At 67.7% G+C, this 115,343-nt stretch carries 98 protein-coding genes, 1 tRNA gene and 6 pseudogenes (1 of these 105 running past the window's edge); 50 read left to right on the forward strand and 55 right to left on the reverse strand.

The genetic code is table 11. The annotated features are described in order from the left end of the window. Window positions 1–123: 123 nt before the first annotated feature. From L6444_RS04090 to L6444_RS04120, 7 genes and pseudogenes are all read left to right on the forward strand, one after another. Window positions 124–426: a glutaredoxin family protein gene (locus tag L6444_RS04090; protein WP_236980848.1), complete on the forward strand. Its 303-nt coding sequence runs from the start codon at window positions 124–126 to the stop codon at window positions 424–426. 89 nt (window positions 427–515) lie between these two features. Further along, window positions 516–1,910, forward strand: a complete 1,395-nt coding sequence (locus tag L6444_RS04095) for a glutamyl-tRNA reductase (protein ID WP_236980850.1) — start codon at window positions 516–518, stop codon at window positions 1,908–1,910. A 9-nt stretch (window positions 1,911–1,919) separates the two neighbouring features. Continuing rightward, complete coding sequence (gene hemC / locus L6444_RS04100; RefSeq protein WP_236983775.1) at window positions 1,920–2,867, forward strand: hydroxymethylbilane synthase; 948 nt, start codon at window positions 1,920–1,922, stop codon at window positions 2,865–2,867. 36 nt (window positions 2,868–2,903) lie between these two features. After that, a pseudogene (locus L6444_RS04105) lies at window positions 2,904–4,567 on the forward strand (bifunctional uroporphyrinogen-III C-methyltransferase/uroporphyrinogen-III synthase). Window positions 4,568–4,658: 91 nt separating this feature from the next. Beyond that, on the forward strand, window positions 4,659–5,639 hold the full coding sequence (gene hemB, locus L6444_RS04110; RefSeq protein WP_236980852.1) for a porphobilinogen synthase: 981 nt from the start codon (window positions 4,659–4,661) through the stop codon (window positions 5,637–5,639). A gap of 11 nt (window positions 5,640–5,650) precedes the next feature. Continuing rightward, window positions 5,651–6,223 carry a DUF3093 domain-containing protein gene (locus tag L6444_RS04115; protein ID WP_236983777.1) on the forward strand — a complete coding sequence of 191 codons (573 nt, stop codon included), beginning with the start codon at window positions 5,651–5,653 and terminating at the stop codon, window positions 6,221–6,223. Continuing rightward, entirely contained in the window at window positions 6,220–6,465 is a 246-nt protein-coding gene (locus L6444_RS04120; RefSeq protein ID WP_236980854.1) for a hypothetical protein, read from the forward strand. Before L6444_RS04115 ends, L6444_RS04120 begins: the two co-directional genes overlap by 4 nt. 13 nt (window positions 6,466–6,478) lie before the next feature. Here the strand turns inward: L6444_RS04120 and L6444_RS04125 are convergent, their stop codons facing one another. Then, window positions 6,479–6,919 (reverse strand): STAS domain-containing protein, encoded by a 441-nt coding sequence (locus tag L6444_RS04125; protein WP_236980856.1) that lies wholly within the window; start codon window positions 6,917–6,919, stop codon window positions 6,479–6,481. A 261-nt stretch (window positions 6,920–7,180) separates the two neighbouring features. Between L6444_RS04125 and L6444_RS04130 the strand changes: the two genes are divergently transcribed. From L6444_RS04130 to L6444_RS04150, 5 genes are all read left to right on the forward strand, one after another. After that, on the forward strand, window positions 7,181–8,437 hold the full coding sequence (locus tag L6444_RS04130; RefSeq protein WP_309297857.1) for an acyltransferase family protein: 1,257 nt from the start codon (window positions 7,181–7,183) through the stop codon (window positions 8,435–8,437). Between the two features lie 95 nt (window positions 8,438–8,532). Beyond that, window positions 8,533–9,228, forward strand: coding sequence for an Rv0518 family GDSL lipase (locus L6444_RS04135; RefSeq protein ID WP_370653143.1), 696 nt, complete (start codon window positions 8,533–8,535; stop codon window positions 9,226–9,228). Window positions 9,229–9,417: 189 nt separating this feature from the next. Beyond that, on the forward strand, window positions 9,418–9,666 hold the full coding sequence (locus L6444_RS04140; RefSeq protein WP_236980858.1) for a hypothetical protein: 249 nt from the start codon (window positions 9,418–9,420) through the stop codon (window positions 9,664–9,666). Window positions 9,667–9,735: 69 nt separating this feature from the next. Further along, window positions 9,736–9,993, forward strand: coding sequence for a hypothetical protein (locus L6444_RS04145; RefSeq protein WP_236980860.1), 258 nt, complete (start codon window positions 9,736–9,738; stop codon window positions 9,991–9,993). Between the two features lie 20 nt (window positions 9,994–10,013). Next, the gene (locus L6444_RS04150) at window positions 10,014–10,538 is read left to right on the forward strand and encodes a hypothetical protein (RefSeq protein ID WP_236980862.1); all 525 of its coding nucleotides are present in this window, start codon (window positions 10,014–10,016) and stop codon (window positions 10,536–10,538) included. A 544-nt stretch (window positions 10,539–11,082) separates the two neighbouring features. Here the strand turns inward: L6444_RS04150 and L6444_RS04155 are convergent. Next, window positions 11,083–13,200 (reverse strand): acyltransferase family protein, encoded by a 2,118-nt coding sequence (locus L6444_RS04155; RefSeq protein ID WP_236983781.1) that lies wholly within the window; start codon window positions 13,198–13,200, stop codon window positions 11,083–11,085. Between the two features lie 67 nt (window positions 13,201–13,267). Further along, a complete protein-coding gene (locus L6444_RS04160) occupies window positions 13,268–14,116 on the reverse strand; it encodes an alpha/beta hydrolase (RefSeq protein ID WP_459551932.1) in 849 nt (282 codons plus the stop codon). Between the two features lie 178 nt (window positions 14,117–14,294). Between L6444_RS04160 and L6444_RS04165 the strand changes: the two genes are divergently transcribed. After that, entirely contained in the window at window positions 14,295–15,653 is a 1,359-nt protein-coding gene (locus tag L6444_RS04165) for an amino acid permease (RefSeq protein ID WP_236983785.1), read from the forward strand. A 25-nt stretch (window positions 15,654–15,678) separates the two neighbouring features. Here the strand turns inward: L6444_RS04165 and L6444_RS04170 are convergent, their stop codons facing one another. The 3 genes from L6444_RS04170 to L6444_RS04180 are packed head-to-tail and all read right to left on the reverse strand — an operon-like array spanning window position 15,679 to window position 18,159. Beyond that, window positions 15,679–16,596 carry a ketopantoate reductase family protein gene (locus tag L6444_RS04170; protein WP_236980864.1) on the reverse strand — a complete coding sequence of 306 codons (918 nt, stop codon included), beginning with the start codon at window positions 16,594–16,596 and terminating at the stop codon, window positions 15,679–15,681. 7 nt (window positions 16,597–16,603) lie between these two features. Then, entirely contained in the window at window positions 16,604–17,767 is a 1,164-nt protein-coding gene (locus L6444_RS04175) for an enolase C-terminal domain-like protein (protein ID WP_236983787.1), read from the reverse strand. Then, the gene (locus L6444_RS04180; RefSeq protein WP_236980872.1) at window positions 17,767–18,159 is read right to left on the reverse strand and encodes a nitroreductase family deazaflavin-dependent oxidoreductase; all 393 of its coding nucleotides are present in this window, start codon (window positions 18,157–18,159) and stop codon (window positions 17,767–17,769) included. The genes L6444_RS04175 and L6444_RS04180 overlap by 1 nt, the downstream gene beginning before the upstream one ends. Before the next feature lie 58 nt (window positions 18,160–18,217). Between L6444_RS04180 and hemL the strand changes: the two genes are divergently transcribed. From hemL to L6444_RS04215, 7 genes and pseudogenes are all read left to right on the forward strand, one after another. Further along, window positions 18,218–19,546: a glutamate-1-semialdehyde 2,1-aminomutase gene (hemL, locus tag L6444_RS04185; RefSeq protein WP_236980875.1), complete on the forward strand. Its 1,329-nt coding sequence runs from the start codon at window positions 18,218–18,220 to the stop codon at window positions 19,544–19,546. Continuing rightward, entirely contained in the window at window positions 19,546–20,154 is a 609-nt protein-coding gene (locus L6444_RS04190; RefSeq protein ID WP_236980877.1) for a histidine phosphatase family protein, read from the forward strand. The genes hemL and L6444_RS04190 overlap by 1 nt, the downstream gene beginning before the upstream one ends. After that, window positions 20,151–20,756, forward strand: coding sequence for a TlpA disulfide reductase family protein (locus L6444_RS04195; protein ID WP_236980879.1), 606 nt, complete (start codon window positions 20,151–20,153; stop codon window positions 20,754–20,756). Before L6444_RS04190 ends, L6444_RS04195 begins: the two co-directional genes overlap by 4 nt. Further along, window positions 20,753–21,566, forward strand: a pseudogene (locus tag L6444_RS04200) (cytochrome c biogenesis CcdA family protein). Before L6444_RS04195 ends, L6444_RS04200 begins: the two are co-directional and overlap by 4 nt. Next, window positions 21,563–23,200, forward strand: a complete 1,638-nt coding sequence (gene resB / locus L6444_RS04205) for a cytochrome c biogenesis protein ResB (protein WP_236980881.1) — start codon at window positions 21,563–21,565, stop codon at window positions 23,198–23,200. The pseudogene L6444_RS04200 and the gene resB overlap by 4 nt, the downstream one beginning before the upstream one ends. Window positions 23,201–23,213: 13 nt before the next feature. Beyond that, on the forward strand, window positions 23,214–24,182 hold the full coding sequence (gene ccsB, locus L6444_RS04210) for a c-type cytochrome biogenesis protein CcsB (RefSeq protein WP_236980883.1): 969 nt from the start codon (window positions 23,214–23,216) through the stop codon (window positions 24,180–24,182). A gap of 37 nt (window positions 24,183–24,219) precedes the next feature. Further along, window positions 24,220–25,563: a MinD/ParA family ATP-binding protein gene (locus tag L6444_RS04215; RefSeq protein WP_289624942.1), complete on the forward strand. Its 1,344-nt coding sequence runs from the start codon at window positions 24,220–24,222 to the stop codon at window positions 25,561–25,563. Here L6444_RS04215 and L6444_RS04220 read toward each other — a convergent pair. Beyond that, window positions 25,560–25,715, reverse strand: coding sequence for a hypothetical protein (locus L6444_RS04220; RefSeq protein WP_236980885.1), 156 nt, complete (start codon window positions 25,713–25,715; stop codon window positions 25,560–25,562). The two genes, L6444_RS04215 and L6444_RS04220, sit on opposite strands and share 4 nt — an antisense overlap. 45 nt (window positions 25,716–25,760) lie before the next feature. On the opposite strand from L6444_RS04220, the gene L6444_RS04225 reads away from it, so the two are divergent. Then, window positions 25,761–26,096, forward strand: coding sequence for a DUF4229 domain-containing protein (locus L6444_RS04225; RefSeq protein ID WP_236980887.1), 336 nt, complete (start codon window positions 25,761–25,763; stop codon window positions 26,094–26,096). Window position 26,097: 1 nt separating this feature from the next. Here L6444_RS04225 and fabH read toward each other — a convergent pair whose 3' ends face one another. Next, entirely contained in the window at window positions 26,098–27,105 is a 1,008-nt protein-coding gene (gene fabH / locus L6444_RS04230) for a beta-ketoacyl-ACP synthase III (RefSeq protein ID WP_236980896.1), read from the reverse strand. Between the two features lie 174 nt (window positions 27,106–27,279). Then, window positions 27,280–28,164: a 1,4-dihydroxy-2-naphthoate polyprenyltransferase gene (locus tag L6444_RS04235; protein WP_236980898.1), complete on the reverse strand. Its 885-nt coding sequence runs from the start codon at window positions 28,162–28,164 to the stop codon at window positions 27,280–27,282. Window positions 28,165–28,180: 16 nt separating this feature from the next. Between L6444_RS04235 and L6444_RS04240 the strand changes: the two genes are divergently transcribed. Further along, window positions 28,181–28,975 (forward strand): S-methyl-5'-thioadenosine phosphorylase, encoded by a 795-nt coding sequence (locus L6444_RS04240; protein ID WP_255731137.1) that lies wholly within the window; start codon window positions 28,181–28,183, stop codon window positions 28,973–28,975. A gap of 6 nt (window positions 28,976–28,981) precedes the next feature. Here L6444_RS04240 and L6444_RS04245 read toward each other — a convergent pair whose 3' ends face one another. Then, window positions 28,982–30,493 carry a DUF7937 domain-containing protein gene (locus L6444_RS04245; protein ID WP_236983791.1) on the reverse strand — a complete coding sequence of 504 codons (1,512 nt, stop codon included), beginning with the start codon at window positions 30,491–30,493 and terminating at the stop codon, window positions 28,982–28,984. 460 nt (window positions 30,494–30,953) lie between these two features. Here L6444_RS04245 and L6444_RS04250 point away from each other — a divergent pair, with 460 nt between their 5' ends. Next, complete coding sequence (locus L6444_RS04250; RefSeq protein ID WP_236980902.1) at window positions 30,954–33,140, forward strand: hypothetical protein; 2,187 nt, start codon at window positions 30,954–30,956, stop codon at window positions 33,138–33,140. Between the two features lie 21 nt (window positions 33,141–33,161). Here L6444_RS04250 and L6444_RS04255 read toward each other — a convergent pair whose 3' ends face one another. The 7 genes from L6444_RS04255 to L6444_RS04285 all read right to left on the reverse strand — a co-directional run bounded on the left by L6444_RS04255 (window position 33,162) and on the right by L6444_RS04285 (window position 38,964). Continuing rightward, window positions 33,162–34,514, reverse strand: coding sequence for a hypothetical protein (locus L6444_RS04255; protein WP_236980904.1), 1,353 nt, complete (start codon window positions 34,512–34,514; stop codon window positions 33,162–33,164). Between the two features lie 11 nt (window positions 34,515–34,525). Then, window positions 34,526–35,596, reverse strand: coding sequence for an o-succinylbenzoate--CoA ligase (menE, locus tag L6444_RS04260; protein WP_236983793.1), 1,071 nt, complete (start codon window positions 35,594–35,596; stop codon window positions 34,526–34,528). Between the two features lie 68 nt (window positions 35,597–35,664). Beyond that, window positions 35,665–35,973 carry a DUF3349 domain-containing protein gene (locus L6444_RS04265; RefSeq protein WP_236980906.1) on the reverse strand — a complete coding sequence of 103 codons (309 nt, stop codon included), beginning with the start codon at window positions 35,971–35,973 and terminating at the stop codon, window positions 35,665–35,667. Window positions 35,974–36,033: 60 nt separating this feature from the next. Beyond that, window positions 36,034–36,321, reverse strand: coding sequence for a hypothetical protein (locus tag L6444_RS04270; protein ID WP_236980908.1), 288 nt, complete (start codon window positions 36,319–36,321; stop codon window positions 36,034–36,036). Continuing rightward, on the reverse strand, window positions 36,318–37,556 hold the full coding sequence (locus L6444_RS04275; RefSeq protein ID WP_236980910.1) for an inorganic phosphate transporter: 1,239 nt from the start codon (window positions 37,554–37,556) through the stop codon (window positions 36,318–36,320). Before L6444_RS04275 ends, L6444_RS04270 begins: the two co-directional genes overlap by 4 nt. 118 nt (window positions 37,557–37,674) lie before the next feature. Then, entirely contained in the window at window positions 37,675–38,061 is a 387-nt protein-coding gene (locus L6444_RS04280; protein ID WP_236980912.1) for a VOC family protein, read from the reverse strand. Between the two features lie 24 nt (window positions 38,062–38,085). Next, the gene (locus L6444_RS04285; protein ID WP_236980914.1) at window positions 38,086–38,964 is read right to left on the reverse strand and encodes an SDR family oxidoreductase; all 879 of its coding nucleotides are present in this window, start codon (window positions 38,962–38,964) and stop codon (window positions 38,086–38,088) included. A gap of 163 nt (window positions 38,965–39,127) precedes the next feature. Between L6444_RS04285 and L6444_RS04290 the strand changes: the two are divergent. Continuing rightward, window positions 39,128–40,446 (forward strand): annotated as a pseudogene (locus tag L6444_RS04290) (HNH endonuclease signature motif containing protein). A 19-nt stretch (window positions 40,447–40,465) separates the two neighbouring features. On the opposite strand, the gene L6444_RS04295 reads toward L6444_RS04290, so the two are convergent. From L6444_RS04295 to fadD8, 4 genes are all read right to left on the reverse strand, one after another. Then, window positions 40,466–41,368: a 1,4-dihydroxy-2-naphthoyl-CoA synthase gene (locus L6444_RS04295; RefSeq protein WP_236980916.1), complete on the reverse strand. Its 903-nt coding sequence runs from the start codon at window positions 41,366–41,368 to the stop codon at window positions 40,466–40,468. Continuing rightward, window positions 41,365–42,048, reverse strand: a complete 684-nt coding sequence (locus L6444_RS04300; RefSeq protein WP_236980918.1) for a hypothetical protein — start codon at window positions 42,046–42,048, stop codon at window positions 41,365–41,367. The genes L6444_RS04295 and L6444_RS04300 overlap by 4 nt, the downstream gene beginning before the upstream one ends. Further along, the gene (locus tag L6444_RS04305; protein ID WP_236980920.1) at window positions 42,048–42,503 is read right to left on the reverse strand and encodes a nitroreductase family deazaflavin-dependent oxidoreductase; all 456 of its coding nucleotides are present in this window, start codon (window positions 42,501–42,503) and stop codon (window positions 42,048–42,050) included. Before L6444_RS04305 ends, L6444_RS04300 begins: the two co-directional genes overlap by 1 nt. A 259-nt stretch (window positions 42,504–42,762) precedes the next feature. After that, the gene (gene fadD8, locus L6444_RS04310; RefSeq protein ID WP_236980922.1) at window positions 42,763–44,364 is read right to left on the reverse strand and encodes a fatty-acid--CoA ligase FadD8; all 1,602 of its coding nucleotides are present in this window, start codon (window positions 44,362–44,364) and stop codon (window positions 42,763–42,765) included. Between the two features lie 65 nt (window positions 44,365–44,429). Between fadD8 and L6444_RS04315 the strand changes: the two genes are divergently transcribed. Further along, the gene (locus L6444_RS04315) at window positions 44,430–46,028 is read left to right on the forward strand and encodes an amidohydrolase (RefSeq protein ID WP_236980924.1); all 1,599 of its coding nucleotides are present in this window, start codon (window positions 44,430–44,432) and stop codon (window positions 46,026–46,028) included. Here L6444_RS04315 and L6444_RS04320 read toward each other — a convergent pair. Further along, complete coding sequence (locus L6444_RS04320; RefSeq protein ID WP_236980926.1) at window positions 46,022–47,485, reverse strand: wax ester/triacylglycerol synthase family O-acyltransferase; 1,464 nt, start codon at window positions 47,483–47,485, stop codon at window positions 46,022–46,024. The two genes, L6444_RS04315 and L6444_RS04320, sit on opposite strands and share 7 nt — an antisense overlap. Before the next feature lie 37 nt (window positions 47,486–47,522). Continuing rightward, window positions 47,523–48,713, reverse strand: a complete 1,191-nt coding sequence (locus L6444_RS04325) for an alpha/beta hydrolase family protein (RefSeq protein WP_236980928.1) — start codon at window positions 48,711–48,713, stop codon at window positions 47,523–47,525. Between the two features lie 201 nt (window positions 48,714–48,914). Between L6444_RS04325 and L6444_RS04330 the strand changes: the two genes are divergently transcribed. Then, on the forward strand, window positions 48,915–49,832 hold the full coding sequence (locus L6444_RS04330) for an o-succinylbenzoate synthase (protein ID WP_236983795.1): 918 nt from the start codon (window positions 48,915–48,917) through the stop codon (window positions 49,830–49,832). Further along, the gene (locus L6444_RS04335; RefSeq protein ID WP_236980930.1) at window positions 49,829–50,617 is read left to right on the forward strand and encodes an alpha/beta fold hydrolase; all 789 of its coding nucleotides are present in this window, start codon (window positions 49,829–49,831) and stop codon (window positions 50,615–50,617) included. The genes L6444_RS04330 and L6444_RS04335 overlap by 4 nt, the downstream gene beginning before the upstream one ends. An 8-nt stretch (window positions 50,618–50,625) precedes the next feature. On the opposite strand, the gene L6444_RS04340 is transcribed toward L6444_RS04335, so the two are convergent. Together L6444_RS04340 and L6444_RS04345 are read right to left on the reverse strand one after the other, a co-directional pair. Beyond that, on the reverse strand, window positions 50,626–51,126 hold the full coding sequence (locus tag L6444_RS04340; RefSeq protein ID WP_236980932.1) for a hypothetical protein: 501 nt from the start codon (window positions 51,124–51,126) through the stop codon (window positions 50,626–50,628). Next, window positions 51,123–52,640 (reverse strand): serine/threonine-protein kinase, encoded by a 1,518-nt coding sequence (locus L6444_RS04345; RefSeq protein WP_236980934.1) that lies wholly within the window; start codon window positions 52,638–52,640, stop codon window positions 51,123–51,125. The genes L6444_RS04340 and L6444_RS04345 overlap by 4 nt, the downstream gene beginning before the upstream one ends. Window positions 52,641–52,718: 78 nt before the next feature. On the opposite strand from L6444_RS04345, the pseudogene menD reads away from it, so the two are divergent. The 4 genes and pseudogenes from menD (at window position 52,719) to L6444_RS04365 (ending at window position 56,793) form a co-directional block, all read left to right on the forward strand. Further along, window positions 52,719–54,366, forward strand: a pseudogene (gene menD / locus L6444_RS04350) (2-succinyl-5-enolpyruvyl-6-hydroxy-3-cyclohexene-1-carboxylic-acid synthase). Next, a complete protein-coding gene (locus tag L6444_RS04355; protein ID WP_236980936.1) occupies window positions 54,363–54,851 on the forward strand; it encodes a DUF3592 domain-containing protein in 489 nt (162 codons plus the stop codon). The pseudogene menD and the gene L6444_RS04355 overlap by 4 nt, the downstream one beginning before the upstream one ends. A 63-nt stretch (window positions 54,852–54,914) precedes the next feature. After that, the gene (locus tag L6444_RS04360; RefSeq protein WP_236980938.1) at window positions 54,915–56,066 is read left to right on the forward strand and encodes a glycosyltransferase family 4 protein; all 1,152 of its coding nucleotides are present in this window, start codon (window positions 54,915–54,917) and stop codon (window positions 56,064–56,066) included. Between the two features lie 34 nt (window positions 56,067–56,100). After that, window positions 56,101–56,793, forward strand: a complete 693-nt coding sequence (locus tag L6444_RS04365) for a demethylmenaquinone methyltransferase (RefSeq protein WP_236980940.1) — start codon at window positions 56,101–56,103, stop codon at window positions 56,791–56,793. Between the two features lie 5 nt (window positions 56,794–56,798). Here the strand turns inward: L6444_RS04365 and L6444_RS04370 are convergent, their stop codons facing one another. The 9 genes from L6444_RS04370 to L6444_RS04415 are packed head-to-tail and all read right to left on the reverse strand — an operon-like array spanning window position 56,799 to window position 66,800. Continuing rightward, window positions 56,799–57,704 (reverse strand): oxygenase MpaB family protein, encoded by a 906-nt coding sequence (locus L6444_RS04370; protein WP_236980949.1) that lies wholly within the window; start codon window positions 57,702–57,704, stop codon window positions 56,799–56,801. Window positions 57,705–57,720: 16 nt separating this feature from the next. Next, window positions 57,721–58,347 carry a mce associated protein mas1a gene (locus L6444_RS04375; protein ID WP_236980951.1) on the reverse strand — a complete coding sequence of 209 codons (627 nt, stop codon included), beginning with the start codon at window positions 58,345–58,347 and terminating at the stop codon, window positions 57,721–57,723. Then, window positions 58,334–60,607 (reverse strand): MCE family protein, encoded by a 2,274-nt coding sequence (locus L6444_RS30430; RefSeq protein WP_459551905.1) that lies wholly within the window; start codon window positions 60,605–60,607, stop codon window positions 58,334–58,336. Before L6444_RS30430 ends, L6444_RS04375 begins: the two co-directional genes overlap by 14 nt. A 6-nt stretch (window positions 60,608–60,613) precedes the next feature. Further along, window positions 60,614–61,720 carry an MCE family protein gene (locus tag L6444_RS04390; RefSeq protein ID WP_236980953.1) on the reverse strand — a complete coding sequence of 369 codons (1,107 nt, stop codon included), beginning with the start codon at window positions 61,718–61,720 and terminating at the stop codon, window positions 60,614–60,616. Then, window positions 61,717–62,769 carry an MlaD family protein gene (locus L6444_RS04395; RefSeq protein WP_236983799.1) on the reverse strand — a complete coding sequence of 351 codons (1,053 nt, stop codon included), beginning with the start codon at window positions 62,767–62,769 and terminating at the stop codon, window positions 61,717–61,719. The genes L6444_RS04390 and L6444_RS04395 overlap by 4 nt, the downstream gene beginning before the upstream one ends. Beyond that, window positions 62,769–63,812, reverse strand: a complete 1,044-nt coding sequence (locus tag L6444_RS04400) for an MCE family protein (protein WP_236980955.1) — start codon at window positions 63,810–63,812, stop codon at window positions 62,769–62,771. The genes L6444_RS04395 and L6444_RS04400 overlap by 1 nt, the downstream gene beginning before the upstream one ends. Beyond that, window positions 63,809–65,146, reverse strand: a complete 1,338-nt coding sequence (locus L6444_RS04405) for an MCE family protein (protein WP_236980957.1) — start codon at window positions 65,144–65,146, stop codon at window positions 63,809–63,811. The genes L6444_RS04400 and L6444_RS04405 overlap by 4 nt, the downstream gene beginning before the upstream one ends. Beyond that, window positions 65,146–65,934, reverse strand: a complete 789-nt coding sequence (locus L6444_RS04410) for an MlaE family ABC transporter permease (RefSeq protein WP_370653144.1) — start codon at window positions 65,932–65,934, stop codon at window positions 65,146–65,148. The genes L6444_RS04405 and L6444_RS04410 overlap by 1 nt, the downstream gene beginning before the upstream one ends. A 53-nt stretch (window positions 65,935–65,987) precedes the next feature. Next, complete coding sequence (locus tag L6444_RS04415) at window positions 65,988–66,800, reverse strand: MlaE family ABC transporter permease (protein ID WP_236980959.1); 813 nt, start codon at window positions 66,798–66,800, stop codon at window positions 65,988–65,990. Between the two features lie 484 nt (window positions 66,801–67,284). Here L6444_RS04415 and L6444_RS04420 point away from each other — a divergent pair, with 484 nt between their 5' ends. Further along, window positions 67,285–69,045 (forward strand): hydroxysqualene dehydroxylase, encoded by a 1,761-nt coding sequence (locus L6444_RS04420; RefSeq protein WP_236980961.1) that lies wholly within the window; start codon window positions 67,285–67,287, stop codon window positions 69,043–69,045. A 47-nt stretch (window positions 69,046–69,092) separates the two neighbouring features. Continuing rightward, the gene (locus L6444_RS04425) at window positions 69,093–70,358 is read left to right on the forward strand and encodes a TetR/AcrR family transcriptional regulator (protein ID WP_236980963.1); all 1,266 of its coding nucleotides are present in this window, start codon (window positions 69,093–69,095) and stop codon (window positions 70,356–70,358) included. Here L6444_RS04425 and L6444_RS04430 read toward each other — a convergent pair. The 3 genes from L6444_RS04430 to menJ form a co-directional block, all read right to left on the reverse strand. Continuing rightward, entirely contained in the window at window positions 70,355–70,690 is a 336-nt protein-coding gene (locus tag L6444_RS04430; protein ID WP_236980965.1) for a DUF732 domain-containing protein, read from the reverse strand. The genes L6444_RS04425 and L6444_RS04430 overlap by 4 nt on opposite strands. Window positions 70,691–70,723: 33 nt before the next feature. Then, window positions 70,724–71,413, reverse strand: coding sequence for a class I SAM-dependent methyltransferase (locus tag L6444_RS04435; protein ID WP_236980967.1), 690 nt, complete (start codon window positions 71,411–71,413; stop codon window positions 70,724–70,726). A gap of 65 nt (window positions 71,414–71,478) precedes the next feature. Continuing rightward, window positions 71,479–72,708, reverse strand: coding sequence for a menaquinone reductase (gene menJ / locus L6444_RS04440; protein WP_236980969.1), 1,230 nt, complete (start codon window positions 72,706–72,708; stop codon window positions 71,479–71,481). A 21-nt stretch (window positions 72,709–72,729) separates the two neighbouring features. Here menJ and grcC1 point away from each other — a divergent pair, with 21 nt between their 5' ends. Both grcC1 and htpX read left to right on the forward strand, forming a co-directional pair. After that, a complete protein-coding gene (grcC1, locus tag L6444_RS04445) occupies window positions 72,730–73,737 on the forward strand; it encodes a nonaprenyl/(2E,6E)-farnesyl/geranylgeranyl diphosphat synthase (RefSeq protein ID WP_236980971.1) in 1,008 nt (335 codons plus the stop codon). A 97-nt stretch (window positions 73,738–73,834) separates the two neighbouring features. Further along, complete coding sequence (gene htpX / locus L6444_RS04450; protein WP_236980973.1) at window positions 73,835–74,701, forward strand: zinc metalloprotease HtpX; 867 nt, start codon at window positions 73,835–73,837, stop codon at window positions 74,699–74,701. Here htpX and L6444_RS04455 read toward each other — a convergent pair. Both L6444_RS04455 and L6444_RS04460 read right to left on the reverse strand, forming a co-directional pair. Then, window positions 74,698–76,240 (reverse strand): annotated as a pseudogene (locus L6444_RS04455) (SulP family inorganic anion transporter). The gene htpX and the pseudogene L6444_RS04455 sit on opposite strands and share 4 nt — an antisense overlap. 271 nt (window positions 76,241–76,511) lie before the next feature. Beyond that, the gene (locus L6444_RS04460) at window positions 76,512–77,537 is read right to left on the reverse strand and encodes an NAD(P)H-dependent glycerol-3-phosphate dehydrogenase (protein ID WP_236980975.1); all 1,026 of its coding nucleotides are present in this window, start codon (window positions 77,535–77,537) and stop codon (window positions 76,512–76,514) included. Window positions 77,538–77,686: 149 nt separating this feature from the next. On the opposite strand from L6444_RS04460, the gene L6444_RS04465 reads away from it, so the two are divergent. Continuing rightward, the gene (locus L6444_RS04465; RefSeq protein ID WP_236980977.1) at window positions 77,687–79,072 is read left to right on the forward strand and encodes a trypsin-like peptidase domain-containing protein; all 1,386 of its coding nucleotides are present in this window, start codon (window positions 77,687–77,689) and stop codon (window positions 79,070–79,072) included. A gap of 5 nt (window positions 79,073–79,077) precedes the next feature. Here the strand turns inward: L6444_RS04465 and L6444_RS04470 are convergent, their stop codons facing one another. Both L6444_RS04470 and L6444_RS04475 read right to left on the reverse strand, forming a co-directional pair. After that, a complete protein-coding gene (locus L6444_RS04470; RefSeq protein WP_236980979.1) occupies window positions 79,078–80,586 on the reverse strand; it encodes a flavin-containing monooxygenase in 1,509 nt (502 codons plus the stop codon). Between the two features lie 107 nt (window positions 80,587–80,693). Next, window positions 80,694–81,185, reverse strand: coding sequence for a YajQ family cyclic di-GMP-binding protein (locus tag L6444_RS04475; RefSeq protein WP_236980981.1), 492 nt, complete (start codon window positions 81,183–81,185; stop codon window positions 80,694–80,696). A gap of 69 nt (window positions 81,186–81,254) precedes the next feature. Here L6444_RS04475 and L6444_RS04480 point away from each other — a divergent pair. Next, window positions 81,255–81,338, forward strand: a tRNA-Tyr gene (locus L6444_RS04480). Window positions 81,339–81,464: 126 nt separating this feature from the next. Here L6444_RS04480 and L6444_RS04485 read toward each other — a convergent pair. Beyond that, window positions 81,465–82,274, reverse strand: coding sequence for an SDR family NAD(P)-dependent oxidoreductase (locus L6444_RS04485; RefSeq protein ID WP_236980983.1), 810 nt, complete (start codon window positions 82,272–82,274; stop codon window positions 81,465–81,467). Beyond that, on the reverse strand, window positions 82,271–82,960 hold the full coding sequence (locus L6444_RS04490) for a hypothetical protein (RefSeq protein WP_236980985.1): 690 nt from the start codon (window positions 82,958–82,960) through the stop codon (window positions 82,271–82,273). The genes L6444_RS04485 and L6444_RS04490 overlap by 4 nt, the downstream gene beginning before the upstream one ends. 120 nt (window positions 82,961–83,080) lie before the next feature. Between L6444_RS04490 and L6444_RS04495 the strand changes: the two genes are divergently transcribed. After that, complete coding sequence (locus L6444_RS04495; RefSeq protein ID WP_236980987.1) at window positions 83,081–83,737, forward strand: TetR/AcrR family transcriptional regulator; 657 nt, start codon at window positions 83,081–83,083, stop codon at window positions 83,735–83,737. A gap of 219 nt (window positions 83,738–83,956) precedes the next feature. Here L6444_RS04495 and L6444_RS04500 read toward each other — a convergent pair whose 3' ends face one another. Then, window positions 83,957–85,510: a flavin-containing monooxygenase gene (locus tag L6444_RS04500; protein WP_236980989.1), complete on the reverse strand. Its 1,554-nt coding sequence runs from the start codon at window positions 85,508–85,510 to the stop codon at window positions 83,957–83,959. Window positions 85,511–86,133: 623 nt separating this feature from the next. Here L6444_RS04500 and L6444_RS04505 point away from each other — a divergent pair. After that, window positions 86,134–87,162 (forward strand): hypothetical protein, encoded by a 1,029-nt coding sequence (locus tag L6444_RS04505; protein ID WP_236980991.1) that lies wholly within the window; start codon window positions 86,134–86,136, stop codon window positions 87,160–87,162. A gap of 150 nt (window positions 87,163–87,312) precedes the next feature. Here the strand turns inward: L6444_RS04505 and L6444_RS04510 are convergent, their stop codons facing one another. From L6444_RS04510 to L6444_RS04535, 6 genes are all read right to left on the reverse strand, one after another. Continuing rightward, window positions 87,313–87,981, reverse strand: coding sequence for a TetR/AcrR family transcriptional regulator (locus L6444_RS04510; RefSeq protein WP_236983803.1), 669 nt, complete (start codon window positions 87,979–87,981; stop codon window positions 87,313–87,315). Between the two features lie 143 nt (window positions 87,982–88,124). Further along, window positions 88,125–89,057: an LLM class F420-dependent oxidoreductase gene (locus L6444_RS04515; RefSeq protein WP_236980993.1), complete on the reverse strand. Its 933-nt coding sequence runs from the start codon at window positions 89,055–89,057 to the stop codon at window positions 88,125–88,127. 39 nt (window positions 89,058–89,096) lie between these two features. Next, entirely contained in the window at window positions 89,097–90,074 is a 978-nt protein-coding gene (locus L6444_RS04520; RefSeq protein ID WP_236980995.1) for a YihY/virulence factor BrkB family protein, read from the reverse strand. 90 nt (window positions 90,075–90,164) lie between these two features. After that, window positions 90,165–91,733, reverse strand: coding sequence for a long-chain-fatty-acid--CoA ligase (locus L6444_RS04525; RefSeq protein ID WP_236980997.1), 1,569 nt, complete (start codon window positions 91,731–91,733; stop codon window positions 90,165–90,167). A gap of 15 nt (window positions 91,734–91,748) precedes the next feature. Beyond that, on the reverse strand, window positions 91,749–92,552 hold the full coding sequence (locus tag L6444_RS04530) for a mycofactocin-coupled SDR family oxidoreductase (protein WP_236980999.1): 804 nt from the start codon (window positions 92,550–92,552) through the stop codon (window positions 91,749–91,751). A 90-nt stretch (window positions 92,553–92,642) separates the two neighbouring features. Beyond that, window positions 92,643–94,022 carry a hypothetical protein gene (locus L6444_RS04535; protein WP_236981001.1) on the reverse strand — a complete coding sequence of 460 codons (1,380 nt, stop codon included), beginning with the start codon at window positions 94,020–94,022 and terminating at the stop codon, window positions 92,643–92,645. Between the two features lie 148 nt (window positions 94,023–94,170). On the opposite strand from L6444_RS04535, the gene L6444_RS04540 reads away from it, so the two are divergent. The 10 genes from L6444_RS04540 to L6444_RS04585 all read left to right on the forward strand — a co-directional run bounded on the left by L6444_RS04540 (window position 94,171) and on the right by L6444_RS04585 (window position 106,908). Next, window positions 94,171–97,458: a LuxR C-terminal-related transcriptional regulator gene (locus L6444_RS04540; RefSeq protein WP_236981003.1), complete on the forward strand. Its 3,288-nt coding sequence runs from the start codon at window positions 94,171–94,173 to the stop codon at window positions 97,456–97,458. A gap of 13 nt (window positions 97,459–97,471) precedes the next feature. Next, a complete protein-coding gene (locus L6444_RS04545; protein WP_236981005.1) occupies window positions 97,472–98,923 on the forward strand; it encodes an amidase in 1,452 nt (483 codons plus the stop codon). A gap of 106 nt (window positions 98,924–99,029) precedes the next feature. Beyond that, window positions 99,030–100,208, forward strand: coding sequence for an acyl-CoA dehydrogenase family protein (locus L6444_RS04550; protein WP_236981007.1), 1,179 nt, complete (start codon window positions 99,030–99,032; stop codon window positions 100,206–100,208). 4 nt (window positions 100,209–100,212) lie between these two features. Next, complete coding sequence (locus tag L6444_RS04555) at window positions 100,213–101,325, forward strand: acyl-CoA dehydrogenase family protein (protein WP_236981009.1); 1,113 nt, start codon at window positions 100,213–100,215, stop codon at window positions 101,323–101,325. A gap of 22 nt (window positions 101,326–101,347) precedes the next feature. After that, entirely contained in the window at window positions 101,348–101,818 is a 471-nt protein-coding gene (locus tag L6444_RS04560) for a MaoC family dehydratase (protein ID WP_236983805.1), read from the forward strand. Beyond that, window positions 101,815–102,240, forward strand: coding sequence for a MaoC/PaaZ C-terminal domain-containing protein (locus L6444_RS04565; protein ID WP_236981011.1), 426 nt, complete (start codon window positions 101,815–101,817; stop codon window positions 102,238–102,240). The genes L6444_RS04560 and L6444_RS04565 overlap by 4 nt, the downstream gene beginning before the upstream one ends. Then, window positions 102,237–103,439 carry a thiolase family protein gene (locus tag L6444_RS04570; RefSeq protein ID WP_236981012.1) on the forward strand — a complete coding sequence of 401 codons (1,203 nt, stop codon included), beginning with the start codon at window positions 102,237–102,239 and terminating at the stop codon, window positions 103,437–103,439. The genes L6444_RS04565 and L6444_RS04570 overlap by 4 nt, the downstream gene beginning before the upstream one ends. Before the next feature lies 1 nt (window position 103,440). After that, a complete protein-coding gene (locus tag L6444_RS04575) occupies window positions 103,441–103,848 on the forward strand; it encodes a Zn-ribbon domain-containing OB-fold protein (RefSeq protein ID WP_236981014.1) in 408 nt (135 codons plus the stop codon). Next, a complete protein-coding gene (gene fadD1, locus L6444_RS04580; protein WP_236981016.1) occupies window positions 103,841–105,463 on the forward strand; it encodes a fatty-acid--CoA ligase FadD1 in 1,623 nt (540 codons plus the stop codon). Before L6444_RS04575 ends, fadD1 begins: the two co-directional genes overlap by 8 nt. A gap of 77 nt (window positions 105,464–105,540) precedes the next feature. After that, complete coding sequence (locus L6444_RS04585) at window positions 105,541–106,908, forward strand: HNH endonuclease signature motif containing protein (RefSeq protein WP_236981018.1); 1,368 nt, start codon at window positions 105,541–105,543, stop codon at window positions 106,906–106,908. Here the strand turns inward: L6444_RS04585 and L6444_RS04590 are convergent. From L6444_RS04590 to lpqN, 4 genes are all read right to left on the reverse strand, one after another. After that, window positions 106,905–108,164 carry a cytochrome P450 gene (locus L6444_RS04590; protein WP_236981027.1) on the reverse strand — a complete coding sequence of 420 codons (1,260 nt, stop codon included), beginning with the start codon at window positions 108,162–108,164 and terminating at the stop codon, window positions 106,905–106,907. The two genes, L6444_RS04585 and L6444_RS04590, sit on opposite strands and share 4 nt — an antisense overlap. Before the next feature lie 94 nt (window positions 108,165–108,258). Continuing rightward, complete coding sequence (locus L6444_RS04595) at window positions 108,259–110,490, reverse strand: FUSC family protein (RefSeq protein ID WP_236981029.1); 2,232 nt, start codon at window positions 110,488–110,490, stop codon at window positions 108,259–108,261. Window positions 110,491–110,523: 33 nt separating this feature from the next. Next, window positions 110,524–111,009: a hypothetical protein gene (locus tag L6444_RS04600; protein ID WP_236981031.1), complete on the reverse strand. Its 486-nt coding sequence runs from the start codon at window positions 111,007–111,009 to the stop codon at window positions 110,524–110,526. Window positions 111,010–111,115: 106 nt separating this feature from the next. After that, window positions 111,116–111,823, reverse strand: coding sequence for an envelope biogenesis lipoprotein LpqN (lpqN, locus tag L6444_RS04605; protein ID WP_236981033.1), 708 nt, complete (start codon window positions 111,821–111,823; stop codon window positions 111,116–111,118). A 151-nt stretch (window positions 111,824–111,974) separates the two neighbouring features. Here lpqN and L6444_RS04610 point away from each other — a divergent pair. Next, window positions 111,975–114,601: pseudogene (locus tag L6444_RS04610) on the forward strand (GH92 family glycosyl hydrolase). 9 nt (window positions 114,602–114,610) lie between these two features. Here L6444_RS04610 and L6444_RS04615 read toward each other — a convergent pair. Continuing rightward, on the reverse strand, window positions 114,611–115,343 hold the end of the coding sequence (locus L6444_RS04615) for a lysylphosphatidylglycerol synthase transmembrane domain-containing protein (protein ID WP_236983807.1). 1,643 nt of this gene lie beyond the right edge of the window; only the last 733 of its 2,376 coding nucleotides appear in the window; its start codon lies beyond the right edge, outside the window; its stop codon occupies window positions 114,611–114,613.

The following is a 115,343-nucleotide window of genomic DNA, read 5'->3' on the forward strand; positions in this document are numbered from 1 at the left end:
TTCGCTGTCTAGCCCGGTACCCGGTCCCGTGCCTGGCACCAACCCTATCCGGCCTCGCCGCCAACGGGATTCGGTTGTCGGCATCGGGCGGCGCCGGCCGCCGGAGGTGCCACACTGGTGGCCATGACCCCGTCCCCGACTCGCCCCCGAGTGGAGTTGCTGACGCGTGCCGGGTGCGCGATCTGCCTGCGCATTCACGCCCAGTTGACCGAGCTGGCCGACGAACTGGATTTCGACCTGTCCAGCACCGACGTCGACGTCGCCGCGCTGGACGGAAACCCCGGGCTGCGGGCCGAATACGGGGACCGGCTGCCGGTGGTGCTGCTCGACGGCCGTGAGCACAGCTACTGGGAGGTCGACGAACCGCGGTTGCGTGCGGATCTGGCGGCACGGGGAACGTCGCGGACCGTCGGCGATATTTGGTAGCCCACCTCAGAACCGACTACCGTGGACAAAGTTCACTTTCCGACGTTCACTTTCCGACGCTGTAAGGGAGCGGGCCAGGTGATGCTGCCGTGAGCATCCTGCTCTTCGGGGTTTCGCACCGCAGTGCGCCGGTTTCCGTCCTGGAACAACTCAGCATCGACGAGTCCGATCAGGTCAAGATCGTCGACCAGATGCTGCAATCCCCCCTGGTCACCGAGGCCATGCTGCTCTCGACCTGCAACCGCGTCGAGGTGTACGCCGTGGTGGACGCCTTCCACGGCGGGCTTTCGGTGATCGGGCAGGCGCTGGCCGAATTCTCCGGCATGTCGATGGGTGACCTGACCAAGCACGCCTACGTCCGCTACAGCGAGGCCGCCGTCGAGCATCTGTTCGCGGTGGCCAGCGGGCTGGATTCGGCGGTGGTCGGCGAGCAGCAGGTGCTCGGTCAGGTCCGCCGCGCCTACGCCGCCGCCGAGGCCAACAGTGCCGTCGGCCGGGTGCTGCACGAGCTGGCCCAGCGGGCACTGTCGGTGGGCAAGCGGGTGCATTCCGAAACCGCGATCGACGCCGCCGGCGCCTCGGTGGTGTCGGTGGCCCTGGGCATCGCCGAATCCAAGCTGGGCACCCTGCGGGGCAAGACCGCGGTGGTGGTCGGGGCGGGCGCGATGGGTGCGCTCGCCGTCGCCCACCTGACCCGCGCCGGCATCGGTCGGGTCCACGTGCTGAACCGTTCGCCGAACCGGGCGCAGCGGCTGGCCGCGCGGGTGGCCGAGTCGGGGGTGCCGGCCACCGCGTCGAGCCTGGACGGGCTGCCCGCGGCGCTCGCCGACGCCGACCTGGTGGTGAGCAGCACCGGGGCGGTCAGCCCGGTGGTGTCGTTGGCCGACGTGCATCACGCGCTGACCGCCACCCGCCGCGACGAGGCCGTCAACCCCCTGGTCATCTGCGATCTCGGGATGCCCCGCGACGTCGACCCCGCGGTGGCCGGCCTGCCCGGCGTCCTGGTCGTCGACGTCGACCGGGTGCAACACGAGCCGTCCGCGCACGCGGCGGCCGCCGACGTGGACGCCGCCCGCGGCATCGTGGCTGCCGAGGTTGCCGCCTACTTGGTCGGGCAGCGGATGGCCGAGGTCACCCCGACCGTCACCGCGCTGCGCCAACGAGCCGCCGACGTGGTGGAGGCGGAGCTGCTGCGCCTGGACAACCGGCTGCCAGGGCTGGACAGCTCCGAACGCGACGAGGTGGCCCGCACGGTACGGCGGGTGGTCGACAAGCTGCTGCACGCGCCCACGGTGCGCATCAAGCAGCTCGCCAGCGCGCCCGGGGGTGACAGCTACGCCGAGGCGCTACGCGAACTCTTCGAACTGGACCAGACGGCGGTCGACGCTGTCGCTGCCGGCGAATTGCCAGTCATGCCAAGCAGTTTCAGCTTTTCCGAGCAAGATCCCGAGCAATCCGCCCCGCAACGTTCGACCGAGTCCTGATTGGCGCATGTGATCCGGATAGGCACTCGTGGCAGCCTGCTGGCCACCACCCAGGCCGCGACCGTCAGAGACGCGTTGATCGCCAACGGCCATCCCGCGGAACTGGTGACGATCAGCACCGTCGGCGACCAGTCGTCGGCGCCGATCGAAACGCTCGGGGTCGGGGTGTTCACCACCGCGCTGCGCGAGGCCATGCAGGACGGCCGCGTCGATGTGGCCGTGCACTCGCACAAGGATTTGCCGACCGCCGACGACCCCCGGTTCACCATCGCGGCGATACCGCGGCGCAACGACCCACGGGACGCGCTGGTGGCCCGCGACGGGTTGGTGCTCGGGGAGTTGCCCGCGGGTTCGCTGGTGGGCACGTCCTCCCCGCGGCGGGCGGCACAGCTTAGAGCACTGGGTCTCGGTTTGGAAATCCGCCCCCTAAGAGGCAACCTAGATACCAGGTTGAACAGGGTAAGCAGTGGTGATCTTGACGCCGTCGTGGTGGCTCGGGCCGGTCTGGCCCGGATAGGCCGTCTCGACGACGTCACCGAGACGTTGGAGCCGGTGCAGATGTTGCCAGCGCCTGCTCAGGGCGCGCTCGCCGTCGAATGCCGGGCCGGCGACAGCAGCCTGGTCGCGGTGTTGGCGGAGTTGGACGATGCCGACTCCCGCGCGGCGGTCACCGCGGAGCGAGCTCTGCTCGCCGAATTGGAGGCGGGTTGCTCCGCACCGGTGGGCGCGATCGCCGAAGTGGTCGAGTCCATCGACGAGGAGGGGCGGGTCTTCGAGGAGTTGTCGCTGCGCGGCTGCGTGGCGGCGCTGGACGGCTCGGATGTGATCCGTGCGTCGGGCATCGGCAGCACCGATCGGGCCCGGGAGCTGGGACTCTCGGTTGCCGCGGAGTTGTTCGAGCTAGGCGCCAGAGAGCTGATGACCGGAGCGCGGGAAGACCCCGCGCAACGAAACTGAGTGGGATTCGAAAAAGGAAACGTGGGAGCGACAACGATGACGCGAGGGCGTAAGCCAAGGCCGGGCCGCATCACATTCGTGGGGTCTGGTCCGGGCGACCCCGGTCTTTTGACCAGCCGGGCGGCCACGGTGCTGGCCAATGCCGCGCTGGTGTTCACCGACCCCGACGTACCGGAGCCGGTGCTGGCGCTGATCGGCAAGGACCTGCCGCCGGTGTCCGGACCGGCGCCGGCCGAACCGGCCCCGGCCGGCTCGGACGCCACATCCGCCAGCACCGAGGCGCCGCCCGCGGTAGTGGCCAGCGGCCCGGATATCCGCCCCGCGCTGGGCGACCCGACGGAGGTGGCCAAGACGCTGACGCACGAGGCGCGCCTGGGGGTGGACGTGGTGCGATTGGTGGCTGGCGACCCGCTGGCGGTCGATGCGGTGATCACCGAGGTCAACGCCGTCGCACGGACCCACCTGCACGTCGAGATCGTGCCGGGTCTGGCCCCCAGCAGCGCCGTGCCGACCTACGCGGGGCTGCCGTTGGGCTCCTCGCACACGGTGGCCGACGTGCGCGACCCGCAGGTGGATTGGGAGGCTTTGGCCGCTGCCCCGGGCCCGCTGATCCTGCAGGCGACCGCGTCGCATCTGGCCGACGCCGCGCGCACCCTGATCGACCACGAACTGGCCGACAGCACGCCGTGTGTAGTGACCGCGCAGGGCACTACCTGTCAGCAGCGCTCGGTGGAGACCACGCTGCTGGGCTTGACCGATCCGGCCGTGCTGGGCGGTGGCGCCGACCCGGCCGGTCCGCTGACCGGTCCGCTGGTGGTGACCATCGGCAAGACCGTGGCCAGCCGGGCCAAGCTGAACTGGTGGGAGAGCCGCGCGCTGTACGGCTGGACGGTGCTGGTTCCGCGCACTAAGGACCAGGCCGGCGAGATGAGCGAGCGGCTGACGTCCTACGGCGCGCTGCCCATCGAGGTACCGACCATCGCCGTAGAGCCGCCGCGCAGCCCGGCCCAGATGGAACGCGCCGTCAAGGGTTTGGTCGACGGCCGGTTCCAGTGGGTGGTGTTCACCTCCACCAACGCGGTGCGCGCGGTGTGGGAGAAGTTCGGCGAATTCGGTCTGGACGCGCGCGCGCGTTCTCCGGCGTCAAGATCGCCTGCGTCGGCGAGTCGACGGCGGACCGGGTCCGCGCCTTCGGCATCAGCCCTGAGCTGGTGCCGTCCGGCGAGCAGTCCTCGATGGGACTGCTGGACGAATTCCCGCCGTACGACAGCATTTTCGACCCGGTGAACCGGGTGCTGCTGCCGCGCGCCGACATCGCGACCGAGACGCTGGCCGAAGGTCTGCGCGAGCGTGGCTGGGAGATCGAGGACGTCACCGCCTACCGGACGGTGCGTGCCGCGCCGCCGCCGGCGTCCACCCGCGAAATGATCAAGACCGGCGGCTTCGACGCGGTGTGCTTCACCTCCAGCTCGACCGTGCGCAACCTGGTCGGCATCGCCGGCAAGCCGCACGCGCGCACCATCATCGCCTGCATCGGACCCAAGACGGCCGAGACCGCGGCCGAGTTCGGGCTTCGGGTGGATGTGCAGCCGGAGACTGCCGCGGTGGGTCCGCTGGTCGACGCGCTGGCCGAACATGCCGCGCGGTTGCGGGCCGAGGGTGCGCTGCCGCCGCCGCGTAAGAAGAGCCGCCGGCGATGACTCGTCGTGCGCTGACTCTGCGTACCGGGCGCGAAAGTGCGAGTAACCGCCGCCCGCAACGCAGAGTCAACGCACGCGGGACGCACCGCTGATGGCTTACCCCCGGCAGCGCCCGCGCCGGCTCCGCTCCACCCCGGCGCTTCGCCGCCTGGTAGCGCAAACCTCTTTGGAGCCAAGGCATTTGGTGTTGCCGATGTTCGTCGCCGACGGTATCGACGAGCCGCGGCCGATCGCGTCGATGCCCGCGGTGGTGCAGCACACCCGCGACTCGCTGCGCAGCGCTGCCGCTGCGGCCGTCGCCGCCGGAGTGGGCGGGCTGATGCTGTTCGGCGTGCCCCGCGAACAAGACAAGGACGCGCGCGGTTCGGCCGGCCTCGACCCCGACGGCATCCTCAACGTCGCCCTGCGGGATCTGACCAAGGATCTCGGCGACGCCACCGTGCTGATGGCCGACACCTGCCTCGACGAGTTCACCGACCACGGCCATTGCGGCGTCCTGGACGAGCGCGGCCGCGTCGACAACGACGCAACCCTGGCCCAATACGTGAAACTTGCTGTGGCACAAGCGCAATCAGGTGCGCATGTGGTGGGGCCCAGCGGCATGATGGACGGTCAGGTGGCGGCGATCCGGGACGGCCTGGACGCGGCCGGCTACACCGACGTCGTGGTGCTGGCCTATGCCGCGAAATTCGCCTCGGCGTTCTACGGGCCGTTCCGCGAGGCGGTGGCCTCCAGCCTGGCCGGTGATCGGCGGACTTATCAGCAAGAGCCGGGCAACGGCCGCGAGGCGCTGCGCGAAATCGAACTGGACCTCGCCGAAGGCGCCGACATGGTGATGGTCAAACCCGCGATGAGCTACCTCGACGTGGTAGCGGCCGCAGCAAGCGTGTCGCCCGTTCCGGTGGCGGCGTATCAGGTATCCGGGGAGTACGCGATGATTTGTGCGGCGGCGGCCAATAATTGGATCGACGAACGCGCCGCGGCGTTGGAGTCGCTGACCAGCATCCGGCGCGCCGGGGCCGACATCGTGCTCACGTACTGGGCCGCCGAGGCGGCGAGGTGGCTGGCGTGACGGAGGCTGACATGAACGCAGCGCAGGAGCCCGACGAGCCCACGGTGCCCAGCCAGAAGCCGCCGTTGTTCTACGAACCGGGCGCCACCTGGTACTGGGTGCTGGCAGGGCCGTTGTCGGCGTTGTCGCTGATCTACATCCAGTGGAGCAACCACGTCGCGATCTCGTATCTGGTTCCGGTGATCTTCCTGGTGTTGGTGTCGGCGTTCGTGGCGCTGCAGGTCAAGGCGGCGCGCATCCACACTTCGGTCGAGCTGACCGAGGATGCGCTGCGGCAGGGCACCGAGACCATCCTGGTGCGCGAGATCGTCAAGGTGTTTCCCGAACCCGAGAACTCGGTGGTCTCCGGGAAACCGCTGGCCAGGTGGCAGTCGGCGCGCGCACTCGGTGAGCTGGTCGGGGTGCCGCGCGGTCGCCGGGGCATCGGTATCAAGCTCACCGGTGGCCGCACCGCGCAGGCCTGGGCGCGCCGGCACCGTCACCTGCGGGACGCGCTGACTCCGCTCGTCGAGGAACGGATGGGCCCCTACGTTTCCGAGCTCGCCGACGAGGTCGACGTCACCGACGACGAGTCGCAGCTGTGAGCGGGCGGGTTTTCATCGAGCTGGTGCTGGCGGGTGCCGCGTTGGTGGCGACCGGGGTCAGTTGGGGGCATACGCGTTCCATGGTCGTGGTCGCCCCGGTCGCTGACGGGCAGCCGTCGACCTTGTCGATGGTCTACGACCCGCAGCAGCTGGTGCTGACGATGTTGTTGGCGACGGTCGCCGGGATCTTCGCCGTCGTCGGGCTGGCCCGGTGGCGGCGGACCCGACGGGTGCCGAGCTGACGCGATTCGCGGACTAAGCGGATTTCTTCAGCAGGGACAGCATCGACTGACGCCGCCAGGTGATGGCGTCGGCCAGGTTGCGCAGCGCCTGGTGGACCGAGCGGGAGACCGGGAACGGTGACTCACCGGAATCGTCGCCGAGCAGGGCGTCGCAGCTGGGGTTGGTGACGACCGTCCATTCCACTCCGGCGGCCCGGCACTCCTCGTCGAGGGCGCATAGCAGCCCGATCCCGGCCGCAGCGAAATGGGTGAGGTCGGTCAGGTCGAGCACCACGGGGTTGGTGCCGTCGACGAACCGCCGAATGTGCCTGCTGACCTGGTCGACGTTGACGGTGTCGACCTCGCCGCGGATGGTGACCACGGTCGCGAGGTGCCGACAGTGCGCCCGGACGAAGGCGCCGCTGCAGTCGACGGTTCCGTTCCCGCGAACCGGCGATGTGATTGCGGTGGTCATTCGGCACCCCATTCCCGTGGCGTTCGACGTTCGGACAAACGACGAGCAAAACCTGTCTCTAAGGTGCCCGCTAAACCTAAAGGTACTGGTAGCCGGGTCTAATTCTTTGGTAAGAAGCTGTGATCTGTGGTTTCGGCACCAAGCCGACGTGTGGGCTCCGCCGCTCGTCGGTGGCGCGGGCGCCGCTTGTTAGGCTGCTCTGGCTGCCGGTCAGCCGAGTTGGTAGTCGAACAGGCAGCGGAGTCCAGCGGAAAGAATCTCGTGCAAAGCGGAGAACTCAGGGGTCAGATTAAGGGCGAGATCAAAGCCCTCACGGGTCTCCGCATCGTCGCCTCGCTGTGGGTGGTGTTCTTTCACTTCCGGCCGATGGTGGCCGACCTGTCGCCCGACCTGCGGGAGAACCTGGCGCCGGTGCTGAACTGCGGCGCGCAGGGCGTCGACCTGTTCTTCATCCTCAGCGGCTTCGTGCTGACCTGGAACTACCTGGACCGGATGGGGCAGTCGTGGTCGCTGCGCGCCACCCTGCACTTCCTGTGGCTGCGACTGGCCAGGGTGTGGCCGGTGTATCTGGTGACGTTGCACCTGGCCGCCGCCTGGTTCATTCTCACGCTGCACGTGGGCCATACGCCGATGCCCGACGTGAGCCGGCTCACCGCTATCAGCTACGTGCGCCAGGTGCTGCTGATTCAGCTCTGGTATCAGCCGTACTTCGACCTGTCCAGCTGGGACGGGCCGGCCTGGTCGATCAGCGCGGAATGGTTGGCGTACCTACTGTTCGGTGTGCTGGTGCTGGTGATCTTCCGGATCCAGCACGCCACCCGGGCCCGCGGCCTGATGCTGATGGCCTTCGCGGCGTCGCTGCCGCCGGTGCTGCTGCTGCTGGCCAGCGGGGTGTTCTACACCCCGTGGAGTTGGCTGCCGCGGATCGTGACGCAGTTCGCCGCGGGCGCCATCGCGTGCGCCGCGGTGCGCCGGCTGCGCCTGGGTGAGCGTGGTCGGCGCATCGCCGGATACCTTTCGCTGCTGCTGGTCGCCGCGATCGTCGGCACCCTGTACCTGCTGCGGGATTTCCCGATCACCGGCGTGTACGACAGCGGCGGCGTGGTTGACCTGTTGTTCGTTCCGCTGGTGATCACGCTGGCGGTCGGCCTCGGCAGCTTGCCGTGGCTGCTGTCGACCCGGTGGCTGGTGTATGGCGGCGAGATCTCGTTTTGCTTGTACATGGTGCACGAGTTGGTGCACACCAGCTGGACGTGGGCGGTGGTGAACTTCGCGCTGCGGCCCTGGGAACAGGACAGTCCGTGGCGCTGGAACATCTTCGGGCTGCTGGCCATCTCGGTGCTGCTGTCGATCCTGCTGTACCACTGCGTCGAGGAGCCGGCGCGCCGGTGGATGCGCAGGATGGTCGACGCGCCGCCCACCCCGGCGGGCCACGACCCGCAGCAGACACCGGAGACCGACGCCCAACCCATCGATGTTGCGCGGAAAGAGGTTTCGCCCCCCGTGGCGGCCACCTGAGTTGTCCCCCCGATCGCCGCGAGTTGACGAGTGTCCGCGGCGATATCCGCTTACCATTTATTCCAGTCGCTCGAGGCGTGCGGGAGGAGATCGTGGTGGGTCGGCTGGCGGCGCTGATCGTTGGTCTGCTGGTTGCGGTTGCTGTCGTGACGCCGGCTCCGTCGCCGTCGGCCAGCGAGTCGCCCTACCGCACAACGAGTTTCGATTTCCGGGTGAACCACGTCGCGGTCATCGGCGACTCGTACACCACCGGCACCGACGAGGGCGGGCTGGGGCCCAATGCGTGGACGGCCCGCGCCTGGCAGCAGCTGGCCCAGCGCGGCACCCGCGTCCACGCCGACGTGGCCGCCGAGGGCAGGGCCGGCTACGCCGCGGTCGGCGACCACGGCCACGTGTTCTTCGACCTGACCGCCAACGCGGTCAAGCCCGAGGACGTGCTGGTGATGTTCTTCGGCTCACGAAACGACCAGGGGGTCGATCCCGGGCTGCTCACCGACCGGGTGCGGGACACGCTGGACCGGGCGCGCGGCCTGGCGCCGTCCGCGCGACTGCTGGTGATCGGACCACCCTGGCCGTCGGCGGATGTGCCGCAGGAGATATCGCGGATTCGGGACATCCTGCATGCGGCGGCGCGGGCGGTGGACGCCGAGTTCGTCGACCCGTTGGACCGCCGCTGGTTCGTCGATCGGCCGGACCTGATCGGCGCCGACGGCGTGCACCCCACCGACACCGGGCACGCCTATATGGCCCGTAAGATCGCGCCGCTGGTCCGTACCCAGTTGTCGCGGTGATCGCCGTATTCGTCGTTTCCGCGAGTGCCACCCCGCGGTGGATTTCGGTGTCGAAAATTGCAGTGCCGTTGCATTCGCCGGGCACGGATCTGGGTGCGGCTTGAGTTCTGTGCTGATTTAGCGATTTGCGGCTCGGTACTGTCGAGATAGTCGCGGCTCGATGCGGGGCCTTTGCGGATTCGGGTGTGGGTGACCGATCTGGTCAACGTGGATCTGGATGCGATGGCGCGATTGCAGCCGCAGGTTCAGGCGTTGGTGGGGCAGATGACCGAGGATCTTCGCGGCGGTGTTCCGGCCGATGGCGGCGGTCCGGGAGATGTTCCGTCGTTGGCGGCGGCGCATGCGATGTCTGAGACGGCCTGGGCGGTGCAACTTCTTGTAGGACAACGATTTTCGCAGGTCGCTGGGTTGTGCGAGGAGGCCCGTAAGCGCTTTTGATCGCGGAATCGCAGTTGACGATGGCGTGGAACAAATTACCCACGTTGTTGCCTCCCAGGTAGGTGCGCGTTGTCACCGACCAAGACGCAGGTGTTGCACACCTACCCGCAGCAGGTGCTCGACCTGATCGACTCGTGGAAGAAGATTTTCGCCAAGCTGGAGACGCGGGCAGAGACCTACCGGGGGTATGTCGACAATCCGGGTGGGTCAACATGGGAGGGCAAACCGCCCAAGCGGCCAGGGGCCGCGCCAGGGCTGATCAGCAGGCGGTTGCCGGTGCCCGCGACACAGTGGACGCGCAAGCCAAGTCGATCGCGGACACCGTAAGTACGAGTTTGTGGCCGCCGTTGACCAACGCCCAGCAGATCATCGGCAACGCTGAGAAGGTTGCGGGGGTTACGGTCACCGGGGCGCCGCGCATCCATGATGATGTGACAGGCCTTGACCTGAATGCCCTGGATCTAGGGGAAATCGTCAAGACACCGGGTGGTCAGCTGCTAGCGGTGTTCGGTGACTCCTTCACCGACGGTCCAGGGCGTGGTGTTCATTACCCCTCGGTGGCCGTCGAGGTGACGATCGACCCCAACACCGGGCAGATCAGCTACGGCAAAGTGAAATTCACGCTTCCGGCGGGCACCATTGTGCTGAACGGAAAGACGTACATGATGGTCGCGGCTACATCGGCAGGATGTAATGGCAACAATCTGCCCGGGATACCTGCCGCGACGCCTGTGCCAACGCCCGATAGTGGTGGCCACATCAACGGAATCTCGACAGCGCCGGGTTACGGCAGTATGGCGTACCAGCCGGCGATAGGCTTCCGGCCGCAAAGTTGCTGCCGCCGTTTCATTCGATCACCGTCGACGGTGTGACCTGCGGGGTGGACGACGCCAAAACGACCGCTTGCAGGGACACTCAGGGCCAAGGATTTGTCTTGTCGCCCAACGGATCCGGGTGGCTCCCGCACGTCTAAACCGAGCTAACATTTCGACGTCGCGTCGCCGGCGAATCAACGCGGCCGCGCAAATGTTGCGCTGACGTCGGTTGATTCGTTGCGCAGATCCCCTAGGACACTCGCGATGCCGTTTTTCCGCCGGATGGTCACCGAGACGATTTTCCGCCCGCCCCAAGCGGATTGACAAGAACTGCTGCGTTCAGATCTGCTACCCGACAGCCAAACCGGTTGCCGTCGAGAATCTTTCGCGTCTCAGTCTTCTGCGTGCCGCTCGTAGTCCCATCGCTCGAGGCGGGCTTGAAGTTGCACGAGGCCGAGTCCGGCGACAGGTGTGGCTGCGGTAAGCAGAACCAACAGCAGCGGACTCATCTGAAAACCTCCAAAACTCTTTTATTAGTACCACGTTCGCCGCCGCCGAGTGGTTCATTAGGCAACAAAGTCGCCACGAAATTGACTCGATTTCAGCCGTTCGGCAGGGCCCGGTCGGCCAGCGCGCCGATGACCGGTGCCAGCAACTGCGCATACTCGGTCGTGATGTGATTGTCGTCGCGGAACACCAGGGTGTTGCCGACGATCATCGGGCAGCGCTCCGCGGTGCAGAACAGGTCGGTCAGGTCGGCGTACTGCCCGCCGGCCTCGGTGGTGGCCCGCTGCTCGGCGGCGACGCCGTCCCCGTTGACCGCGACCGACCGCGCCGGCGCGCACGCCCCGGCGTCGTCCAGGTGAGCCGACAGGCACGTCGGCGCGGCGGCCTGCGGGTCGGCCACCGGGCCCAGCACCAGCACGCTGGAGCCCATGCCGCGCAGCGTGGTCACCACCAGGGCCAGGCTGTCGATCCAGGCCCGGTCGTAGGAGGCGAAGCTGAAGTCTGCGTGGTAGCGCCGGCTCATCCCGAGCACCACCAGTTTCGGCCGCTCGGCCGCCACCCGTCCCATCACCTCGCCGCGCCACTGTTCACACTCGGTGTACTTGCGGCCCAGGTAGGGGCTGACGATCGGCAGGTCCAGGAACGGGCAGGTGACCTTCGCCATCGTCTCGAGCCGCCAATGCCGCTGCTCGGCGACCTGGCGCAGCGCCGGGTCCCACATGGCGGCGTGGGAGTCGCCGATCAGGGTCACCCGGGTGGGGGAGCCGGTGTCGGCGGTCGCGCATTCACTCTGGCCGAGGTCCCGCCAGGAACGCATGCAGCCGTTGACGAACACCGGCGCCTTGTCGCCGGGCGCCGCCGACAGCGACGGGTTCAGGTTCGACGGCACCGGACCGAGGCCGGCCGACGCGGCGAGTAGGTCGCGGGCCTGCGCGAACGCCTGCCGGACTGCGGCTTCCTGCGGACTGAGCTGCGGATCCGGGGCCGGTGGCAACGCCACGATCCTGGCCTGCGGCGCGGCGGCACCGTGGCCCACCGGCGCGGGCACGGCCGTCAGCAACACGGCGCACGCGCAGGCGGCGACGGCACTCGCGGCACCGGCCACCGCCAGGCTGGCTTTGGCGGAGCCGCGCAGCGCGGCGGCGAAGCGGCCCGGGTTCTCCACCGCGTGCATGGTGATCACCGCCAGTCCCGCCGACACCGTCGTGGCCGCCAGTCGCCCGGGCAGGCCGCCCGGGTCACCCAGCAGCGGCGGCAACAGCAGCAGCACCGGCCAGTGCCACAGGTACCACGAGTACGACACCCGCCCGATCGCCCGCATCACCGGGGGGCACAGCAGCCGTCCCACCCCCAGGCCACCGGTGACCGAGCCGGCGCCGATCACCAGCGCGGTGCCCAGCACCGGCAACAGCGCCGAGGTGCCGGGATAGGGCGTATGCGGTCCCAGCTGGGTGCAGGTCAGGAGGATCAGTGCCAGCCCACCCCATCCGGCTACCGCCGCGGGCAGCAGCGGCAACCGCTTCCACTGGTGGATCGTGAGTGCCACCAGCCCGCCCGCGGCCAGCTCCCACGCCCGGGTGGGCAGCGAGAAGAACGCCCACGGCGGCGATATCCGGGTCCACACCACCGCAGCCGCCAACGACGCCACCCCGACGGCGGCCAGCAGCGCCGCGTACGGCGTCGCGCCGGACATCGCGGTGCGCCGGAACCGGCCGAGAAGCCAGGCCGTCCCGATGATCAGCGCCGGCCACACCAGATAGAACTGTTCCTCGACACCCAGCGACCAGTAGTGCTGGAACGGCGACGGCGCGGCCGAACCCATGTAGTCGGTGCCCTGCACGGCGAAGCGATAGTTACCGACGTAGAGCATGCTGGCGATGCCGTCGATGAAGACCCGGCGGGCCTGCAACGGCGGCAGCACGATCGCGGCGAAGATCGCGGTGATGACCCCGACGGTGGCCGCGGCCGGCAGCAGGCGGCGGGCGCGGGCGGCGTAGAAACTGCCCAGCGCAACGGTTTCGGTGGCCGCGACCTCGCGCCACAACAGCCCGGTGATGAGGAAGCCGGAGATCACGAAGAAAACGTCGACGCCGATGTAGCCGCCGGCGATGCCGGGAACGCCCGCGTGGTAGAGGACGACGGCGATCACCGCGATGGCGCGCAGGCCCTCGATGTCGGGACGGAACGGGGCGCGGGCTATGCGCCGTCCCAGGGGCTGGGTCGCGCGGGTGGTGTCCGCCTCGGTCATCGGCTCGCGGTCATGTGCTGGTCGTCACGGATCAGGTCGCCATCCAGGCCAGCTCGGCGGGCAGTTGCGCGCGCCAGTAGTCGACGTCGTGGCCACCGGGGGAGAAGCTGCCGGCCGGCTTCTTCTTCAGGTGGCCGGCGAACTGGCTCGAGGCGAACAAGAAGCGGTCCCCGATGCCGCAGTCGATCCGGATGGGGATCGAATTGAGCACCGGCAGCCCGAACACGGTGTTGCGGTTCCAGTCGTCGAGGCTGTCGAACGCGCCCGGCGCGCTGCCGAGGTAGGACATGTACAGCGCCGGGCTGACCGCGCAGATCCCCGCCGTGCGGGCCGGGCCGAGCCGGGCGCCCAGCAGCAGGGCGCCGTACCCGCCCATGGACCAGCCCAGGAAGCCGACTTTGGAGGTGTCCATGCCCATCGAGGTCAGCATCGGCAGCAATTCCTCGAGCACCATGGTGCCGGAGTCCTCGCCGTTGGCCCGGCGATGCCAGTAGCAGTCCGAGCCGCCGTCGACGCCGACTACGGCGAACGGCGGTTTACCCTCGGCGACCAGCTGCGCCAGCGCGTCCTCGACACCGCACTCCAGCATCATGTTGGCGTCGCGGTCCTTGCCGTGCAAAGCGATCACCGGCCGCAGCATCTTGGTCTGGCCGGGCGGCATCGCGATCACCCAGTTCGTCCTGATGCCGCCGCGGGCGGCCGACACGAACGAGCCGGTGAGCTTGGTGGGCAGCGTCTTGCCCGCGGTCGGGGGGTCGAACGGGGCCGGCGCGGCCGGGGCCCGGGGCGAATCGACCAGCGCGCCGAGCGCAAATGCACCGGCGGCACCAGCGCCCATGCGCAGCACCGAGCGGCGGGTCAGGTCGGCCACGATCGTCAATACTGCCGCGCCGCAACGTTTTGACACCCGTGCCACGCCGTATTGGAAGGTACTCGTGACGGCGGCGTGATGATCGGGCCTGCTCGCCGTCACGGAGGGCGTCGTGCGGGGACCCGACTGCCCGGATTCGCACAGGTGTCCCACTCGCGATCGGTGGCGAGATGTGCTGTCGTTAGCCATGCCCAGCGCACCGCAACTGCGCCAAGGACTGTCGCAGCGGCACCTGAACATGATCGCAATCGGCGGGGTGATCGGTGCCGGCTTGTTCGTCGGGTCGGGCGTGGTGATCCACAAGACCGGCCCGGCGGCGTTTCTGACCTACGCGATCTGCGGTTTGCTCATAATCCTGGTGATGCGGATGCTCGGCGAGATGGCGGCGGCGAACCCGTCGACCGGATCGTTCGCCGATTACGCCGCAACGGCTCTCGGCGGCTGGGCGGGTTTCTCGGTGGGCTGGCTGTACTGGTACTTCTGGGTCATCGTGGTCGGCTTCGAGGCGGTCGCCGGCGGCAAGGTGCTCAACTACTGGTTCCCGGCGCCGCTGTGGCTGTCGTCGTTGTGCCTGATGTTGCTGATGACGACGACAAACCTGTTCTCGGTGTCCTCGTTCGGGGAGTTCGAATTCTGGTTCGCCGGAATCAAAGTCGCGACCATCGTGCTCTTCTTGGGTCTGGGCACAGCGTTCGCGTTCGGCTGGCTGCCCGGCCGGCGCGGGGGATTTGCCAACCTGACGGCGCACGGCGGCTTCTTTCCGCACGGCGTCGGGGCCGTCTTCGCCGCGATCGTGGTGGTGATCTTCTCCATGGTGGGCGCCGAGGTGGTCACCATCGCCGCCGCCGAAAGCCGGGACCCCGAACGCGCGGTGGCGCGGGCGACGAACTCGGTGGTGGCGCGGATCGCGGTGTTCTTCGTCGGGTCCGTGTTCTTGCTGGTGGTGGTATTGCCCTGGAATTCAACCGAACTGGGCGCTTCGCCCTATGTCGCCGCGCTCAAGCAGATGGGCATACCGGGCGCTGATCAGGTGATGAACGCGGTGGTGCTCACCGCCGTGCTGTCCTGCTTGAACTCGGGCCTGTACACCGCCTCGCGGATGCTGTTCGTGCTCGCCGACCGGGGCCAGGCGCCGGCGCAACTGGTGCGCATCAGCGGGCGCGGGGTGCCGCACGTCGCGATCATCGGGTCGTCGGTGGTGGGTTTCGGCTGCGTGTTGATGGCATGGCTGGCGCCCGACACGGTGTTCCTGTTTCTGCTGAACTCCTCGGGCGCCATCATCTTGTTCGTCTACCTGCTGATCGCGCTGTCGCAGCTCGTGTTGCGGCGCCACACGCCGGGCGAGAGGTTGCGGGTGAGGATGTGGTTCTTCCCGGGGTTGTCGCTGTTGACCGCTGCGGGAATCGTTGCGGTGCTGGTGCAGATGGCGTTCGACCGCGACGCGCGGTCCCAGTTGTGGCTGAGCCTGTTGTCCTGGTTGGTGGTGCTCGGGGCGTACCGCTGCCTGCCTCGCAGTCGCAAAAGCAGCCAGCCCGAGCCGAATTAGGGCAGGCTCGTGCGTCTGAGTGCGGCTAATTCCAACCCCGCTCGATCGTTTTGACCAGCGCGGTCAGCGTCGCGTTCACCGGCGCTTCGACGCCCACCCGCGCACCCTGGCGTGGCACCGCGCCGTTGATGACGTCGATCTCGCTGACCCGGTGTGCCTCGTGGTCCAGCAACGCCGAGGGCTTCGCGTCGGGCATTCCCGCACCGAAATTGCGAACGTGCGCAACGGGATCCGCGACGTCGACGGCGATGCCCGACGCGCGGGCCACCGTCCACGCCTCGGTCGCGGCGGCCCGGCTGACCGGCCCCATCTCCGGGTCGTCCAGCACCTGCCCGACGGTCATGCCGGTCAGCGCGCACGGCGCGCTGTAGGCGACGTTGCAGATCAGCTTCTCCCACTGCATCGCGGCGATGTCGGTAACCGCGGCGGCGTCGAAACCGGCCTCGGCCCACACCCGGGCAACCGACGCGACCCGTTCGTAGGGTAGCGCAGAGTAGGCGCCAAAACGCATGGCGCGCATGGCATTGTGGTGCACATGCCCGGGCGCCAGCCGGGCCGCGCCGAAGCCGCTGGCGATCCCGACGGCCACCCGGTGCGCGCCGACGACCCCGGCGACGACGTCGGCCGAGCCCAGCCCGTTCTGGATGGTCAACACCGGCGTATCGTCGCCCAACATCGAAAGTGCCTGCTGCGCACCGGCTTCCACGTCGGCGGCTTTGACCGCCAACACCACCAGGTCCATTACTTCGGCGGGCGACGCGGTGCCGGCCCGCACCCGCACCGTCTCGTCGTAGCCGGGGCCGCTGACCCGCAGCCCGTGCTGCGCAATGGTGTCGATTCCGGCCTGGTAGCGGTCCACCACCGTCACCTCGTTACCGGCCAGCGCCAACCTCGCGGCATACACCGAACCCATTGCGCCACAGCCGATTATCCCGATCTTCATGAGTCTCCTAACCCGTCAACTCGGCGATGATCTCAGCCAGGCCGGGCTTCTGTTCCAGGCCGAAGCCCGGCGCGTCCGTCGGGGTGATCCGGCCGTCGCGCAGCTCGCAGCCCGGCGAGTAGCCGCCGAACGGCTGGAACACGCCCGGGTATGACTCGCAGCCGCCCAGGCCCAACCCGGCCGCGATGTGCAGGTTGATCAGGTGCCCGCCGTGCGGGAACGCGAACCGGCGATCGAAACCGTGCCCCTCGAGCACCTCCAGCATGCGGGCGTACTCGCCGAGCCCGTAGCTCAACCCGGCGTCCATCTGGAAGACGTCGCGCCCCGGGCGCATACCGCCGTAGCGCACCAGGTTGAGCACGTCGGGCACCGAGAACAAGTTCTCCCCGGTGGCCACCGAGCCGTCGTAACAGTCGGTCACGGCGTGATTCAGCTCGAAATCCAGCGGATCGCCGGGCTCCTCGAACCAGCGCAAGCCGTAGGGTGCCAGCGCGGCCGCCCACTGCGTCGCCGCTGCGCGGGAAAACCGGCCGTTGGCGTCCACGGCCACCCGCGCGGCCTCGCCGACCACGTCGACGACGGTCTCGACCCGGGCCAGATCCTCGGCCAGCGGCGCCCCGCCGATTTTCATCTTGACCGCGTCATAACCCAGGTCCAGGTAGCCGCGCATCTCCGCGCGCAGCCCGTCCCGGCCGCAGCGGCCGGTATCGGGGTGGTAGTAGCCGCCCGCGGCGTAGACGGGTACCGAGGCCGCCGGCTCGGTACCGAAGTGGCGCGCGATGGTGGCGTAGGCAGGCTCGTCGTCCAGTTTGGCGAGCAGGTCCCAGCAGGCCAGCTCCAGCGCCGCTGCCGCGGCGGCCCGGTCACCGTGGCCGCCGGGTTTCTCATTGCGCAGGGCGCACGCCAGCACCGCGGTTGGGCTGAGCCTGCCCGCGTCATCGAGCAGCGAACCCGGTTCCGCGGCCAGCACCCGCGGAATCATCCGGTCCCGCAGGATCCCGCTCTGCGCGAACCGGCCGATCGAGTCGAAAGCGACGCCCACCACCTGCCGGCCATCCCGGACGGCGACGAGTGCGACCAGCGAAACGGTGTGGCCGGAGAAGTCGACGACCGCGTTGGCCGCGCTGCCCTGCAGCCCGACCGCCCGCTCGCGGATGGCAGTGAGTTGCATCACCCGCCGATGGTCAGCAGGACCGCCTGCTCGAACGGGATCCTGCCGAACGCACGCCGCGCATTGGTGACGACCTGCGCCGCCTCGGCGCGGGAGACCACCCGCGGGTCGGTGACGCGGAAATTCCGGCCTTTGCGGGTCATCCGCCCGCCGCCCGCGGCGACGAGATTCTTCAGCCAGTCCCGGTCCGGGCCGTAGCTCAACAGGATTGCGATGCCGGGCTTCCCGTCGACGAACGTGTCGAAAGCGTTGACCGGTGTCCGATAGGGCTTGCCGGAACGTCGTCCGACGTGCTCGACGATCGCGTATCCGGGCGCCCGGCCGGCCCACAGCCGCTGGACCGGATTGGTGACGTGCCGGTTGAACCGGGCGAGCCATTGTGGGAGTTGCATACGCCAACTCTTACACCCTGTAGTTGAAGCGACCGCAGCGGCTGGGACACTGGTCGGCATGGGTAGTACCGACCAAACGACCGCACGGGTGGCGGCGTCCGCGAAGCTGTTCGCGGACGCCTGCGCTGTCATCCCCGGCGGCGTGAACTCCCCGGTGCGGGCGTTCAGCGCGGTGGGCGGCACCCCACGGTTCATCACCGGGGCCCACGGCTGCCGGCTCACCGACGCCGACGGCAACAGCTACGTCGACCTGGTCTGCTCGTGGGGCCCGATGATCCTGGGCCACGCGCATCCCGCCGTCGTCGACGCGGTGGTCAAGGCCGCCGCCGACGGGCTGTCCTTCGGGGCTCCCACGCCCGCTGAGACCGAGTTGGCCAGCGAGATCGTCGGCCGGGTGGCACCGGTGCAACGGCTGCGCTTCGTCAACTCCGGTACCGAGGCCACCATGAGCGCGATCCGGCTGGCCCGCGGATTCACCGGACGGCCCAAGATCGTCAAGTTCGCCGGCTGCTACCACGGGCACGCCGACGCGTTGCTGGCCGACGCCGGTTCGGGCGTGGCCACGCTGGGCCTGCCGTCGTCTCCGGGAGTCACCGGCGCGGCCGCGGCCGACACAATCGTGTTGCCGTACAACGACATCGATGCGGTCAGAGCGCTCTTCGCCGAGCACGGCGAGCAGATCGCCGCGGTGATCACCGAGGCCAGCCCCGGCAACATGGGCGTCGTGCCGCCGGCGCCCGGCTTCAACGCCGCACTGCGCGCGGTCACCGCCGAACACGGGGCGCTGCTGATCCTCGACGAGGTGATGACGGGCTTCCGGGTCAGCCGAAGTGGTTGGTACGGAGTCGATCCCGTCGATGCCGACCTGTTCACTTTCGGCAAGGTGATGAGCGGCGGGCTGCCGGCCGCGGCGTTCGGCGGCCGGGTCGAGGTGATGGAACGGCTGGCGCCGCTGGGGCCGGTGTATCAAGCCGGCACCCTGTCGGGCAACCCGGTAGCCATGGCCGCCGGGCTGGCCACGTTGCGGGCCGCCGACGGCGCGGTGTACACCGCGCTGGACGCCAACGCCGACCGGCTGGCCACGTTGTTCACCGAAGCTCTCACCGAAGCCGGTGTGCCACACCAGATTCCGCGAGCAGGAAACATGTTGAGCGTATTCTTCACCGACACGCCGGTGACGAATTTCGCCGCCGCGCGCGCCAGCCAGACCTGGCGCTACCCTCCGTTCTTCCACTCCCTGCTCGAGGCGGGCGTCTACCCGCCGTGCAGCGCCTTCGAGGCCTGGTTCGTCTCGGCGGCACTCGACGACACCGCATTCGGTCAGATCGCCGATGCGCTACCGGCCGCGGCCCGAGCGGCGGCCGCGGCGCAGGAGGACACACCCTGATGGCCGAGACGACCCGGGTCCATGTGGTGCGCCACGGCGAGGTGCACAACCCCACCGGAATCCTGTACGGCCGGATACCCGGCTTCCGCCTGTCGGACACCGGCGTCGCCCAGGCCGCCGCGGTCGCCGACTACCTGGCCGACCGGGACATCGTCGCGGTGATCGCCTCGCCGCTGCAGCGGGCGCAGGAGACCGCCGCGCCCATCGCCGCCCGGCACAACCTGACCGTGGACACCGACCCCGACCTCATCGAATCGGCGAACTTCTTCGAGGGCAAGCGCATGGGCCCGGGGGACGGTGCCTGGCGCAACCCGCGGTTCTGGTGGCAGCTGCGCAACCCGTTCCGGCCGTCCTGGGGCGAGCCGTACGCCGAGATCGCCGCCCGAATGGCCACCGCGGCCGGCAAGGCGCGGGCGCTCAGCGCCGGCCACGAGGCGGTGTGCGTCAGCCACCAGCTCCCGGTGTGGACGCTGCGTATGCACGTCAGCGGTAACCGGCTCTGGCACGACCCGCGCCGTCGGCAATGTGCACTGGCGTCGGTGACGACGCTGGTCTACGAGGGTGACCGGCTCGCGGACGTGGAGTACGCCGAACCGGCGGCCACGTGAGAAGCGTGCTGGTCGCCGCAACCCTGCTGGCGGTGTTGCTGAGCGGCTGTTCCACCGGCCGCGACGCGGTTGCGCAGGGCGGCACGTTCGAATTCGTCTCGCCGGGTGGCAAGACCGACATCTTCTACGACCCGCCGCAGAGCCGCGGCCGGCCCGGCCCGGTGTCCGGGCCCAGCCTCACCGACCCCAACCGCACGGTCTCCCTCGACGACTTCACGGGCAACGTCGTCGTCATCAACGTGTGGGGTCAGTGGTGCGGCCCGTGCCGAGCCGAAATCGCGGAGTTGCAGCGGGTTTACGACGCCACCCGCGGCTCCGGGGTTTCCTTCCTGGGCATCGACGTCCGGGACAGCAACCGCGACGCGGCCCAGGATTTCGTCACCGACCGGCACGTGACCTTCCCGTCGATCTACGACCCGCCGATGCGCACCCTGATTGCGTTCGGCGGCAAGTACCCGACCACGGTGATCCCGTCCACGCTGGTGCTGGACCGCCAGCACCGCGTCGCCGCGGTGTTCCTGCGGGAGCTGATCGCCTCGGATCTGCAGCCGGTGGTGCAACGGCTGGCCGCCGAGAGCGCCGGCCCACCGGGGCCGCAGTGACCGGCTTCGCGCATCTCGCCGCCGCCGGGCCACTGGTGGTGGCTCTCGGCGTGTGCATGCTGGCCGGGCTGGTGTCGTTCGCCTCACCCTGCGTGGTGCCGCTGGTGCCGGGTTACCTCTCCTACCTGGCGGCGGTGGTCGGCGTCGACGACCCGCAGCCTGTCCCGGGCCAAGCGGTCCAAACCGGCCAAGCCGGTCGAGCGGTCAAAGTCCCACCCGCGGCCCGCTGGCGGGTCGGCGGATCGGCGCTGTTGTTCGTCGCCGGCTTCACCACGGTGTTCGTGCTGGGCACCGTCGTGGTGCTGGGCATGACCACCGCGCTGATCGACAACCAGCTGCTGCTGCAGCGGGTCGGCGGTGTGCTCACCATCGTGATGGGGCTGGTGTTCGTGGGCTTGATTCCCGCCCTGCAACGCCAGGCCCGATTCAGCCCCCGGGCAGGTGACGACGGTGGCCGGCGCCCCGCTGCTGGGCGCGGTGTTCGCCCTGGGCTGGACCCCTTGTCTGGGTCCGACGCTGACCGGGGTGATCACCGTGGCCTCGGCCACCGACGGCGCCAGCGTGGCCCGCGGGATCGCGCTGGTGATCGCGTACTGCCTGGGTCTGGGAATTCCGTTCGTGCTGCTCGCGTTCGGGTCGGCCACCGCGGTGTCCGGTCTGGGCTGGCTGCGCCGGCACAGCCGGGCCATCCAGGTGTTCGGCGGTGTGCTGCTGATCGCGGTCGGGGTCGCCCTGGTCACCGGGGTGTGGAACGACTTCGTGTCCTGGCTGCGCGACGCTTTCGTGTCCGACGTGCGGCTGCCGATATGACGGCGCGAAAGCTGCTGCGTCTGCTCGCCGCAAGGACGCGCAACACCTGGCGGTCGCTGACCTCCATGGGCACCGCGCTGGTGCTGCTCTTCCTGCTGGCCCTGGCCGCGATTCCCGGCGCATTGCTGCCGCAGCGCAGCCTCAACGCCGGCAAGGTCGAAGAGTACGTGCATACCCACCCGATGATCGGGCCGTGGCTCAACGAGCTGCAGGCCTTCGACGTCTTCTCCAGCTTCTGGTTCACCGCGATCTACGTGCTGCTGTTCGTGTCGTTGGTGGGCTGCCTGACCCCGCGGATCGTCGAGCACGCCCGCAGCTTGCGCGCCCAGCCGGTGGCCGCGCCGCGCAACCTGGCCCGGCTGCCCAAGCACGCCGAAGCTCAGGTGCACGACGCCAGCCCCGACGAGTTGGCCGCCACCGTGACCGGCCGGTTACGCGGCTGGCGGACCGCCATCCGGCACCACGAGAACTCCGTCGAGGTCTCCGCGGAGAAGGGTTACCTGCGCGAGTTCGGCAACCTGGTGTTCCACTTCTCGCTGCTGGGTCTGCTGGTCGCGGTCGCCGTCGGCAAGCTGTTCGGCTACGAGGGCAACGTGATCGTCATCGCCGACGGCGGTCCGGGATTCTGCTCGGCGTCGCCGGCCGCGTTCGACTCGTTCCGCGCCGGCAACACCGTCGACGGCACCTCCCTGCACCCGATCTGTGTACGGGTCAACGACTTTGCGGCGAACTACCTGCCGTCGGGGCAGGCCACCTCGTTCGCCGCGGATATCGCCTATCAATCCGGCGGCGATCTGACGACCAACACGTGGCGGCCGTACCGGCTGGAGGTCAACCACCCGTTGCGGGTCGGCGGCGACCGCGTCTACCTGCAGGGCCACGGCTACGCGCCCACGTTCACGGTGACCTTCCCCAACGGCCAGACCCGCAGTTCGACCGTGCAGTGGCGACCGGACAATCCGCAGACGCTGCTGTCGTCGGGAGTGGCGCGCATCGACCCGCCGGCCGGCAGCTATCCCACCGCCGCCGAGCGGCGCAGTCATCAGATCGCGATCCAGGGGTTGCTCGCGCCGACCGAACAGCTCGACGGAACCCTGCTGTCGTCGCGGTTCCCGGCGCTCAACGACCCGGCGGTGGCGATCGACGTCTACCGCGGTGACACCGGTCTGGACACCGGGCGGCCGCAGTCGTTGTTCACCTTGGATCCGCGGCTGATCGAACAGGGCCGGCTGACCAAGGAGAAGCGGGTCAACCTACGGGTCGGGGAACAGGTCCGCATCGACCAGGGCCCCGGGGCGGGCACCACGGTCCGCTTCGACGGGGCCGTCCCGTTCGTCAACTTGCAGGTCTCGCACGACCCGGGCCAGGTTTGGGTGCTGGTCTTCGCGATCACGATGATGGCCGGGCTGCTGGTGTCGCTGCTGGTCCGGCGTCGTCGGGTTTGGGTTCGGCTCACGCCCGAGGGCGGCCCGCCGGGTACGGTCAGCATCGAACTGGGTGGCCTGGCGCGAACCGACAACTCCGGCTGGGGTGACGAGTTCGAGCGGCTGACCGAAAGGTTGCTGGCCGGGTGCCGCACGGCGGCAGCACCCGAGATCGCGGACAGCGGCGCCCCGAGAGTGGATGTCAAATGAAAGTGGACCTCAGATGAACACCCAGCACATCAACATCGGCTTGGCCCGGTACTCCGACTGGGCATTCACCTCGGCGGTGGTGGCGCTGGTGGTGGCGTTGCTGCTATTGGCGTGTGAGCTGGCCTTCGTGCGCACTCGCAAGCTCGAACCCGCCTACGCCGGCGGCGTGAGCAGCGACAGCGCCACCCCGGGAGTGGTGGACGACACCGTGGCGCGGCCGTTCGACGAGCGGGTGGGCCGCGCCGGTCTGGCGGTGCTCTACCTGGGCATCGGTCTGTTGGCGACCTGCATAGTGCTGCGGGGCCTGGCCACGATGCGGGTGCCTTGGGGCAACATGTACGAATTCATCAACCTGACCTGCATGTCCGGTCTGATCGCCGGCGCGGTGGTGCTGCGCCGGCCGCGCTATCGGCCGCTGTGGGTGTTCCTGCTGCTGCCGATCCTGGTGCTGCTGACGGTGTCCGGACGCTGGCTGTACACCAACGCCGCGCCCGTGATGCCGGCCCTGCAGTCCTACTGGCTGCCCATCCATGTCTCGGTGGTGAGTCTGGGCTCGGGGGTGTTCATGGTCGCCGGCATCGCCAGCATCCTGTTCCTGCTGCGGACCTCGCAGCTCGGGGAGCCCGGGGCCGACGGGAGCCTGGCCCGGCTGGTGCAGAAGTTCCCCGACGCGCAGACGCTGGACCGGATCGCCTACCGGACCACCATCTTCGCCTTCCCGGTGTTCGGGTTCGGGGTCATCTTCGGCGCCATCTGGGCCGAGGAAGCCTGGGGCCGTTACTGGGGCTGGGACCCCAAGGAGACAGTGTCGTTCATCGCATGGGTGGTGTACGCCGCCTACTTACATGCCAGGTCAACGGCGGGTTGGCGGGACCGCAAGGCGGCCTGGATCAACGTCGCGGGGTTCGTCGCGATGGTCTTCAACCTGTTCTTCGTTAACCTGGTGACCGTCGGCCTGCACTCGTACGCGGGAGTGGGCTGACCAAGTACACGGGCCGAAAACAGGGGGATTGACGACAGTGGCAGAGCATCCGACGCCGGGCGTGGGGGCGCCGCGGGTCCATCAGGGCGACGGGGACGCCAGCCCGGACCAGCCGACCATGCAGATACCGGCCGTTCCGCACGAGGCCGTCGGTGAGACGCCCACCAGGGCTTTCGCCGGATTCCGCACCGAGCGCCGGGTGCCCGGGGCCACCGACAGCACGGTGGGTTCGGCCAGCATGGTGCCGCCGCCCCAACCGGTCGGGGTGGCCGCCGAGCGGCCCCAGTGGGATGCCGGACCGAACACCGGACCGGTGTCGGCGGCCACCCGGGTGGATCCGACGGCCTACGGCGCGTACTACCCGGGACCGGCCGACCAAGGCGCCCAGCAGGCGCCCGAACGCCCCCAGTTCCGTCCGGAGCCGCTGCCGCAGACGCCGTACCCGGAGCTGTCCAGCACGGTGCTGCTGCGCCCGGTCAAGCCACCGCCATCGGAGGGTTGGCGCCGGGCCCTGTACGTGCTGTCGGGTCAACTGATCAACCTGGGTGAGAGCCCCCGGGCGACGCGGCACAACAACCTGGTCGCCCAGATCAACCGACCGCTGCGCGGCAGCTACCGCATCGCGGTCCTTTCGCTGAAGGGTGGCGTGGGCAAGACCACGATCACCGCCACGCTGGGTTCGATGTTCGCCTCGGTGCGTGGCGACCGGGTGGTCGCGGTGGACGCCAATCCCGATCGCGGGACGCTGAGCCAGAAGATTCCGCTCGAGACCCCGGCGACCGTGCGCCACCTGCTGCGCGACGCCGACAAGATCGAGCGGTACAGCGACGTGCGCGGCTACACCTCGCAGAACGAGAGCGGGCTGGAGGTGGTGGCCTCGGAGAGCGATCCGACGGTGTCCGAGGCGTTCAGCGGCGACGACTACACCCGCACCCTGGAAATTCTGGATCGTTTCTACGGCTTGGTGCTCACCGACTGCGGCACCGGACTGCTGCATTCGACCATGTCGGCGGTGCTGGACAAGGCCGACGTGCTGATCGTGGTCGCTTCGGGATCCATCGACGGTGCGCGTAGCGCCTCGGCGACGCTGGACTGGCTGGACGCCCACGGCCACGAGGATCTGGTACGTAACTCGATCGCGGTGATCAACGGGATCCGGTCCCGCTCGGGCAAGGTCGACATGCAGAAAGTCATCGACCATTTCGCACGGCGGTGCCGCGCGGTGCGGGTGGTGCCGTTCGACCCGCATCTGGAAGAGGGCGCCGAGATCAGCCTCGATCGGCTGAAGCGGGATACCCGCGAAGCGCTCGCCGAGCTGGCGGCAGCGGTGGCCGAGGGATTTCCGGGCGACCCGCGACGCGCCAACCCGAACTTCGTCTAGCGCGGCTTGTTGTCGCCCAGACGGCGCAGAAACTCCGGGTCGTCGTCGGGACCGATGACGCGTGTCTTCGGCGGGCTGGACTGAGCCCGCGCCGCGCGCAAGCCGAAAAAGATCAGCGTCCCCACAATAAGGACGACGAGCAGGAAAAGCACTCGACACCTCCTTGGTCGAATATACCTGCGTCGTAGGCTCGGGTTGTGTCAGAAGCGGCGAGCGAACAGACCACCGGCGGGCCCGGCATAGTCCCCGTCGTCGTCTATGCGGCGGCCAGGCTGCTATTGGCGGCCGTGGTGAGCGGCGCGATATATGGCGTGGCCCGGCTGCTCGGAGTGGCCGATTTCCCGGTCACCGTCGCCGTGCTGCTCGGCCTGGTCGTTGCGATGCCGCTGGGCATGTGGGTGTTCGGCCCGTTGCGCAGGCGGGCCACCGCCGCGCTCGAAGTGACCGGCGAGCGCCGGCGCAAGGAGCGTGACGAGCTTCGGGCCCGGCTGCGTGGCGACGCGGTCGCCGATTCGGGCTCCGACGAGGACTGACTCAGTTGGCGGGCATCCGCACGACCTGCGCGGCGTAGCTCAAACCCGCCCCGTAGCCGATCAGCAGGGCCAGATCACCGGGCCGGGATGCGCCGGTCGCCAGCAGCTCGTGCATCGCCAGCGGGATGGACGCCGCCGACGTGTTTCCGGTGTGTTCGATGTCGTTGGCGACGACCGTGTCCGGGCGCAGCTGCAGGTTCTTGGCCAGCAGCTCGTTGATTCTGCTGTTGGCCTGGTGCGGGATGAAGACATCGACCTCGTCCGGCCGCACCCCGGCGGCGTCCATGGCCTCCCGGCCGACCTTGCCCATCTCGAACGCCGCCCAGCGGAAGACGGCCGTGCCTTCCATCCGCAGGAAGGGGCGCGGGCCGGTCGGATTCAGCGTGTAGTCGATCCAGTTGATGTCCTGGCGGATGGCGTTGGCCTGCTCGCCGTCGCTACCCCAGACGGTCGGACCGATTCCTTGCTCGGGCGTTTCGCCCACCACCACGGCGGCGGCGCCGTCGGCGAAGATGAAGCAGTTGCTGCGGTCCGACATGTCGACGGTGGGAGACAGTTTCTCGGTGCCGATCACCAGCATCTTGCGCGCGCTGCCGCCGCGCACCATGTCGGCACCGACGGCCAGCGCGTAGCCGAAGCCCGCGCACCCCACCGAGAGGTCGAAACCCGGTACTCCCTTGGCGCCGAGCGCCGCCGCGACGGCGGGGGCGGCGGCCGGGGTCTGCAGGAAGTGGGTGTTGGTGGCCAGGATGACGCCGTCGATCTCGGTCGGGTCGAGCGCGGCCCGGGTCAGTGCCTCCCGGCTCGCCTCGACCGCCATCGATGCCGCGGTTTCGTCGTCAGCGGCGAAGCGTCGGGTCTTGATGCCGGTCCTGGAGAAGATCCACTCGTCGGACGAGTCGATGTTGCGGCATATCTCTTCGTTGGTCACCACACGTTCGGGGCGGTAGGCCCCGACGCTGAGCAAACCGATCTTCCGGGGGCCGCTGGCCGAGGCAATTTCCGACATGCTCGTCCTTCCGCGTCATCTAACCCCCCAAGCTTGATCGACTCTAGGCGCGCCGGGGCCGGGGCCGCGCAGTCGGGTGCCTACCGCAGCGCGGTACCGATGCCCCTGCGGCGCGCTCGCCGCCCCCGGAACGGCCGCCGGTTCGGTGCGTCCGTCTTTCCCCCAACCCCTGAGTTACTTGCCGACATTTCCGGCCAGCGCCAACGCCGCAGCCACCGCAATCGCCCACACCACCATGGCCAGCCCGGTGTCGCGCAGCACCGGAATCAGCTCCGGGCCGCCGCGGCCGGATCGCACCGGCCGGTCGGCGCGCAGCGCCAGCGGCGTGGCGACCAGACCCGCCGCACACCACGGCGTCGCGGCCAGCAGGACCAGCGTCAGCACGCCGGTCAGCGCCAGCAGCGAATGGTAGAGCACCCGGGTGCGATGATCGCCCAGCCGGACCGCCAGGGTGATCTTGCCGGACACGGTGTCGGTGGGAATGTCGCGCAGGTTGTTGGCGACCAGCACTGAGGACGACAGCGCCCCGATCGCGACGGCCAGCACCGCGCCGACCCAGTCGATCCGTAACGCCTGAACGTACTGGGTGCCCAGCACGGCGGTCAGGCCGAAGAAGACGAACACCGCCGCCTCGCCGTACCCGGAGTAGCCGTAGGGCTTGGAGCCACCTGTGTACAGCCACGCGCCGAGTACGCAGGCGATGCCGACGCCGATCAGCCAGGGTCCGCTGACCAGCGCCAGCACCAGCCCGGCCACACAGCCGATGAACAGGCTCACCAGTGCGGCGGTCAGCACCGCCCGCGGGGTGGCCGCCCGCGACCCGACCAGGCGCATCGGGCCGGCCCGCTCGTCGTCGGTGCCGCGGATGCCGTCGGAGTAGTCGTTGGCGTAGTTGACCCCGACGATGAACGCCAGCGCCACACCCAACGCCAACAACGCTTTCCACCACACCGCGGAGTGCAGCCAGGCCGCGGCCCCGGTGCCGGCGACGACGGGCGCCACCGCGTTCGGCAGCGTTCGTGGGCGAGCGCCGGAAACCCACTGCGCAAAAGTGGCCACCAGGGCATCCTGCCCTATGCACCACAATGGGCGGATGCTCGGAGTGATCGGCGGCAGCGGCTTCTACACGTTTTTCGACTCGGACACCCGGACCGTAATCCCGGACACCCCGTACGGCCGGCCCAGCGCACCCATCACCGTCGGCGCCGTCGGGGAGCACCAGGTCGCTTTCCTGCCGCGGCACGGCGCGGACCACGAGTACACGGCGCACACCGTGCCTTACCGGGCCAATATGTGGGCGTTGCGCACGGTGGGAGTCCGGCGGGTGTTCGCGCCGTGTGCTGTCGGCAGCCTGGACCCCGACGTGGGACCCGGCTCGGTGGTGGTGCCCGATCAGCTGGTCGACCGGACCAGCGCGCGGGCGGACACCTACTTCGATGTCGGCGGGGTGCACACCAGCTTCGCCGACCCGTATTGCCCGACGCTGCGCACCGCCGTCACCGGCCTGCCCGACGTCCGCGATGGCGGCACGATGGTGGTCATCCAGGGTCCCCGGTTCTCCACACGCGCGGAGAGCCGATGGTTCGCCGCCGCCGGTTTCAGCCTGGTCAACATGACCGGCTACCCGGAGGCGATTCTCGCTCGCGAACTCGAATTATGTTATGCGGCAATCGCTTTGGTGACCGACGTGGACGCCGGCGTCGCGGTGGGCGAGGGCGTCAAGGGCGTCGACGTGTTCGCGCAGTTCGGGCAGCACATCGACAAGCTCAAGCAACTGGTTCGCTCAGCGCTGGGACGTGTCGCCACCGAGCGCACCTGCACGCACTGTCAGCAGCATGCCGGGGTGGCGCTGCCGTTCGAGCTGCCCTGAGCCGGCTCAGGACGGGTTACCCGGCGGCCGGTAGATCTTCGGTCGCGGCGCCCCCTCGCCGGGTGCTGCGGCGCGCGGAGCCTGGCCGTGCCCGGACAGCACCGAGGTGGGTGCGTCGGAACCGGCAGCCCCGAACTGGGTCGTCCGGGCCTCCGACGGAGGCGGCGGTCCGCCGGGACGGGTGGGCAGCGGGACCCGGGGCCGGCCCGGACCCGACGCCCCGGCGGCGGGACGCTGGACGGGGCCACGGCGGCGCGGCCGGCGCGGTTTGCGAATCCGTCCGGCGACGATGATCGCGACCAGGACGCACAGGGCGAGCCCGCACAGGGCTACGTCGAACGTGCTGTCGATCTGCTGCGCGAGGTCGTTTCCGTACACCGGCCCCACCGAGGGCTGCGCGAAGCGCGGCGCCAGCAGGACGCCGAGGATCACCCGGGAAATCATCAGGGCGAACACCAAACCGCTCAACCAGACGAGCAGCCGCGACCGCAGTGCCCCGTCGGCCAGCTTGGCCCGCAGCCACCACGCCAGCATCGCGGCGGTGAGGTTGAACACCGCCAGCATCGAGATGTCGTAGCGGGAGTACGGATAGTTCAGCAACATCTCGACGGCGAGGTCGGTCAATCGCATGAGTACCGATCCCAGACACCAGACGATGATCAGCGCCAGGGCTTTGCGGATCGCGGTGCGCCAGATTTCCCGATCGTTGCGCGTCTCGCCGGAGCTGAACAACGCCATCGGCGCGAAGATCGCGGCGGCGCCCGCCCAGGCCAGGTAGCCCTCGTAGCCGACCCCGGCCGTCGAGGTGTTCTGCGCGATGCCGTGGAACGCGTCGATCTCCCGGCCGGCGGGCAGGGCCCACACGATCATTCCGGCGAGCAGCGTAGAACCGCCCAGCCACAGGGTCGGCAACCGGGAGCCGACGGCGTTGCGCAGCACCCATCGCGACGCGACCAGCACGGCGGCCAGCGCCACCGCGCCGTACACCACCGCGGTCAGGATGACCGCGATATTGCGGGTGCCGAACGACGCCGACCCGTTACTGTCGACCAATGCGTACCGCAACCGCCAGCACAGGTGGAATCCGGCGCTCAGCGACGCCCCGAACATCGATGCGTAGCCGATGAGGCGGGCCAGGCGCAGCCATCGGTGGTAGAGGTTCTCGTCGATCACGGGCCTGCCGAGCACCGGCTGGGCGCTCAGCAGGGCGCCGGCGAAGCCCAGCCAGCCGCCGGGACCGACGCCGCCGGGAACGTAGGCCTTGCCGCCGATCTTGATCGACTCCCACACGTCGAAAACGACGAAACCGACCACCAGCAGCAGGTAGGGGGCGTTCAGGATCACACGCAGCCGATTTGCCGAAACGCGGCCGCGCGACAGCGCCAGCGGCAGCAGCGACAGCAGTGTCACTGCCCCGAGCAGTACCCACAGCAAAGTGCTGCTGTCCGGGATGCCCAACCCGAAATACAGGTTCCACGGGAACAGGGGGGCCAGCAGCAGCAACGCGAACGCGCTCAGGTCACGTCCGGCGTTGCGGCGTTTGGTGAGATGATCGGGCGCCTCCGGCCCGGCGTATGCGGCTGGCCGGGCATCCGCGGGGGGCGGGCCGGAAGGCGCTTGGCGGACGCCCGCGATGGGGCCGGTCGGCGTGTCGTCGCTGCTCAGGCTCACGATGGCCCCCAGGGATCGAGGTCGGGTACTGCCGGTGCAGGTTTCCGAGGGCAAGGGAACCCCTTGCCGGGGCCGCTGCGTTGCTCTGTTGCGAACATAATCTCCATTCGGACGCAGTGGCTGTGAGCAGGTTATGAACACCGGCTGGATAACCGGTGACCGTCCCCGCCGGTCGGGAATGCGGTTACGCTGCGCTCATAGGAAAAAACCTGGTAGCCGAATGATGGATAGTGCCGACGGTATCGCAGTGTAATTATGCCGGGAGATTGCTGGTTATGGGGTAGGCAGCCGAAGGAGAGCCGCATAAATGGACGTGGTGTTGGGGGTGGCGGTCACGGGCCGCGTCGCGCGCCTGGCTCTGGTCGACGCGGTAGCGCGCGGTGGCGAGGTGATCGACCAGTATTCGGTTGACTTGGCGGGCGACCCGGTCGCGGACTTGTCCGAAACGGTGGTGGGCACCCACCGGCTGTTGTCCGACGAGGGACACCGGTTGCTGGCCACCGAGTTGTGCTGGCCTGACCGGTACGGGGCCGAGCGGCTGACGCAGGCGCTGAGCTACGCCGGGGTGCCGAATGTTCATCTGGTGCCGCCGTCGGAGGCGGCGCGGCGGCCGGTGGGCCCGGGGCGTGCGGCCGCGGTGGCGTTGCTGTTCGGCAATCAGATGGCGAGTCCCGCTGCCTCGGGCGACCCGGACGCCCCGCCGACGATGTTTGCCTCCGCACCACCCGACAGCAACTTCGCAGCCGACGCGACGATGGCGTCTCCGGTGGTGTCGTCCGACGCGACGATGGCGGCCCCGGCGCTGGGCGGCGACGGCGGCTACGGCTCGGCCGGTGGTGGCTGGCCGCCGGGCTCGGGCGTCGATCAATCGGTGCCGCCAGGCGATGGCGGCGGTTTCGGGTCCGCGGGGGCGACGATGGCTCAGCCGGTGCTGCCCGGTGATGGTGGCGCTGCCCCCGCTGGTTGGGGGCCGTCGGGTTCGGGTGTGGATCAGTCCGCGCTGCCCGGCGACGGTGGTGCTGCCGGCTCGGCCGGTGGTTGGGGGCCGTCGGGTTCGGGTGTGGATCAATCGCCGCTGGCCGGGGACGGCGGTGCCGGCTCGGCCGGTGGTTGGGCGCCGGCGGATTCGGGTGTGGACAAGTCGGCGCTGCCCGGTGATGGCGGGTCCGGCTCGGCCGGTGGCGGCGGGTATGGCTCACCGATCGAAAATCCGCACTTGCCCCCTGATCACGGCGGGTTCAGCCCCGCCGGCTCGACGGTCGCGCAGCCGGCGCTGCCCGCGGATGCGACCATGGCTGCGCCCTCACTCGGCGATGCGACGATGGCTGCGCCGATCTCCGGTGACGGGGGCGGCGCGAACTTCCATTCGGGTGTCTCCTCGGGCGACCCCGGTGTGGGCGGCGACCCGCATGCGCACGCGTACCTGCATTCGGGAGTGGCTTCCGGTGATCCGGGCGCCCCTGGCGACGCGACCGCCTTCCTGCCGCCCGCCGACGGCGGCGCGTCGTCGTCCGGGGACGAACAGCTCGCGTATTCACAGGCCAGCGAGTACGACATCCTGCCGGTGGACACCGACGGCTTCGGTGAATACGGCGACGAGTACGCCGACGGGTACGAGGACGAATTCGACGACGGGTTCGACGAGGACGACCCGGACGCCGGCGGCAGTCCGCACAACCTGAAGCGGTTGCTGATCAGCAACGCCGTCGCCGCGTTCGCCGTCATGGGGTTTGCTTCGCTGGCCGTCGCGGTGGCCGTCACCGTGCGCCCGGCCGCGGCGTCCACCCCGGTCGAAGGACACCAGAACGCGCAGCCGGGCAAGTTCATGCCGCTGTTGCCGACCGAGCAGCAGGCGCCGGTGCCGCCGCCGGCGCCCGAGGCGCCCACCGTTGGGTTCCAGGGCGGCTCGATCCCCCCGGTGCAGAACATTCCGACGCAGGCGCCGGTGCCGGCCGCTCCGGCTCCGGTGCCGAATGCTCCCGCTCCGGTGCCGAACGCTCCGGCTCCCGTCCCGGTGCCGATTCCGCTGCCGATTCCCTTCCCGGGTTGGGTGCCGGGCATGCCGACCTGGCCGACCTACACGCCACCGACCTACCCGACGCCGTTCACTCCGCCGACTACGCCCTACACAACCCCCGCGACCACGCCTGCCACCACGGCACCGACGACGCCGCCGACCACCGCGCCGACGACGCCACCGAGCACCGCGCCCACGACGGCGGCCCCGACCACCCCGCCCACCACTGCGGCACCGAGGGTGAGCACGCCGCCCACCACGGCCGCCCCCGCCCCGACCACCGCCGCCCCGGTACCGACGACCGCCGCCCCGGTACCGACGACCGCAGCACCGCAACCCACCCGGGCTCCGCAGCCCACCTACGCCCCGCAGCCCACTCAGGCGCCGGCGCCGCGGACCCAGGCCCCCCAGGCGCCCACGGTGGCGCCCAAGGTGCCAACGCAACAGGCGCCGAAGGTGCCGTCGGGGCCGCGCTGAACCGCCAACCTGGTCGGCGGTTTACCAGTTGGTAAAGATGAAGCTGTTCAGCAGCAGCGCCCCGGCGGCGTTGACGGTCAGCCACGCGCGGTGCGACCGCACCGGCAGCAGCGCGGGGGCGGCGGTGAGCCAGACGGTGAACGGCAGCCAGATGCGCTCGGTCTCGGCCTTGCTCAGCATGCTCAGATCCGCGAGGACGATCGCGGCCAGGGCCGCGAGTAGCAGCAGGTGCAGGCCCGATCGGCGCCGGATGGCGGCGGCGTCGAACACCCGGCTCAGCCCGGCGACACCGCCCAGGCCGACCGCGCAGACCGTGCATGCCAGATTGGCCCAGCTCCAATACTGAAACGGCCGGTCCTTCGCGATGCCCTGCCAATAGCGTTGTCGCACAAGGTCGTAACCATCGAACCAGTAGAACCCGGACACGGCGAACGCGACCGCCACCGCCACCGCCACCAGTACGGCCGGTCCCAGCGCGCGCAGGGCCGCTCGCCACTGTGGCGCCGAGATCAGCACCGCCAGCGCGGGCAACCCGATCAGCACCAGGCCATAGCTGAGAAAAATGCCCCAGCCGAGCAGTAGCCCCGCTGCGGCGGCCAGCGGCACCGGGAAGCGGGATTTGCCGTGTGCTGCCAACGCCAGCAGCGCGATGCCCCAGGCCGCGACCCCGGCGAAATAGCCGTCGGCCGATACCGCGATCCAGATCGCGGTCGGTGCCATCGCCACGAACGGGGCAGCGCGGCGCGCGGTCGGTTCGTCGGCCAGCGCGCGCAGGGCGATCACCACGGCGGCGGCCGCGCTGGATCCCACCAACAGGCACAGCAGTCCGGCCCAGGCGCCGCCGTGCAGGCCGATTCGGTCGAGCCACACGAACGTCAGCAATGCGCCCGGCGGATGCCCCGAGACGTGCGTGGTCCACGAGTGCGGTTGGAAGTCGACGATCCGGCCGGCGAACCCGCGCAGCGTCGCGGGGATGTCGGTGATGCCGGGGACTTCCCACAGGTATTCGTCCCGGGTGGTCAACCGGCCCGCGAAACCGCGCTGCCAGCCGTCGATCATGGCCAGCGCGAACGCCCATCCGCACGCCGTCGCCCAGGTTCCCAGAATCAGTGCACGCCACGAAAGTCGTTGTGCTGCAACCGGTCCCCAGCCGATGACAGTCACCGCCAGCAGCGCCGCGGCGACCGTTGCCCAGCCGTAGTGGATGTCCCAGTAGCCGAAGATGGGCGCGGCGCCGGCGTGCCGGGCGAAGCGTTCCAGGCCGGTGTCGCGGCGCGGGTTGACGCCCAGGTGCAGCCGTGGCAGCACGAACGCCGCGACCACCAGTGCGATCGCGGCCGACACCGCGACAGTCTCCCGGCGCGCGATCCTCACAACCGGTCAGCCTAAGACCCGAAGCGGCGGATCAACGCCGTCCGGTCCAGCTTGCCGATGCCGCGGCGCGGGAGTTCGGCGACCACGTGCAGGTCGCGCGGCGCGGCGGTGCTGTCCAGGGTCGCTGCGACGTGGGCACGCAACTCGTCCAGCGTCGGCGCTTTCGATCCCGGCCCGACCACGATCGCAGCGACCACCCGCTGGCCCAATCGGTCGTCGGGAACACCGAACACCGCGCAGTCGGTCACCGCCGGATGGGTGCCCAGTGCCGCCTCGACCGGGCCCGGCAGCACGGTCAGCCCACCGGTGCTGATCGCGTCGTCGACCCGGCCCAACACGATCAGTGCGCCCGAATCATCAAGGGCGCCAACGTCGTCGGTGACAAACCAGCCCGGCTCGGCGAACGGGTCGGGGTCGACCGGATTGCGATAGCCGACCGCCAGGGTGGCGCCACCCAGCACGATGCGGCCGTCGTCTCGCACCCGCAGCCCCACCCCGTCCAGGGGGACGCCGTCGTACACGCAGCCGCCGGCCGTCTCGCTCATCCCGTAGGTCCGGATCACGGTGATGCCTGCCGTCGAGGCGGCCTCGAGCACCGGCCGCGGTGCCGGACCGCCGCCGAGCAGGACGGCGTCCAGTTCGGCCAGCGCAGCGGTCGCGGCGGAGTCGGTCAGCACCTTGGCCAGCTGGGCGGCGACCAACGCCGTGTAACGCCGTCCGGACCCCAATTCGGCTACGGCGCGGGGCAGCCCGCTGACGTCGAATCCGCCGGACACGTCCAGCTCGACCGGCACGGTTCCGGCGATCACGCTGCGGATCAGCACCTGCAGCCCGGCGATGTGATACGGCGGCACGGCCAGCAGCCAGCGGCCGGGACCGCCGATGCGCCGGTGGGTCGCCGATGCGCTGGCGGTCAGTGCGGCCGCGGTCAGCAGCGCACCCTTGGGTGCGCCGGTGGTTCCCGATGTGGTCACGACCAGGGCGACGTCGTCGTCGATCTGCTCGCCGACCCGCAGGCCACGCAGCCTCTGATCGTCCCGCTCGGATGCCACGACCAGCGCCGGGTCTTGCCCGGCGAGCACGCGTTGCAGGGCGGGAAGCAGTACCGCGGTGGCTGATCCGGGGGGGACGCGCAACGCCCGGAGGACGGCTATGCGTGGTCTCCGTTTTCGCGGGCGTCGTCCAGTGGCCAGCCCTGGGCGGCCAGTCGGGTGCGCACGCGTTCGACGTCTGCGGGAGAGGGCAACTCGTCGGTGAGTTGGGTGATGGCCACGCCGATGTCGATATGGTCGACTTTGAGTTCCCCGCGCCGCATCAATTCGTTTGCGACCGTGACGATTTCGTCGTTGGTCAGGCGGCGCGCCAGCAGTGCGAGCACCGCGAAGGAGTCTGTCGGTGGAATGCCTTCCGGGTATCCCGCCCGCAGCCACGAGACGATCGAACTGAGAAATCGGTTCATTGTGCGATCAACTTACCCGGCCGATCGGCGCCGAAACCTAAGTTGACCAGGATTGCTGCGTCATGGCTTGGCCCCCAGGAACGGATAGTGAGTGTGATGAGCGATGAAGTCGCGCGCGATGTAGAGCACCCCCAGAATCACCACCGCGGCCACCAGCGCGTAAATCGCCCAGCCGAGAGCCACCAGCAGCGGGCGCGACTTACCGGGGGATCCGTTCAAGCCGGCGTCTACGCTGCCGGCGGCTTGCAGTCGGATGCCCACCGCGAACAGCCCGGGCAGCGCCGCCCCGGCAAGCAGGCTGAAAAGCAGGATCTTGAGGGTTGCCTCGTAGTTGAACCACGCGTTCATGCCACATTCCCTGAAGTCAGCGAGTCATCGGAGCCGAACTGAGGTGGTGTCGCACCGGGACGGGGTCCGTGGCCGTTGGACGGTTCGTGGTCTGGACTGTCCAGACCAGCGGTCAGGTCGCCCTTCCAATCGGCGTTAACGTTCTTGTGGTCGACGGTGACCTTGCGCGACTGCCGGTAGATCACGCCGGATACCGCCAGCAACAGGCCGAAGCCGATGATGGCTCCCGGGTACCCGCCGATCAGGTGGACGATCCAGTAGGTCACCGCACCGACCAGCCCGGCCAGCGGCAGCGTGACCAGCCACGCGGTTGCCATACGGCCGGCCACGCCCCAGCGCACCTCGCCGCCCGGCTTGCCCAATCCACTGCCCATCACCGAACCGGTGCAGACCTGGGTTGTCGACAGCGCGTAACCGAAGTGCGCAGAGAGCAGGATGACCGCGGCCGAGGACGACTCTGCGGCCATGCCCTGCGGCGACTTGATCTCGACCAGGCCCTTGCCCAGCGTGCGGATGATGCGCCAGCCGCCCAGGTAGGTGCCGGTGGCCATGGCCACCGCGCAGGCGACGATGACCCACAGTGGTGGCACCGAGGCCGACTTGGGGATTGCCCCGTACGACATCAGCGCCAGGAAGATGATGCCCATCGTCTTCTGCGCGTCGTTGGTGCCGTGTGCCAGCGAAACCAGCGACGCCGAACCGATCTGGCCGCGCCGGAACCCGGCCTCGGTGCGTTCGGTCGGAACACCGCGGGTGATTCGGTAGACCAACCAGGTGGCCAGCGCTCCGACCAGGATGGCCAGGATCGCCGACACGACGGCGGGGATGATCGCCTTGGACATGACGCCCTTCCAGATCACCCCGTGTCCGCCGACCGCGGCGATGGTGGCGCCGACGATGCCACCGATCAGTGCGTGCGAGGAGCTCGAGGGGATACCGAGGAGCCAGGTGAGCAGGTTCCAGATCACGCCGCCGACCAGACCGGCGAATACCAGTTCGAGGGTCACGATGTGCGAGTCGATCAGGCCCTTGGCGATGGTGGCCGCGACCGCGGTCGACAGGAACGCGCCCACCAGGTTCAGTACCGCTGACAGCGCCACCGCGACCTTGGGCGCCAGCGCGCCACTGGCGATGGACGTGGCCATCGCATTGCCGGTGTCGTGAAAGCCGTTGGTGAAGTCGAAGGCGAGCGCGGTCACCACGACGATGATCAAGAGGAACAACTGGATGTTCACAGGGCCTGATTCTGGTAGTCGGAGCATTCCGTTGTCGAACGGATGATTAGGTGAAACGCAGGAATATCGCGAGTCGTCGCCAGATGTTACCTAGTAGTTAACCTTGGGTTCGTTCTGCTCACTGCCGGGTGTCCGCGCGCAGCGGATGACCTTGGGGAACCTCGATGAAGATGAGCGTGACGCCGTCGGGATCGGTGACGTGCATCTCGTGCAGACCCCACGGTTCGCGCCGCGCCTCGCGCGCGATCGGCACGCCGCGGCCGCGCAGTTCGGCCTGGGTGGCTTCCAGGTCGCGCACCTGCAGCCACAGCGCGCCGGGAAAAGGTCCGCGGGAATGGTCCGGCTCCCCGAAACCGGCCAGTTCCAGCAGTGACTGGCCGGCGAAAAAGACAGTGCCTGCGCCGTATTCACGAGCGATCGCCAGCCCGATCTCGTCCCGGTAGAAGCTCAGCGAGCGTTCGTAGTCGGCCGGTCGGAGCAGCATCCGGCTCGCGAGGATCTCCATCACTCGTGTCTAGCACGCACGGGTTCAGGCCGAGCCGTTGCGGCGCTGCATCAACGAGTTGACCCAGCGCGGTCCCACGGTGTTGAGGGCCTTGGCCGCGATGGCCATCCGGGGCGCGATCTGCACCGGCCGGGTGCGGGCCGCGGTGACCATCCATTCACCGGCCTCCTGAGAGGTCAGGGCGGGCAGGCCGGCGTAGGCCTTGGTGGGGGCGATCATCGGGGTGGCCACCAACGGGTAGTAGAGGGCCGTCGAGTGCACGCCCTTGGGGCCCCATTCGGTTTCGGCGATCCGGGTCACCGCGGTCAGCGCGGCCTTGGAGGCGTTGTAGACGGCGAACAGCGGGGCTGCCTCGTTGAGCACTCCCCAGGTCGAGACGTTGATGACGTGGCCGTCGCCGCGCTCGATCATCCCGGGGGCCAGTCCGCGCATCAGCCGCAGCGGCGCGTAGTAGTTCAGCTTCATGGTCCGCTCGACGTCGTGCCAGCGTTCCAGTGACTCGATGAGTGGCCGCCGGATGGATCGGCCGGCGTTGTTGATCAGGATGTCGACCCCGCCGATCCGCTCGTTGACGTCGGCGATCAGGGCGTCGACGGCGTCCATGTCGGAGATGTCGCAGGGGATCGACAACGCCGTTCCGCCGCCGGCGGTGATCCGGTCGGCGAGTTCGTCCAGCAGATCCTGACGTCGCGCGACGGCGACGACGGTGGCGCCGCGCTCGGCGAACTGTTCGGCCGCGGCCGCGCCGATGCCCGAGGAGGCGCCGGTGAGCAGCACCCGTTTGCCGTGCAGTTCGACGGGTTTGATCACCGGGCGATTGAGCAGTACCTGGGGCGCCGCGGGCGGGCGCATGCTGGCCAGCACCAGCTGGTCGGTCAGTCGGCGTAACGGGCTCTTACTCACGACGGCAGTCTAGGTGGGTGGGTTGACGCACTTACGCCCAACCGGGCCACGCTGACTATCGAAACCCAGGAGGGTTGGCCTGAATTGAAGCGGCACAACTGATTTCGTCCCTACCTACTCAAGAAGCAGAGGACTTGTCGGTGCCCCTTCGTAGAATTCGGGTATGTCGTCGAGCACGTGTGGGGAGATCGCCGCGGTGCTCGACGGGCTCGATGGCGAGGCGGAACGCTTGTGTGAGTTGAGCTTTGAGGCCTCGACCACTGCGGAGCTGCTGGGTGTGATCGACCGGGTGGAACGCATCGTGCGCAAGCTGGCGGTGCCCGGGCATGCGGTGATCAACCAACTCGCCCTGGCGGCCACCAATGCTGAGCTGTGCGGCACCCTGGGACAGGCGTTGTCGAATCGGTTGCGGATCAACAAAAGTGACGCCAACCAACGCATCACCCAGACCGCGGCCGCCAACGCGACGGGCTGATCGGGGCCGAGCACGTCAACATCATTCAGGGGTTCTTCAACAAGCTGCCCGACACGTCGATGCGCCCGCCCGCGCCGAAGCCGAAGCCAAACTGGCGTTGATCGCCGGGGGGTATCGCCCCGACCAACTCGCCGACTACGCCCAGGTCTATAAAGACTGCCTCAAACCCGACGGCGACTTTAGGCCCGACGAACCCGAACACACCCGCAAACGCGGCATCACCCTGGGCCGCCCAGCAACCCGACGGAATGACCAAGATCAGCGGCTGGCTGACCCCCCAATGCCGCGCCACCGTCGAACCGGTGCTGGCCAAACTCGCCGCCCCCGGCATGGCCAACCCCGACGACGACCACCCGATCCTCGACGGGCGCGCCGCCCAAGACGCCGTGGACCGCGACACCCGCACCGCCGAGCAGCGCACCCACGACGCCCTGATGGGGGCCCTGCGCGTCCTGCTGCAGTCCGGCACACTCGGCCAACACCACGGCCTGCCCACCACCCTCATCGTGACCACCACCCTGGCCGAACTCGAAGCCGGCGCCGGCCGCGCCCTGACCGCCGGTGGCACCCTGCTGCCCATGACCGACGTGATCGGCCCGGCCGCCCGCGCGCACCACTACCTGGCCGTCTTCGACCACGACAAAACCCTGGCCCTCTACCAGGGCAAACGCCTGGCCACCCCCGAACAACGCCTGGTCCTGCTGGGCAAAGACCGCGGCTGCACCAAACCGGGCTGCACCGTGCCCGGCTACTGGACCCAGGTCCACCACCTCGAAGGCTGGTTCGCCAAACAACGCACCCACATCGACGAACTCACCCTGGCCTGCGGACCCGACAACCGCATGGTCGAACTGCGCAACTACATCACCCGCCGCAACGCCCACAGCCTCACCGAATGGATCCCCCCCGACCACCTCGACCACGGCCAACCCCGCACCAACTGCATGCACCACCCCGAACGACCACTGAAACCCGACCCCAAACCCGAGAAGGAACCCGAACCATAGGTACGCCGCTCAGAAGTAATCAGAAGTACCGCGGAAACGGGCTCCAGTCGGGTGGGCGCTTCTGCAGGAAGGCATCTCTGCCCTCGACGGCCTCGTCGGTCATGTACGCCAGCCGGGTGGCTTCCCCGGCGAACAGCTGCTGGCCCACCAGCCCGTCGTCGAGCAGGTTGAACGCAAACTTCAACATCCGTTGCGCCTGAGGAGATTTCGCGTTGATCTCGGCTGCCCACTGGGCGCCGACGGCTTCCAGTTCGGCGTGGTCGACAACCTCGTTCACCGCGCCCATCCGATGCATCTGCTCGGCGGTGTACGGCCGGCCCAGGAAGAAGATCTCGCGGGCGAACTTCTGGCCCACCTGACGTGCGAGATACGCGCTGCCGTAACCGCCGTCGAAACTGCCGACGTCGGCGTCGGTCTGCTTGAACCGGGCGTGCTCGCGGCTGGCCAGGGTGAGGTCGCACACCACGTGCAGGCTGTGCCCGCCGCCGGCGGCCCAGCCGTTGACCAGGCAGATCACCACTTTGGGCATGAACCGGATCAGCCGCTGCACCTCCAGGATGTGCAGCCGCCCGGCCCGTGCCGCGTCGACCGTGTCGGCGGTTTCGCCGGACGCGTACTGGTAACCGCTGCGGCCGCGGATGCGTTGGTCGCCGCCGGAGCAGAAGGCCCAGCCGCCGTCCTTGGGCGAGGGTCCGTTGCCGGTCAGCAGCACCACGCCGACGTCGGGTGACATCCGCGCATGGTCGAGCACCCGGTACAACTCGTCGACGGTGTGCGGGCGGAACGCGTTGCGCACCTCGGGGCGGTCGAACGCCACCCGCACCGTCGCGTCGTTGACGTGGTGGTGATAGGTGACATCGGTCAGGTCGTCGAATCCGTCGACAGTTCTCCAGATGCCGGGGTCAAAGGGGTTGGCGGTCAAGGCTGTTGAACTCCATCCTGGTCGATGGTGAGGTTGCCGCAGCTGATCGTCTGCGCGGATGTCACCTCGGGGTCTGCTGTCGAGGCGGCCGCCAGCGTATCGGAGCGTCCGGTGGTGGCGCGGGTGCCGTCCAGGTTGATCTCGGTGCGGTGCACGGTCCACTGGCCGCCGTTGTCGAGGGCTTGCAGTGCGACCAGGCGACGGCCGTCGCCAAGGTCGCTGCAGCCGACGCCGGTGCCGCTGTCGCGCAGGTTCTGCAAGTCGAAAACGAACGGCTTGCCGGAGCGGCTGTCCACCACCGTCCGGAGCTCGCATTGGGCGAACACGAACAGCTGTGCGCCGCGGCCGTCGCTGACCAGGATCTGGGTTTCTCCGTTCTGCTGCGCGTCAACAGCCAAGGCGCGCAATGGAATCGGACTTGCCGATACGATCGGCACGCCGATCCTGGCGCCGCTTGCGGTACTGACCCCCACCAGTCGGTTCGTGGCGCCGTTGTCGCCCTGCTGTAGTCCGATCCACAGCGCGTCGGGCAGTCCGTCGCCGTCGAGGTCGCCGACCTGGCGCTGCACGCTGCCGGGCGGCAGCGCAGCCCCGCCCGGCGGGCAGCCGGGGGAGGCGTGCGCCGCAGGTGCGAGGCCGAGCCAACCCAGCAGGACCACCACCGTCGCCGCGCGCAGCATCAGAGGGCTTCGAATCGGAAGACGGCGCATCGTCCCGCCAGCGCCTCGAACTCCTCGGGACGGCCGTCCTTGACCAGTCCGGACCGTTTCATGAAGCCGACCCCGGTGGGGACCTCGGTGGGGAACGACCGCAACACCGGTTTGGCCTCCTCCGGGGACAGTTCGACCATTCGTACCCGCTCGGTGCTGCGGCCGCGGGTCAGCGTCACTTGCCCGGCGGCTCGGACGTTCTTCACCCAGTCCGCGCCGGGGAAACCGGCTACCACGTAGCGCCGGCCGGCCAGCGTCATCGGGGTCACCGGGGTGGACCGCTCGGCACCGGATTTGCGGCCTCGCACGGTCAGCACCACCGGACTCTCACCGCCGAAACTCAACCCCAACTTCGACAGCCGGATGAAGACCTTGTTCATCGGTTTCAGCCACCACGGCGGCTTGACGGATTTGCCGTTCGCCATGGCGCCGACGTTACCGCCAGGCGATCGCTGCGCGCCGATCCCTACGCGCCGATCCCCTGCGCGCCGAACCCTGCGCGCCGATCCCCTGTGCGCCGATCCCCTGTGCGCCGAACGTCACGCTAGCGTGACGTTCGCCGCCGAGCGTTGCGCCAGCGTGACGGTCGGGGGTCAAGGGGCCAGGGGTCGGGGGTCAAGGGTCGGGGGTCGGGCGGTCGAGGGTCGAGGGTCGAGGGTCGAGGGCGAACGGTGGGGGCATGGATCAGCCCACGGCGCGCCCGGCGCCCTCCCAGAACTGTGCGCGGACGGCCTTCTTGTCCGGCTTGCCCAGTCCGGTCAGCGGCAGAGCATCCACCACGACCACCCGCTTGGGCGACTGCACCGAACCCTTGCGTTCCTTGACCGCGGCCTGGACCTCGACGGTCATCGCCTCCACGGCGGCCTCATCCTGGGCGGCGTCGGCACGGAGCACCACCACCGCGGTGACGGCCTCGCCCCACTTCTCGTCGGGTGTACCGACCACACACACCTGCGCAACGGACGGGTGCTCGGCGATGACGTCCTCGACTTCCCGGGGGAACACATTGAAGCCGCCGGTGACGATCATGTCCTTGACCCGGTCGACGATGAAGTAGAAGCCGTCCTCGTCCTCGCGCGCCATGTCGCCGGTGTGCAGCCAGCCGTCTCGGAAGGTCTCGGCGGTCGCCTCGGGCAACTGCCAGTACCCGCCCGCCAAAAGTGGTCCGCTGACACAGATTTCGCCCGGCTCGCCCTGCGGCACCGGCTTGCCGTCCTCGCCGAGCAGCGCCACCCGCGCGAACAGGGTGGGGCGTCCGCAGGAGGTCAGGCGCTTCTCGTCATGGTCGGCCTTGGCCAGATAGGTGATCACCATCGGCGCCTCGGACTGCCCGTAGTACTGGGCGAAGATGGGGCCGAAGCGGCGGATCGCCTCGGCCAACCGCACCGGGTTGATCGCCGAGGCGCCGTAGTACACCGTCTCCAGCGAGGACAGGTCGCGGGTCTGCGAATCCGGGTGGTCCATCAGCGCGTAGAGCATCGACGGCACCAGCATGGTAGCCGTAATACGTTGCTCTTCAATAACTTTCAACACCTCGGCCGGGTCGAACTTGGATAGCACCACCATCTCGCCGCCTTTGACCACCGTCGGCGTGAAGAAGGCCGCACCGGCATGCGACAGCGGGGTGCACATCAGGAAACGCGGATGCTCGGGCCATTCCCACTCCGCGAGCTGGATCTGGGTCATGGTGGCGATGTTGCCGGTGGTGCCGATCACACCCTTGGGTTTTCCGGTGGTGCCGCCGGTGTAGGTGAGGCCGCCGATGTGGTTTGGCGGTAGGTCGGCGACCACCAGCGGCTTGGGCTCGTATTTGGCGGCCTCCGCCGACAGGTCCACCGCCACACCGCGCAACGCCTCGGGCACCGGCCCGATGGTCAGGATCCGCTGCAGGGAGGGCACCTTCTCCAGCAGACCCAGTGCGCGCTCGACGAACATCGGGTTGGGGTCGATGATCAACGCGCTGGCGCCGGCGTCGGAGAGCACGTAGGCGTGGTCGTCCAGCGAGCCGAGCGGGTGCAGCGCGGTGCGCCGGTAGCCCTGGGTCTGGCTGGCGCCCAGGATCATCAGCACCTCGGGGCGGTTGAGCGACAGCAGCCCAACGGTGACCCCGGTGCCGGCGCCCAGTGCTTCGAAGGCCTGGACGTACTGGCTGATCCGTTCGGCGAGCTGACCACCGGTCAGGGTGGTGTCCCCGAGAAACAGCACCGGTCTGTTCTTGTGCCGTTTGAGTGCGCCAACCAGCAGGTGGCCGTTGTGGGTCGGGTTGCGCAGCAGGTCGTCGCTCATGAACCCAGACTAGAACGTGTTGCAGTTCTGCCGATGCCGACCCTCGGCGGCTACTGTTTCAGCACATGAGCGCCGCCGAGGTCGTGATTACCGGGACCGTACTGACCGTCGACGAAAACCGCCCCACGGCGGAGGCGATCGCCATCACCGACGGCCGCATAGTCGCTGTCGGCGACCGCTCCGACATGGCGCCGCACATCGGCCCGCAAACTCGGTCGATCGATATCGGGGACGGCTGTGTCATGCCGGGATTCGTTGAGGCACACGGCCATCCGCTGATGGAGGCCATCGCGCTGTCGGACCGCATCGTCGACATCCGGCCCGTCACCATCCCGGATCCGCACGACGTCGTCGCCGCCGTCCGCAGCGAAGCCGCCCGCCGCGGACCGCAGGGTGCCTACCTGAACGGCTGGGACGCGCTGCTGCAACCCGGCCTGCCCGACCCCACACTGAGCTGGCTGGACGCCGTCGCGCCGGACGGCCCGCTGGTGATCATCCACAACTCCGGTCACAAGGCGTACTTCAACTCTCGCGCCGCACAGCTCAACCGCTTGACCCGGGAAACCCCCGACCCCAAGGGCGCCAGATACGGTCGCGACGCCGACGGAGCGCTCGACGGCACCGCGGAGGAGATCGGCGCGGTGTTCCCCTTGCTGGGCGGGGTTATCGCGGCCGACAGCTACCCGGACATGCTGCGCGCCGAGTGCGCCCGGCTGAACCGGGCCGGGCTGACCACCTGTTCGGAGATGGCGTTCGACCCCAAGTTCGGTCCGCTGGTGCAGCAGTTACACGACGAGCTGACGGTGCGGCTGCGCACCTACGAGGTGTCCAACGCCGAGCTGCACACCGACGCGACCCCCGGGCAGGGTGACGACATGCTGCGCCAGGTCGGCATCAAGGTCTGGGTGGACGGCTCGCCGTGGATCGGCAATATCGCGTTGTCGTTTCCCTACCTGGACACCCCGGCGACCCGATCCGCGGGCATCACGCCCGGGTCCTGCGGCTGTGCCAACTACACAAGCGAGCAGCTGGACGAAATCGTCAACGCTTACTTTCCGCGTGGTTGGCAGCTGGCCTGCCATGTCCAGGGCGACGCCGGTGTGGACGTCATCCTGGATGTGTATGAGCAAGCGCTGCAACGCAATCCGCGCCCCGATCACCGGCTGCGACTGGAACACGTCGGCGCCATCCGGCCCGAGCAACTGCGGCGCGCCGCCGACCTTGGTGTCACCTGCAGCATCTTCGTCGACCAGATCCACTACTGGGGCGACGTCATCGTCGACGGGTTGTTCGGTGCGGAACGTGGCTCGCGCTGGATGCCGGCCGGGTCGGCGGTGGCCACCGGCATGCGCATCTCGCTGCACAACGACCCGCCGGTCACGCCGGAGGAGCCGCTGCGCAACATCAGCGTGGCCGCGACCCGGATGGCGCCCAGCGGGCGGGTGCTGGCTCCGGAGGAACGGCTCACCGTCGAGCAGGCAATCCGCGCGCAGACCATCGACGCGGCCTGGCAGTTGTTCGCTGACGACGTGATCGGCTCGGTGGAGGTCGGCAAGTACGCCGACCTGGTGGTGCTGTCGGCCGATCCGCGCACCGTGCCGCCCGAGCAGATCGCCGATCTCGAAGTGCGTGCGACTTACCTGGCGGGACGCCAGGTCTACTGACTCTTGCGAGCGCGGGCGGCGGCGAGCAGTTCGTCCACGGCGTCGCTGAGGCACTGTTCGTAAACCTCGGGGTCGGGCAGGGCGGCACGGTCGGCGGTGAAGCAGAAGGTCACCCGGTTTCCGTAGCTGCCGATGCCGTTGTTGAGGCCCATCCCGTCGAGCACCGGGCCGAGACCGGTGGTGTCGACCATCTGCGCGCCGCAGAAGTACATCGGTGTCAGCGGTCCGGGGACGTTGCTGACCAGGGTGTGGGCGGCTACGGCGCGTCCGCGCCGGCTGAGCGCGCGCACCGCTGCCCGCTGCACCGTGCCCATCAGGCCGCCGAGGGCTTCCTCCGACATCTCGATGAGCGAGCGGACGGGATGGGCGTCGGACTCCTTCACATGCGCGGTCGAGGTCACGATGCGCGCCAGCCGCTGCATCGGGTCGGCTTCGTCGGTCGCCATGGTGATGGGTGACACGGAGTACTCGTTACCGCTGGTGGCTGTGCTGGTCGCCGAGCTCGCACCGCCGCTGGCGCGGGTGCTGGTCGGCCGGACCGAGATCGGCATCATCGCCACCATCGCCTCGTCGGGCAGCTCGCCTTTGTCGCTGAGGTAGCGCCGGATGGCCCCGCCGACGATGGCCAGGCCGATGTCGTTGATCTTGGCCTCCGGCATTGCGGTGCGGATCTCCTTGAGGACGTCCAGCGTGGTGTACGCGGTGCCGAAGACGCGGTGGGGCGAGACGATCTGGTTGAAGCGGGTCGCTTTGGGCAGCGACGCGGGCGACGTGACGTCGGGGTCGCGGTTGTCGAGTACCAGCGTGGGCAGCTGGCGCGCGACCTTGCGGACTCGGCCCAGCACATCGAAGGGCCGGGTGATGCCGTGCAGCGCGGCCCGGCTGAGCAGGCCGGCGTCGGAGGGGATGGGGTCGGGCTCCCAGTGGTAGCCCTCGGGCACCGGCGGCGGCGCTCCGTCGGGTTCGTGGGTGTGGATCGCGGTGAGGATCTCGGCGCCGGCGACACCGTCGATTGCGGCGTGGTGGATACGAAGGAACACGGCGAAGGCGCCCTCCGGTAGGTGGTCGACGCCGTCAAGGCCGTCGATCAGGTACAGCTCCCAGGGCGGCCGGGTGAGGTCCAGGGGCCGGGCGTGGATGCGAGCGATCTGCGTGCACAGCTGCCGCCAGCTCCCGGGCCGGGGTAGCGCGATGTGCCGCACGTGGTACTCGAGGTCGAAGTCGCCGTCCCGGATCCACCAGGGCCGGTCGGCGCCGAAGGGTACGTGCACGAGCCGTTCCCGGAAGCTCTCGGCGACGTGGAGTCGGGCCTGGATGTAGGTGAGCACCTCCTCGTAGGTGACGGGCTCGCCATTGCGGGTCGAGGGGTCGTAGATGCCGACGATGCCGACGGTGTTGTGGGCATTCGAGGTGTCCAGTGACACCATCGTCCAGTCAGCGCTGGACAGCTGCCGCATGGTCCCTCCTCAGGTTCCGCGCGAGGTTGCGCACGACTCAGTGTCGCAGCCCGCACGATGTGAGCACGGCGGCGATGTGGTCGTCGTAGTCCCGGTCGCGCCATGCGGTGACGTGACCGCGCGGGCGCCAGGTGATCGACGGCTCGTCCCAGTGCCGCCAGAGTTGCGCGGCGCCGCGCGGCGGGGCGATCGCGTCGACCTGCCCGGCCACGATGTGACGCCGCTCGTGCGGGACGAGGCAAGGTCCGGCCAGCGGCGACACCACCCGATGCACCAGCGCTGACCGATCGTCGTGCAGCTGGCGGTGCAACCGGCGCTTGGCGGGTGTTAGCGGCGCCGCCGCGGCCAGCGACGCGGCCAGGTCGCTGGTCGGCACGACTGCGATCAGGCAGGCGAGGTCGCCGTCCAGCGTCGACAGCAGGCTGACCACGTAGGCGCCCAGCGACACACCCAGCACGCCGACCTGTGGCGCCTGCTGGTCGTCGCGCAACCATCGCAGCAGCCGGCGGACGTCCCACACCGCTTGGGTGAGCCCCAGCACGTTGTTTGTCGCGAAGATGTTGGAGGCGAACTGCTGGTAGGGGGAGAAGCCGCAGGCGCGCGGGCCGTGCTTGGGGAGTACCGGGAGGGCGACGTTGATGCCGAGCTCCTCGTGCAGGCGCCGCACGCGCAGCATTTTGACGTCCGACGACCGTCCCATCCCCTGTCCGTGCACGGCGACGAGCCACGGCCGCGGTGGGCCGGGGTGGCGGAGCAGCCGGACCGGCACCCTCTCGTCGGCGCCGTCATGCAGCCAGCGCTCGGCACCCGGTTCGCCCGGTGCGGGCCGCCAGCCGCTGTCGAACCACGCGAGCTCGACCCCGTGCGGTAGGCGCTGTAGTGACACGTCGTCGGGCGCGTGCGGGGGCGGGTGCCGGCGCGCCAGGTCGTCGAACCAGCCGGCGTCGCGGTAGTACCCGACAGCGTGGTCGAGCTCGGCCGATGCCGCCGCGTAATGCTCGGCTGACCCTAGTGAGGACAGCAGCGGCATCGGGCCCGCGATCATGGCGTCGAGGGCGGCCGCCACTGCGAGGCCGACCGACGGCTGCGGAACCGGCACGCCCTCGCGCGTGGTGATGCCGCGTCGGGCAGCGGTCACCGCCCGCGCGACCTCGCCGGCGCCGGCCACCCCGGCCGCCGCCAAGGGTGCGGCCGCGACGGTCAGACCCAGCCGGGTCGACCGTCTCACCGCTGAGCTCGCTGGGCAGTCATCGGTCCTCCGCCATAGCCACGTAGCAGAATAATCTTCTCGTTATTAGAGAATGATATTACCACCTGTCCCGAGCGGTCCGCGGCGTGCTTGGTGCGCTCGGTCTGCGAATCTGAACCCGTGCCTTCGTCGACCACCGTGGATGACCTGCTGGACCGGCTGCATGTCGTGGCGCTGCCCATGCGGGTGCGCTTCCGCGGCATCACCACCCGGGAAGTGGCGCTCATCGAGGGGCCGGCGGGCTGGGGGGAGTTCGGCGCGTTCGTCGAATATGGACCGCCCGAGGCCGCGCACTGGCTGGCCTCGGCGGTCGAGGCCGCCTACAGCGAGCCGCCGCCGGTGCGACGCCACCGGATACCCATCAACGCCACCGTGCCCGCCGTCAGTGCCGCCGAGGTGCCCGACGTGCTGGCGCGCTTTCCCGGCGCGGGTACCGCCAAGGTGAAGGTCGCCGAGCCCGGACAGTCCCTGGCCGACGACGTCGAGCGGGTGAACGCGGTCCGCCAACTGGTGCCCATCGTCCGAGTCGATGCCAACGGCGGCTGGAGCGTGCCGCAGGCCGCGCGGGCCGCCGCGGCCCTGACGGCCGACGGTGCGCTGGAGTACCTCGAACAGCCCTGTGCGACGGTGCCCGAGCTCGCCGAGCTGCGTCGCCTGGTCGAGGTGCCGATCGCCGCCGACGAGAGCATCCGCAAGGCCGACGACCCGCTGGCCGTGGTGCGTGCCGGCGCCGCCGACATAGCGGTGCTCAAAGTTGCTCCGCTGGGCGGCATTTCGGCGATGCTGTCGATCGCGGCGCAGATCGACATCCCGATCGTGGTGTCCAGTGCGCTGGATTCGGCAGTCGGTATCGGCTACGGCCTGACCGCCGCCGCGGCGTTGCCGGAGTTGTGTCATGCCTGCGGTTTGGGCACGGGCAGGTTGTTCCTGGACGACGTTGCCGACGTAGTCGAGCCCGTCGACGGCTGCCTTCCGGTCGGCCCGGTGACGCCGGACCCGGCGCGGCTGCAGGCGCTGGCCGCACCGCCGGAACGCCGGCAGTGGTGGATCGACCGGGTCAAAGACTGCTACCCGTTGCTTGTACCGTCGGTCGAGTGATCAACCTGGCTTACGACGACAAGGGGACCGGTGAGCCGGTTGTCTTCATCTCCGGGCGGGGCGGCGCCGGCCGGACCTGGCATCTGCACCAGGTGCCGGCATTCCTGGCGGCCGGATATCGCTGCGTCACGTTCGACAATCGGGGGATCGGCGCCACCGAGAACGCCAGCGGCTTCGTCACGCAGACCATGGTCGCCGACACCGCGGCGCTGATCGAATCGCTGGACCTCGGGCCCGCCCGCATCGTCGGGGTGTCGATGGGCTCGTTCATCGCCCAGGAGCTGATGGTCGTTCGCTCCGAGCTGGTCAGCTCGGCGGTGCTGATGGCCACCCGCGGCCGGCTGGATCGCACGCGGCAGTTCTTCCACCGGGCCGAGGTCGACCTGGACGCGTCCGGTGTCGCGCTTCCGGCCACCGTGGACGCGAAAAACCGCCTGCTGGAAAACTTTTCGCGCAAGACGCTCAACGACGACGCCGCCGTCGAAGACTGGATCGCGATGTTCAGCATGTGGCCGACCAAGGTCACGCCGGGCTACCGCTGTCAGCTCGATATCGCCCCGCAGACCAATCGGCTGCCGGCCTACCGCAACATCGCCGCGCCGGTGCTGGTAATCGGTTTCTCCGACGACGTGATCACGCCGGCCTATCTGGGACGCGAGGTCGCCGACGCGCTGCCCAACGGGCGTTATCTGCAAATCCCCGACACCGGGCATCTCGGGTTTCTGGAGCGGCCGGAGGCGGTCAATGCCGCGATGCTGAAGTTCTTTGCGGGGGTCAAGGCCTAGCGCCGAACTCAGACCGGGTTGAACTTGTCTACCAGCCAGGTGCCCTTCACTTTGGTCATACTCACCAGAGCCGAACTTGCCGCCACCGCAGGCTCCGTTTTGTCTTTGCTGGTGGTCGATTGGTTGACGAAGACCAGGATCGCGGCCGAGTCGTTGGTCAGGCTTTGAACCCCGGCTCGCGCAACCGTCGCGGAAGTCGTGAGTCCCCTATCCCGAGCACTGGGTGCGATGGTCTGATTGAAGAACTGGTCGTAATAGGCTAGGAAATCTCCCGTGAGGCACGTTTTCGCCGCAGCGAAATCGCGGTCGAGGGTGCCGGGCGAATAAGTCAGAATTTTGACTGTGCAGCTGGTCGCGGCTTGGATTGCCAGCGTTAGATCGGCGGGCTGATCGGCGACGGGTGGTGGTCGGCGACTCTTGGCCTGCCACTGCCAGTCGCCGACGAATGCGGCGGCAAGCGTTACAGCGGCCAGCATGACGACGAGCACCCACCAGGCGGCCCGTTTCACGGCACGAACTCCACTTTGGAAACTTTGTAGCCGGTGCCGATGTGCTCAACTTTCAACCGCAACCGCCAATTTCGGGGATCCTGGTTTGCGCCGGAACTATTGGTGACTTTCGATGTTGCGGCGACAAGAACGTAAGCTGACGTACCCTCGAACGATTCGAATGCGGCGCCGTTAACGGTGCCTTGACTGTCCACTTTGGAGTCGATCACCGACTGGGTGAAATCGGCTCTGCGATTTGCGAAGTCGTTGAGGAATTCGCCGGTCGAGCCGTCGATGATGCGCTGAATGTCACTGGCGGCGGACTGTGAGTTCAAACTGGTCAGCCAGACGGTGAACTGCTTGGCGTAGTCGACATACGGTTGCCACTGCGGCGTCGCGGTGGACGCCTGCGCCCGCGGACGCAAAACCTGCGTCGCCGCGAAGCTGACCGCGCCGAGCAGCAGCACCGCTAGCACCAACGGCACCACGATCGCCGGCCACCGCACCCGGGCCGGCGCGGGATATGGCGCCGGCTGCCAGGGCGGCGGTGGCCCCGGCTGCCAGGGAGCCCTCGGGTGTGGCGGTGGCTGATCGGGCACCGGCCACGGCGCGGCGGCCCGGGGCGCCGGCTCGACCGGCGGCCACACCGGCGCCGGCTGCGTCGCCGGTTGACGCTGCGGCGCAACATCCGTCGCTGCCGCGGCCGCCAGCGCCTGCGCGAAATCCTGACATCGCGCATATCTCTGCGCGGAATCCTTGGCCATCGCCTTGGTCAGCACCGCGTCCAGCGGCGCCAACTCGGGGCGGTGTTCGGCCAGCACCGGCGGCGGGGCGGTGAGGTGTTTGCCGATGATCACCGCCGCGTTGGAGGACTCGTAGGGTGCAACGCCGGTCAGCAGGTGAAAAGCTGTGGCGGCCAACGCATATTGGTCCGCGCGACCGTCCAGCGGCTGGCCCGTCAACTGTTCGGGCGCCGCGTAGGCGATCGATCCGACCGTCACGTTGGTTGCCGTCAGACCGCTGATTTCGTCAGCGCGACGGGCAATTCCGAAGTCCGCCAACAGGATTCGCTGTTGATCGGTCTGCGCTCCGGTGAGCAGGATATTGGCCGGTTTGACGTCGCGATGCAGCAGGTTGCGCTGGTGTGCGTAGTCCAGCGCGTCGGCGACGGCGGCAACGATTTCCAGCACTTGTCGTTGCGGCAGCCCGCCGGAGCCGGCTTCCTGCAGTAAGCGTGCCGCGTCGGTGCCCTCGACGTAGTCCATGGTGATCCACACAGCTGGTCGTCGAACTCGCCGCGGTCGTGCAGACCGACGATGTGCGTGCGGGTGCCACAGCGTGGCCGCCAGGTCGGCCTCGCGGTTGAACCGCTGCCGGAATTCCGCGTCGCCGGTGAGCGACGCGGGCAGAATCTTCAGCGCTTCTAATCGCGGCAGCCTGGGGTGCTGCGCCAGGTACACCTCGCCCATGCCGCCGGAGCCCAGCAGGCGCAGAATCGTGTAACCGGCAAAGACGTCGCCATCGCGTAGCGGCATGACAGCAAATCCTACTGACTGCCGGGCGCCAAATTCGGCCCCGCACGGCGTAGGGCGCCGATGTGACACCCTGTAGTAGTGAATCCCTCGACGACTCAGGCCAGCATCGTCGTCGACGAATTGATCCGCGGCGGGGTCCGCGACGTGGTGCTGTGCCCGGGTTCACGCAACGCGCCGCTGGCCTTCGCGCTGCAGGACGCCGACCGGTCCGGCCGGATCCGGTTGCATGTGCGCATCGACGAGCGCACCGCGGGGTTTCTGGCCATCGGCCTGGCCATCGGGGCGGACGCGCCGGTGTGCATCGCGATGACGTCGGGCACCGCGGTGGCCAACCTGGGCCCGGCGGTGGTGGAGGCGAACTACGCCCGGGTGCCGCTGATCGTGCTATCGGCCAACCGGCCCTACGAACTGCTGGGCACCGGGGCCAACCAGACCATGGAGCAGCTGGGCTATTTCGGCACCCAGGTGCGCGCGACCATCAGCCTGGGCCTGGCCGAGGACAGGCCCAGCAGCATCGCCGCGCTCAACGCGACGTGGCGGTCGGCGACCTGCCGGGTGCTGGCCGCCGCGACGGGATCGCGCAGCGCCAACGCCGGCCCGGTGCAATTCGACATCCCGCTGCGGGAGCCGCTGGTGCCCGATCGTGAACCGCACGGGCCGGCGACCCCGGCGGGCCGTCCCGACGGAAAACCGTGGACCTACACCCCGCCGGTGACGTTCGACCAGCCGCTGGACATCGACCTGACGCCGGACACCGTCGTCATCGCAGGGCACGGCGCGGGCGTGCACCCGAACCTCGCGGAATTGCCGACCGTCGCCGAGCCCACCGCGCCGGCCCCGGTGTCCGGCGGCAACCCGCTACATCCCCTGGCGTTGCCGCTGCTTCGGCCCAAGCAGGTCATCATGCTGGGCCGGCCGACCCCTGCACCGTCCGGTGTCGGCGTTGCTGGCCGACGCCAAGGTGCCGGTTTTCGCGTTGACGACGGGACCGCGCTGGCCCGACGTATCCGGTAATTCGCAGGCCACCGGCACCCGTGCGGTCACCACCGGCACCCCCGACCCGGCCTGGTTGCGCCGCTGCGCGGAGCTGAACGCAAAAGCGCTGGCCGCGGTGCGCGGGCAACTCGCCGATCATCCGCTGACCACGGGACTGCACGTCGCCGCCGCCGTCAGCGACGGGCTGCGCCCCGGGGACCAACTGGTGCTGGGCGCCTCCAACCCGGTGCGCGACATGGCGCTGGTCGGGTTGGACACCCACGGCATCCGGGTGCGCTCCAATCGCGGTGTCGCCGGGATCGACGGGACGGTGTCCACCGCGATCGGGGCGGCGCTGGCCCACGAGCGGGCCCACCACGGGCGCACCGTCGCACTCATCGGGGACCTCACGTTCGTGCACGACAGCTCCGGGCTGCTGATCGGGCCCACCGAGCCGGTTCCGCGGGATCTGACCATCGTGGTGTCCAACGACAACGGCGGCGGCATCTTCGAGCTGCTCGAGCAGGGCGACCCGCGCTTCTCCGACGTGTCGTCGCGGGTGTTCGGCACCCCGCACGACGTCGACGTCGGCGCGTTGTGCCGCGCGTACCACGTGGAGAGCCGCCAGATCGAGGTCGACCAGCTGGCGCCGGCGTTGAGCGAGCCGGCCGGCGGGATGCGGGTGCTGGAAGTGAAAGCCGACCGCTCGTCGCTTCGGCAGCTGCATGCCGCCATCCGGGCCGCCTTATGAAGTCCCCGAAATCCTTGCTGCACATATTGATTCACGGCACCAGCGACCAGCCGCCGCAGACCCGGCCGCGGATTGTGGTGCGCTGGGTGCGTATCGGGGTGCTGATCGTCACGCTGCTGGTGACGCTGCAGTCGGTGCTGTTGGTGGCGGGCGCTTTCCGTAATGACCTGGCGATCGGCCGCAGCATGGGGGTGGCGCAGGCCGAGGTGCTCAGTGCCGGCCCGCGGCGCTCCACCATCGAGTTCGTCACCCCCGATCGCGTCACTTACCGGCCGGAGCTCGGCGTGCTCTACCCGTCGGAGTTGGCTACCGGAATGCGGATTTACGTCGAGTACAACAAGAAGGATCCGAACCTGGTCCGGGTGCAGCACCGCAACGCCGGGCTGGCGATCATTCCCGCCGGGTCCATCGCGGTGGCGGCCTGGCTGCTGGCCACCGGGGCACTGATCGGGCTGGCGGTTCTGGACAAACGGCTCAAGCACTAGATTTCGCGTCGAGTATTCCCCGGCGCAACCTTCCCGACAGGCGGCACTGCGACGGTGGTTGGCGTGCGCGTTGCAATCGTCGCCGAATCGTTCCTCCCGCAGGTGAACGGTGTCAGCAACTCGGTGATCCGGGTGCTTGAGCATCTGCGGCGCACCGGTCACGAAGCATTGGTCATCGCGCCGGACAACCCACCGGGTGAGCCGCGGGCCGAACGCCTGCACGACGGTGTGCGGGTGCACCGCACGCCCTCGCGGATGTTCCCGAAGGTGACCACGCTACCGCTGGGCGTGCCCACTGTTCGCATGTTGCGGGCGCTGCGCGGCTTCGACCCCGACGTGGTGCACCTGGCTTCACCGGCGCTGCTCGGCTACGGCGGGCTGCGCGCCGCGCGCCGACTCGGCGTGCCGACGGTGGCCGTCTACCAAACCGACGTACCGGGTTTCGCCGCGAGCTACGGCATTCCGACGGCCACCCGGGCAGCCTGGGCGTGGTTCCGGCACCTGCACGGTCTGGCCGACCGCACGCTGGCGCCGTCCACCCCGACCATGGAAGTCCTTGCTGCGCAAGGCTTTCCACGGCTTCACCGGTGGGGCCGCGGGGTCGATCTGCTCCGTTATGCGCCGTCGGCCCGCGACGAGACGCTGCGACGGCGTTGGTCGCCGGACGGCAGGCCGATCGTCGGATTCGTCGGCCGGCTGGCCCCGGAGAAACACGTCGAGCGGTTGGCGGCGCTGGCGGCCGACGGCGGGGTCCGTCTGGTAGTGGTCGGCGACGGCGTGGACCGCGCCAAGCTTCAATCACTGCTGCCCACAGCGGTTTTCACCGGCGCACTCTACGGCGATGAACTCGCCGCGGCGTACGCCAGTATGGACGTCTTCGTGCACCCCGGCGAGCACGAGACGTTCTGTCAGGTCGTGCAGGAAGCGCTGGCGTCGGGGTTGCCGGTTATCGCCCCCGACGCCGGCGGCCCACGCGATCTCATCGCGCCGAGCCGCACCGGCCTGTTGCTGCCGGTCGAGGAGTTCGAAGCGCGGCTGCCGGGCGCGGTGGCCTATCTGCTGGCCGACCGGCCACGCTACGCGCAGGCGGCCCGGCGCAGCGTGCTCGGCCGCAGCTGGCCGGTCATCTGCGACGAGCTGCTCGGGCACTACGAGGCGGTGTTGTCACCTGCGGTGAGGGCACGCACCGCGGTGTGGCGCACCCGAAGGGCCTGAGGGCGCTTCAGGCGGCCACGGTAGCGTCGGCACCGTGAGCAGAGCGGACCTGGACAAGAACCCCCGAGACGTCGCGTCGATGTTCGACGGTGTCGCGCGCCGCTACGACATCACCAACACCGTGCTCTCCTTCGGTCAGGACCGGTACTGGCGCCGGGCCACCCGGTCCGCGTTGCGCGTCAAGCCCGGCCAGCGGGTGCTGGATCTGGCTGCCGGCACGGCGGTGTCCACGGTCGAGTTGGCCAAGTCCGGGGCGTGGTGCGTGGCGGCCGACTTCTCGGTCGGCATGCTGGCCGCGGGCAGCGCCCGCAACGTGCCCAAGGTCGCCGGGGACGCCACCCGGCTGCCGTTCGCCGACGAGGTGTTCGACGCGGTCACCATCAGCTTCGGGTTGCGCAATGTGGTCGACTTTGCGGCCGGGCTGCGTGAGATGGCGCGGGTGACTCGTCCCGGGGGCCGGCTGGTGGTGTGCGAATTCTCCACTCCCACAAACGGGTTGTTCGCCACCACCTATAAGGAGTATCTGATGCAGGCGCTGCCGCGGGTGGCGCGGGCGGTGTCCAGCAACCCCGAAGCCTATGTCTACCTTGCCGAGTCGATCAGGGCGTGGCCCGACCAGGCGGCGCTGGCGCAACAGATCGCGCTGGCCGGTTGGTCGACGGTGCGCTGGCGAAACCTGACCGGCGGTATCGTCGCCCTGCACGCGGCCTACAAGCCGCTGCGCTGAGCGGCTCAGATCAGCGGCTTGCCCCGCCGGATGCGCCGTCGGACGTCACTCATCAGTACGTGGCTGCCGCCCTGCCGGATGGCCTTGGGCAGTAGCCGGTTGACGAAGGAGACGAACAGGAAGAGGTGTTCGAAACGCCGGCGGTCGACGTCGGTCCACTGGTAGCCCATCGCCTCGCGGAACACCGGTGCCAGCGAGCCGATGGTCAGAAACCTCAGCAGCGGTCCGAACATCACCCGTAGCAGCGGATTGACCATCTTCAGTCGCACCAGGTCGTCGAGGTAGCCGCGCACCGCGTCGTCGATGTGGATGCGCTCGCAGGCGGTGTTCCAGTAAACGTCGAAACCGGCTCGGGTGGCGGGCCATTGGTCGGCGGTCACCTGCAGCGTGGTGCCCAGCGGCATGGCCGAGGCGTAGAAGTGCTCGGCCTGCTCCTCGGTCATCTTGCCGTACAGCAACTGGTAGGTGTCCTCGAAGCCGATGAACAGGCACGCCGCCACCCACATCTGCAGTTCGCGGCTGAACCCGTTGTACTTGACCGGGCTGTCCGGGGTTGACCGCACCTGCCGGTGCGCGACGTCGACGGCCTGGCGGTAGGCCTTGCGCTCCTCGTCGTCGCCCAGGATGGCCACGGCCAGGTACTGGGTGGTGGTGCGTGCCCGCTTCCACGGGTGGTCGGTCAGCCGGCCAGACGTGACCCGGCTCTCCATCACGCCGTATCCGACTGCAGGCCAGGACAATTGCATGATGACGTTGGCGGCCGCGCCGGCGAACGCCCAGAAGTCCAGCGCATCGGTGAGGTCCACCAGTTTGGAGTTCCAGCGCGGGGTGCGCTGGGTGATCTGAATCCGGGTCTGGGCAGTCGTCAGTGACGGCTGGTACGGCGTTTCGGCGAGGTGGCGGGCGGCCATCGGGAGTTCCTTTCGCTCAGACGGTTTCGACGTCGTTGACAATCCAGCGGTCGCCGCTGCGGATCAGCGTGACCACCATCCGGTACTTCTGGCTGTTGCCTTGCGGCGCGGTGACATTGGTGACGTGCTGGTCGACGAACCCAACGACGACGGCTGAGGAGTCGCCGAGGTGTTCAACCGTCACATGGCTGGCGGTGGCCGTCGCGACGCCCTTGCTGGTGACTACGATGTCGCGCAGCGCCTTGACCATCTCGTCGTACTTGTGGGCGAATTCCGTGGTGGAACCCGCGGTGATGGTGGCGCGATTGGCGTCGAGGTCCTGGTAGTTGAAGGCGGCCATCGCCTCCAGATAGCCGCGGGTGGTCGAAACCGCCTGCTGCGCAAGCTGTTCGGTGTGCCGATGCTGGTAGAAACTCCACGACAGCATGGCCGGCGCGGCAGTCGCGGCCAGCGCCGCCGCGACGAGACTCATCCGGCGCAGCCGTCGCCGGCGGGAAGGGGTCGACGGGGCCTCATCTGTTGCGTCCGAATCGGTTTCATCCTCGGCCGGCTTGTCCAGTGTCAGTACCGCACCGTGTTCGGAGTCGTCGGCGGCCTCCGCCGCTTCGTCGATCGGGTCAGTTAAGTTGTCAGTGGGGTTCATCGAAGTTTCCTCTCAGAATGGCCCGCCACCGGTAGACGATCTCGGCCAGTGTCGGGATTTTGATGGGGTCTTTGACCACCGGGGGACCGATGGGGGAACCGGGGATCTGCGAGTTTTCCATGCCCAACTCGTCGGGTCGCGGCGCGTTGACCGCGCCGCGCATCAGCATGTCGTGCGCCGGCGGGCAATACATCACCAGGTTGGGTTCAACCGGGCTGACGTCTCCGATGGTCCGCCGGTTGACGTCGTAATTGCACACCGGCCCCTGGGTGGCGATCAGCGCGAAATCGGCCCGGTCGCCCTTCACGATCGAGGCCAGGTCGCGCAGGCCCTTCGGTATCGACGTCAGTCCGGTCTGCAGCGAATCGGTGCGATCGGAGATCACTGGGACCACCGCGGCCAGGTTGGCCAGGGTGGCGCCGAAAGTGCCGCCGTAGGTGTCCAATACGTGTTGCAGCGAACCCATGATCGCCGGCGAATGATCGGTCAGATAGAGAAAGACCGGTCCGCTGGCGTCGAGCTGGGTGGCCAGGTGCGCGCTCGCCCGCATCCCATTGACGAACGTGGTGCGCTGGGCGGCCATCGCCGTCACCAGTGCGGTGGTGCCTTCGATCAGTGGTTGCAGTCTGCCGGACTGGGCGCGGATCCGTCGGGCGATGTCGGCGCCGTTGTCGATCAGCGCGGCCATGCTGGGGCCGAGCCCGCCGAACGCGTCGGCGAGTTCGGTGCCGACGGCGCCGACGGTGGCGGGATCGATGGTCTTGACCAGCCGGGCGGCGTCCTGCATCACCCGGTCCATCTGCACCGGCTGGCGGTCGGCGGGCGCGGCGATGACGTCGCCGGAGGCCAGGTATGGGCCTCCGTCGTGCTGCGGCAGAATGTCCACGCTCTGGATACCGGCGGCGGTGCCCATGCCGACGGTAAGGATGCTGTCGCGGGGAATCCGGGTCCGCGGGTCGACGGCGATGCGCACCTTGGCCAGCCCGTCGGCGTCCAGTGTCACCGATTCGACCGTGCCGACCTGCACCCCGCGCACGGTAACGCTGGTGCCCGGGGTGAGGCCGAATGCATCGGCCATGGTGGCGGTGAGCAGGATCGGCGTCCGAAAGCCTTGTGGGCCGGCCACATAACGGATGCCGAAGGGAATCACGATTGCCGCGATCAGCGCGAAGATCGCCAGCTGGATGATCACCAGGCGTTTCATCGAAGCCCGCCCGACAGGAAGCCTTCCAGGCCGTACGGAGCCGGGGTGGGCGTTCCGTTCACCAGCAGTCCGCCGGTGAGGATCTTGTCGATCGTCCCGGGGATGTCCAGCGCACCGTCGAACATCAGGTAGTCGCCGTGGACGGACTTGCCGAATTTCTCCAGGAAGTCGTTCATGGTCGCCAACGTCGCGCCCAGTCGGTCGTTGTACATCCCCAGGGTGGTGATCACCCCGTCCCGCGTCGCCGACCATCGCCGCCAGGTCGGTGGCCGAGAGCACGTTGTTGGCTACCGCGGCCAGCGCGGTGGTGGAGGAGAACAGCGAATTCAGTTGCGCACGTTGAACGTCGAGTATGGCGACCACACGCGGCACCGCGTCCAGATACCCGGTCACGACTGACTGGTCGTGCGTGAGCGAAGCGCTGACGTCGGCCGCCAGACTCATCGCCTGCTCGAACTCGTCATGATGGGCAACGGCTTTGGCTGCCAGTGCGCTGAATGTGTGCACCAACGTCCGGATCTTGTCGGATCGACCGCCGAACGCCTTGTTCAGCTCGGTGACGATGGTGGTCAGCTGGTCGATTCCGCTGCGGCTGAGCAGTGCTCCGAAGGTGGCCAGCGCGCCCTCGATCTGGGGTCCCACCTCGGTGCGGTTGGACGGGATCACGTCACCGTCGTCGAGCACGGCGCCCGACGGCTGCGTCGGCGCGCTGAGCCGGACGAACGGATTGCCCAGGGCGGACGGGAGTTCCACGCGCGCCACACTGTTCTTGGGCAGTCTGGCGTCGGTCTGCAGACTCAGTTGTACCGATGCCCCCGCGGCGGCCATGCTCATGGATTTGACTCTGCCGATCACTCGTTGGCCGTTGCGCACGTCTGCACCGATGGTGATGCCGTCGGCGGTGGGCAGCAGCACCGTCACCGTCATCGCGGTGCCCGGAGCGTCGCGGCCCAGCGGCAGATCCTGGATGCCGGCATCGGAAACTCCGTACAGCACAACGGCACCCAGGCCGGCGGCGCAACACAGCGCGGCGGTGGTCGCGGTCGGTTTAGCCATGCGCGCTCACCTCGGGTATTTCGGGTTCGGCGGCGGCGATTGACCGGTGACGGCGGTGATGAACCCCAACGGATCCGACCGGCTGATCGGGTAGGAGACCGGGTTGGTGATTCCGGCGCCCGTGCACATCGGCAGCAGGTAGGTCTCGCAGAAATGCTGGGCGGCGGCGAACTGGGTCAGCACCGTGGACACGTTGAGCCGGATCCGCCCCCGACGGTCCGGCCCGACCGTCGCCGACAGGTTCTGCATCATCAGCGGCACCAGGTCCATGAATTCGGCCAGCGCGGGGCGTTTGGCCGTCAGCACCTCACCGACGGCGTTCAGGTTGGCCGCCACCGCGCCCAAGTCGTTGCCGTGGGTGGCGGTGAAGGTGTTGACCTGGTCGAGCACCACCTTCAGATCGTTCATCGAGCCGGTGATGTCCGGATCCTGATCGGCCCAGCTCTGTCCCAGCTCGCCGAGTTGTTCGACCAGCGTGTTCAACGACACCTGGCGCCGCTCGAACGCGTTCGTCAACGCGGTCAGATTGTCGACCAGGGCGCCGATGTCCTCGGCTCGGGCACCCAGCACGCCGGTGGCGGAGCTGAGGTTTCGAATCGCGGCGTTGAACTGCTTGCCTTGGCCGCGCCACTGTTCGGTGCCGCGGGCCAGCACTTCACCGAGGTCGCCCTGCTGCGGGCCGAGCGCCGCGGTCAGGGTGTTGAGGCTGCCGAGCATGCTGTCGAACGTGATGGGCGCGTGGGTGCGCTCGGCCGGGATGACGTGTCCGCTGCGCAGCGTCGGGCCGCTACCGCGGTACGCCGGACCGAGTTCCACGCTGCGGTCGCTGATCAGCGCGGGGCTGACCACGTAGGCGTCCACTTCGGGAGGTAGCGCGACGTTGCCGGGCAGGCTCATGCTGACGCGCACCGTGGTGCCTTGTGGATGTACGTCGGTGACACGTCCGACCGGCACGCCCAGCACGGTGACCTTGCTGCCGGGGTAGATGCCGTTGACGTAGTTGAAGTCTGCGTGCACGGTGGTCGAGTTGTCGGTGTGGCCGAAGGTGAACCACGCTGCGGCCAGCAGCGCTGGCACCGTTGCGGTTAGCACCGCCCAACGCCGGCCGTTCATCGGCACTCCCGTTGAATGTTCAACGCGCACAACAGGTTGTCCGGCATCACCAGGGAGGGCGAATTGACGTCGGCCCAGTTGCCGGTGCCGGTCGCGTTGACCACCGCGCGGATCGCCGGTGGCATCTTCAGCAGGATCGCGTCGATCTTGTCCGCGTTGGACTTCAGGGTCCCGGTCACCCGGGTCAGGCCGGCGGTAAGCGCCTGGAAGTCAGACTGTTTCGCGGTGTATACCGTCGACAGCTGCGCCAGGACCGCCCGCAGGTTCGCGGCGATCCGGGTCAGCGCCTCGCGGCGGGCGGCCAGGGCGGCGACGATGTGGGCGGCGTTGCCCGCGGTGTCGGCCAGCGTGTCGGTCTGGCGCGTCAACAGCTCCGACAGCGAGCGAAAGACGCGCAGCATCTGGTCGACCTTGTCGCCGTTGCGAGCGAAACCGGCACTGGCCGCGCCGATTCCGGCGAGCGCGGCGCCGAGCTCCTCGTTGTCGCCGGGCATCGACGCGATCAGGGTTCGCATCGTCTCGGCCAGCGTGCGTTGCTCGACGCCGGATGCGGACTCCTCGGCTTTGCGCCCGACGTCGTCGAAGCTGTAGGGCACCGTGGTGCGGGACAGCGGGATGAGCGTGGCGCTGTGCGGGTCGACGGTTCCGGCGGGCATCACGTCCAGGAACCGCTTACCCAACACGGTGCGCAGTCGCACCGTGGCGGTGGTCTGGTTGCCCAGTGCCTGACCGTTGTCCAGCCGGAAGGCGACGCGGACGTGATCGCCTGCCAATTCGACGTTTTCCACCCGTCCGGCCGGCACGCCGGCCACGTACACCGGTTCACCGCTGCTCAGTCCCGCTGCGTTGGCCAGTTCGGCCGCGCAGGCATCGGTGCGCGCGTAATACCAGACACGCGGGATGCCGATCGAGATCAGCATCGCGGTGATCAGCGTGAACGTTCCGATCGAGCCCAGCGCCAGCGGGATCGACGGATTGTGGCGCCGCTTGTCGACGAACAGGAAGATCACCACACCGACGAACAGGTCGATGAGTTTGACCAGGACCATCACAGGCACACCTCGGAATGTCTGCGGCCGAAGATGTTCGCCTCGTGCCGGGAGATCTTGATGGTGAAGTTGCACAGGTAGAGGCTGACGAAGCCGCCATAGCTGGTGGTGTGGTTGATGGCGTCACCGAATTGCGGCAGGTTGCCCAGCAGTCGGGTGAACTCGTCGGTGCTGGGCTCCCAAGTGTCCAGCATCGTCTTGAGTTCGCTGACGCTGGTGGCGTACGCGGCACCCGAGGCTGCCACCGTGTTGCCCAGGGTGGCCAACACCGCGTTGCCCTGGTCGATCAGCAGCTCGAGTTTGCCGCCGTCGGCGACGGTGGAGGTCAGCCGGTGCAGGCCGTCGAGCAACTCCTCGAGCCGGGGTTGGCGAACCTTGACCGTCTGGACCAGTGCGGCGAGGTTGTCGATCAGCCGGGCGAACACGTCGTCTCGGGTAGCCAATGACGTTGTGATGGTGGCGATCTGGGTGATCAGCGTGGCCAGCGTCTGGGTTTGGCCGCTGAAGGTCTCGACGAAGCCGCGGGTCAAGGTGTTCACCTGCGCGGGCTGCAGCGAGTCGAAGAGCGGTTTGAACCCGTTCAGCAGTGCGGTGAGGTCCACCGCGGGAGCGGTCTGGCTCAGCGGGATGACCGCACCGGCGCCCAGCGGCTTGGTCTCGTTGCCGGTGGACAGTTTGCTGATGCCGCCGTCCGGGTCGGACAGCGCGACGTATCGGGCGCCGAGCATGTCGCCATACCGTACTGCAGCCGTAACATGTTGGGAGAGAGGGTAATTGGATTGGACCTCGACTCCGACGTCGGCACGTCTGGTGCCGTCCCCGTTGGGGGCCGAGCGGATCGAGTCGACTCGGCCGATCCGGACGCCGTTCATGGTGACCGGGTTGCCGACGTTGAGACCTTCCACGCTGCTGAACTCGACGACGTAATGCACGGTGGGCCCGTGCACGGGCGTCGACAAGGTGTTGACCACCAGGACGGCCGATGCCACCCCGGCGGTGACGAACGTGCCCAATTTGGCCAGGGCGGGTGATTCGATCTTCATCCGAGCCGCACCTCGGTGCCGCGCACCAGGGGTCCCAGCATCAGTACCGTCGCGATGCTGGGCCGCGTCGAGGGTCCGCCGCCCAGTAACCGGTCCTGCAAGACGGTGAGCGCGTGCGACTGATCCTCGGCGTCAACGACATTGGCCGACGGCGCGACGTGTGGTCCGGGCTGCCCCGCCGCGTCGGCCGGCAGATGGGGGTCGGGCAGCACGAAGGGCGTCACCGGCAGGTCGGCGCGCGGAAGCTGGTAGGGATCGGTGGAGCGTGGCGGAGCCGGGCCGTCCGGCCCGGCTTCGGCGCAGTGCGCGCCGCGGCTGAGCCCGTAGACCGGGCAGTCCTGCTCGGTGTAGGGCATCGGCCCGGCGAAGGTGCCGACGGCGGTGATGCTGAACTTTCCGGTCGCGAAGACCCGTGCTGCGCCGGCACCGAAAGCCTGTGCGCCGGCCAGAGTGTCGAGCAGGCCCACGGGCTGGGCGCCCGCCGTCGCGAGGATTTTCCCGGCGGAGTCGACGACGGTGATGAGCTGTTCGCGGTGGTCGGCCAGAAATGACGTGAACACTCCGGCGAAGCGGGCCAGTGCGTCGGCGGCGCGGCCGATGTTCTGCCGGTCGTCTGCCATCCTGTTGGACACCGAGGTGGCCGCGGCCAGGGTCTTGACGATGTCGGGGGTGGCGGTGTGCAGGGAGTCCAGCACGGCGCGGAATTGCGGTGTGGCATCCAGAAACGCGGTCAGCGACGGAGTCAGGACGCGTGCGCTGTCGCTGAGATCGTCGATCATCGAGCCGATCTCGGTTCCGCGGTCGCGCAGAGCCTGACTGATCGCGGCGAGGGCGACCTGCATGCGCTCCGGCTTGATCTGCGAGAACAGCGCGACCACCTTGGTGAACACGTCGTAGAGGGCCATCGCGTCGGCCCCGGTGTCCATGGCCACCTGGTGGCCGCGGGACAACGGCTGGGCCGACCGCCGTCCGGCATCGACGAGTTGCAGGTAGATGTCGCCGAAGAAGGTGCGCGGAACGACGCGCGCCACCACTGAGTCGGGAATCTTCGCCAGCATGTCGTCCCGAATCGCCAAGCGCACCTTCGATGTTTCGGTGCCCGACTCGATATCGGCGATCCGCCCCACGTTGACGCCGTGATAGCGCACCGGTGATTGGCTGGTGATCATGCCGGCCGATACCGGTACTCCCACGAAGACGTCGGTGCTGCGCTCGAGCCGGCCGGAGGCCCGCGCGACCAGGAGCGTCCCCACACCGATCGCGACGATTACGGTGACCAACCCGCGCAGCGCGAGTTTCAGCGTCGTCCACCGTGTCGATCGTTGCCGGGCCATCACACGCCCATCCCCGGGATCTGCGGCACCAGACCCCACAGCGCGAAAGTTAGCAGCACGTCGAGCACCCCGACCGCGAGGATCGCGGTGCGCAGTGCCCGGCCGGCCGCCTCGCCGACGCCGACCGGGCCGCCGGATGCGAAATACCCGTAGGTGCAGTGGACCATGGCCACCACCAGCGCGAAGACGATTGCCTTGACGCCGGAGTAGGCCAGGTCGCGGGGACTCAGCGCGAGGTGGAAGAAGTAGTCGTAGGTGCCGGGCGATTCGCCGTTGAACACCACTACCACGGTTCGGGTGGACAGGTAGCTGGCGAGTAGGCCGATCATGTAGATCGGGATCACGCATACCGCCGAGGCCACCACCCTGGTGCCGACCAGGAACGGCACCGAACGCAGCGCCATGGCGTCCAGGGCGTCGATTTCGTCGGAGATCCGCATCGCTCCGATCTGTGCGGTGAAGCCCGTTCCGACCTTGGCGGCCAAGGCGATAGCGACCACCACGGGCGCCAGTTCGCGGGTGTTGGCGATCGCGGCCAGCATGCCCGACAGCGTGTTCATGCCGATCAGGTCCAGGCCGCGTTGGGTTTCGACGCCCAGCATCATCGCGGCCGCCAGCGACATGGCGAACACGATGCCGATGGTGCCGCCGCCGGACAGCAGTGAGCTGGTTCCGAAGGTCACCTCACCGATCTGGCTCAGCGTGTGCTTTCGGTAGCGGGTGATCGTATACGGAAGCGACGCAAGCACTTTGACGTAGAAGCTGACATGTCGGCCGACGACGGCCAGTCCCTGGTATGCCGCGTGCGCGGGTAGCAGGTAGCCCCGGTGCAGAGTTGCGGTCACCGATAACTCCCGACGGCGGGGACCGCGACGGTGTAGAGCGCCGAGAGCGTGGTGTTGAGAATGAACACCAGCGCGAACGCGATGACGACGGTTTCGTTGACAGCGTCGGCCACCCCGCGGGGCCCGCCCTTGGCGTGTAGGCCTTTGAACGTCGCGACCAGCGTGGCGGTGAGGCCGAAGACGGCCGCCTTGATCAACGCCATCACGAAGTCGGAGACCCGGCCGTATTGGCTGAACGTCGCGAGAAACGTTCCGGCGGGCAGATGTTGGACCCCGATGTGGTAGCCGTAGCACGCCAGCACGCCGCCGAGGGTGACTATCGAGCACAACATGACGGCCACCAGCACCGCGGCGATCAGGCGCGGGCCGACGAGCCGCTCGACCACGTCGAGTCCCATCACCTCCATGGCGTCGATCTCCTCGCGGATCTTGCGGGAGCCCAGATCGGTGCAGATCGCCGATCCGGCGACGCCGGCCATCATCAGCGCGCACACCAGCGCTGCGGCCTGGCCGACGATGATGAACGCGACCACCGCACCCGAATAGCCGCCCGCACCGATCCGCCCGGCCAGCTCGCCGACCGACACCGCGATGAAAACGCCGATCGGCATCATCAACAGCAGCGAGGGGCCGGTGCACACCCGGCCGATGAACAGTGTCTGATTGACCACCTCCTGCACCGCGAAACGACGGCGCAGCATCGCGGCGACGACACCGACGAACGCCTCGACGGCGAAGCCGATGATGTAGCCGCCCTGGGACATTACGTCACGCAGCGGGCCTTTCGGGGACGGCAACTCGTAGGTCATCCGCTTCCTTCTGGGTTGGCGCTACGGTCTCGACGTGTGCAGCATGTCACAGCCCTCATCCCGCCGCAAGAATAAGTTAATGATGGTTCTGTCATCGTGAATGCCGCGAAATTGACGAGTTTCCGCCACTTAACGCCGGAATACCTGGAACAATCCGGCCGGACAACGGGCCTGTACTTTGCAGCCGGTTCGCCAAATGCCGACAAAGTACCAGTTCAACGACTTTTACCGGCTAGAGTCCGGTCGAGACACAGGAGCGAATCATGGTTAACTTACCCGATGCAGCGGTATGGCCCGGTCGCCACCCCGTCCATCACCGGCGTCCATGCCCTTCACATAGCCGCGTTCGCGTCCGCGGCCTGTGCCGGAGGTGTCCAGACCATCGATGCGATACCACCGCGAAACGCCGACGACAATCACCCGCATTTGCTGGAACAAGCATTAACTTATCTGCGTGGCACGCGCGCAGCAAACTGGGCACCAGATGTCACGACGGTCGGTGCTCGCCGCCACGGCCGCAACCGCTGCCGCTGCCGCGCTGTCCGGCACGGTGCCCGCCGGCCGCGCAGCCACCAATAAGTCGGTCGCCGTTTTCGGGGCCGGTGTGGCGGGGCTGACCGCGGCCCACGAACTCGCCGAACGCGGTTACGCCGTGACCGTGTACGAGCGGAAGGCTCTGGGCGGCAAGGCTCGTTCCATTCCGGTGCCCAACACCGGACCCGACCCGCTGCCGGCCGAACACGGCTTCCGGTTCTTTCCCGGCTTCTACCGCAACGTCCCCGATACCATGCGGCGAATCCCGTTCGCCGGCAACGCGAACGGCGTCTGGAACAACCTGACGCGGGCCACCTCGTACCTGCATTCGGGAATGGGTCGCGCCGATCTGACCATCCCGCTGCCGTTTCCGTTGCCCACCATCCCGAATCCGATCACCCCGAAGGCCTTCATCGAATCCGTTACCACCGTCTTCCAGACGCTGTTCCGGCTGCCGTTGTGGGAAGCCGCTTACGCCGCGCAGAAACTCGCGGTCTATGTGACCAGTTGCACCGAGCGCAAGCTCGGCCAATGGGACAATATGACCTGGTCGGACTATATCGGTGCGGACAAGAGATCGGCCGAGTACAACCGTTACCTGGCCGACGGGATCATCCGTAACCTGGCGGCATCGAAATCCAAGGATGCCAGCGCCCATTCGATCGGACTGGTGGGCGAAGCCTCGGTCTGGTCGATTCTGCTGTTCGGCAACGATACCGACTGCAAAGGATTCGACCGGGTGCTCAACGGCCCGACCAGCGCCCAGTGGTTAGATCCATGGATTGCCCATCTCACCTCCATGGGCGTGACATTCAGAGTGGGGCAAGCGCTTTCACGCCTGAATCCGAACGGCAACCACATCGCGTCGGCCACCGTGACGGACGTGAACGGTCTGCCGCAGCCCGTAGTGGCGGACTGGTACGTCTCGGCGATCCCGTGTGAGAAGCTCGCGGCGGTGCTCACCCCGGACGTCATCGCCGCCGACCCGGGGCTGGCCAACGTCGCGCTGTTGCGTACCGAGTGGATGAACGGGCTGATGTTCTACCTCAAGGAGCGCGTCGACGTCACCAAAGGCCATGTCAACTACGTCGACTCGGGCTGGGGTCTCACCTCGATCAGCCAAGAGCAGTTCTGGAAACGCAGCCTCACCACCTACGGCGATGGCACCGTCAAAGATTGTCTGTCCGCGATCATTTCGGATTGGAGCACGCCGGGCAACTTCAACCGCAAAAGTGCGCGGCAGTGCACGCCGACCGAGATCGCGCAGGAGGCGTGGGCGCAGATCAAGGCGCATCTGAGCGACACCGGTCATGTGGTCGACGACTCGATGCTGCACTCGTGGTTCCTGGATCCCTCGATCATCGACTCGGGTACGCCCAACGTGCGCAACGACGAACCGCTCTTCATCCAGGATCCCGGCTCGTGGGGGCGTCGCCCCAATGCGGTCACCGGAATCGACAACCTGTTCCTGGCCGGCGAATGGATCCGGACCGACCAGAACGTGACGACGATGGAAGGTGCCAACGAGGGCGGTCGCTACGCCGCCAACGGCGTGTTGCAGGCCTCCGGTTATTCGGGGCAAATGGTGAATATTGTCAAGCTCTTTCAGGCGCCGTGGTGGGAGCCGATCAAAGCGGTGGACCAGGCCCGGTACCGCAAAGGGTTGCCGAACGCTCTCGACATCCTGGACACCCGCCGGCCGGGACAATAGTTCCACCGGCGCGACCGGTCGTCGCCGCACTGCCGTAGAGTACGGCTATGTCGACGTCCCCCGCTCTGGGAACAGAGCGTCGGCGGCGTCCCCGGGATCGCAAGGAGCAGATCGCCCGCGTCTCGGCGGAGGCGTTCAGCGAGCTTGGCTACCACGGTGTGAGCATGGAACTGATCGCAGCGCGGGTGGGTGTCACCGCCGCGTCGCTATATCGCCACTATGCCCGCAAATACGATCTGTTCCGGGAGGCGGTGCTGGCGCTGGGGGAGCAGCTGGTGGAGTGCACGGCTTTCCTCGACGACGAATACGGCGACCGCGACGATCCCGAGGAGATCTGGGATCATGTTGTGGCACAGCTGATTAGCACAACACTGCGGAACAGGAGCAGCGGCGGACTGTACCGGTGGGAAGGGCGCTACCTCAAGCCTGAAGACCAAGAGGTGCTCAACCAGCAGATCAAATTGGTGAATCGCAGGCTGCAGCGACCGCTGTCCCGGCTACGGCCCCAACTGAAGTCGCGCCAGCGCTGGACGTTGTCCTCGGCGGTGCTCAGCGTCATCGGCAGCATCACCGACCACCGGGCGCAGCTACCCGACGAGCAGACGCACAGCACGCTGACGCGGATCGCGCGGGCGGTGCGCGACGCCGACCTGCCCGACGACGAGCCTGGCGGCGACGGGGCGGCAAAGCCGTCCGTCGCGCTGGCCGCCGGTGAGTACGAGCAGATCCTGCACGCCGCGATCATGCTGTTCAACGAGCGGGGATACCGCGAGACCGGGATGGACGACATCGCCGCGGCCGCTCATCTGCCGACCACCAGCCTGTACCGCTTCTTCAGCGGCAAAGGTGCCATCCTGGCCGCCATCTACCGCCGTGCCGCCGACCGCGTTTCCAGTGATCTGTCCGAGATCCTGGGGTCCACGGACAACCCGACCGACGCGGTCACCGAGTTGATCGCGGCCTACGTCCGGCGTTCCTTCGCCCGCCCCGAGCTCGCCTACGTCTATTACGCCGAACGCAGCAACGTGCCGCCGGAAGAGCGAACCGCGCTGCGCAGCATCCAGCACGCGACGGTCGAGGCCTGGGTGCATCAGGTGCACCTCGCCACGCCCGAAATCCCAACGGAGGAAGCGCGATTCGCCGTGCACGCCGCATTCAGCCTGGTCGTCGACCTGGGGCGGCTGATGCAGTACGAGAACACCGAGATATCTCGCGCGGTGGTGTGTCATCTGCTGCACACCACCCTGTTGGGGCAGGCGCCGAAAGCCGCCACAGCGGCTCGTCGCGGACGAGCCCGGCAATCCCGCCGTTAGCGCCCAGCCTGCTGCAGGAAGCCCACGTGCTCGGGGCAGTAATGGTCCAGCGCGGCGCCGAGGAACTGGAAGGCCTGCCCCTGCGTGGTGCCCAGCGGCAGGTTGCGCTGCAGGAACTTGGCCGAGTCGTAGGCGGTGTGGTCGACGTTCCGGTCGATCCGCTGGCAACTGATCTTGCCCAGCCAGGCGTTGTAGTCCTGCGGGCCGTAGATGCCGTAGGTGTGCAGCTGCGTGTTAAAGGGAGCGTCGTAGTCGTCGGCCTGGGCGGGGGCCGCCAACCCGACGGCGGCAACCGCGACGGCGACGAAACTGGCCAGCCTCGTTACCTTCATTAGACAGACTATACACCTCAGCCGTGGGCGCGATCAGCCCAGATGCGCCGACAGCAGCCAGGCGCCGACCGACCGACGGCCGTTGCCTTCGTCGCGCGCGTCGAAGCCCGGCATGCCGGGCACGTCCGCCGGGACCTGCGCGTGGATGCGTGCGGGCCGGACGTCGTCGATCACCCAGTACTTGCCGACCACCTCACGCAACTCGGCCTCGGTGACGGCGTTGACCGGGCCGTCCTCGCCCAACGCGGCCCGGTCGAAGACCAGCACGAAGTACGACGCTCCGGGGGCGGCGGCGCGCACGATCGACTGCTGATAGCCCTCGCGCAGTTCGACCGGCATCGAATGGAACAGCGTGCTGTCCACGATGGTGCCGAACCGGCCTTCCGAGCCCGCCGGGTAGGTGCCGAAGTCGCTGATGTCGGCGACCGCGAAGGTGGCGGTGGTGATTCCGCGCTGCTGCGCCTCGCGCTGGGCCAGCTCGATGGCCGTGGGTGAAGCGTCCAGCCCGACGGTCGCGTGTCCACGTTCGGCCAAGGCCAGTGAAATGGCACCCTCGCCGCAGCCGGCGTCCAGGACGTCGCCGTGGAACTTGCCCTGCTCGATCAGCACGGCCAACTCGGGCTGGGGTTCGCCGATGCTCCACGGGGGGCGGCTGCCCTCGCCGAAGCGCTCGGAGTCGCCGCGATAGGCGCGTTCGAATTCGAAGTCCGTTGGTGTGTTCATGCTCCCATGATATATCAACCAGCCTGATATATATCAACTGCGTTGATATATCCGCGCCACTACACTCAGCTGAACGGCGGCCGACGATCGATCAGCCGGGAGGCGCGGCCGCCGCCGCGCCACAGCCGCGCCACCCAGTCGGCGTCCTCGTCGGTGACCAAGTTGGCCATCACCCGCACCGCGATCCGCATCAGGGTGGTGGAGCGCATCGCGATCGGCCCGGTCGCGGGCAGGAACCGCTGGAACGTCAGCAGCAGCGCCAGCCTGCGCGCCACCGAGAAGCCGCGGGCGTAGTGCTCGGTCAGCAGCGCCGGCCACAGCTGGGACAGGTCGCCCGAGTCCAGCACTTCGGCGGCCAGTCGCCCGGTCTCCAGGCCGTAGTCGATTCCCTCACCGTTGAGCGGGTTGACGCAGGCCGCGGCATCGCCGATCAGCATCCAGTTCGGCCCGGCCACCCCGGACACCGCGCCGCCCATCGGCAGCAATGCCGACGCGATCGCCCGCGGTGGGCCGTCGAAGCCCCACTCCTCCCGGCGCAGGTCGGTGTAGTAGGAGATCAGCGGCCGAAGTGCCAGGTCGGCCGGCCGCTTGGTGGTGGACAGCGCGCCCACGCCGATGTTCACCTCGCCGTTGCCCAGCGGGAAGATCCACCCGTAGCCAGGCAGCACCGCACCGTCCGGGGAGCGCAGCTCCAGGTGCGACGTCAGCCACGGGTCTGCACTGCGCTCGGTGGTCAGGTAGCCCCTGGCGGCGACGCCGTACACCGTGTCCTGATGCCAGCGCCGGCCCAGTTTGCGGCCCAGCGGCGACCGTGCCCCGTCGGCGACGATCAGCTGCCGGCACCGCACCTCGGTCCGGTCGGCCAGCGTCAACGACACCGCTCTTCGTGACGAATCATGATGCACTTCAACGGCTTTGGTGCCCAGCAGCATGCGTGCCCCGGACTCCTCGGCGACCTTGCGGATCCGGTCGTCGAGTTCGAGCCGGGCCACCGCGCTGCTGTGCGCCGGGAACGACGGGCCGGGCCAGCCAACCTCCACCTCGCCGCCGAAGCCGCTCATCCGCAGGCCCCGATGCTTGATCCGGCCGTCCAGCCAGTCGCCCAGCCCCAGCTGGCGCAGCTCGGCGACGGCCCGCGGCGTCAGCCCGTCCCCGCACGCTTTGTCCCGCGGGAAGCTGGCCGAGTCGACGACGAGCACGTCGCGGCCCGCGCGGGCGGCCCAGGCCGCCGCCGCCGACCCGGCCGGTCCCGCGCCCACGACGACGACGTCGGCCTGGCAGACTCTGCTGTTCACGCTCACCAGTATGTTGGTCGAATGAACACACCGGCGACCGTGGTGGCGGGCGTTGATCTGGGTGACGCCGAATTCGCGGCGACCGTGCGCGATGGTGTGGCCCGCGTCGAGAAGCTGATGGAAGCCGAGTTGCGCGGCTCCGACGAAGTGATGACCGAGTCGCTGCTGCATCTATTCAAGGCCGGCGGCAAACGGTTCCGGCCGCTGTTCACAATCCTGGCCGCGCAGACCGGGCCGAACCCGGAAAACGCCGAGGTCACCCTCGCCGGGGCGATCGTCGAACTCATCCACCTGGCGACGCTGTACCACGACGACGTGATGGACGAGGCCGAGGTGCGCCGCGGCGCGCCCAGCGCCAACGCCCGCTGGGGCAATAACGTGGCGATCCTGGCCGGCGACTACCTGTTGGCGACGTCGTCGCGGCTGGTGTCCCGGCTGGGTCCGGAAGCAGTCCGAATCGTCGCCGAGACGTTCGCCGAGCTGGTGACCGGGCAGATGCGGGAGACCCGCGGCACTCCCGAGGGCGCCGACCGCATCGAGCAGTACCTGAAGGTCGTGCACGAGAAGACGGGCAGCCTGATCGGCGCCGCGGGCCGGTTCGGCGCGATGTTCTCCGGCGCCGACGACGAGCAGGTGGAGCGGCTGAGTCGGCTCGGCGCCACCGTGGGCACCGCCTTCCAGATCGCCGACGACATCATCGACATCGACAGCGAATCCGACGAGTCGGGCAAGGTGCCGGGCACCGATCTGCGGGAGGGTGTGCGCACGCTGCCGATGCTCTACGCCCTACAGGAGACCGGGCCCGACGGGGCGCGGCTGCGCGAGCTGCTGGCCGGGCCCATTCACGACGACGCCGAGGTGGCCGAGGCGTTGACGCTGCTGCGGGCGTCGTCGGGGATGGCCAAGGCGAAGGAGACACTCGCGCAATACGCGGCCCAGGCCCACCATGAGGTGAGCCTGCTGCCCGAGGGGCTCGGCCGCCGGGCATTGCAGGCGTTGGTCGACTACACCGTCAGCCGGCACGGTTGACCTGCGGATCGTGCTCACCCGGAACCTTCCGGGGCGTTCCGGGCGTTGAATCCGCGGTAATCGACAAAGCTGAACGTGTTCGTAGGAGGACGCACCAATGACGTGGCATCCCCAGGTCAACAGGCTCAAGACGTTCCTGTTGTTGGTCGGCATGTCCGCGATGATCGTGTTCGTCGGCGCTCTGTTCGGCCGGACGACACTGATCCTGGCGACGGTGTTCGCCGTCGGGATGAACGTCTACACGTACTTCAACAGCGACAAGCTGGCGCTGCGCGCGATGCACGCCCAACCCGTCTCGGAGCTGCAGGCCCCGGTGATGTACCGCATTGTGCGCGAGCTCGCCACGTCGGCCCACCAGCCGATGCCGCGGCTCTACATCAGCGACACCAGCGCGCCCAACGCCTTCGCCACCGGTCGCAACCCCCGCAACGCCGCCGTCTGCTGCACCACGGGCATCCTGCAGATCCTCGACGAGCGTGAGCTGCGCGCGGTGCTCGGTCACGAGCTCTCCCACGTCTACAACCGCGACATCCTGATCTCCTGTGTGGCGGGTGCGCTGGCGTCGGTGATCACCGCGCTGGCCAACATGGCCATGTGGTTCGGCGCATTCGGCGGCAACCGCGAAGGCGGCGCCAACCCCTTTGCGATGCTGCTGGTTTCGCTGTTGGGGCCGGTCGCCGCGACGGTAATCCGGCTGGCGGTGTCTCGCTCGCGCGAGTACCAGGCCGACGAGTCCGGCGCGGTGCTGACCGGCGACCCGCTGGCCCTGGCGTCGGCGCTGCGCAAGATCTCCGGTGGGGTGCAGCTGGCGCCGTTGCCGCCGGAACCGCAACTGGCCAACCAGGCGCACCTGATGATCGCCAACCCGTTCCGCGCGGGTGAGCGGATCGGTTCGCTGTTCTCCACCCACCCGCCGATCGAGGACCGCATCCGCCGGTTGGAGGCGATGGCGCGTGGCGCCTAGGCAGCGGCGTCGGGCGCCTCGGTGGTCGTCAGCGACACCAGATGCCGGCGTGGCGGGTGGCCGCGCTCGAGCAGGCCGTCGATCCGGACTTCTCCGCCGGTTGCGTGGTGCCGCTGCTGCCAATCCGTAATCGCCTGGTGCGCAGCATGATCGAGGTAGCTGACGGCGATGTGCAGTGTCACCGTGGTGCGTTCGGGCACTGACGCCAGCACCCGGGTCAGCCGGGGCAGGCTCAGGAAGGTGCAGGCGCCTTCGACGATCACTCGCCATTCGTCGCCGTCGGCGATGGCGTCCACTTTGGCGCGCACCACCCGCCACCCGGTCATCGCGATGGCCAGTGCCAGCCCGATCATCACCCCGTGCAGCAGGTTGAGGAAGACCACGGCCACAATGGTCACCAGGTAGATCGCGAAATCGCCGGTTTTCACCGCGGTTTCGATGTGCGCCGGCTGCAGCAGCTGAATGCCGATCACGATCAGCAGCCCGGCCAGCGCGGCACTGGGGATCTGCTCGATCAAGCCCGCGAAGGGCAGGGCGAACAGCAGGATCCAGCAGCCGTGCAGGATTGTCGAGGCGCTGGTCTTGGCGCCGGCCTTGATGTTGGCTGCGCTACGCACGATTACGCCCGCGATGGGCAGGCCGCCGATAGCTCCGGAGACCAGATTGGAGGCGCCCTGGCCGATCAGCTCGCGGTCGAGGTTGGTGCGCGGGCCGTCGTGCATGCGGTCGGTGGCCACCGCCGTCAGCAAGCTCTGCACGCTGCAGATCAGCGTGACGGTGATGATCCCGATGACCACCGCTGTCCAGTTGCCGCGCGGTATCGCCGGCAGTGTCAGCGCGTCGATCACCGAGCCGTCCAGCGTGATTCGCGAGACGTGGAACGGGAACGCCACGGAGACAACGGTTACCACCACGATCGCGACCAGCGGTCCGGGGACGGCGGCCAGCTTGGCCGGCACCCAGCGCCAGGCGACCATGATGGCGATCACCATCAGGCCGAGGAAGAGTCCGGGGCGGTGCGCGCCGACGATCTGGGCGGGCAACTCCACGACATTGACCCACGCCGAGCTGTGCGACTCGCCGCCGAGCAGGACGTGGGTCTGCTGCAGTGCGATGGTGATCCCGATGCCGGCCAGCATCGCATGCACCACCACCGGCGAAATCGCAAGTGCCGCACGCGCTACCCGGCTGAGACCCAGCAGAATCTGCATCAGACCTGCGACGGCGGTGATGAAGCAGGTTACCCCCCCAACCGAATTCGGCGATGAGGTCGGCAACGATGACGGTCAGGCCGGCGGCGGGACCGCTGACCTGTAGTGGTGACCCGCCCAGTGCCCCGCCGATGACCCCGCCGACGATCGCTGCGATCAGGCCGGCGAGCACCGGCGCGTCGGAGGCGATGGCAATGCCGAGTGACAGCGGTAGCGCGACCAGGAAGACCACCAGCGAGGACGGCAGGTCGTGGCGTAAGACCGATCGCCAACGCTCGCTTCGTGATTCGGCTGCATTCGCGTCGGCGAATGGTTCGAACTGTCGCATCGGAGGGCTCCCTCGGGGTCAAGCGGGGGGACATTCCGACATCCCGCCCAGTATCACGGTCTCGTAACACATTGGCGCACAGGCGAATACGTGTCACCCGTAACGACGATGTTGTGGGCTGGACCGCCTGGCGACCACTTCCTGACGGTAGGTGGGTGGCCCGTTGCGGGCAACCAGACGCGCCAGGTGCATAGTGAACGCAAATTTTCTTTGTGAGCACCCAGGCATGGCCACCCATGGCGTGACGAAGGTCACAGGTAGGCGCTGCGGGTCAGAACCCCGACCCGTGCACCTCGTGCCCGGGTACCTCGGCGGCCAGCCCCTGGTAGGCCTGCTCGACGGTGGAGCCGTGGTTGATGACGGCATCGACCTCGCGCGCGATCGGCATGTTCAGCCCCAACTCGTTGGCGAATTCCATGATCACACTGGCGGCCTTGACGCCTTCGGCGACCTGGTTCATCGAGGCGATGATCTCGTCGATCGTCTTGCCGGCGCCCAGTTGTTCGCCGACGTGACGGTTGCGGCTGCGCTGGCTGGTACAGGTGACGATCAGATCGCCGAGGCCCGCCAGCCCGGGAAACGTTTCGGGGTCCCCGCCCATGGCCACGCCCAGCTTGGTCATCTCGCGCAGTGAACGGGCGATCACCAGGGCGCGGGTGTTCTCGCCGATGCCCAGCGAATACCCCATGCCGACGGCGATGGCGAACACGTTCTTCAGCGCCCCGGCCATCTCGACGCCCACCACGTCGTCGGTGGTGTAGACGCGGAAGCGCCGGGTGCGGAACAGGCCGGACAGCCGGGTCGCCAGATGCTGGTCGGGCATGGCCAGCACCGCGGCGGCGGCGTAGCCCTCGGCGACCTCGCGGGCGATGTTCGGCCCGGCCAGGATGCCCGCCGGATGCCCGGGCAGGATCTCCTCGATGATCTGCGACATCCGCATGTTGGTGCCCTGCTCGAGACCTTTGACCAGGGAGACCACCGGCACCCAGGGGCGCAGTTCCTTGCTCAGTTCGGTGAGTACACCGCGGAAGCCGTGCGAAGGCACACCCATGACCAGAACGTCGGCACAGTTCGCGGCTTCGGCGAAATCGGTGGTGGCGCGCAGGGATTCGCTGAGCACTACCTCGTCACCGAGATAGCGGCTGTTGCGATGGTTTTCGTTGATGTCCTTGGCGGTGTCCTCCGAACGCACCCACTGCAACGTCGGCCCGCGGCGCGCGCAAATGGACGCGACGGTGGTACCCCAGGACCCGCCACCGAGGACAACGACTTTGGGTTCGCGCTTGTCAGCTGGCATGTTTGTCACCCTATTGCGGTAACCGGGCATTTCCCAAGGATTCACCCGGGATACCTACGGCCACGAGGCGTGGGACTTCGTCGTCCCTTGCCGCGGTGTCCGCGGCGACGGATCGTAGGGGGTCGGAGCTTGATGGTGAGGAGGGGACGATGTCGGGACGACGCCGGGCGAAGACGCTCGCGCTGTTGGCGGCTGCCGCATGCCTGGCGCCGGCGGGGGCGCCTGCGATGGCGTCGGCCGACGGGGGCCGGCCTCAGTCCAACCCGGAGGAAAGGGCGGCCGCACTGATCCGGCCCGCCGTCATGGTGCTGGGTGCGCAGACGTATGGCCTGGTCAAGCTGCCCGACGGCAAGACGCTGTCCCTGTTCGGCGAAGGATCCAGTGCCCCCATCATCGCCACCTGGACGTGCACGGCCTTCGTTGTCAATCCCGACGGCTGGGTGGCCACCGCAGGCCACTGCGTGGATCCGGACACCGCCAGACGGCTGATAATCACCCGGGCGGCGACCGAATACCTGCGGCAGTTCCCCGACTCGCCGGTGGGGCACGACCCGCTGGTGGTGGCCGAATGGCTGTCGCGTGGCGCGACAATCGTCGGAAACGGGCCAGGGCAGAGTCCCACCGCCAGTCTCACCCTGATATACGGCACCGGGACGAAGGTCACCGACAAGGTGCCTGCCAACGTGGTGGATTTCCGGCCGTTGGGCAAGGGCGACGTCGCGCTGCTCAAGCTGGACAAGCACAACCTGCCGTCGTCCGAACTCGCCACCGACGCCGAAGTCAACATCGGTACTGCGGTGCTGGCGGTGGGCTACCCGGAAACCACCCAGCGGGTGACCGGTCGGACGCTGGACCCCACCAACAAGAGCGGCAAGGTCAGCAAGAAGTCCAGCATGGAATCCAGCCCGGTCTATGAAATCGACGCCGCGGTGGCCGAAGGCATGAGCGGGGGTCCGACTGTCGACCTGTCCGGCCGGGTGATCGGTGTCAACAGCTTCGGACCCGTCGGCGAACCGCAGGCCTTCAACTTCGTCGCCCCTGCCGACGGCCTCGCGTCGCTGATGGCGGCCAAGGCCGTCAAGTCCACGCTCGGGGCTGCCGACCAGTACTACCGCACGGGCCTCGCCCATTACTACGCGGGCCAGTACACCGACGCGATCAAAGATTTCGACCAGGCCCTGACGTTGTCGCCGGATTACCCCGGCCTGGTCGACCTCAAAGCCAGCGCGGCCAACCTGCGCCAGCAGTACGGCGATGTGTCGACGCTACGCGGCTCAAAACTGTTGTGGTACATCGTGGGTGCCGCGTTGTTGGTCCTGGTGGCCGGCGGTTTGGCGGCCAGGGTTTGGGCGCGCCGGCGCCGCGACGCCGGGCTGCACGAAGCCGGCGGACCCCGGCCGTTGGAACTCGTTGCTCCGCAGCGGCTTTCGCCGGGGGAGCCGCATTTCTGCGCGCATTGCGGAGCCCAGCACCACCACGCCGAGAAGTTCTGTCCGAACTGCGGCGAGAAGATTGTGCAGGGCGAATCCGCCTGACCGGGTCAGCCGGCCAGCGCCGCCCGATCCCCGGCCCGCCCGAACGCCATGGCTTCCTCGATGCGGTCGAACCGGTAGTCGATGGCGTCGGCGAAGTAGTTCTGCCGGACGTTCCAGGGCCGTTTGGTACCCGACTTGGGCAGCGCGTGCAGCGCGCGTCGCACGTAGCCGGCCTGGATGTCCCAGGCCGGCTTCTCCGCCATCTGCTGACCGCCCAGATGTGGACTGGCGTGGGTGTAGCCGTGCGCGGACATGTACTCGATCAGTTTGGCCGTCGCGCGGGCGGTCATGTCGGCGCGCAGCGTCCAGGACGCGTTGGTGTAGCCCACACACCAGAACAGGTTGGGTACGTCCTCGAGCATGTGCGCCTTGTAGACGAAGCGTTCGGTGGGATTGATCGGGGTGCCGTCGATACTCAGGCTGGCGCCGCCGAGGGCCTGCAGTTGCAGGCCGGTAGCCGTGACGATGATGTCGGCGTCGAGATGCTTGCCGGATTTCAGCGCGATCCCGGTGGCGTCGAAATGGTCGATGTGGTCGGTGACGACTTCGGCCTTGCCGTCGCTGATCGCCTGGTAGAGGTCGGCGTCGGGAATCAGGCACAGCCGCTGGTCCCACGGGTTGTAGTTGGGCTTGAAGTGCACGTCGACCGCGTAACCCTCGGGCAGGTTCTGGATCGCCTTGCGGCGCAGCAGCCACTTGACGTATCCCGGCGTCTTGCGGGACAGGAACCAGAGCACCGCTTCGGTCAACGCGCTGTAGAACCGGATCACCAGGTGAGCAGCCTTGCGCGGCAACAACTTCCGGCTGATCCAGGCGACCTTGCCGTATTTGGATGCCGAGATCATGTAGGTGGGGGAGCGCTGCAGCATGATCACCTTGCCCGCGCGGTCGGCCATCGAGGGAATCAGCGTCACCGCGGTGGCCCCGCTGCCGATCACCACCACTTGCTTGCCGGTGTAGTCGAGGTCCTCGGGCCAGTGCTGGGGGTGCACCACGGTGCCGCCGAAGTTCTCGATGCCGGGAAAGTCGGGCGTGTAGCCCTCGTCGTAGTTGTAGTAGCCGCTGCCGAAGAACAGGAACCGGCACCGGCACTGCTGGGTGGTGCCCTGATGTTCGAAAGTGACGGTCCAGGTGTCGGTTGCCGAATCCCAGTCGGCGCCGCGCACGTAGCTGTTGAATCGGATGTGCTGGTCGATGCCGTACTTACGGGCCGTGTCGGCCAGGTATTGGCGGATGTGGTCGCCGTCGGCGACGCCCTCCTCACGGGTCCACGGCTCGAACGGGAAGCTCAGCGTGAAGATGCTGCTGTCCGAGCGCACCCCGGGGTAGCGGAACAGGTCCCAGGTGCCGCCGATCTGCTCGCGGCGTTCCAGGATCGTGTAGCTGATCGACGGGTTGCGCTGCTTGATCCGGTACGCCGCGCCGATGCCGGAGATGCCGGCTCCGACGATCAGCACGTCGACATAATCGACTTCGGCGGGGGTGTGGGCGGCTTCGTGGGAAGTCAGGGTCATCGTCTGAGAACCTCACTCGATGTCGGGGACGCGTAATCCAGAGTAGGCACCCACCGGTTGGTTGGGCCAGGGACCTTCGACTCTGTCGCCTCCGACGGCCCCGGAAGCTAGCGGTAGTTGACGAACTGCAGCGCCACGTCGAGGTCGGCCTGCTTGAGCAACGCCTGGACGGCCTGCAGGTCGTCACGCTTCTTGCTGGTCACCCGGATCTCGTCGCCCTGGATCTGCGTCTTGACCGACTTGGGGCCCTCGTCGCGGATCAGCTTGGTGATCTTCTTGGCGTTCTCGCTGTCGATGCCCTGCTTGAGGGTGCCGTTGACCTTGTAGGTCTTGCCGGACGCCTGCGGCTCGCCGGCGTCGAAGGCCTTCATGGAGATGTCGCGGCGGATCAGCTTCTCCTTGAACACGTCGACGGCGGCCTTGACCCGCTCCTCGGTGGACGAGGTCAGCTCGATGCCCTCCTCGCCCTTCCACGCGATCTTGGTGTCGGTGCCGCGGAAGTCGAAGCGGGTGGACAGCTCCTTGGCCGCCTGGTTGAGCGCGTTGTCGACTTCCTGCCGGTCGACCTTGCTGACGATGTCGAATGATGAGTCCGCCATTGCGGTGTATCCCTCCTTCGGTACTGGCCGTTTGTGCTCTGTCTACCCGGTCGTTGTACCCTGCTAGGCGGCAGGTTGCCCGAGCGGCCAATGGGAGCGGACTGTAAATCCGTCGCGAAAGCTTCACAGGTTCGAATCCTGTACCTGCCACCACCAGGTCTGGCCATGTGTCTGCCTTGCGCAGCCGGTTTGCGCTGCACCGTCGTCCGCGGAGCGTCCGCAGTAGTAAGCCGGCCGGATCGCCGGTGATCTAACGGGCTGTCACGTCACCCACCGGGGTCATCGCCCGATCCGGTCCAAGTACGCGCGCCGGCCGACCGGGTCGTAGTGCCCGGGCGGCCGCCTCAGTGTCGCAAGGTGTTTGACGCGCTGCAGCAGCGGCTCCGGCGTCACTTCTTCGATTAGACCGAACGGTGCCAGCCAGCGCGGCACGGTGACCTCGTTGCGTGGGCGGCGGGCACTGTCGGCGATCGCTGCGGCGATATCGGCGGGCTGCCGGGTCGGTAACAGATCCAGGGAGACCCCTGAGGTCAGCTCGGTGTGCACGGCGGTCGGGAACACGGTCGTCAGTGTGACGTGCGTTCCCGCGATCTCGGCTCGCACCGCGCGGGACAGCGCGGCGACGGCGTACTTGGTGGCGCAGTACACCGACATCCCGGGAGTGGTCACTTTCGCCGCCATCGAAGCGACGTTGACGATGTGGCCGTGATCTCGCTCTAGCATGCCGGGCAGGAATTCGTGCATCCCATTGATCACCCCACCGAGGTTTACGGCGACCTCGCGGTGGTACAGCGACAGCTTCTGCTCGACGAACGGCCCCATGTACTGGATGCCGGCATTGTTGACCAGCATCGCGACGGGTCCGTCGGCGCCCGCCGCGGTGTGGAATGCGGCGACGCTGTCGGGATCGGTGACGTCCAGATGCACAGCGTGAGCGCCGATCCGCGCAGCGGTGCGCCGCGCTTCGTCGGCGTCGAGGTCACCGATCCATACCCGGGCACCACGGCGAACCAACTCCTCGGCGGTGGCGGCGCCGATGCCTCGTGCGCCACCGGTGACGCACGCGATCGCACCCGGTAGGCCGATCATGACGCGTCGGAAGTTTCGTCGCTGAACTCCCGCAGCGCGAAGTAGGCGATCAGCCGTACCTCGCCGTCGGGCATGGTGAGCAGCGCCCGACCCAGATACAGACCCGGCGTCAATTCGACGATCTCGTCGCGAGTGCGCTTGATGGGGAAGGTGCGCACACTCGGGTTGCGGTAGGCCGCAACGGAATAGTCCAGGGCGCGCACTGTGATGAACGGTGCGACCGCAGCCGTGCCGAGGTGGTGGTTGAAGTGAAAACCGTTGAGTTCCTTGCCGACACGGCGCAGGCCCCGGTAGCCCGGTGCAATGATCGGCATCACCCACTGGGCGATCGGTGCGAGCCGGTTGAATCCGGTGTCGCCGGCACGATCGAAAGTTTTGCCGCGCCAGGTCGGCTCGATCTTGAGCAGCGGGTTGGCCAGGTGTGCCTCGGGGATGCCGAACAGCTTGCCGACGATCAGGCCTTCCAGAGCACCGTCGATCTGTTCCGGTGCATCGCCGCGACCGAACAGTGCTGCGAGCTGGTCGTCTCGTCCGCGGTTGCCCAATTCCCTGAGGTAGTCCCAGCCCTGCCGTTGTGCCAGAAGCGGCGCAACGCGCGCGAGTTCACGAAGCTCGCGCAGCACGGATGTTCCGGCGTCGCCGGCCGTCGCCTCGGCAAGCGGAGGGACCTGGGGGGAGGTGCGCACGATTTTCCTTCCTATTTCTGGCACGATTTAGTACCAGAATGATCTGGTCCGGAACGGTGCCAGATGAGCCGGAGCGTTGTCAAGGGAGGTGGGACGACGAGAAAGTGCGACGATCGTCCGGTGCCCGATGCCACCTCCCGTCCGTACGCCGGCCAGTCGGCAGACGTCCGTCGGCGGGATCGCAGAGCCCGGCTGACCGCAGCCGCGCTTGACGTCTTGGCCAATGGCGACTGGCGAGCCATCACCGTTGACAAGTTGTGTACCGCAGCCGGGTTGAACAAGCGCTACTTCTACGAGAGCTTCTCCGACCTCGACGCGGTAGCCGCGGCGGTGGTGGACGACATTGCCGAGCAATTGCGCGTGGTCGCGCTGCAGGCCACCGCGTCCACTGTGACCGAGCCGCTGGCGGTGCAGGCAGTAGCGGCGGTCAGCGCACTGGTGAACACGCTGGCCGATGATCCGCGACGCGCGAAGGTGCTGCTGGGAGCGGTGGCCTTATCGCCCGCACTGCAGCGTCACCGCGAGGACATCATGAGCGGCCTGACGGGGGTGCTCGTCGAATATGCCCGTACCGTGCACGATGTCGAACTCGAACGCGATCCGTTGGCTCAGGTGGCGCCCGCGTTCATCATCGGCGGCACCGCCGATGCGATCCTGGCGTTCGTAGAAGGCCGGGCCAGAGTCACCAAAGACGAACTGGTCCAGAGCATCGCGACGCTATGGCTGATCACGGGTAACGGCGCTGCGCAGGTGGCGCAGTCCCGACGGGAGTCCTAGAGGGACGCATCCACGATCGGCAGCGTGAACCCCGCTCGGCGGGCCGGGCATTGAGGTCGCCGAGGGGATGTCCGTCCGGCCGTTCCACCAGACTGCGTGTCCTTGACCGTTGTCGTCACTTGCCCTTCAATCTCTGGTGCAGGATTCGGACCATGCATCGCAACGGATCCGTCATTCTGCGCACGTCTCTCGGCTCTGATGGGTGCGGTGACGAAAGCTTCAGAGGTATTCGAAGCAGTAATCGGAAACCGGTGCGCGACGGCAGAATCGGCGCGTGCCCGTCATGGTCTGCGGCCGGTAGAACAGCGCCTCTCCCTGAGAATTGATGAAGTAGGTTCTGGAGTTCGACTTGCGGTTCTGTTCCAGGTCGAAGTAGAGCCGCACGGCTTTGCCGCGACGCGCGATGTCTTGGTTCCAACGATCGAAGGCCGCGCGCGTCACCGAGGTGACGGCGGCGTTTCGTGACTTGGCTTCGGTGATGATCCGAACGACGTGAGTGGCGATCGCGTCGACCCACTGGAACCACGCGATACCTTGATACCCGAGGGCGCCAACCAGATCCCAACGATTGGGCAGCTCCGGACGCGCACTTCCGTTGTACGACCGTATTCCGTTGCGCCGGTACTCGTCGGCGAGGTCGAAGCCGTGGCGGCCAATGATGGTGCCGGGGCGGTAGCTCTCCGGGTCGATGAACAGGTCGTAACCGGTGGCTGTGACCAGTAGGTCGGCGGGATACTCGGTGCCGTCCACGGTGCGAACACCGTGGGCGGTCACACGGTCGATCGCAGTGGTAACCAGGTGTGTGGTCGGATGGTTGAACGCCCGCACGTACGCAGTGCAGATCACCGGGCGTTTGGCCTGCAGGCCGGACTTTGGCACCAGCGCTTTGCGAGTTGCCTTGTCTCGCAAAGCTACCAGCAACCAGAACCGGAAGAGGAGCCGATAGAAGCTGTCGTACACCGACATAGCGTTGCGGGTGAACGACTCCGGCAGCCGGGGCATGATGTGGAACAGCGGGACATATTGGGAGTCCATCGCATAGTCGCCGACAGCGACGATGGCACGCAGGACGCCCGGTATGCGCAGCATCTTGTTCAGCCAGCGGGGCATGGTGAAGTTGATCTTGGGCAGCACCCACGTCGCGGTGCGCTGAAAGACGTGCAGCGAAGCGACCTTGCCCGAGATCGCGCCAGCGATCTGGGCGCCGCTGGAGCCGGTGCCGATAATCGCGACGTTCTTATCCGTCAGGTCATACTCGTCGTCCCAGGCGTTGGGCCGCAGCACGGTTCCTTCGAAATCGTCCAGGCCCTCGAGGTCCGTCGACGCCTTGGCGTTGAGATACCCGCCCACCGCATTGATCACATACCGCGAACGCAGCGTCTCGCCGCTGCGCAGACGCAAAGTCCAGGTGCCGGACTGATCATCCCAGATTTGTTGCACCACCTCGGATTCGGTGCGTATGAGCGGCGTCAAACCTAACTCATCGACGGTCCGGGTCAGGTAGTGGTACACCTCCACTCCCGGAGCGAAGAATTTCGACCAGTTCGGGTTGGGCGCGAAGGAAAACTGGTACCACAGCGACGGTATATCGACTTCCAGGCCAGGGTAGTGGTTGTCGCGCCAAGTGCCGCCAATGTTCGACGCGCGCTCGAGGATCAGTAGGTCAGTGATTCCCTTGCTGCGCAGGTGATAGGCCGCCGTGATGCCGCCCAGTCCAGCGCCAATGATCAAGACCTCGGCGTCGAGTTTGCCCTCGCCGTCGGCGATAGTCACGCGCGGGCTCCGTCAGGGCCGGTGAGATCGGGACCTGACAGCGGCGTCTTCGCCGCAGAACGACGCGAAATCCCAGCCATAGTTACCTCCGCCGGTCCGTGTGCGTCAGGGGGGTCGTGCCCGGATTGCTCCGATGCCAGCCTTACCATACATAATTACGATAGTGTATGGTATGAGTGATGTCGAGGCCCCAGGCTTCTACCGCCTCGGCCCGCACTCAGTACTGAGTTCCCAGGCGATCGAGTATCGTGCAACACCGCCGGGGGGTCACTCCAGCACCGAAACTACAACCTGCGCAGGGTTTCCCGTAGGCCGATGCGGACGTAACTCGCAATCGTGTTTTGTCCTGACGAGCGCGGCAGCCGATCTCTTTCCTCAGGGCGACGTCAGCGCGCATTTTTCAGACCCCGAACCATACGTCTTATCGCCAGCGTATGGCCACGAGCTGCGATCCGGCCGCATCGGACGCCAACTCTCGCGACTGCGACCTTAGATAAAAGGCTGTGCGGGAACATATCTCGCTTTGCGGGTGGCGGCCGTCCGACGCCCACTTGTTATGGGCATACAGATCTGTCATAGTGTGTGTCTGGGTCAGTTGGATCGCCCGGAGTGAAGGACTAACGATGTCGGCCAGCCTGCTCGTTTTCAACAGTCCGCTACGTCTCGGCTGGAAAAACAACGCGGCGGAAGCGTTGAATCTGGGGCTGTTCGCGGTATTCGCCTGGTATTCGATCGTCCAGTTCCGTCGCAATAACCGTGTCTACGCGTTTGTCATGGTGACCGCGCTGATCTACGGGGTATCGCTAGAGCTGATGGGGATGGCGACGGTCAATCTGTATACCCAGGGGCCGTTCACGGTGATGTTGAACTTCCCGGTCATCCCGCTCTTCGAGGGCACCACAGCAATGCCGCTTTACGTCAGCATCTACTACCCGGTGATTTTCATGACGGGCTTCAAAGTGCTCGAGGGGCTGGGTATTGCCACGCGATGGAGGGCCGCCGTTGCGGGCGGCCTTTTCCTGATCTGCCAGGAGGCGCCCTTTGTCATACAGGGCGGACTCACCGACGTTCGATGGTTCACATGGCGTCACGATCCGATGTTGCAGTTCTTCATGGGTTGGCCGCTGGTGGACATGTATTGGCAAATCACTTGGGGCACAGTGTTTTTCTATCTTGTGCTGAGAGCGCGCGCCAACATCGACGGTGCGGCGACAGCGCAGCGGTGGTCGACGGGAAGGGCGCTGGGGCTATGGGCTCCGGTAGTGGCCGCCGCTGTCATCGTTGTGGGGTGCATACTCTTCGCGCCGATCATCCTCGCAAAGGTCACGATCGGGCGGCACTGGCCGGTGCTGGCGGTGTTGGTGGCTGGTTATCTGGTCGTGACGGTGACGGCGTTGCGCGCCGCGCAACCCCCGTCGCGGCGCATCCAGGGCGTGACCCTCGGCGTCGTTGTCGCCTATGTCGGAACGTTCGCGGCAATGGTCATTGCCAACGCGGTACATGAGGAGGGGATCACCGCCTACATGGTCGTGCAGACCCTCGGATTGATCGGTGTCACCGCCCTGGCAACCTTCCCGTTGTGGTCCCGGCAGGACTCCGAGGCTGGCGACTCGGTCGGGGTGAAAGCGCAAGGCGCGCAGCACTCGAGCTGAGTGCGTGTCGAAATGCGGCTCCGACGCCGTGGCGTCAACCCTGTGCAGTCGAGCCGGTTAACGTCTTTGACCGCAAGAACTTTCACTGCTGTGGACCGGCATCGGATTGGTGAATGCTTTGCCGCGCACCTAAGAATCCGGTGTTCGCCGTCACCGCACAGAGCGCGGGCCTGTTCGGCGGGGAGCAGCCGTCGGGTTGAGCGAGTTTATGGTCTGGGCGAGTCGCGGATAGATCAGCGCGGGTCCCAGTGTCCGGGTGAGGAAACCACGAAGGGCCGATGGACTGCGCGGCGGGTCACCGCGGTCCATGCAAAACGATTGCAACAGGCGCAGGGTGAACTCGCAAAGCTCGTCGAGTGCGGCGTCGTCAAAGCCATGGGCCTCCCAGTCGACGTCGTACCGATCGAGCATTGCCCGGCCAAAAGCCGTGCTGGTGTCGGACGTGATCGAGTGTGCGAATCCCCCCATTTTGGGGGTCGTGAGCATGGCGACGATCGGATCGTCATCTGCGAGCTCTTCGATCGCGAATGCGACTCCCTCCACGATCGCACTCAGTGGAGTGGTGCGACCCTGCAGATGTCGGGTCAGCTTGTCGAGGAAACCATCTCCCGACCGCATCGCAGTCGCCACCTGCAGGGCCCGGGTACTGGGAAAGTAGCGATACACCGTTTGCCTGGTAACGCCGATGGCACGCGCCACGTCGGCGATCCGCATCGCGTTTCCGCGCTCGGCGATGATCTCATCGGCGGCATCAAGAATCCGGTTGATTGCTTCCTGCTCGGAGGTCGGTGTATTGCCCGACCACCCATGACTGCGCACCAAGATTAACCTCATCAGGCGAGAAGTTAGTGGCCGGATTCTATCGGCCCTGTCATCACATGATGTGGCCAGCCGGTGGTCGCCGTTAAGTCGCGGCTACTGTCCTGGTGAGTTTGCTATGCAGATGCCAAGCCAACCACGTGTTACGACAGCTGCGGCAGCACCTCCGTCGCGAACAGCTCAAGCTGCGCCAAGTCGCTCATGTCGGCAGGCTGCGCGTACACCCGCTGCACGCCCAACTCGCCCCACGGGCCCAGCTTGTCGACGATCTCGCTGGGCGTGCCGACCAGCGGGCTGTTGGACCGCATCTCGTCGACCTCCCGGCCGATCACCGCGGCGCGCCGGGCGATCTCGGCCTCGTCGCGCCCGGTGCAGAGCACGAATGCGCACGAGTAGACCATCGAGCCGGCCGCCCGCCCGGCGGCGGCGACCGCATCGGCCACCCGCCCGAACTGGGTTCGCACCACGTCCATCGGCGCAAAGGGCACGTTGAATTCGGCCGCGTACTGCGCGGCCAGCGCCGGAGTCCGTTTGGCGCCGGTGCCGCCGATCACGATCGGCGGATGCGGGGCTTGCACCGGTTTTGGCAGCGCCGGTGAGTCAACGATGGTGTAGTGCTCACCGGTGTAGTCGAACGTCTCACCCGCCGGCGTGGTCCACAGGCCGGTGACGACCGCGAGCTGCTCGGTGAGCCGGTCGAACCGTTCCCGCACCGGGGGAAAGGGTATCCCGTAGGCTCGGTGCTCAGCTTCGAACCAGCCACTGCCCAAACCGAATTCGACTCGGCCGCCACTCATTTCGTCGACTTGGGCCACCGCGATCGCCAACGGCCCCGGGTATCGGAACGTCGCCGACGTCACCAGCGTGCCCAACCGGATCGTCGACGTCTCGCGGGCGATCGCGCCGAGCGTCACCCACGAATCGGTCGGGCCCGGCAGGCCGTCGCCGCTCATCGCCGAGTAGTGATCGGACCGGAAGAAAGCCGCAAAACCGAGTTGCTCGGACGTTTGGGCGACGGCCAGCTGGTCGGCGTAGCTGGCTCCTTGCTGGGGTTCGACGAAGGTGCGGAATTCCATTGGTCCCACTGTAATCGGCTGCGCCGCAACGGTATGAATTCAGGGGGTACGGGTGTTCTTGGGCTCGAGATCGGTGAACTTGACGCTGACGCGCTGGAAGCGTTTGACCCGTTCGGCTTTCGCCTTGCGCGTGTAGGTCTTTCGGTCAGCGGTCGTGAGGTCGGCGTCCTCGGTGAACGGAGTGAGCAACGAGCGCGGATGCAGCTTCTCCACCAGGACCACGTTGATCTCGGCGCACAGCACCAGCGTCGAAGACACCAGAAACAGGAATGCGAGCAACCCCAGCACCAACGCGAAGACGCTGTTGGTCGCGCTGGCCGACTTCACCACATGCCCGATATAGCCGGCGCCGAACCACTGCAGAACCTGCCAGACGAAAGCAGCGGTGACGGCTCCCGGCAGCACCTCGCGGTAGCTGAGGTCGCGCACGGTGGTGACGCGGAACGCCACCAGACAGATCAACGCGTTGATGCCCACCGCGATCAGGGCGACACCGATCCGGCCGAAACCGCCCAGCGACCCGGCGGCCTGGCCGATCGCCGAGACCAGGGTGGCCGTGATCGCGGCCGTGCCGAGCACCAACAGCAACAGCAAACTGTGCTTACGTGACCGGATCGGATCGCGACGGGTGTGTTTGGGCACCGCCCATACCGAATCCATGGCATTCTGCACCGCCTGACCCACGTTCAGACCGCCGTAGAGCGCGCCCAGAACACCGACCAGTACTGCGACCGTCCCGCCGCTGAGATGTTCGGGTTGGTGCAACTGGCTGCCGATGACGGGAAATTGGCTCAGCGTGCTGTCGAGCACCCGCGCCTTCAGGTCGGGCCGGCCCGCCAGCACCACGCCGAGGCCGGTGGTCAGCAACAGCAGCATCGGGAACAGCGCCACGAACGCGTAATACGTGATCAGGGCGGCAAGGTAACCGCCCTGGTCGTCGATGTACTTATAGACGACGGCCACCACCGCACCCAGCGCTCGGTTGCGTTGCTGCAGCCTGTCCAGCCAACCGACCATCGCCGATCACTTCGTTTCCGCGGACGCCATCCCTTTTGCAGGGCTAACGGGGGGCTACCCTCGTTCGTCGCGCGTCAATCGCCGAGCTGCTCACACCGTCGCGCGGTCGCGGCCGTCCCAGTACGGCTTGCGCAGATCCTTCTTCATGATCTTGCCCGTCGGGTTGCGTGGTAACTCGTCGGCGAAGTCGACGGACTTGGGACACTTGTAGGCGGCCAGCCGTTCGCGGGCGAACGCGATGATCTCCTCCTCGGTGGCCTCACCCTCAAGGGAGACAACGGCTTTCACCACCTCACCCCACCTGTCGTCGGGGACCCCGATGATCGCGACCTCGGCCACCGCCGGGTGTTCGGCCAGCACCTGCTCCACCTCGATCGAGTAGATGTTCTCCCCGCCCGAGATGATCATGTCCTTGAGCCGATCCTCGACGAAGATGTAGCCGCCCTCGTCGACGCGCCCGATGTCGCCGGTCCGGAACCAGCCGTCCTCGGTGACCGCCTCGGCCGTCGCCTCCGGCTTGTTGTGGTAACCCTTCATCAATTGTGGTGTGCGGAACCATAATTCACCCTGCTCACCGGCGGGTACGTCTTCGAGCGTGAACGGGTCGACCACTCGCACCTCCGCGTTGGGCACCAGCGTGCCCGCGCTGCCGAGCCGTTCCGGGTTGTCTTGCGCGCGGTGCGCATCCGGCAGCAGGTGGCTGATCACGCCACACACTTCGGTCAGTCCGTAGGCCTGGATGAAGTCGGTGTTCGGCCACGCCTCCAGCGCGGCTCGCAGCAACGGCAGCGGCATCGGCGACGCGCCGTAGGAATACGTCTTGAGCGCCCCGAACAGTTTTACGGCGTCCTCGCCGGACTCGAGCACCTTCGCCAGCACGGCAGGCACCAGGAATGTTCGGTTGGCGCCCTTGAGGATTGCGCCGGCCAGCGTCATGCCGTCGACGTCGCGCGTCATCACGCTGGCCACGCCGTCGTGAATGCCGAACTGCACATAGGACGATCCGCCGACATGGAACAGCGGCATCGACACCATGCTCTTGTCGCCGGGGTCGAACTCGAAGCCCTCGTGCGCGTTGATCGTGTGCGCGATGATGTTCGCCTGCGTCAGCATCACGCCTTTGGGGCGGCCGGTGGTGCCCGAGGAGTACATGATGATGCACACGTCATCGGGTTCGACGTCTTCGGACCGGCCGACTGGAGTGGCTCCGGCCAGCAGCGCCTCGTATTCGTCGCCGTCGCCGCCTTCCGGTGTCACCTCGATGATGTGTTCCACCTTGGTGAGATCACCGCGGATCTTGTCGATGCTCGGCTTGAACTCCGAGCCGACGATGAGCACCTTGGCTCCCGAATCGTTGAGGACATAGTCGAGTTCGTCGGCGGCCAGCCTGAAATTGATGATGGCGTTGGCCGCCCCCAGCGACGCGGCGGCGATGGTCAGCTCGACACACGCCGGGTGGTTCTTGTCCAGAAACGCCACCACGTCGCCGCGCTTCACGCCGAACTCGGTCAACGCACCCGCCAGCCGGCGGACCCTGTCGTTCCACTGCGCCCAGGTCCAATTCCGGTCCAGGTAGTCCATCGCCTCCTCGTCGGGCTTGGTGGCGGCCCAGTGGGCCAGGCGTTCGTCGAGGAAACGGGGATCGGCTAGGTCAGACATGGGATGAGCCTTTCATCAGTGAATGCGGGCGCTGCCACCGAGGCCGACTTCCAGCACACTGCCGGTGATGACCCCGCGGTCGGTGACCAGGTACACCACCGCGCGGCTGACATCTTCGGGCTCGATCCAGGGCTGCGGAATCGGGTTAGCCTTCATCATCCGGCGCACCAGTTCGTCGGGGACGTCGTCGCCGCCCTCGGGCTGGACCATCGGCGTCCGGGTCGTGGTCGGACACACGACGTTGATGGTGATGCCCTCCTTGGCGACCTCCAGCGCAGCGGACTTGGCCAACCCGATGACACCCCATTTGGTGGCGTTGTAGGCCGCCAGTTCGGGAATGCCCATCCGCCCGCCCATCGAGGAGGTCACCACGATCCGACCGAACCGCTGGCGGCGCATCACCGGGATGGCGGCACGCAATGTGTGGAAGACACCGGTCAGGTTGGTGTCGAGCAGCTGCTGCCAGATGGTGTCGCTGACCTGGTCCAACGGCCCGGTACTGACGACGCCGGCGTTGGCTACCACGATGTCGAGGCTGCCCAGATCGGTCACCGTCTGCTCCACGGCCGTGCCCACCTGCGCCGCGTCGCGCACGTCGACGGTCAACGGCACGCAGCGCCGACCCAGTTCTTCGACCAGTTTGGTGGTCACGCGCAGATCGTCCTCGGTGCCCAGCGGGTAGGTCAGGTCCTGCATCGGCCGTGGCGCATCGGCGACGACGATATCGGCGCCCTCGGCTGCCAGCGCCAGTGCATGGGTGCGGCCCTGCCCGCGCGCCCCTCCGGTGATCAACGCGACCCGTCCATCCAACGCACCCATAACCCGTCAGGTTAGCAGTAGCGCCTGGTCACGAAAACACTTGCAGCGCGCGCTGTTTAGCACCGCCGAACGACTACGGCAGCGGCCCAGCTAGAACCAGGGCCCGGGGTAGTGGCCGTCGGTGTCGCGGGCCAGCAGGATCTCCCGGCAGTCGCCCTTCTGCTCCGGTGCGGTCTCGCCGCGACAGACCAGCGTCCAGTCGGTGATCCGGCCGAACGGCCGGTCGGTCCAGTTGGTCGCCACCGGATTGGTGGCGGGCAGGGCAAGCACCGAGAAGCTGCCGTCTGATTTGGTGATGTAGAGATGGCCGCCGAAGAACGCCAGTTTGGTGATCGGCTGCTTCTTGGCATCGTCGCGGCTGACCAGCAGATCCCAGTGCTGGGTACGCAGATTCCACACGCCGTAGCCGAATTGCGAAGTGTCCGAACCGCGTCCGTCGACGAAGAGGTTTCCGTCGGACAAGGTCGCGGCCAGGCTGCCACCGGAGATCCGGTCGGTGTCACCGAGTTTGAGGACGGAGCGCGAGGCCAGGTCGAAGAACATGGTGGACGTCACCGATGGACTCTCCGAATCCCGGTGTGTGATCTGCACGAATCTGTCTGGTCCGTCCGACAATTCGCTGTCCACGCTGATAACGCCGTTGTCTTGGAAGACGGGTTCGCCGGTGGGTAAACGCAATTCGGCACCCAGCGCATTGCCGACCTGGGTGCTGGGCAGGGGGCTGGGCTCGGTGCTGCGCTGGAACGCGAGAATGTCCTGCCAGATGCGTCCGGGCTGTGCGTCGTCCCACAGTGTCGACAGATCGGTGTTGGACAGGACTACCGTTTTCGGTTGCGTCGCCGCTCCGCCCGCGTCGGTGTAGGGGTGTAGCCATGCCACGCCGGTGGTGGTGGGGGCCAGTCGCCATTCCTTGGGCGCGGCGAGTCTGAGGTCTGCGGGCGGTTGCAGTTCTCTGGTCGCCAGCGGCTGGCTCGACTTCAGGTCGACCACGTAGGCCGTGGTTTTGGTGACTTGAGGCTGCGGTCCTTCAGCGGGCTTGAGCGTGTTGACCAGGTAGACGACTTTCATGTCGGTGACATTGTTCGACAATGCGCAGATGGCGCCCGTGACGGTTTCGCCGGGGGCGATCGCAGGGATGGCGGGCATTATCAAATCCGCGGTGTTGGGGTCCAGGACTTTGGGCCGGATATCGTCGAGTGCGGATTTGCTGGCTGTGAAGTCGGTGGGGCAGCCGAAGTAGACGGTTCCGCCGTAGGTTTTCCAATCTTTGGCCAACGGGCTGATGTGCGGGGGAGGCGGCGCGACCGAGTTGGCCGCGGGTGTCGACGTCGGGATTTTGGTGCTGCCGGGCTGCGCGTCGGGCGGTTTCACGGTCGCCGAGGTGGCGCAGGACGCGCAGGTCAGGGCGGCGACCACCGCAGCCAGCGCACCCGCGCGTCTGGACGCGAACAGCCTGTTCGGCACACTCATCAGCGTTCCCCCCGCTAAGTCCTGTGTGTTCTGAGCCTAAAGCGGGCGCCAGGTTACGGCGAATCGAGCAAATTCGCGGGTTTTGCCTCGGTGTTCTCCGAGTTTGCACGGATGTTTTGCCGTCGAGGCTGCGCACATGCTGGCTAGCATGAGCGCAGATACGGTGAATTGGAGCGACCTGGGCGTGAACGAGCTGCCGACCGGAACGGTGACGCTGCTGCTCGCCGACATCGAGGGGTCGACCCGACTGTGGGAAACCCAGCCCGAGCAGATGGCGTCCGCCGTCGCGCGGTTGGATCGCACGCTGGGTGATCTCGTCACCACCCACCACGGCGTGCGCCCGATCGAACAGGGCGAGGGTGACAGCTTCGTGATCGCCTTCAGTCGCGCCGCCGACGCGGTGGCCTGTGCGGTCGATCTGCAGCGGGCCCCGTTGCAACCGATCCGGTTGCGTATCGGCATGCATACCGGCGACGTCCAGCTGCGCGATCCGGTGAGCGGGGATGCGAACTACGTCGGGCCGGCGATCAACCGGGCCGGCCGGCTGCGTGATCTGGCGCACGGGGGACAGACGGTGCTGTCCAGCGCGACCGAGGCGATGGTCCTCGACAACCTGCCCGCGCAGGCGTGGCTCACCGATCTGGGCACCTATCGGCTTCGCGATCTGCCGCGCCCGGAGCAAGTTCTGCAGCTGTGCCACCCGGAGCTCGGTAACGAGTTCCCGCCCTTACGTACACCGAAAACTGGTGCAGTACATAATCTTCCAGCGCAGCTGACCAGCTTCATCGGGCGCGGTGAACAACTGGCCGAGATACGGCGCATGTTGGGCACCAGCCGGCTGGTGACGTTGACGGGTGCCGGCGGCGTAGGGAAAACCCGGCTGGCCATCGAGGTCGCCGGTGGGTTGGCCACCGAGCCGACGGGTGCGCTGTGGTTCGTCGACCTGGCGCCGATCGCCGATTCCGACATCGTGGCGATCGCCGCGGCGCGGGCGCTGGGCCTGCCCGACCAGCCGGGCCGCTCCACCACGGAGACGCTGGTGGGCTTCATCGGGGACCGTCAGATGCTGATCGTGCTGGACAACTGCGAGCACCTGTTGGACGCGACGGCGGCGCTGGTGGGGGCGCTGCTCAGCGCGTGCGCGGGGCTGCGGTTGCTGGTGACCAGCCGGGAGCCGATCGGCGTGGCAGGCGAGGCGATCTGGCGGGTGCCGTCGCTGTCGCTGAACGACGAGGCGGTCGACCTGTTCGTCGACCGGGCTCGACTGGTCCGGCCCGAGTTCCGCCTCGCCGACCAGCGCGACGTGGTCTGCGACATCTGCAGTCGGCTGGACGGGATGCCGCTGGCCATCGAACTGGCGGCCGCGCGGGTGCGCGCGCTGTCCGTGGACGAGATCCGCGACAGCCTGCACGACCGTTTCCGGCTGTTGACCGGCACCACTCGCGCCGCGGTGCGGCGTCAGCAGACGCTGCGGGCTTCGGTCGACTGGTCGCACGCGTTGTTGACCGAATCGGAACGGGTGCTGTTCCGGCGACTGGCGGCGTTCGTCGGCGGCTTCGATCTGGCAGCGGTGCGTGCCGTTGCCGGGGGTAGCGAGGTCGAGCGTTACCAGGTGCTCGACCAGCTCACCTTGCTGGTGGACAAGTCGCTGGTAGTTGCCGAAAGCCCTAGTGGTGCAACGCGATACCGGATGTTGGAGACGGTGCGCCAGTACGCGCTGGAGAAGCTCGGTGAGTCGGGCGAAGGTGACGACGTACGAGCGCGTCACCGTGACCACTATCTGGAAGTCGCGGCGTCGCTGGAAAACGGGGCGGCCGATCAACAGCAGATCGACCGGGTGGCTGTCGAGATCGATAATCTGCGTGCGGTTCTCGCCTGGAGCGTGGACCAGGGTGACAGCGACAGCGCCTTGCGGTTGGCGTCGGCGCTGGTGCCGCTGTGGTTGATCAGCGGGCGGGTACGCGAGGCGCTGATGGCGTGGTTCGATGCGGCGCTGGGCCAAAATGAAGGCGCCGCAGCAACATCCGCGGTTCGCGCTCGTGCCCTCGCCGACCGCGCCCTGCTGCACACCTGGGCGATCGGGGTGGACAGCGCGACGTGGGCCGAACAAGCCGTGACGATGGCTCGCGAAATCGGCGACCCGGCGCTGCTTGCCCGTGCGCTCACGGCCTGCGGGGTGATGACCGCCTATGGTGGCCAAGACGGCCGGCAGTATTTCGACGAGGCGTTCGGTTTGGCCCGCCCGCTGGGCGACAAGTGGCTGATTGTCCAGCTGTTGGGGTGGCAAACGAACTTGGCTTTCATGAACGGTGACGTTCCGGCCGCTCGCAAGTTCGGAGAAGAAGGGGAGCAGCTGGCGGAGGTCGTCGGTGATCGCTTCACCCGCCGACAGTGTTGCAACTGGCTGGGCTGGGCTCGAACTGTCAGCGGAGATCTCGCGGGCGCGATCGACCAGCTGCGGGGCGTCGAAGCGGACGCGGAGGCGGCCGGCGACGGTATGTGGTGGACGGTGAGCAGGCACATGCTCGGATTAGCCCATGCGTACCGAGGCGACCTCGAGACCGCTCTGGGCATCTTCGACGAAAGTATGCCGATCCTTGCCGAGATGGGTGACCTTTGGCTCGGTAACGGCAACGGTGTGCACGCCGCGGCGATGCTGGCGGCGGGGGAGGTGCTCGAGGCGGACCGGCTGAGTGAATTGTGCCGCCAGCAGTTGAACGCTAACCCGATACACCAGTGGATGCACACCTATCTACGGGCCGAAGTCGCGCTGGCTCAGGGCGACCCGGCCGGGGCGCACCGGTGGGCTGATGAGTCGGTCTCGGTGTCCTCCGGCTGGTACCGGGTGTTGGCGCTTGAGGCCCGCACCCGGGTGGCGATCGCGCGGGGGGAATACGAGCAGGCCGAGCGCGATGCCCACGAGGCGTTGTCGCTGGCGGCGAATCTGGGCGCGTTGCTCGGAATTCCGGATATCTTCGAGCTGCTGGCGATACTCGCCGGCCAGGCCGAGCGGCGTGCTGAAGCGTGCCGGCTGTTCGGCGCCGCTGCCGCGCTCCGGCAGCGGATGGGCGCGGTCCGGTTCAAGGTGCACGACGCCGCGCCCGACGATGCGGTCGCTCGGTTACGGGATGCCTTCGGCGACAACGAATTCGACGTCGCATACGCCGAGGGCGCCGCGATGTCCACCGAGGATTCGATCGCTTATGCGCAACGGGGCCGCGGGGAGCGGCGCCGTCCGTCCACCGGTTGGGCGTCGCTCACCCCGACCGAGTGCGCCGTCGTCGGCCTGGTCAGCGAGGGACTGGGGAACAAAGCAATCGCCGCAAGGCTTTTCGTCTCGCTGCGGACGGTGGAGAGCCACCTCACCCATGTGTATACGAAGCTCGGATTGTCATCCCGGGTCCAGCTGGTGCAGGAGGCCGCTCGCCATTCGTGATAGACCGAATGTTATGAGTGGACTTGCCGAGGAAACCCGATGGATGGACGCCACCGATCAAGCTGCGCTGATCGCCAAGAAAGAGGTGACACCCGGCGAACTGCTGGAAGCGGCCATCGAACGCATCGAGCAATCCAACGCAACACTGAACGCTGTCGTCATCGAATGGTTCGAACACGCCCGAGCGGTCGCCGCCGACGCGGGTTTGCCGCACGGGCCGCCGCGTCCCTTTCAAGGCGTCCCATTCCTGCTCAAGGATCTCTACACCAGCTTCGCCGGCCAGACGCTGTCCAACGGCAACGCGGCCCTCAAGGCGGCGGCCAAGATCGACACCGCCGACACCACGTTGGTATCCCGGTTCAAGGCGGCCGGACTGGTCATCGCCGGGCGAACCAACAGTCCCGAGATGGGCAGCCTGCCCACCACTCAACCTTTGGCGTGGGGGCCGACCCGTAACCCCTATGCGCTGGACCGTACCCCGGGTGGCTCCAGTGGCGGTGCGGCAGCGGCGGTCGCCGTCGGGATGGTTCCGTTCGCCAACGCCTCGGACGGCGGCGGCAGCATCCGGATCCCGGCGTCGTGCTGCGGGCTGGTCGGACTCAAGCCCAGCCAGGGCCGCATCACGGTTGGGCCGTTGCGCGCCGAGGCGGGCCTGGGCGTGGAGCTGTGTGTCAGTCGCACGGTGCGTGACACGGCGGGACTGCTGGACGCCGTGCGCGGCCCCGGGGTCGGCGACACGGTGATCGCCCCTGCGCCGCAACGGCCTTACGTCGACGAGCTCGGTGCCGACCCGGGCCGGCTTCGGGTCGGGTTGCTCGACATCCATCCGCGGGGAGGGTTCCTGCACCCGGACTGTGTGACGGCGGTGCGCTCGGCGGCCTCCATGCTGGAGGGGCTCGGGCACATCGTCGAACCGGCGTGGCCGTCGGCCCTGGCCGACGATACGTTGCAGCAGAAGTTCATGGCGCTGTGGGCAACGCAGCTGGCGATGGCGGCGCGTGGCTTCGGCGCGACGCTCGGCCGGGAGTTGACCGCCGACGACATCGAGCCGGTCAACTGGGTGCTGATCGAACGTGCGCGGGGGGTCAGCGCCGTCGACTACGCCGCGGCCGAGAACGCGGTGTACGCCTTCCGTCGGGCACTGCAACAGTGGTGGGCCGACGGTTGGGACCTGCTGCTCACCCCCACGGTCGCCGAACCGCCGTTGCCGTTGGCCGAGTTCGAGAACAAGCCCGAGCACCCGACCGCGCCGATGCGCCGTGGCGGCGAGTTCGCGGCGTTCACGCCGCCTTTCAACATGAGCGGGCAGCCGGCCATCAGCCTGCCGCTGCACCGCAACGGCGACGGGCTGCCCATCGGCATCCAGTTGGCCGCCGCTTACGGCCGGGAGGATGTCCTGATTCGCGTTGCGGCCCAACTGGAATCCGCTCACCCCTGGTCGTCCTGTCGACCGCCGCTGGCCTGAGTGTCGCCGCGCTCATCGGTCGAACCCGATCGGCGGTCTGGTTGCTGCCGGCCGCCGGCGCGTGGGTGCCGGCAGTCGATCGGCCGCCGGCCGCTAGTGTCGCTGTGTGGACTTCGAGCTCGACGACGAGCAGCGGGCCTGGCTGGCCGAGGTGCGTCAGTTCCTCGCGGACAACGTCACGGCAGCGCTGCGCGCCGAGATGGCCGAGCATGACCTCGAATTCCAGGGCGGTGAACTTTCGGCTTTTCGCCGCAAAATCGGTGCACGCGGCTGGTTCGGGCTGAACTGGCCCCGCGAGTACGGCGGCCTCGGGCTGACGGCCACCCACCAGCACCTGTTGATGAGTGAGTTCGAGTACGCGGGCGTCCCGGGCCCGGACCTGACCGTCACCTCGGTGGCACCGATGATCATGCGGCACGGCACCGAGCAGAACAAGAAGGAATTCCTGCCGCCGATCGCCCGCGGCGAAATCATCTGTGCGGTGGGTTATTCCGAGCCCAATGCCGGCACTGACCTGGCCGGCTTGAAGACGCGCGCGGTCCGGGACGGCGACCAGTGGGTGATCACCGGGTCCAAGATCTGGAACAGTGGGGCACAGCGCTGCACGCACGAATGGCTTTGCGTCCGGACCGATCCCGACGCGCCGCGGCACCGCGGGATCTCGGTGATCATGGTCCCCATCGACACGCCCGGCATCGAGATCCATCCGCTCTACGCGTGGTCGGGTTATCGCACCAACGAGACATTCTTCCGCGACGTACGGGTGCCCGTCACCAACCTGATCGGGGAGGTCAACCGCGGCTGGACCTACATCACCGGCGCGCTGGACTTGGAGCGTGGTGCGCTGACCAATGCAGGCGATCTGCGCCGAGCCCTCGACGAGTTGGTGGCGTTGGCGTCCCGACCGTGCCGCGACGGTTTCGTGCCGGCCGGCGACCCTGCGTTTCGCCGGCGCCTGGCCCAAGCCGAGGCCGACGTGGAAGTGGCGAAACTGATGGGCTACGAAGCCGCCTCGTTGCTGGACTCCGGACGGATACCCACCGTCGAGGTCAGCGTCGAGAAGATCTTCACCAGCGAATTACGGCAGCGCATCGCGGATTTGGCGATCGACCTGCTCGGTCCCGACGGACTGCTGGCGCATCGCAGCGCCGACGCGCCCGCGGCCGGCTTCTTCGAGCGGCTGTACCGGGTGGCACCGCTGATGCGGTTCGGCGGCGGCACCAACGAGGTGCTGCGGGATGTGATCGCCCAGCGCGGTCACGCAATGCCCTCCTACGGCAGGTGACCGCATGCGACTGATACCCGATCAGGATGAGCAGGATCTGGCCGCCATGTGCCGCAAGGTATTGAGCGCCGCCGGTCCCGCGACAGTGCCGCGTGCACCGCACGGCAACGACCACGTAACACCGGGACTTTGGAAATCGTTGGCCGAAGCGGGTCTGCTCGGACTGCCGATCGAGGAGCGACTCGGCGGATCCGGCGGCACCCTGTCCGAATTCGGCGTCTTCTGCGTCGAAGCCGGACGGGCGTTGTGCCCCATGGGTGTGCACAGCAGCACGCATGCCGCGCTGGCCGTCGACTGGCTGGGTGGTTCGGCAGCGCGCGAAACCTGGCTGCCGGCGCTGGCGTCGGGCACTGCACGCGCGACGACCGCGCTGTACAACCCGCGGGACGCCGCTGATGTCACCCCGAGGTTGCGCGCCCGCGCCGACGGCGACGGGCGCTGGCTGTTAACCGGTCGCCTGGACTTCGTCAGCGACGCCGCTGCGGCCGACCTGATTGTCGTCACCGCCGATACCGGTTCAGCGACAATGGGTTTCGTTGTCGACACCGCCGACCTGCGGGTCCAGCCACTCGCCCTGATGGGCGGGTATCGGGCGTTCGCGGTGGAGTTGCACGATGTGCTCGTCGACGACCACCGCCGCGTCCTGGGTGAGCTGGCCGGCCCGGAGCTGCGCCGGGTGGTCAACGCGGCGGTGGCGCTGTTGAGCCTTGATTTGGTCGGCGTGGCCGACGCGGTGCTGCAACGTACCGTCGAGTACACCAAGATGCGCGAACAGTTCGGCCGTCCGATCGCCTCCTTCCAGGCGGCCCAGCATCTGGTGGCGGACATGCACATCGCGCTGGCGGCGGCGAGGTTGGCCGCTCACTCCGCGGTGTTCTGGATCGGTCGCGGCCGCACGGCCACCCGCGAGACCGCGATCGCCAGGATGCAGGCGTGCCGGGTCAAGCAGATCACGCTGGATGCCCACCAGTTGCACGGCGGCATGGGCTACGTCGTCGACACCGACCTGCACCTGTTCTCCGAACGCGCGCGCATCCTCGCGACGGTCGGGGGCGGCGCCGACGAAGCCGCGAGATGGCTTGACGCAGAGATGAATTGGGAGGGCATGGGTGACTGAAAGCCTCATCGATCCGGACTCGATGGCGCGCGTCGGCAGCGTGGTAGCCACCGCCGTCGGCGAGGTGAGCAGGCGGGACTGGCAACGGTGGGCCGCCGCGGTCGGCGACCACAACCCGTTGTGGTTCGAACCCGAATACGCACGCGCACATGGTTACCGAGACATCGTCTGCCCACCGCTTTACCTGCAGTACGCCGTCCTGGGCGTCACCAGCCTGGACGAGCTGCGACCCGACGGGTCATCCGGCGCCACCACCGGCAGCCTGGCTTTCCCGCGCGCTCCGCGGCGGATGGCCGGCGGCGAGAGCACCACCTTCCACGCCCCGGCCTATCACCACGACCAGGTACAGCTGGTGCGGACCATCGACTCGATCGTGGAAAAGGAAGGCAGATCAGGCCGATTCGTCCTGGTGACCTGGAGTGCCGAATACCGCAATCAGGGTGGCGAGCTTCTTGCCGAAACCACCACGTCGATGATCGCGAGGCCCGCGTGACCGGGCAGCTATACTATGAGGACGTCGAAACCGGTTCGGCGATAACCACATTGACCGTGACGGTGACCGAGACGCAGATGTTCTTGTTCAGCGCCGCGACCTATAACGGGCACCGCATCCACTACGACAAGGATTGGGCGCGCGACGTCGAAGGCTACGACAACGTCCTGGTCCAGGGGCCGCTCCAGGCGGCCTTGTTGTCGCGGGCGCTGACCGACTGGGTCGGCGGCGACGGCAGACTGGTCCGGTTCTCGGTGCAGAACCGCGCCGTCGCATACCCGGGTCAGGAGTTGACGTTCGGTGGCGTCGTGACCGGCAAGGCGGACGGCCTGGTGGACCTGGACGTCTTCTGCCGGCGCGGCGACGACGTGTTGATGCCCGGCACTGCGACCGTCGCACTGCCGCACCGGGCCGGCCGATGAGCGGATTGCGGGGCGAGGCGGCCATCGTCGGCATCGCGGAACTGCCCGCCGAACGCCGCCAGAGTCGGCCGCCGTCGTTCACCCTGGACCAGTACGCACTGCTGGCGAAGATGGTGATCGAGGACGCGGGCGTCGATGCGGCGGTGGTGAACGGTCTTTCGTGTCACGGCCTCGCGGAGTCGGACATGTTTGCGCCGGCCACCCTTTCGGAGTATCTGGGGATCCCGCTGGACTTCGGCGACCGAGTGGACCTGGGCGGTGCGACCGCTGCCGGCATGGTCTGGCGGGCGGCCGCGGCGGTGGAACTGGGTGTGTGCGACGCGGTGCTGGTGGTGGTTCCGGGGTCGTTGGAGATTCCGCGCTCGCAGCGCCGGCCCGGCCGCACCCTGGGCTGGTACGGGGCGTCGAGCAACAACTATGGTTCACCGCAGGCCGAGTTCGAGATCCCCTACGGCAACGTCGGACAGAACGCGCCGTACGCCCAGATAGCCCAGCGCTATGCGGCCGAATACGGCTACGATGCAGCCGCTTTGGCGCGGATCGCAGTACAGCAGCGCACCAACGCCTGCGCCCACCCGGGCGCGGTGTTCCACGGCAAGCCGCTCACCGTCGAGGATGTGCTGAGCAGCCCGGTGATCGCCGACCCGATCCGCATGCTGGAGACGGTGATGCGGGTGCAGGGTGGGGCCGGGGTGTTGGTCGCCAATGCCGATGTGGCGCGCCGTGCCCGGCACCGGCCGGTCTGGGTCAAGGGCTTCGGTGAGCACATCCGCTTCAAAACCCCCACCTACGCCGACGATCTGCTGCACACCCCGATCGGCCGCGCCGCCGAAAAGGCTTTCACGATGGCCGGTTTGGTCCGCGACGACGTTGACGTCGCTTCGATCTATGACTGCTACACCATCACCGTGCTGATGACGCTGGAAGATGCGGGCTTCTGCAGCAAAGGTGCGGGCATGAGGTGGCTCACCGAACACGACCTGACCTTCCGGGGCGATTTCCCGGTCAACACCGCCGGCGGCCAATTGTCGTTCGGACAGGCCGGGATGGCCGGCGGCATGCATCACGTGGTCGACGGCGCCCGGCAGCTCATGGGCCGGTCCGGGGATGCGCAGGTCCGCGACTGCAACACCGCATTCGTGACGGGCAATGGCGGCATCATGAGCGAGCAGGTTGCCCTGCTGCTGGGAGGCGACTGAGATGACTGATCCCCGGCCGCTGCCCGAGCCGACGCCGGTATCGCAGCCATTCTGGGATGCGTTGCGCGAGCACAAGATCCGGATTCAATACTCGCCGTCGACCGGTCGCTACGTCTTCTACCCGCGCACCTTGGCGCCCGGAACGCTGGCCGACGACCTGGAATGGCGCGAAATCGACGGCGCCGGAACGTTGTACACCTACACGGTCGCGCGCCGTCCCACCGGTCCGCCATGGGCAGATCAGCTGCCGCAACTTCTCGCGGTCGTGCAGTGGGACGTCGGACCCCGGGTCAGCACCGAGTTGGTCGAGGTCGCGCCCGAGGACATCCGGATCGGCATGCGGGTCTGCCCGGTGTTCTGCGACGCCGGCGACGTGACGTTGTTGCGGTACAGGCCCGCCGATGATTGAAACTCTGCAGCAGCTGCTGCGCTCCCGCATGCAGGACGACTCCGTGGCGGTGATGCACAATGATCGGACCTGGACCTGGCGCGAGCACCTGCGCGAGGCCTCGGCCGAGGCGTCGATGGTGTTGAACCTCCTCGACCGGCGCCGGCCGCTGCATGTCGCTGCGCTGCTGGGCAATTCGCCGGCGATGCTGCGGTCGATGGCTGCCGCCGCGCTGGGCGGGTACGTGCTGTGCGGCATCAACACGACCCGTCGCGGGGCGGGTCTGGCGGCCGACATCGCCCGCTCGGACTCCCAACTGGTGCTGGTCGACGACGATCACCGGGCGCTGCTCGACGGTCTCGACCTGGGCGGTGTCGCCGTAGTCAACGTCGACGAAGCCGGGTATCGCGACGCGGTGGCGGCGGCGGGACCGCTGGTGCCCCGTGAGGTCGGCGGAGCCGATCCGGTGGTGATTATCTTCACCTCCGGCACCAGCGGCGATCCGAAGGCAGTGCGATTCGCCCACGCGATGGGCGTGCTGTGTGGGGCCAGTCTGGTTGAACGATTCGGGCTCACCCGCGACGACGTGTGCTACCTGGCGATGCCGCTGTTCCACTCCAACGGTGTCGCGGCGGGCTGGGTGGTGGCCCTGTGCGCGGGCGCGGCGATGGTGCCAGTCAAGTTCTCGCCGTCGCGATTCCTGGCCGACATCCGCCGCTACGGCATCACCTACCTGAACTACGTCGGCAAGCCACTGGCGCTGGTGCTGGCCACGCCGGAGCAGCCCGACGATGCCGACAACACGCTGCGTGCGGCGTTCGGGAACGAGGCCACCGAGCGCGACATCGAGGAATTCGCAAAGCGTTTCGGCTGCCGGGTGGTGGACAGCTTCGGTTCCAGCGAATTCGCCGTCGTCGTGATGCGCGAAGACGGGACGCCGGCCGGCTCGATCGGCAGGGGGTATCCGGGCGTGAGTGTGTACCACCCCGACACGCTGACCGAATGTGCCCCAGCGCTTTTCGACGAGCACGACGCACTGACCAACTTCGACGACGCCGTCGGCGAACTGGTCAACACCTACGGTTCCGGCGGCTTCACCGGCTACTACAACGATGCCGCGGCCACCGGTGAGCGGATGCGCCACGGCATGTACTGGTCGGGCGATCTGGCCTACCGCGACGCCGACGGGTGGATCTACCTGGCCGGGCGGACCGCGGACTGGATGCGGGTGGACGGCGAGAATCTCGCCGCAGGACCAATCGAGCGGATCCTGCAACGCCTACCCGAGGTCAACCACCTCGCCGTCTACGCCGTTCCCGACGAACGCGTCGGCGACCAGGTGATGGCCGCGCTGGTGCTCAACAACGGAGCAACGTTGACGCCCAACCAATTCGGTGAATTCCTGGCCGCGCAGCCGGACCTGTCACCGAAAGCGTGGCCGCGGTATGTGCGGATCGAGGCCGCGCTGCCGCGGACCCCGACCAACAAGATCCTCAAACGCGAACTCGTCAAGGCCGGCCCGACCGCCGGGGACGGTGGGGTGTTGTGGGTGCGCTCGGAGCGGGGGCGGAGTACGTCGCTGCCGGTTAGTCGGGTCCGGGAGATAAATCAACGGCGGCAGCGTTTTTCGCTGTGAGTGAAATCTTCTGCTCGGGCGGGTTTCCGCGCTTGCGGGAGCGCTATTTGTCGGTGGGTCTTCGTAGCATTCGGGGTATGACGGCAAGCAGTCGCGAGGAGATCGTCGCGATCCTCGACGGGATCGACGAACTTCAGGACCGGTTGTGCGCGCTGACATTTGACGGACTGACCACACCCGAACACAAGCGGATCGTCCATCGGCTGGAACGCCAGGCCCGGCGTCCCCGAGCCGTCCAGCACACCCTGATCAACCAGCTGGCCGCCGGGGCCACGAAGGAAGAGTTGGGCGGATCCTTGAGTTCGGCGCTGGCCGACCTGCTGCACATCAACAAGAAAGAGGCGAGCCGCCGCATCGCCGACGCGGCCGACCTGGGACAGCGCCGCGCCATCACCGGGGAGCCGCTGGACCCGCTGTTGTCGAACACCGCCGCGGCGCACCTGGACGGGCGCATCGGTGACGGGCACCTGAAAGCGATCCGGGACTTCCTCAAGGATCTGCCCGCCACGGTGGATCTCGGTGTTCGCGAAAGCGCGGAGGCCGTGCTGGCCGAGCTGGCCGTGGATCGTCGTCCCGACGAGCTAGCCGGCTTGGCATCGCAGCTGTTGGACTGGCTGCACCCCGATGGTGATTTCTCCGATGAGGAGCGCGCCCGCAAGCGCGGTATCAAACTCGGCAAGCAGCAATCCGACGGCATGTCCGCGATCAGCGGTCTGGTCAATCCGGAACTGCGAGCCACGCTCGAGGCTGTGTTGGCCAAGCTGGCAGCGCCCGGCGCGTGCAACCCTCAGGACGACGCCCCGGTGGTAGACGGCACACCCGATGCGGACGCGGCGCGTCGTGACTCCCGCAGCCAGGAGCAACGCAACCACGATGGCCTGTTGGCGGGACTGCGCGGGCTGTTGGCGTCGGGCGAGCTCGGCAGCCACCGCGGTCTGCCGGTGTCGATCGTGGTCACCGCCACCTTGCAGGATCTGGAGTCCGCGGCCGGTCGAGGGGTGACGGGTGGCGGCTCGAAAGTCCCTATCTCGGACCTGATTCGGATGGCGAGTCATGCGAATCATTACCTCGCCCTGTTCGATGGGGCCAAACCGCTGGCGCTGTACCACACCAGGCGGCTGGCCTCACCCGCCCAGCGAATCATGTTGTATGCCAGGGATCGTGGGTGCACGCGGCCCGGTTGCACCGCGCCGGCGTACCACAGCGAGGTTCACCACGTCAGCGGCTGGAAGAACACCGGGCGCACCGACATCGGCGACCTGACGCTGGCCTGTGGCATCGACAACCGCCTGGTCGAAGACGGCGGATTCACGACCCGCACCAACGCCAAGGGCGAGACAGAATGGCTGCCGCCGGCACACCTGGACCATGGGCAGCCGCGGATCAATCGGTATCACCACCCGGAGAAGCTGCTGATACCCGGCGATGACGACGACGAGCCTTAGTCAGCGGTTCCGGATGATCTTGGGCACTTGCTCCGGTAATCGACTTGCCAGTGCTTGATGCCGGTGATGAACGGCGAGCGCAGCCGCTCGGGTTCGGCCAGCGAAGCCACGTCGGGCAAGGTGTCGGCGATGGCGTTGAACATCAGGTCGATCGTCATGCGAGCCAGGTTGGCGCCGATGCAGTAATGCGCGCCGGTGCCCCCGAATCCGACGTGCGGGTTGGGGTTTCGCAGGATATTGAACGCCAGCGGATCGTCGAACACGTCTTCATCGAAGTTGGCGGAGCGGTAGAACAGCACCACCCGCTGGCCCTTCTTGATTGCGACACCGCCGACTTCGGTGTCGACCATCGCGGTGCGCTGGAACGCGGTGATGGGTGTGGCCCACCGGATGATCTCGTCGGCCGCGGTTTTGGGGCGTTGGGCCTTGAACAGTTCCCACTGGTCGGGAAAGTCGGTGAACGCCATCATGCCGTGGGTAATCGAGTTGCGGGTGGTCTCGTTTCCGGCGATGGCGAGCGTGACCACGAACATGCCGAACTCGGCCTCGGACAGGTTGCCGTCGGCGTCGGCCCGCAGCAGCGTCGAGACTATGTCGGGACCGGGATTCTCGGCCTTGCTGGCCGCCAATTGCATGGCGTACCACATCATTTCGGCAGCGGCCGTCAACGAGTTGTGCTCGGCGAACTCGGGGTCGTCGCTGCCGATCATCTGGTTCGACCAGTCGAACAACTGCTCGCGGTCCTCCACCGGCACCCCGAGCAGCCCGGCGATGGCCTGCAGCGGCAATTCGCAGGCCACCTGTCGGACGAAATCGCCCGACCCCTCGGCCGCCGCGCGGGCCGCGATCCGCTGCGCCCGCTCGCCGAGGTCGGCGCGCAACCGTTCCACGGCACGGGGCGTGAACCCGCGGGCGATGATCTTGCGCAGCCGGGTGTGCTCGGGGTCGTCCATCATGATCATCGACGCCCGCCCGGCCTCGACCTGCGCCTGTGCCGCCTCCTGCGGGTAACGCGGCACGACGGACTTCTCGGCGGAGGAGAACACGTCACTGCGCAACGACACGTCGCGAACATCGCGGTGCTTGGTCACCACCCAGTAGCCGCCGTCACCGAATCCGCCCTGATCCAGTGGCTGCTCGTTCCACCAGACCGGGGCGGTGGCGCGTAACTCGGCGAATTCCTGCACCGGCAGGCGATGCGCATAGATGTCGGGATCGGTGAAGTCGAAGCCCGGTGGCAGGTTCGGAGCGGCCATGGGACTTCCTCCTCGATGAGGTGCCGAGCGCGGCGTTGCGCCTGATCGTAGCCGCCTGACCCGCCGACGGTGAAGAGCTCAAGTGTGGATGAACTCAATTCACCCGGGAGTCAGGGGATTTGAGTACCGCGTCGGCATCCAGGTGGGTTGCGGCGGCGACCACCACCCGGTCGATCTGCCGCAGCTGGTGCAGAACAGCGGGATGACGCCGCGGATCCGGTCCGGGCCGGCCGGGATCGAAGGTGTCGTCGTGCTCCTGGGCCAACGTTTCCGCGGCATCCAGGGCATCGGAAGCTGAGATGATGGTCGTGGCGTGCTCGCCGTCGAGCGTGGCGATCAGAGCGTCGATGTTGCGCCGAACCTGGGTCGCGGCATCGGTGACGGCGTCGGCGAGCTCGGCCGGGCAGTCGGGGTGGTGATACTGCTCGCTGCGGCGGGCCAGCACCCGGGCGTAGCGATCGCAGGCGGCGAACAATCGCAGGCTGCGCTGAATGCTGCGGCGCCCGGCCAGCCCGGTGACGCCGGCGAGCAGCGGTTTGGCGGTGGCCCGATACTGCTGCAGTTTGCGGTCGAGTTGGCGTGCCTGCTCCGTCGGGCTGCCGGCCGGACCGCGGTCGAACATCGCGGCCATGGAGGTGTCGATCAGGGTGGACAACGCCGTGAGGAATTCGCGGGTGTCGCTGCGCACGGTGGCGCCGATGTTGGTGGGCAGCACCAGAATTGCCACGGCAACTCCGATGACGGCGCCGATTGCGGTCTCCTCGATGCGGAGCAGCAGCACGTCCACGCTGAACTGACCCATCAGCCCGTACAGCAGCGCCAGCATGGTGGTGATCCAGAATGCCATCAGGCTCTGGGTGACCTGCATGAAGTAGAACGCGCAGAACAGGCACACGAAGACCATCACCAGCGAGGCGACCTCGTTGCCGGAGAAAAGGGTGGCGACCAGCATCCCGCACGGCACACCCAGGGCCGTGCCCAGCAGTCGCTGCCAGCCCTTGGTGAGGCTTTCACCCCAGGTGTTGGTGCCGGCGAAGACCACGAATGCGGCGATCACGGCCCAATACCAGCGGTCCGGTGACACCCGGTCGCCGGCGACGATCGCCAGTGCCGCCGCGACGCACGCCTGGATGGCTTGCCGGGTGGTGGGCCGCAGACCCGCGGCGGGTGGCTCGGTGTCGGTGTCCGTGTCGGGGCCGGTGTCCGGCTCGGGATTTTCGTCTTCCGCTTCGGAATCCTGAGTGACTTCGTCGGTGACGTGCTCAATCTGCGTGCGGGCCTCCGAAGTGGCTGTCGCAGCGGCGATTATCGACATGGCAAGCCGGCGCACCGCGATCTCGCCCAGTCTTTCCGAGCTCGCGGGGTGGCCGTCGAGCACCCGCTGGGCGCGATCCGCGGCGGCCCGCAGCCCGCCCTGGCTGGGAAACCTGATGGCCCGCGCGAGTTCGCTGAGCGCGGCGACGAGTTCGCCGCGGGTCTCGGGCGGTATCTCCGAAGCGACGAGGGCCGCCCGCTGACCGGCCAGCGCGACCCACTCGACGGCGAGTTCCGCATCGAACAGCCACGGTGCCAGTCGTTCTCCGACCGGGGCCGGGTTGGCCTTGTCCTCGATTCGGTCCTGCACCATCAACGCCGTGTCGTTGAGCCGCGCGATGCGGGCTCGCACCCGGCGCCGGCGCCGTTCGTCGAGCCGGCCCGCCTGCAGCCCGTCGGCGGTGGTGTCGACCACGATCGCCATTCGCGCCCGCAGTGAGCGAATAGTGGCTCGCAACACACGATCTGGATCATCGGGCAGCACGTAGGCCGTCATCAGGAACGTGAACAAGGTGCCTACCACCACGGCGCCGACCATCCAGGGCACCTCGTGCACGCCGGCCCGGAGGTAGAGGGTGAAGAAGTAGGCCATGAAACCCACCATGCCCAGCGCGCGACCGCGGGCACCGAAGCGCCGGATGTAGACCGCGATGAAAACCACCACCACGAAGACGATGTCGCCGGCCAGTCGATGCGGCGCCAGCAGCGTGGCGACGACGATGGACAGCGCCGCCGGCAGCGGCAGCAACGCCATCGTGATCCGCTGCTCGCGGGGGTCGGGTTCGTTGACCGAGCGGGACGCGACCATGGTGATCACCGCACCGAGCAGGGCGACGGTAAGCGGCTGCCCGGTCGCCCGGGTCAACACGAACATCACCAACAGCGAACAGCCCAGGGCGAGTGTCGTGCGGATCGCCAGCCTCAGCCTCAGCAAGCCGGGGTCGGAGCCGATCGTCCAGGTCTGCGCCCGCTGGTAGAACGTCGCCACCGGTTCGATTGTGACCGGACTCATCCTTCGGTTTGTGTTGTGCGCAAAGAGAACTACCTATTCGCCCGGGGTGAACTTGATCGCAACGAGTTTCAGTCGTTCGATCGCCTCGGCGAATTCCTGCAGCGTCGGGATTCGGTTGTCGCGGAAGCTTATTCCCATCATCCGCTGGGCCTTCTTGACTCCGTAGGACTGCGCGCAGCGCAGGTAGAGTTCGTGCGTCTTGGCCCTGTCCTCGACGATTTCACCGCGCATCGGCCTGGTCTTGCCGTCGTAGACCACCTGCGCGAGGCCGCCGCCGGAGAAGTTGTACTTCCAGTTGGCGCCGGCCAGCGCGTACAGCTCGTTGTCGATGACGTGCGCGCTCACCGGAACCGAAAACTGTTTACCGGACTTGCGCCCGGTGAAGTTGAGCACCATCAGCTGCTTGCGCAGCGGACCGGCGAACGGCGTGCCCAGCAGAAAACCCAGGATCGGGTTGACGGCACGAAGCAGAGCCGACGGCGGATGGCCCACGTCTACGGCATACGACTGTTCTGTCATGAACCAACCGTAAGACCTGTCGCCTTCCGGCGTGGCGAGCAGTGCCCGCCGAACGAAGCGCCGCGGAGCCTGCCCGGCCCCGCGGCGCTCCTCGTGGCGGTCTCGGTCAGGGCGTGATGACGGTCTGGGTGTCGATAGCGTGCATCGCGTCCATCAGTTGCGCCGAATCTGCGTCGAGTGAGTCGGCGTCGAGCTGCAGCAGGTAGGTGCCGTTCGGTCCGGTGATCACCACCGTCTTCTGCGCGGCGCTCCGCTTCTTGCCGTCCTTGGTGTAGGAACCACCGAACTGCCAGGCCTTGAACGACTGCCCGGGGGGCACGCCGAGGGTGGATTCGCTTCCGTTGGGGCTGCTGCCCTCGAACCCGGACAGATTCTTCAACTCACCCGGCGCGTATTCGAAAATCTTGGCCGGGTCGACGTCACCTTCGAGTTTGGTCACGATCGCCAGGACGGTGGGAACCACACTGGGGTCCGAGGGAGAGGTCAAGACGATGGCGCCGTAGGAGGGGACGTTGGGGTCACTGCTTGTATCCCAGCCGGGAGGAATGGGCAAGTCGAGGTTCGGGGCGCCGGGGTCACCGCGTTTGACGACCGTCGTCTTGATGTTCTTGTCCCGGAAGTAGTCGTCGACGGTGTAGTTGGCCTGACCCGGCGGCGGGGTCGGCGTCGCGGAGGCGGCAGCGGTCGACGTCGAGGTGGACGTGCTCGTCGAAGTCGAAGTCGAGGTCTTCACTTCGGTCTTCTTGTCCGACCCGCAACCGACGAGCGTCAGGCTCAACGCCACAGTGGCGATCGCCGCGGTGAGAAGCTTCATCTTTTACTGTCTCCCAAGCTTGGGTCCCGGGCTCTGTGCCGGCGACGTCGGACTGACACTAGTCGAACAGCGCGGATGGTCCACAGGTAGCTGGGCGCGTCGTTTGCCGAAATGCGCCCCCTGGGGCCCTCGGTGGAGTAAGGAGACAGCTATGCGGTCGCGGCGGGCGTTGCGGGTTCTCGTCGCAATCCTTGCGGTGCCGATCCTGTTCGTACCGCTGCTGGCGGGCCCGCCCACCGCGTACGACGGCGAACCCACCATGGTCGGCAATCCAGTCGAGCACGTCGACACCCTGATCGGCACCGGGACCGGTGGCGCGGTGGTGGGCGAGATCAACGGATTCCCGGGGCGCTACCGTGCCGTTCGGCATGGTGCAGTACTCGCCGGACACGGTCAACAACTACGCGGGCTACGCCTACGACAATCCGCGGGCCACCGGGTTCAGCATGACCCATGCATCGGTGGGTTGTCCTGCGTTCGGGGACATTTCGATGTTGCCGACCACCAGTGCCATCGGTTCGCAACCCTGGTACTCCTGGGAGCGGATCGCGCACGACCGCACCGAAGTGGGCACGCCCGGTTACTACACGGTGCGGTTTCCCGACACGGGAGTCAAAAGCCGAACTCACCGCCGCCACCCACACCGGCATCGGCCGATTCAGCTACCCGCACGACGGCCGGCGGGCGCTGTTCCAGGTGCGTTCCGGTGCGTCGCTGGCCGGGACCTCCCGCGCGACCATCCAGATCGAGGAGGACAACACCACGATCACCGGGTGGGCCACCAGCGGATCGTTCTGCGACAAGTCCAACACCTACACCGTCTTCTTCGCGATGAAGTTCAATCAGCCGTTCCAGGCGTACGGCACCTGGGACGGCTACACGGTGACCGACGGTTCCCGCAACGCGAATTCCCCCTACAGCGGCGGATATGTCGAATTCCCCGCCGGTGCGGTGGTCGAGGTGCGAACCGCGATCTCCTACGTGGGCATCGAGGGTGCCCAGGCGAACCTCGCCGCCGAGGGTGCGACCAGCTTCGACGACATGCACGCGGCTGCGGCCGCCGAATGGAACAGCGCACTCAAGCGCATCGCGATAGCCAGCCGCAATCCCAGCGATGTGCAGACCTTTTACAGCTGCCTGTACCGGTCGCTGTTGCACCCCAACACCTTCAACGACCACGACGGCCGCTACATCGGCTTCGACAACGTCATACACGTCGTGCCACAAGGACATACGCAATACGCCAACTTTTCTGACTGGGATACCTATCGCAGCCTGGCCGCCCTGCAGGCACTGATCTTCCCAGAACGCGCCAGCGACATGGCCCAGTCGCTGGTCAACGACGCCGAGCAGAGCGGGGCGCTACCCCGGTGGGCGCTGGCGAACGCCGCGACCAGCCAGATGACCGGCGACAGCGTGGTTCCGCTCATCGTGGGCTTCTACATGTTCGGGGCCAAGGATTTCGATACCCGGGCGGCGCTGGGCTACATGGTCGATGCGGCAACGAGTGGCGGTGCCGGACGCAACGGATACGTGGAGCGGCCCGGAATCGATACCTATCTACGGCTGGGCTACGCGCCGCAGCTGCCCGAATTCGGGCCCGGCGCCTCGGTCACCCTGGAATGGTCGCTCGCCGACTTCACCATCGGCCGATTCGCCGACGCACTGGGCGACTCCGCCACCGCCGCGGAATTTCAGCGCCGATCCCAGTATTGGCAGAACCTGTTCAATCCCACAACCCGGTACATCTCGCCGCGCGGCCCGAACGGATTTTTCCGCACCGGGCCGGGATTCGTGGAAAACCACTCGGGATTCGGCCAATTCGGTTACGACGAGGGCAATGCCGAGCAGTATCTGTGGTGGGTGCCCCACAACGTGGCCGGGTTGGCTACCGCGCTGGGCGGTCGCAGCGCTGCCGCACAGCGGCTCGACCGGTTCACCAAGCGCCTCAACGTGGGGCCGAACAAGCCCTACCTGTGGGCGGGCAACGAGCCGGGTTTCGGCGTGCCGTGGTTGTACAACTACTTCGGTCAACCCTGGCAGACCCAGCGCACCGTCGACCGGGTGCGCGGCCTGTTCGCCCCGAGCCCCGACGGCGCTCCGGGCAACGACGATCTCGGAGCGCTGTCCAGCTGGTATGTCTGGGCGGCGCTGGGCCTGTATCCGAGCACCCCGGGCACTCCGATCCTGACGGTCGCCACACCGCTGTTCGACCGCGCTGAAATCGCCCTTCCGGCAGGTAAATTCATCCGGATCACCGCGCCCGGGGCCTCCGGTGTCAACCGGTTGAAGTACATCAGGAGCCTCAGCATCGACGGGCAACCCACCGATCGCACCTACCTGCCCGAATCGATCATCCGCACCGGCGGTGATCTCGCCTTCATGCTGGCGGGGCGACCCGACAAATCCTGGGGCACCGCCGAGTCCTCGGCGCCGCCGTCTTTCCAGGCGGGTAGCGCGGCGGTGACCAGCAACGTCGCCCAACCGGTACTGGCCATCGCGCCGGGGACGACGGGAACCGTCGAACTCGACTTGCAGCGGATGATCGACGGCCCCGCCGGCTACACAGTCTCCGGCGCCGTAGCAGCGGGCGGAGTCACGGTGGCGCCGGTATCCGGGCAGTTCGGCGACGACGGTTCAGCCACCGTCGACGTCGCGATCACAGTGGCATCGTCGGTGCCCGACGACCAATACCCGGTCTATCTGACGACCACCGTGGACGGCAGCAGAAGTCGCGCCGTAGTCGTCCTGGTGACCCGCCCGTCGTTCGATGAATAGCTGAGCCGCTCAGACCATTTCGTTCTTGGTGAGCCAGCGCATCACCGGCCATCCGATGAACACCGGCAGCCAGCAGGTGAGCACCCGGTACAGCAGCACCGACGGCACCCCGATGGCCGCGGGCACCCCGAACGCGGCGAGTCCACCGATGAGTGCGGCCTCCACCGCTCCGACGCCACCCGGGGTGGGGGCAGCCGAGGCCAGCGTCCCGCCCACCATCGTCACCACCGTGACGGTGACGAACGTGGTACCCCCGCCGAACGCTTCGACGCTGGCCCACAACGCCAGCGCGGCGCCGAGAGTCGTTCCGGCACTTCCCAATACGATCAGCGCGAGTCGTTTCGGCTCCTTGGCCAACTCGACGAGGTCGTTGCTGACCTCCTTCAGTTTGGGCTGCACCTCGGTGGCCAACCAGCGACGCAGGTTGGGCACGAACAAGAAAGTGCCGACGATGCCCAGTGCGACCCCGGCGATCAGGTACAGCACGGTGGCATTCGGCACGAAGTGCGACAGGTCGGTCGAGGTTCCTGCGACCGCGCTGAAAAAGATCAACAACGACAGGTGGACGATCACCTGCACGGCTTGCTGCAATGCCACCGCGGCGGTGGCACGCAGCGCATTGAGGCCGCCCTTTTGCAGGAAGCGCGTACTGAGAGCCAGGCCGCCCACGCCGGCCGGGGTCGTGGTCGCCGCGAAAGTGTTCGCGATCTGCATGATGGTGAGCTTCCAGAAACTCACCAGC

The organism is Mycobacterium kiyosense, from assembly GCA_021654635.1.
In the GTDB taxonomy this organism is placed as follows: Bacteria; Actinomycetota; Actinomycetes; order Mycobacteriales; family Mycobacteriaceae; genus Mycobacterium; species Mycobacterium kiyosense.

Coding starts and splice junctions, on each gene's coding strand:
- L6444_RS04090 (WP_236980848.1), top strand. CDS start 124: ATGACCCCGTCCCCGACTCGCCCCCGAGTGGAGTTGCTGACGCGTGCC.
- hemB (WP_236980852.1), top strand. CDS start 4,659: ATGGCTTACCCCCGGCAGCGCCCGCGCCGGCTCCGCTCCACCCCGGCG.
- L6444_RS04115 (WP_236983777.1), top strand. CDS start 5,651: ATGAACGCAGCGCAGGAGCCCGACGAGCCCACGGTGCCCAGCCAGAAG.
- L6444_RS04125 (WP_236980856.1), bottom strand. CDS start 6,919: ATGACCACCGCAATCACATCGCCGGTTCGCGGGAACGGAACCGTCGAC.
- L6444_RS04165 (WP_236983785.1), top strand. CDS start 14,295: ATGCCCAGCGCACCGCAACTGCGCCAAGGACTGTCGCAGCGGCACCTG.
- L6444_RS04170 (WP_236980864.1), bottom strand. CDS start 16,596: ATGAAGATCGGGATAATCGGCTGTGGCGCAATGGGTTCGGTGTATGCC.
- L6444_RS04175 (WP_236983787.1), bottom strand. CDS start 17,767: ATGCAACTCACTGCCATCCGCGAGCGGGCGGTCGGGCTGCAGGGCAGC.
- L6444_RS04180 (WP_236980872.1), bottom strand. CDS start 18,159: ATGCAACTCCCACAATGGCTCGCCCGGTTCAACCGGCACGTCACCAAT.
- hemL (WP_236980875.1), top strand. CDS start 18,218: ATGGGTAGTACCGACCAAACGACCGCACGGGTGGCGGCGTCCGCGAAG.
- L6444_RS04190 (WP_236980877.1), top strand. CDS start 19,546: ATGGCCGAGACGACCCGGGTCCATGTGGTGCGCCACGGCGAGGTGCAC.
- resB (WP_236980881.1), top strand. CDS start 21,563: ATGACGGCGCGAAAGCTGCTGCGTCTGCTCGCCGCAAGGACGCGCAAC.
- ccsB (WP_236980883.1), top strand. CDS start 23,214: ATGAACACCCAGCACATCAACATCGGCTTGGCCCGGTACTCCGACTGG.
- fabH (WP_236980896.1), bottom strand. CDS start 27,105: ATGTCGGAAATTGCCTCGGCCAGCGGCCCCCGGAAGATCGGTTTGCTC.
- L6444_RS04240 (WP_255731137.1), top strand. CDS start 28,181: ATGCACCACAATGGGCGGATGCTCGGAGTGATCGGCGGCAGCGGCTTC.
- L6444_RS04250 (WP_236980902.1), top strand. CDS start 30,954: ATGGACGTGGTGTTGGGGGTGGCGGTCACGGGCCGCGTCGCGCGCCTG.
- L6444_RS04265 (WP_236980906.1), bottom strand. CDS start 35,973: ATGAACCGATTTCTCAGTTCGATCGTCTCGTGGCTGCGGGCGGGATAC.
- L6444_RS04270 (WP_236980908.1), bottom strand. CDS start 36,321: ATGAACGCGTGGTTCAACTACGAGGCAACCCTCAAGATCCTGCTTTTC.
- L6444_RS04280 (WP_236980912.1), bottom strand. CDS start 38,061: ATGGAGATCCTCGCGAGCCGGATGCTGCTCCGACCGGCCGACTACGAA.
- L6444_RS04300 (WP_236980918.1), bottom strand. CDS start 42,048: ATGCTGCGCGCGGCGACGGTGGTGGTCCTGCTGGGTTGGCTCGGCCTC.
- L6444_RS04305 (WP_236980920.1), bottom strand. CDS start 42,503: ATGGCGAACGGCAAATCCGTCAAGCCGCCGTGGTGGCTGAAACCGATG.
- fadD8 (WP_236980922.1), bottom strand. CDS start 44,364: ATGAGCGACGACCTGCTGCGCAACCCGACCCACAACGGCCACCTGCTG.
- L6444_RS04315 (WP_236980924.1), top strand. CDS start 44,430: ATGAGCGCCGCCGAGGTCGTGATTACCGGGACCGTACTGACCGTCGAC.
- L6444_RS04320 (WP_236980926.1), bottom strand. CDS start 47,485: ATGCGGCAGCTGTCCAGCGCTGACTGGACGATGGTGTCACTGGACACC.
- L6444_RS04330 (WP_236983795.1), top strand. CDS start 48,915: ATGCGGGTGCGCTTCCGCGGCATCACCACCCGGGAAGTGGCGCTCATC.
- L6444_RS04345 (WP_236980934.1), bottom strand. CDS start 52,640: ATGCCGCTACGCGATGGCGACGTCTTTGCCGGTTACACGATTCTGCGC.
- L6444_RS04355 (WP_236980936.1), top strand. CDS start 54,363: ATGAAGTCCCCGAAATCCTTGCTGCACATATTGATTCACGGCACCAGC.
- L6444_RS04370 (WP_236980949.1), bottom strand. CDS start 57,704: ATGGCCGCCCGCCACCTCGCCGAAACGCCGTACCAGCCGTCACTGACG.
- L6444_RS04375 (WP_236980951.1), bottom strand. CDS start 58,347: ATGAACCCCACTGACAACTTAACTGACCCGATCGACGAAGCGGCGGAG.
- L6444_RS30430 (WP_459551905.1), bottom strand. CDS start 60,607: ATGGCTAAACCGACCGCGACCACCGCCGCGCTGTGTTGCGCCGCCGGC.
- L6444_RS04390 (WP_236980953.1), bottom strand. CDS start 61,720: ATGAACGGCCGGCGTTGGGCGGTGCTAACCGCAACGGTGCCAGCGCTG.
- L6444_RS04395 (WP_236983799.1), bottom strand. CDS start 62,769: ATGGTCCTGGTCAAACTCATCGACCTGTTCGTCGGTGTGGTGATCTTC.
- L6444_RS04400 (WP_236980955.1), bottom strand. CDS start 63,812: ATGAAGATCGAATCACCCGCCCTGGCCAAATTGGGCACGTTCGTCACC.
- L6444_RS04405 (WP_236980957.1), bottom strand. CDS start 65,146: ATGGCCCGGCAACGATCGACACGGTGGACGACGCTGAAACTCGCGCTG.
- L6444_RS04415 (WP_236980959.1), bottom strand. CDS start 66,800: ATGACCTACGAGTTGCCGTCCCCGAAAGGCCCGCTGCGTGACGTAATG.
- L6444_RS04420 (WP_236980961.1), top strand. CDS start 67,285: ATGTCACGACGGTCGGTGCTCGCCGCCACGGCCGCAACCGCTGCCGCT.
- L6444_RS04425 (WP_236980963.1), top strand. CDS start 69,093: ATGTCGACGTCCCCCGCTCTGGGAACAGAGCGTCGGCGGCGTCCCCGG.
- L6444_RS04430 (WP_236980965.1), bottom strand. CDS start 70,690: ATGAAGGTAACGAGGCTGGCCAGTTTCGTCGCCGTCGCGGTTGCCGCC.
- L6444_RS04435 (WP_236980967.1), bottom strand. CDS start 71,413: ATGAACACACCAACGGACTTCGAATTCGAACGCGCCTATCGCGGCGAC.
- grcC1 (WP_236980971.1), top strand. CDS start 72,730: ATGAACACACCGGCGACCGTGGTGGCGGGCGTTGATCTGGGTGACGCC.
- htpX (WP_236980973.1), top strand. CDS start 73,835: ATGACGTGGCATCCCCAGGTCAACAGGCTCAAGACGTTCCTGTTGTTG.
- L6444_RS04460 (WP_236980975.1), bottom strand. CDS start 77,537: ATGCCAGCTGACAAGCGCGAACCCAAAGTCGTTGTCCTCGGTGGCGGG.
- L6444_RS04465 (WP_236980977.1), top strand. CDS start 77,687: ATGTCGGGACGACGCCGGGCGAAGACGCTCGCGCTGTTGGCGGCTGCC.
- L6444_RS04470 (WP_236980979.1), bottom strand. CDS start 80,586: ATGACCCTGACTTCCCACGAAGCCGCCCACACCCCCGCCGAAGTCGAT.
- L6444_RS04475 (WP_236980981.1), bottom strand. CDS start 81,185: ATGGCGGACTCATCATTCGACATCGTCAGCAAGGTCGACCGGCAGGAA.
- L6444_RS04485 (WP_236980983.1), bottom strand. CDS start 82,274: ATGATCGGCCTACCGGGTGCGATCGCGTGCGTCACCGGTGGCGCACGA.
- L6444_RS04505 (WP_236980991.1), top strand. CDS start 86,134: ATGTCGGCCAGCCTGCTCGTTTTCAACAGTCCGCTACGTCTCGGCTGG.
- L6444_RS04515 (WP_236980993.1), bottom strand. CDS start 89,057: ATGGAATTCCGCACCTTCGTCGAACCCCAGCAAGGAGCCAGCTACGCC.
- L6444_RS04520 (WP_236980995.1), bottom strand. CDS start 90,074: ATGGTCGGTTGGCTGGACAGGCTGCAGCAACGCAACCGAGCGCTGGGT.
- L6444_RS04525 (WP_236980997.1), bottom strand. CDS start 91,733: ATGTCTGACCTAGCCGATCCCCGTTTCCTCGACGAACGCCTGGCCCAC.
- L6444_RS04530 (WP_236980999.1), bottom strand. CDS start 92,552: ATGGGTGCGTTGGATGGACGGGTCGCGTTGATCACCGGAGGGGCGCGC.
- L6444_RS04535 (WP_236981001.1), bottom strand. CDS start 94,022: ATGAGTGTGCCGAACAGGCTGTTCGCGTCCAGACGCGCGGGTGCGCTG.
- L6444_RS04540 (WP_236981003.1), top strand. CDS start 94,171: ATGAGCGCAGATACGGTGAATTGGAGCGACCTGGGCGTGAACGAGCTG.
- L6444_RS04545 (WP_236981005.1), top strand. CDS start 97,472: ATGAGTGGACTTGCCGAGGAAACCCGATGGATGGACGCCACCGATCAA.
- L6444_RS04555 (WP_236981009.1), top strand. CDS start 100,213: ATGCGACTGATACCCGATCAGGATGAGCAGGATCTGGCCGCCATGTGC.
- L6444_RS04560 (WP_236983805.1), top strand. CDS start 101,348: ATGGCGCGCGTCGGCAGCGTGGTAGCCACCGCCGTCGGCGAGGTGAGC.
- L6444_RS04570 (WP_236981012.1), top strand. CDS start 102,237: ATGAGCGGATTGCGGGGCGAGGCGGCCATCGTCGGCATCGCGGAACTG.
- L6444_RS04575 (WP_236981014.1), top strand. CDS start 103,441: ATGACTGATCCCCGGCCGCTGCCCGAGCCGACGCCGGTATCGCAGCCA.
- fadD1 (WP_236981016.1), top strand. CDS start 103,841: ATGATTGAAACTCTGCAGCAGCTGCTGCGCTCCCGCATGCAGGACGAC.
- L6444_RS04585 (WP_236981018.1), top strand. CDS start 105,541: ATGACGGCAAGCAGTCGCGAGGAGATCGTCGCGATCCTCGACGGGATC.
- L6444_RS04590 (WP_236981027.1), bottom strand. CDS start 108,164: ATGGCCGCTCCGAACCTGCCACCGGGCTTCGACTTCACCGATCCCGAC.
- L6444_RS04595 (WP_236981029.1), bottom strand. CDS start 110,490: ATGAGTCCGGTCACAATCGAACCGGTGGCGACGTTCTACCAGCGGGCG.
- L6444_RS04600 (WP_236981031.1), bottom strand. CDS start 111,009: ATGACAGAACAGTCGTATGCCGTAGACGTGGGCCATCCGCCGTCGGCT.
- lpqN (WP_236981033.1), bottom strand. CDS start 111,823: ATGAAGCTTCTCACCGCGGCGATCGCCACTGTGGCGTTGAGCCTGACG.